Source organism: Formivibrio sp. oc-25 (assembly GCF_055810895.1).
Genome location: NZ_JBVVOL010000009.1, coordinates 56,161 through 156,962, shown reverse-complemented (window position 1 = coordinate 156,962; position 100,802 = coordinate 56,161). Strand labels below are relative to the sequence as shown.

Sequence of the window (100,802 nt, the reverse complement as noted above, 5' to 3'; positions counted from 1 at the left end):
GCGCGGCGTGATCGTGCAGGTGGGCGTGAGTGGCGACGTATCGATTCCGATCGGCGTGCTGGTGGGCAAGGAAATCAACCTTGTGGGTGCGTTCCGCTTCCACAGCGAATATGCCCTGGCTGCGCGCCTGTTGAAGGAAGGCCGCATCAACGTGAAGCCGATCATCACCGCAACCCTGCCGATCGAAAAGGCAGTGGAAGCGTTCGAACTGGCCTCGGATCGCCGTTCGCAGATGAAGGTGCAGCTGACGTTCTGACAAGCAGCCAGTTGCATTGGGGTGGTCGACCCAATGCAACTGGGTATTCAAAAAAATTTTACCCCGGAGGTAGAACGATACACAAGCATGAAAGACAGCGTAATACTCGATGCCCAACGCACTGACTGTAGCCATAACAGACATTGAATTTCACCGGAGGAAGAACCCATGCAAACCAAATCGATTCAACGTACCGTCAAACCCCTGATCACCCTGCTGGGTGCAGCTGGCCTTCTGCTATCGGTACACGCCCAAGCGGTCGATGCACGCCTTGGGCACAGCTTTACCGACCAACACCCTCGCGGCCAAGCCATGGTGAAGTTCGCCGAGGAAGTGGAAAAAGCCAGCGGCGGCAAGATCAAGATCAAAGTCTTTTCGAACTCGACCCTAGGTTCGGAAGAGAAAATGCTGCAATCGGTACAGGGCAGCGTGCTGGAGTTCTACATGGGCTCACTGGCGCCGTTCACTGTGCGCAAAAAAGAACTGCAGATTTTTGATTTCCCCTTCATCTTCGCCAATGATGCGGAAGTCGCCAAAGTACTGGATGGCCCGGTCGGGCAGAAAATGCTGGATAGCCTCGAAGATACCGGCGTGCATGGTTTGACCTGGGCAGGCGGGGCCTTCCGTAACGTGGCCAACAGCAAACGTCCGATCACGCGCTTCGAAGACCTGAAAGGCCTGAAAATCCGCGTGATGCAGAGCCCGGTAGCGATCGAAAGCTTCAAGGCCATGGGTATCAACGCCACGCCGATGGCCTATGCCGAGGTCTACACCGCACTGGAAATCAAGGCGCTGGATGGCCTGGAGCACCCGCCGGTCGACATGTACCAGAACAAGATTTATGAAATCCAGAAGCATCTGGCCATTACCCATCATGTCTATACGCCAGTGGCCATGGTCGTATCCAAGAAATGGTTTGATGCCTTGCCCAAGGATCAACAGGATGCCGTAAAAAAGGCTGCTGTGATTGCACGTGATTACCAGCGCAACCTGGAAATCGAGCAAACCAAGGGGGCCGTGAACATGCTCAAGGACAAGGGCATGGCAGTGACGGTATTGCCTCAGCCGGAACTCGACAAGATGCGCGCAGCGGTCCAACCCGTGATCGAGAAGTTCTCTGCCAATATCGGCGCTGACTTCGTCAAGGGCTTCTACGCTGAAGTGGAAAAGGCACGCAAATCAGCGAAGTGACCGTTGTTTTATAGAGTTCCATTCGGATGCTTCCTTCTCCTCGGCAACCGGGTGGGCTCCCACAAAGCGTGCTTGATGCCTAATGCCGTTCACTTAAGTGTCCATTCACCCTCTCCCCCAGCCCCTCTCCCGCAAGCGGGCGAGGGGAGTACTTGGCTAATTCACCCGTTTTGCTCCCTCTCCCGCTTGCAGGAGAGGGTAAACCGCCAGAATATCCCTTAAGCGAACGGCATTAGGGCTTGATGCCCGCTTTATCTCTATCATCTGGCACGCATTGCAGATACAAGGAAGGCTTCATGGCAAACAGACATCTTGCTGGCAAAGTAGCCTGGGTCACCGGCTCCAGCCGTGGAATCGGGCGGGAAATTGGCGAACATCTGGCTGGTTGTGGCGCAAAGGTTGTATTCCATGCCTCATCGGAACACTCGGCGCAACAACTGGGTGCTGGAGATACTCTGACGGTACTGGCGCAAAAAATTGCAGCGCAATATAGCGTCGACACGCTGGCAGTCTGTGGCGACCTGACGCAATCAGCCACAGTCTCGGCACTGGTCGAACAAATCCATGCCAGGTTTGGCCGAATCGATATTCTGGTCAACAACGCAGGCGGAGATATCGGCAGCAAAGGCGTGCAAGCAGCCAAAGCCGGCAAGCCCGAGCATAACGATGCCGTATTCATCAGCGAGGAAGATCTGCGCACCGTGCTGGATCGCAACCTGATGACCTGCATTCTGGCCAGCCGTGCGGTAGCGCCGGAAATGATCGGGCGCCGCCAAGGCTGGATCGTCAATCTTGGCAGCATCGCCGGGCTGGCCGGCAATACCGAATCCGCGATCTATGCCACCGCCAAGGCGGCTGTGCATGAATACACGCGCTGCCTGGCCGCGATGCTGCGGCCGCACGGGGTGTATGCCAATGCCATTGCTCCGGGCAACACCCTCACCGAGCGCTTTCAGGCCAGCCGTGCGCTTGATCCGGACAAGATGGCAACAGATGGATCGCTTGATCGCTATGGCCTGCCACAGGAAATCGCCAAGGCTGTCGAGTTCCTGGTGTCAGATGCCTCCTCCTACATTACCGGTCAGATCATCCGCGTGGATGGCGGCCAGCAACTCTGGCCAGCCTGATCACCCCGCCAGCCGTCCACTGCGATAATCCTCGATCGCCTGCTGCAACTCGGCTTCGGTATTCATCACGAACGGGCCATACTGCGCGATCGGCTCGCCCAGCGGCTGTCCGGCAATCAGCAACAGTCGTGTCGGCCCGGCGGTATCGATCACCACACCATCGGCGTTTTCCGAGTTGGCCAGGATGGCCATGCGCTGCACCGGGACGGAAACATCACCCAGCTTCGCCTCACCCCGGTACACATAAACAAATGCGTTATGACTGGCAGACAACGGCTGCTCGAAGCGGCCGCCTGCCGGCAGGTGGATATCCAGATACAACGGCGCGGTAACTTCGCGCTGCATGGCGCCCGTCACGCCATGGCTTTCACCGGCCAGTACACGTACCGTCGCGCCTTCTGGCGTCGTGAATTCCGGAATCGCATCATTCGGAAAATCGCGGTACCAGCCGGGAATCATCTTGTCCCTGGCGGGAAGATTGAGCCAGAGCTGGAAACCTTCCATCAATCCATCTTCCTGCTCGGGCATCTCGCTATGGATCACGCCACGCCCGGCCGTCATCCATTGCATGCCGCCATTTTGCAGCAGCCCTTCGTTGCCGCCGCTGTCGCGGTGGCGCATGCGGCCCGCAATCATGTAGGTAACGGTTTCGAAACCACGATGCGGATGATCGGGAAAGCCCCCGATATAGTCATCGGGATTCTCATTGGCAAAGGCATCAAGCATCAGGAACGGATCCAGCCGCCGTTGCAGGCGCCCGGTCAGCACGCGGGTCAGCTTGACACCCGCGCCATCGGAAGTGGCACGTCCTTCTACCAGTGTTTCCACTGTTCTGGGTTGCATGATGGTCATGGGTGTCTCCTTTATAGAATCAAGAAACCTGCGTCAGCAGGCGAGCGAGCCAAAGCAGATTGCGGGAGGACGGAGCGCAGAAACCGGAATGGACATGTAAGTCCATGAGGACGACCCGAAGGTAGCCCCTTTTGCGGGTTCCGAGCACGGCCCAACCGCAAGATGCGCAGGCGTAGCCGCCTGATACGCAGGTTTTAGGCCAGTGCTGCGATTTCGGCTCTCGCAGATTCAAACGCCTTGGTCACGTAATCATCGCCATAGCCGAGTCCCTCGGCATAGACGAACTGCACATCGGTCATGCCCAGGAAAGCCAGCACGGTACGCAGGTACGGCACCATTACATCGCTGGCCTGATCGCGGTGAAAACCGCCACGGCTGGTCGCCACATACACTTTCTTGCCCTTGAGCAGACCTTCCGGACCCGACTCAGTGTAGTGGAACGTGACACGTGCTCGCGAAATGGCATCGATCCAGTTTTTGAGCTGCGTCGTCACACCAAAGTTGTACATCGGTACAGCCAACACCAGTACATCGGCAGCCTGGATTTCGGCAATGCGGGCATCGTATTCGGCCACGATGGCAGATTGCTCTGCAGTACGTGCGGCAGCATCTGTCATCAGCGCGCCCAAGGCCGTTTCATCCAGCGCAGTAACCGGATTGAGGGCCAGGTCGATGCGGGTCAGGCTGGCTTGCGCATTCTTGTTTTTCAGGTCAGCCACGATCTCATCGGCCAACTGGCTGGAAACGGAGCCATTGCTGCGAGCGCTGGAATTGATTTGCAGGATTTTCATAACAGGTCCTCGGTAGTAGTTGAGCAAGTGGCTCAACTTTATTACGGAACCATTTTGTGATAAACCGGTTATTTCGGATAACATTATTCCAAAAATGGAACAATCAAACCTCGATGCCACCGATCTGCTGTTATTTGCCCGTGTCGCAGAAGCCGGCAACTTCAGCCGTGCGGCCGAACGCCTAGGGCTACCCAAATCCACGCTATCCCGGCGCATTTCAGATCTGGAAAACCGGCTGGGCGAACGCCTGCTGTTACGCACCACGCGCAAACTAACCCTCACCGATTTCGGCCAGCACATTCTGGAGCACGCGCAGCAAATCAGTGCCGAGGTGGAAGCCGCCAGCCTGCTGGCGCAATCGCGCCAGGCAGAACCCAGCGGCACCTTGCGCGTTTCGATGCCGGGCGATCTGGCCAACCTGCTGCTGGCCCCGATGCTGGCCCAGTTTGTGAGCCAGTATCCGCGTATTGATCTGCAGGTCGATCTCACGCCACGCCGGGTGGATCTGATCAATGAAAACATCGACCTGGCGCTGCGTGCCGGTGCCCTGCCCGACGATGCCACGCTGGTGGCACGCCGGGTCTGGCTCTATAGCCCCGGCCTGTACGCCGCACCGACCTACCTGAACGAAAACGGCACGCCCGACAAACCCGAAGACCTGGCGCGGCACCGTACCCTGCGTGTTCTCACGCGCCAGGGCGATGGCGCCCCCTGGCAACTCAAGCGCGGCAACGAAATCCATACCAGTACAGCCATGCATTGCACCGCCATCAATTCACCAGAACTGCTGGTGCGGCTAGCCATTGCCGGGCAAGGCATCGTGGCCGCCGGCAACCTTTTCACAACCCTGGCCATGGATCGCGGTGAGCTGGTGCGTGTGTTGCCCGATTGGCATCTGGAACCGGTCAGCATCTGGGCGGTGTATCCGGGCAGAAAACTGCTGCCCAGTCGCACGCGGGTATTTCTGGACATGCTGGAAGCGTGGATGCGCCCGCACGTGGGCTAATTCTGCCGGAGATCATCACCTGGTTCGGACACTCAGGCTCTGCCTGCTGGCAATGCGGTCGCGATTATTTGACAGATTTCACACTTTGCCTGCCCTGTCAGAAGACGGGGCAGGCGCTACTGCTCAATGCCACTCAGGTCTTCTGGCCGACCTCGAAATTCGCCATCATCTCCAGCGCGCGTACCATCCCTGAGTGATCCCACGCGCTGCCACCATGTGCGGCGCACATGTTGAAGAGCTCCTGGCAGGTCGCTGTATTGGGCAGAGCCACACCCAACTTGCGGGCGGAAGTCAGCGCGAGATTCAAGTCCTTCTGATGCAGCTCGATACGGAAGCCGGGATTGAAGGTGCGCTTGACCATGCGTTCGCCATGCACCTCCAGAATCTTGGAGGAGGCAAAACCGCCCATCAGCGCCTGGCGCACGCGCGCCGGGTCGGCGCCGGCCTTGGAAGCAAACAGCAGTGCTTCGCCCACGGCTTCGATCGTCAGGGCGACGATCATCTGGTTCGCGACCTTCGCGGTCTGGCCGTCACCATTATCGCCTACCAGGGTGATGTTCTTGCCCATCAGCTCGAACAGCGGCTTCACTTCTTCGAAGATCTGCGGCTTGCCGCCGACCATGATGGAGAGCGTGGCGGCCTTGGCCCCCACCTCACCGCCGGAGACCGGAGCATCGAGGTATTCGCAGCCTAGCGCACGGATGCGCGCAGCGAACTCCTTGGTTTCGATCGGCGAGATCGAGCTCATGTCGACCACGATCTTGCCTGCCGACAAACCTTCGGCGATGCCGTTAGCGGCGAACAGCGCAGAAGCCACGTGCGGTGTATCCGGCACCATCACAAAAATGATGTCGGCATTCTGCGCAACTTTCTTGCCGGACGCGCAGGCTTTGCCGCCGGCCTCCACCAGCGATGCCGGCACATTGGGGATGCTGAACAGGGACACTTCGTGACCGCCCTTGATCAGGTGCTCTGCCATCGGCGTACCCATGATGCCCAGACCAACGAAACCGATTCTTCTCATTCACTTTCTCCCGATTCTGAAAATCACCACCAACACCACTTCCACGCACTTGGCTACCGTCCCCCAAGGTTCATCACCGACACGCCTAGCTGCCCAGCGCACGGCAGGCAGCATCAGCAATGTGCCTTTCCGTCAGGCCGTAGCGCTCCAGCAGTTCCTCGTAGGAGTGGGCGGAAGTGCCGAACTGATCGTCGATAGCGATCTGCGCGAAGGGCAGGTTGACCTCGCTGATGATCAGCGACGCGATGGCGCTGCCCAGCCCTCCGATGCGCGTGGCTTCTTCGGCGGTGACGATGGCCTTCTTGCCGGCCACGTACTTGAGGATTTCTTCCTTATGCAGCGGCTTCAGCGAACTGACGTTGACAACCTCGGCCGAGATGCCGGCGGCCTGCAGGATGTCGGCAGCAAGCATCGATTTCCAGACCATCGCCCCGGTGGCGAAGATCACTACGTCGCGACCTTCACGGATTCGATACATCTTGCCGATCTCATAGCTTGTATCGACGGGCGTGTAGACCGGCAGTTCACTACGGTTGATGCGGATATACACCGGCCCCTGGTGCGTCAGCATGGCCTTGACCATCTTGCGCGTTTCCACAGCATCGCACGGGTTGAGCACGGTCATGTGGGGGATCGTGCACATGACGTTGGCGTCCTCGATCGACTGGTGGGTCTTGCCGTCGCCAAAATCCGAGAGGCCACAGCTCGAGCCGCAGATGCGCACGTTGGCTTCCGGAATGGCGATGCCGCAGCGGATCTGGTCGTAGGCTCGACCGATGGCAAATACCGCGAAGGTGCTGTAAAAGGGAATCTTGTCGGCGAGCGCCAGGCCTGCGGCGGTGCTGGCCATGTTCTGCTCGGCGATGCCCATCTCGAAATAGCGCTCCGGATACGCGTCCTTGAACAGGTAGGACATGGTCGACTTGCCGAGATCGGCTTCGAGTACCACGATGTCCGAATTGGTTTTGCCTTCCTCGACGAGCGCCTCGCCGTAGGCCTTGCGCAAACTTTGCTTTTCCATGATCAGACGGTCTCCTGTTGCGCGGCCAGTTCATTGATGGCCTGGGTGAATTTCGTTTCGTCGAAAATGCCGTTGTGGTAGGCGGCGACGTTCTCTGCGAACGACACACCCTTGCCCTTGACTGTGTCGAGGATGACTAGTGCCGGTTTGCCCTTGACCCTCTTCGCCTGTTCAATACCTGCGGCGATCTCGACTATGTCGTGACCGTTCACGGTCAGCACTTCCCAGCCGAAAGCACGCCATTTGGCATCAAGGTCGGGGATGCTGAAGATATCGTCCGTGCGTCCGGAAGCCTGGATCTTGTTCCAGTCGATGAACGCCGTCAGGTTGTCGAGCTTGAAATTGGCAGCGGCCATCGCCGCTTCCCATAGCTGGCCTTCGGACTGCTCGCCGTCGCCCATGATCACGAAGACATGCGACGCACTTTTATCGAGACGCAGCCCCAGCGCCATGCCGATACCCAGCGACAACCCCTGCCCGAGCGAACCTGTAACGGCCTCGATGCCAGGAACAGTGAGGTCCGGATGGCCCTGCAGCAGGCCGTTCAGGCTCTTGACCTTCTTCAGTTCCTCGCGTGGGAAATAGCCAAGCTCGCACAGCGCGGCGTACTGGATCAATGCGGCGTGGCCCTTGGAGAGCAGCAGGCGGTCGCGCTCCGGATTTTTAGGGTTGGCGCGATCGACGCGCATGGCGTGGAAATAGAGCACGGCCATGGTCTCGGCGAGTGAAGCCGATCCGCCCCAGTGGCCGGCCTTGCCGACGCCGATCATTTCAAGCACGTTGCAGCGGAGCTTGTTCGCGATGACCTGCAGCTCCCAGACTTTTCCTTCGTTCATTGTGTGATCTCCTTGGTTTGCAATCGTCAGGCGGCCAGTTTGTCGAACAGCACGCGGCGGGCTTTTTCGACACCGAGACGCGGGCTGGTCAGCACGGGGATGGCAATCTCGGAAAGGTAAGGTTCGAGAGTAATCATGCTGCCCTGTGCCAATACGATGACATCGTTCTCGCGCTCTGCTTGCTTGAGCAGGTCGAGCACCAGGCGATCATGCTTCTCGCGGTTCTTTTCCTTCATCAGCACGTCGAGCGCGCCGTCAGCGAGGTAAGTCTTGATCTCGATGGTTTTGCCCATGCGCTGCGCGACCTGGGCAAGGGCGGTGGCAGTCGGTTTGAGCGTTGCTGCCGCCGTGGCGGCAACGCCGATACGGGTGCCCATTTCGACGGTCTTCTCGGTCATCCCGTCGTCGACCATGACGATCGGGATCTTGGTCATTTTTCGTGCACATTCGATCCCCTCGCGGGTCGACGAACACTGACTGAAGATCAGGTCGGCGCCGGCCGCTTCGGCGGCAACGCAGTATTCCGAGAGGCGTTTGATGATCGACGGGGTGATGCCACGATTGCGGTTCAGGGTATCGAGCAGGTCTTCGTCGACGAGGTTGGAGATCTGCGCTTCCGGGATGATTTCGCGGAACAGCGAGTTGAAGGTGTCGAACGAGACCATGCTGGTTTGCAGGATAACAATCTTTTTCATGAGATTTTCCTTGTAGAAGAGCGCTCGATCGACGCGAAATCGTCCATTTCGGAGACGACCACAGTGAATTCCTTGAGTTGTTCATGCGTATTCATGTTCGGCTTCCTTGTTTGGCGTGACGTATTTCTATCGGATTTACCGCTCTTCCGGCGTGAGCTTCCCCCTCCGCGATCCACAGGCGGCAAGAAATGGGTTAGCTGGGATTTCACGCAGCCATCGCGAACGCGATGGCGTTGTCATGGGCGGGAAGCTGCTTTGCCCTCAGGCGCTCTGGATGACTCCCCGGTACTCTCTGGCGCGCAGGCGCTTGATCAGCATGGAGATCATCGGCCAGAAGAACATGATCAGAGCGAGCGTCATCATCGTTCCTACCAAGGCGTTGGACCAAAACACGCCCAGTGAGCCATTGGCGAGAATCATCGATTGGCGGAAAGCATCTTCGGCCTTGTTCCCCAACACCATCGCCAGCACGAACGGCGCGATGGGGTAGTCCAGTTTCTTGAACACATAACCCACGACACCAAAGAGGAGTGCGAACCCGAGGTCAAGGCCTTTGGAGGCGACCGTGTATGCACCGATGAAACACACCACGTTGATCATCGGGCCAATGATGGAAAATGGGATACGCAGGATTGCGGCAAACAGCGGGATCGTCGCCAGCACAAGGATCACCGCAATCACGTTCCCCAAATACATGCTAGCAATCGTGCCCCAGACAAAATCAGGACGTTCGAGGAACAGCATCGGCCCAGGAGTCAGGCCCCAGATCATCAAACCGCCCATCATGACGGCCGCCGTCGCCGAACCCGGGATACCCAGGGCAAGCATAGGAAGAATCGCACACGTACCCGCGGAAAGGTCCGCAGTCTGGGCAGCAATGACGCCATTGGGGTCGCCCTTGCCGAACTGACTCTTGTTCCGGGCAAAACGTTTGGCTAAGCCATAGCTCATGAACGACGCAGCAGTTGGGCCGCCCGGTGTGATGCCCATCCAGCAACCGACGATGGAACTCCGCAGCAAGGTGATCCAGTACTTCGGCATCGAAGCAATGCCTTTGAGTACCTCACGAACACTCACTTTGGCCTTGATACCGTCAAAGCGCAGCCCTTCCTCCATGGTCTGCAGCAGTTCGCCCAAACCAAACAAGCCGATGACCGCGACGAGAAAGCTGATGCCACCAATCAATTCGTTGAAGCCGAAAGTGAGTCTCATAGTGCCTGAGATGGTGTCCATCCCCACGCTGGCTAGCACCAGACCGATCGTCATGGATGACAAAGTCTTGAATGCCGACGAGTTGCCCATGCCGATGAAGCAGGAAAAAGTCAGCAAATAGACTGCGAAATATTCCGGCGAACTGAACTTCAGCGCGAACTTGGTGACCCAGCCCGAAAGCCCGGTAATCACGATCACACCGAACAAGGCCCCGATTCCCGCCGAGACGAAGGCCAACGTCAAGGATTCCGCGGCCTTGCCGGACTTTGCCATCGGATAACCGTCAAAAGTCGTGGCTACCGACGAAGGCTCGCCTGGGATGTTGAAGAGTATGGAAGTGGTTGACCCCCCGAAGAGTGCACCCCAGTACATGCTGGTTAGAAGAATGATGGCGGAGATGGGATCCATCGTGAAAGTGAGCGGCAAAAGCAACGACACGCCATTGGGTGCGCCAAGACCTGGTAGAACGCCCACCAGAATCCCTAACAACACACCGCCCACCATGATCGCTACGTGATAGAAAGACAGGGCGACCCTGAAACCATCTATCAAATTTCCGAAGTTTTCCAAAATCTGCCTCCTTGATGTGCCGATCGACGCCCCATCACCACTTCTTTTATTAGCGCTTGGGTTATGGCTATCAGTAGATGCCCAGTAACTTTTCCAACGGCCCTTTCAACAGGGGCGATTGGAACCACACTTCAAACACGAAGAAGAAGACAACAGCCGTCCCCACGCCAACAAGCAACGCATGATGAATACGGTATTTCCCCTGAACCGTCATCGTGGCGATCAGATAGAGCGCTGTCGCCACGTATAGCCCCAGGAAGAAGCCAACGAGAACGAAGGCGCACATCGGTCCGAAAAACGCGAATACGCGCCTGGCCTGCTCCATCGTCAGAAATTCCTCGCTGCGATCACGATGTTTGACGAACGCCATGACGAGACTTCCAGCACCAGAGATGATCGCGATGAGACCCAGATAAAAGGGGAAATAGCCGGCCTGCGGACCGGCGTCACCCCATCCGGTTCCCGAGGCACGGGCACCAAAGCAGACCACTAGTCCAAAACAAATGATCGCTACCGAGGTAACAACTTCCATCGTGAAGCGAGACAACAACTTAGTTGATGACGGTTTCATGCGAGGCACCCCGATGAGATACAGTCGAGAGGGGCTCGATGCCCCTCCCCACACAAGCCACTCGACTACTGCAACGCCCAGCCTTCGCGCCTGAACACTTCAGCAGCTCTCGTGGAATCGGTCTTGATAAAGGAGCGCAGCGCATCGCCTGTCAGGAACTGATCAGTTTGCGAGGTTCTCTCGATGTACTGCTTCCATTCCGGCGTCTCCCGAACCTTGTTCATCAGGCTGACATAGAAGGCTGTGACCTCGGCAGGCACGTTTGCAGGCAGCCAAACAGTTCTTGGCATCTGGTATCCGGAAATCGGAATCCCGCTATCCTTGCATAGGGGAATGTCGGACCACGCCATGTCTTTTGCGACCTTCGGCCCCTTCGCCATACGATCTGAGCCGAAGACACAAAGCGGTTTCACCAGACCAGCCTTCCATTGCCCCAGGCTCTCGGACGGATTGTTGACGTTTGAATCGATGTGGTTGCCAGATAGCTGTACCGCAGCCTCACTACCACTCTTAAATGGGACGTAAGCGAATTTCCCACCCGTAGTCACGGTAATCATGCTGGTGAGCGTCTGATCTACGTCCTTGGACTGAGAGCCGCCCATCTTCAAACCTTCCGGCTTTTTCGCAGCCTCGATATAAGACTTCGCATCTTTGATTGCGGACTCGCCATTCACCCACAGTACGAACTCATCCATTGCCATGGATGCCACCGGCGAGAAACTCTCCGGCCCGAAGCCCATCTTCCCTACCAGAGGAAGGAGATATTCGTTGTTCGTTCCGAAAGTCACCTTGTACGGGTCCGTCGGGTTGCTGGCGCCATACACATAACCTTCGGCACCACTGCCACCCCCTTTGTTGATCACTATCACGGGTACGCTAACCAACTTGTATTTGACAATTGCCGATTGAATCGTCCGGGCGAAAGTATCCGTACCGCCTCCAGCACCTGCGGTGACCACAAATTCGATCGGCTTGTCAGGCATCCAGGCTGCACCCGCAGCAGCTGCATAGAAAGCACTCGCGAGGATCACGCCCAAGGTCTTCTTCATCATCTTCTTTCTCCTTTCCTTTGTTTATTTTCGCCTTTCGGCTCACTTCGCCTAACTCAAAACAGCAGTATGTTCGGTGGTGGCCGACGCATGCATTCGCCGAGTCGCCATCTTCGCGGCCAAGAGCAGCGCTTGCCGGCTCGCTCCAACATTTGCAATGCCCTTGCCCGCGATGTCATAAGCCGTGCCGTGTGCGGGTGTGCAGATTGGGAATGGAAAACCACCGAGTAACGTAACGCCACGATCAAAGCCCATCAGCTTCATCGCAATTTGCCCTTGGTCGTGGTACATCGTTAAAACCGCGTCGAAAGTACCGTTCTTGGCGCGGACAAAAACGGTGTCGGCGGGGTATGGGCCTAGCACATTCATCCCACGCTTCTTCGCTTTTTCGACAGCAGGTGCGATCGTGTCGAGCTCTTCGCGACCAAAGTTACCACCATCGCCACCATGCGGATTCAGACCAGCAACTGCGATGCACGGATTCGCAAACCCGGCCTCTTTCAGACAACGATCCGTCAGTTCCAACTCGGTGAGAATGGCTTCTTCAGTAATCGAGAATGAAACCCGCTGCAGAGGGATATGTGATGTCACGCGTGCATTCCAGAGGCCTTCGAGCACATTGAATTCTCGGGCGGGTCCGCGAAAACCGATCTTCTCTGCGACGAATCTGATTTCATCATCGTAGCCGGGATAGACGTAGCGCATCGCCTGTTTGTTGAAGGGCGTAAAACAGACCGCCTGCGCCACACCCTTGCCTGCCATCTCCAGCGCTGCATTGAAGTTTTTCATTGCGAACGCACCACCTACTGGGGTGGCTTCGCCGCGCCGAACTTCGGTCGGACATAAGTGGCCAAGATCGACGAAAACCGGACATGAGCCAACTTGGATGTCTTCGGCAGCTTGCACGATGTCGGCATCAACGGTCACACCAGCAATGCTTGCCCCCTCCTGCAGGACGCGCCAATCCCCGAACACCACAAGATTGGCAACTTCTTGAATCTCATCCAGACACATGAGTTTCGCCGTCAGTTCTGGACTCACTCCTGCCGGATCTCCCATTGCCAGGGCAATCGTGGGGCGCTGGGTAGTGTCATTGGTTCGTTTTGGTTCCACCGCTATCTCCTACTCGTCGCATTTTGATTTCTGTTAAGGGAATACTGGATCAGCCATCATGGTTTTTCAAGAATTTTTAATTATTTATTTTACATTTTGAATTCTGAATGCAGAATTCAGTGTGCTGTGTTTAGGTTTGACGTGTAATGAAGTACCATTAAGTACTAAAGGATTCATTGCAAAAGACATTTGAGAATTTCCACCCACTGGGTTAACCAGGAATAGAGACGAGATATTTGACATGGCTAGTCAAAAATTAGGCCTTACGGCCTTTGAGGACATGAGTGCCGATGCAGAGGTAGGGCGTATCGAGCGCCCCACCCTGCATAATGCGGTAGTCAATCGCATCCGCGACATGATCATTGAAGGGCAACTGCCCCCCGGCGTGCGGATTCACGAGGGGCAACTTGGAGAGCAGTTGGGCGTGTCGAGGACACCGCTACGGGAGGCACTGAAAGTTCTTGCCATGGAGGGACTGGTCGATCTCGTTCCCAGCCGCGGCGCACTGGTCCATCAGTGGTCAGCCAAAGACGTCCACGACATGTTGACGGTGCTTAGCACGCTCGAAGACCTCGCCGGAAAGCTTGCCTGCGCGAACGCGACCGAGGACGATATCGCGGAGATTCGAGAACTGCACGAGCAAATGATGAAGTGCTATCGCGAAAAGGACAGACTCGCCTACTTTAAGCTCAATCAGCAAATTCACTCAGCCATCATCAGCCTGTCCGGCAATGAGTCACTCATCCTTTTACATGGCATGTTGCAGACGCGCATGAAACGAGTCCGCTTTCTGGGGCACCAAAATGCTGACTCTTGGTCAGCGGCGGTCGCCGATCACGAGGAAATGGTTCACGCACTGGAAGCGAAAGATGCTGACGCGCTGTCGACCGCATTGGTCAACCACGTGGCCCGCACGTGGGAACGAATCAGGGACGCCATCTAAACTCTGAAAACTCTGAGCTTGGACGTATTTTCAGCAGCCGAGCGTATCCACGAATTGGTACGCATGATGAATCCGAAGAACCTGTTCAAAGTCTCTGCTCACTGTTGGATGCGAGAATGCAGGGGGAAGAAAAAGCGACCCAAGCAACACCAGCCTGCAATTCGTCCACTTTGCTTTCTTGTGGCTCGTGCTCAAAAGACTTTGAACAGGTTCTCAGCGCGTTTTGTTTGGTCCGCGCCGGCCACGTTGTTTCGGACGCCCCTGCGGCTTGGCCTGGCGGGGGGTTGCCGGGCTTTTGGGCAATAGGACTTTCCATTGCGCCGCATCGATTTCGCACCATTGGCCCGGTTGCAGGTCAGCCAGTTTCCAGTCGCCGATTTGGGCACGTATCAGGCGCAAGGTCGGGAATCCCACCTTGGCAGTCATGCGCCGCACCTGGCGATTTTTGCCTTCGCGAATCGTGATTTCCAGCCAGGTGGTTGGAATCGCGGCACGATGGCGAATCGGCGGGTTACGCGGCCATAAGCCATCGGGTTCCGCGATAATGCGGACCTCGGCCGGCTGTGTCACAAAATCGCCCAGATCCACGCCCCGGCGCAACGGTTCCAGCGCGGCCTCGTCGGGCGCCCCTTCCACCTGCACCCAGTAGGTTTTGGGCAACTTGTGCTGCGGATCGGCAATACGCGCCTGCAACGGGCCGTGGTCAGTCAGCAGCAACAATCCTTCGGAATCGGTATCGAGCCGGCCAGCCGGGTAGACGCCCCGCTCACCGATGTAATCCGCCAGGCACTGGTGCGGTGGCGATGGCGAAAACTGGCAGATCACGCCGTAGGGTTTATTGAACATGATCAGTCTGGGCATTGAGGCTCCTTTCCGGTCGTGATTGAAGCCATTGCCAATCAGGACTTGCGGACAGGATTGTGCCTGAAGCGCCCGGGCCGGCACAGAAGCCGCACTCGCCTGCCCGGCAGGAACGTAAAAATTCACACCAGCGGATTCATGCACAGCCCCGGTGCTTCTTTTTCCCACTCCGCACCAAACAAAGGCGGAAAAATACTGCAAAAAACACACAACAAAATAATTAACAATGCAAATTCAACAACTTAAAATCAATAAAAAATGTAAATAAATTTTCTTTACCGCACATACATTTGAAATTATTATTTTCACAACCACGCAACAGAGAAAACAGATGGCGCGTCAGACCCTCACATTTCAACCGCATAGCACTGTCAATGAGCGCATTGCCAAGGTGCTGCCGGATCTGACCCCAGCCCACAGGCGCATGGCAGATTTCGTGCTCGCCAATGCATTTCGTGCAGCCACGATGACGATTGACGAGCTGGCAGAAGCAACCGGGGTTTCCGTGGCAACAGCCAATCGCTTTGCACATACCTTGGGATTTGCAGGGTTTCCGGCATTTCGAGCGGAGTTGGTCAAAGGCTTTGAAAGCGTACTGGCGCCAGTGGAACGGATGCGCGATGAGTTATCACGTAAATCAACCAGCGCAGAAGTCATGGCCGCATCGCTGGCAGACAATATCGCCAACCTGGAAGCGATCAGCCAAAGCTTGCCGGCCGAGATCTGCGAGAAAATCGTGGCAGTTATCCTGGGTGCGCGCCGGGTACTGATTGCGGGTTTCGGTACCAGCGGTTATCTGGCCGGGATGCTGGCTCATGGTCTGGAGTTGCACTGCAACCATGTGCAGTCATTGGCAGGCATTGGCGGTGCCGCCCATGGCGCACGCACGCTGTTCAAACTCAGTACGCAAGATGTTGTGATCGTTATTTCCTTCCCGCGTTACGTGAAAGACAGCATTGTCATCGCCCAAAAAGCCAAAGCAGGCGGGGCACACATCATTGCGCTGACCGACGCGCCAACTTCACCGGTTGCCGCGCTCGCAGACATCACGCTTTATCTGCAGGCCGGCAGTCGCTTCAGCGCCACCTCTGATTCAACCATCCACGCGGTCATCGAAGCCCTGTGCGCTGCGGTAGCACGCCAAGCCAAGAATTCGGTGAAGTCTGCCGCAGCCATGACCGAACTGGTTCTGCCGTGGCTACACAACGAGGACAAACCCGAATGACCCCCACAATTGCCATTCACGGTGGTGCCGGCACCATTACCCGCGCGGCACTGGGCGCAGAGCAGGAACTGGCTTACCACCAGGCGCTGGATAACGTGCTTCAAGGCGGCCAGGCCATCCTGGAACAAGGGGGTACGGCACTGGATGCAGTGACCGAGGCGGTCTATCGGCTGGAGGAGTGCCCGCTGTTCAATGCCGGAAAAGGATCGGTATTTACCCATGCCGGCACCCATGAACTCGATGCCTCCATCATGGATGGCAAAACCCTGGCCGCCGGTGCCATTGCATGTGTCAAATCCTTGCGTAACCCGATCCTGGCCGCCCGCAAGGTCATGGAGGATGGCCGCCATGTACTGCTTGTCGGCGATGGCGCCGAATCCTTTGCCCGTCAGGCCGGACTTGAAATCGTCGCCCCTGATTACTTCTACACCGAAGCCCGCCATGCCCAATGGCTACGGGCTTTGGCAGCAGGCAAGCCCAACTTGCTTGACCATGATGCCCAGACGCTGAATGCACAAGCAGAGCCGATTGACCCGGAAACCAAAATGGGCACGGTTGGCGCGGTCGCGATTGATCGGCAGGGCAATCTTGCTGCAGCTACTTCCACCGGGGGGGTCACCGACAAGCGGGTTGGCAGAGTGGGCGACAGCCCGTTGATCGGCGCGGGCTGCTATGCCAACAACCAGACCGTGGCAGTGTCCTGCACGGGATCGGGTGAAATGTTCATTCGCATGTTGGCAGCCTATGACGTCAGTGCACTGATGGCCTATGGCCACCTCTCGCTGGAAGCCGCATGCCATCAGGTCGTCATGCAAAAACTACCCGACATAGACGGACGGGGCGGACTCATCGCCATTGATGCACAAGGCCATATTTGCATGCCCTTCAACACTGAGGGTATGTATCGCGGCCACGCTTGCGCGCATGGCCCGCGTCATACCGCCATTTACCGTTGAATCCGATGCTGCAGGAGACTCACTTGAATACGCCAGCCTCACCCATGAATCTGCATTTGCCGGAAAACCGTGTGCTGACGGTGAATCATCTTTCGGTGAATTTCAGCACCAGTGAACGCACTGTCAATGCGGTCAAGGACTTGTCCTTCCATGTCGACCGAGGCGAAACTCTGGCAATTGTTGGCGAATCCGGCTCGGGAAAATCAGTCACCTCGCTTTCCCTCATGCGGCTGGTAGAGCACGGCGGTGGAAAAATCGTCCAGGGTGAAATGGCCTTGCGGCGTAATTCCGGCCAGATACTGGATCTGGTACAGGCCGATTCAGCGACGCTGCGCAGCATACGCGGCAGCGATATTGCCATGATTTTCCAAGAGCCGATGACCTCGCTCAATCCGGTATTCAGCGTGGGTGAACAGATCGCCGAATCCATCTGCCTGCATCAGGGGATGGACCGCAGCCGCGCACTGGCCGAGGCGCTGAGGATGCTGGAACTGGTACGCATCCCTGAAGCGCGACAAGTGCTGCAGCGCTATCCACATCAACTCTCCGGCGGCATGCGCCAGCGTGTGATGATTGCCATGGCATTGTCCTGCCGCCCTGCCCTGCTCATTGCCGATGAGCCGACAACCGCACTGGATGTCACCATTCAAGCGCAAATTCTGCAATTGATCCGCATCCTGCAGCAGGAAATGCAGATGGGGGTGATTTTCATCACGCATGATATGGGCGTGGTGGCGGAAGTCGCCGATCGGGTATTGGTGATGTACCGCGGCGAAAAAGTTGAAGAAGGCGCCACCACCTCCGTTTTTTCGGCACCTCAGCATCGCTACACCCAGGCACTTCTATCAGCAGTGCCCCGGCTGGGTGCGATGCAGGGCATGGATTTACCGGCTAAATTCCCCCTGCTGCAATTGCACAGCGACACCCGGGGAATTCCATCAACCCCGCAGGATACCGTCCGCACCGACTCAGGTCCTGTGTTGCGGGTACGTGATCTGGTCACCCGCTTTCCGGTGCGCAGCGGCTTGTTCGGCAAAATCAGCAAACAGGTTCATGCTGTGGAACGGGTCAGTTTTGACCTCTACCCGGGTGAAACCCTCGCACTGGTCGGTGAATCCGGCTGCGGCAAATCGACCACCGGGCGCTCCTTGTTACGTCTGGTAGAAAGCCAGGACGGCATGATCGAATTCGCAGGTCAGCGCATCGACACCCTGCAAGGCCCTGCCCTGCAGCACCTGCGTCGCGATATCCAATTTATTTTCCAGGATCCTTTCGCCTCGCTCGATCCCAGGGTAACGGTAGGTTTTTCGATCATGGAACCCTTACTGGTACACAAGCTGGCCAGCGGCCAGGCGGCACAGGAGCGCGTGAACTGGCTACTGGAAAAAGTTGGTTTACCGGCGGAATGTGCGCAACGCTATCCGCATGAGTTTTCTGGTGGTCAGCGCCAGCGGATTGCTATTGCCCGCGCACTGGCGTCCAACCCCAAGGTTGTCATCGCCGATGAGTCGGTTTCCGCTCTGGATGTATCGATCCAGGCGCAGATCGTGAACCTGTTACTCGATCTGCAGCAGGAGTTTGGTCTGGCATTTCTGTTCATCTCGCACGACATGGCCGTGGTTGAGCGCATCAGCCACCGTGTTGCCGTGATGTACCTGGGCCAGATTGTCGAAATCGGGCCGCGTCGCGCGATTTTCGAAAACCCGCAGCATGCCTATACCCGCAAGCTGATGGAGGCGGTACCGGTTGCAGATCCGGCACGCCGTAACAATCAGCGGGCACTGCGATCGGATGAAATTCCCAGTCCAGTCAGGGCAATGGGCGATGAACCTGTTCTCGCTCCGTTGCACGAAATCGGACCCGGGCATTTTGTGGCGCGCCATGCCATTGGCGCATTTTGAAGTACTCCCGCCCTAGCGGGCATCTCACAAAGGATCTCAAAATGACAAAAAACAAGCCTATTCCAGGCATCCGGCATCTCCTGATTGCCGGTGCACTGGCCACAGCCACCCTGGCCGCTCCGGCAATGGCCGCCAAGGATGTCGTTCTTGCGGTGGCCTCGACCTTCACGACTCTGGACCCCTATGATGCCAACGATACCCTGTCGATGGCCGTGTCCAAATCCTTTTATCAAGGCCTGTACGGTTTTGACAAAGACCTCAAGCTGGTCAGTGTGCTGGCCGAAAGCCATACCGTCAGCAAAGACGGCCTGACCTACACCATCAAATTGCGCAAGGGCATCAAGTTCCACGACGGCACGCCATTTGATGCGGCTGCGGTTAAAGCCAACTTTGACCGCGTCACCAACCCGGACAACAAGCTCAAGCGCTACACCATGTTCAAGAGCATCGCCAAAACCGACGTGGTGGATGCCAACACGGTGAAATTCACACTGAAAGAGCCGTTTTCCCCGTTCATCAACACTCTGGCCCATCCTTCCGGCGTGATCATTTCGCCGACGGCTTTGCAAAAATACGGCAAGGAAATTGCCTTCCACCCGGTGGGAACCGGTCCGTTCGTATTTGATGAATGGAAGCAGACGGATTACCTGAAGGTGAAGAAATTCGATGGTTTCTGGAAAAAAGGCCTGCCCAAGGTCGATAGCCTGACCTGGAAATCTGTGATCGACAACAACACCCGTGCCACGGTCATGCAAACGGGCGAAGCCAGTTTCGCATTTTCTATGCCTTATGAGCAGGCCGAGCAGCTCAAGCAGAACGCCAAGATTGACGTGGTCGCCGGCCCGTCCATCATCGCCCGCTATCTGTCGATGAATACCCGCCAGAAGCCGTTCGACAACGTAAAGGTTCGCCAAGCCATCAACTACGCCATCAACAAGGAAGCATTGGCCAAGGTGGCATTCTCCGGCTATGCCGCACCGGCCGAAGGCGTTGTACCGCAAGGCGTGGAATACGCTCAGAAATTCGGTGCCTGGCCATACGATCCTGCCAAGGCCAAACAGCTGCTGGCGGAAGCAGGCTACCCCAACGGCTTTGAGACAACCCTGTGGTCTGCCTACAACCACTCTACGGCACAGAAAGTTATTCAGTTCGCCCAGCAACAACTGGCCCAGGTAGGCATCAAGGTACAGATCCAGGCACTGGAAGCCGGTCAACGCGTGGAAAAGGTTGAAAGCCAGCCCAATCCAGATACGGCACCGGTACGCATGTATTACATCGGCTGGTCCTCGTCTACGGGCGAGGCCGATTGGGCTCTGCGTCCGCTGCTGGCATCCGAAGCCTTCCCGCCCAAGTTGCTCAACACGGCGTACTACAAGAATGATCTGGTAGACAACAACCTGGCCAAGGCACTGAACACCACCGATGCCAAGGAAAAAGACAAGCTCTATGGCGCAGCGCAAAAACAGATCTGGGCAGATGCCCCGTGGGCATTCCTGGTAACGGAAAAGATTCTGTACGCACGTGCCAAAAACCTGAGCGGAATTTATGTCATGCCCGACGGTTCATTCAACTATGACGATATCGATGTGAAATAAGAATCCGTCCACAGTCTGTCGAGAGCGGCTCTTGGTTGGATTACGCGCAACAGCGGCGTTCCGTCCGTGAGCCCTCCGGCAGCACTGTGAACCGATTCCAAGAGCGCTGGCTCTTCGGTCTTGTCCGCGGTGGGCAAGCCCTTTCTGCGCGGCACCGAACGTGCTGTTGCATGGACCGTATATTGGGTGTTTCACATGCTGAATTATGTTCTTAAACGCCTATTGGGGCTGATTCCAACATTGCTTGCGGTTGCAGTACTGGTGTTTCTGTTTGTTCACCTGCTGCCCGGTGATCCGGCTCGCCTTGCTGCTGGCCCGGAAGCCGATGCGGCAACAGTCGAGCTTGTTCGCCAGGATTTGGGACTGGACAAACCAATCCATGCCCAGTTTGTCAGCTATTTCAGCCATGCGCTGCAAGGGGAATTCGGAAAATCGCTGCGGACCAAGCGTCCTGTCAGCGAAGAAATTGCCAGCCGCTTCATGCCCACATTGAAACTGACCCTGGCCAGCATGGGGTGGTCCGTTCTGTTCGGGATGGGGATTGGCATCGTATCGGCCGTCTGGCGCAACCGCTGGCCCGATCGGCTCGGCATGACGCTTGCGGTTTCCGGCATATCGTTCCCAGCCTTTGCTCTGGGCATGCTACTGATGCAGATTTTTTCGGTGCAATTGGGTTGGCTGCCCTCCATGGGCGCGGACTCATGGAAACACTATATTTTGCCCTCGCTGACACTTGGTGCAGCCGTTGCTGCGGTGATGGCGCGTTTTACCCGCGCTTCGTTTGTTGAAATCCTGCAGGAAGACTTTGTCAGAACCGCACGTGCAAAAGGCGTGAGCGAACCGCTTGTGGTACTGAAACATTGCCTGCGCAACGCCATGATTCCCGTCATTACCATGATGGGCCTGCAATTCGGGTTTCTGCTGGGTGGATCGATTGTCGTGGAAGTGGTTTTCAATTGGCCGGGGATGGGCCGGTTGCTGGTCGATGCCGTGGACATGCGGGATTACCCGGTGATCCAGACTGCCGTCTTGCTGTTTTCGCTTGAGTTCATCCTGATCAACCTGGTGGTGGATGTGCTGTACGCACTGATCAACCCCGCAATTCATTACAAGTAGGACACCGTATGACTACCTTGCCCCCTGCATCCGTGCCTGCTGTAACAGCCAATGAGGTCCGCACCCCATGGACCGAATTCGTGCGCAAGTTCAAAAAGCAGCACCTCGCCCTGTTTGCCGGCATTTTTGTGCTGATCCTCATTGCACTGGCCATTCTCGCCCCCTGGATTGCCCCTTTCGATGCGGAAAACTTTTTTGACTACGATGCGCTCAACGCACCACCTACCGCCAGCCACTGGTTTGGAGTGGATTCGCTGGGACGCGATATTTTCAGCCGCATCCTGATGGGTGCGCGCATCTCGCTTGCCTGCGGCATCTTCTCGGTGGCACTCGGCGCCATCATCGGCACGCTGCTGGGCTTGCTGGCAGGCTATTACGAAGGCTGGTGGGACCGCATCACCATGCGCGTCTGCGATGTACTGTTCGCCTTTCCGGGCATTTTGCTGGCGATTGGTGTTGTGGCGATACTGGGCAACGGTCTGGGCAATGTCATCGTGGCGGTATCCATCTTCAGCATTCCGGCCTTTGCACGACTGGTACGCGGCAACACCCTGTCCATCAAGCAACTGACTTATATCGAGGCTGTTCGCAGTATTGGCGCATCTGACTGGACCATTTTGCTGCGCCACATTCTGCCAGGCACCATCTCGTCGATTGTCGTGTATTTTTCGATGCGGATCGGCACCTCCATCATCACAGCGGCCAGCTTGTCGTTTCTGGGGCTGGGAGCGCAGCCCCCGACACCGGAATGGGGCGCCATGCTCAACGCAGCCCGTGCCGACATGGTGAATGCGCCGCATACGGCCCTCTTTCCCAGTCTGGCTATTTTCCTGACTGTCCTGGCATTCAACCTGCTCGGCGATGGTTTGCGTGATGCACTTGACCCGAAGATCGATCGCAAATGATTACGTCACCATCAGTAGGTAACTTGACTTGTGGTCCACGCAACAGCATCAGTGATGTCGGCATGATTCGGGTGGGCCATTGCACGCTGGATAAAGGCCCGATCCAGACCGGGGTCACGGTGGTGCTGCCACATGAAAAAGATCCATTCCTGCATAAAACACCTGCGTCTGCCGTCGTCCTCAACGGATTCGGCAAAAGCATCGGCTTGATCCAACTGGAAGAACTGGGCAACTTTGAAACGCCCATCGCGCTTTCCAACACTTTTGCGGCAGGCCCGATCGCCCAGGCGCAAATCGAAGCAGCACTCGCCAGCCATCGCGAGATCGGCCGGGAATGGTGCACGATCAACCCGCTGGTTTTTGAATGCAATGACGGCTACCTGAACGATATCCGTACCCAGGCCGTTGGCCCGGAGCATTATCGCGAAGCGCTGGCGCAGGCCAATGCCATATTTGCGCAGGGCAGCGTCGGCGCAGGCCGTGGCATGAGCGCTTTTGAGCTGAAAGGCGGCATCGGCAGCGCATCACGCTGTTGTGGCACGCATACGGTGGGCACCCTTGTTCTGTCGAATTTTGGCAAATTGCCCATGCTCACGCTGGCAGGCCAGGCACTGGGGAGACGACTGGCACCCGCAGAATCGGCCACGCAGCCCCCCGAACAGGGTTCAATCATCATTCTGCTGGCCACCGATGCCCCGCTCGACACCCGGCAACTGCGCCGACTGGCATTGCGCGCCGGAGCCGGACTTGCCAGAACGGGCTCGGTGTACGGGCACGGCAGCGGGGATATTGCCATGGCATTTACCACGGCCTATACCATCCCCCATCACGCGGACCAACCGATGCCAAACCTGGCAATGCTGCATGAAACTCAGCTTGATCCACTGTTTCAGGCTGCTGCCGAGGCAACCGAACAAGCCATCATCCATGCCCTGTGGCATGCCGAAGCAGTCACTGGCCGCGATGGCCATCAACGGCAGACGCTGCAAGACTGCCTGAAAGAGAAAGGAATTCCATGCACATTCTGATCTGTGCCGATATCGAAGGCGTTGCGGGCGTGGTGCATAGCGAGCAATGCCAGCCTGGCAACCCACAGTATGAACAGGCACGCCGATGGATGACACTGGAAGTCAATGCCGCCATCAACGGAGCACTGGCGGCTGGTGCAAGCGAAGTTACCGTGGCCGATGCGCATGGCAACTACCGAAACCTGCTGGTGGATCTGTTGCATCCACACGCGCGCATCGCAACAGGAAAACCTCGTAACTTGGGCATGTTGGCAACACTGGATGCCGACTGCAGCGCGCTGATGCTGGTGGGTTTCCACGCCCGTGCCAGTGCAACGGGTGTATTGGCGCACACCATCAATAGCAGCGCTTTTGCCCGTATCTGGCTCAACGGTGTGGAAACCGGAGAAGCCGGCTTGTATGGCTCCGTGGCGGGGGCGCTGGGCATACCTGTCATCTTTGCCAGCGGAGACGATGCCTTTATCAAGGAAACCGCCCCCCTCTTCCCTCAGGCGGTATTTGTTGAAACCAAACAGGCATTGGGGCGTTTCAGTGCGGTTTCACTTTCGCCGCAACAGGCATGTGCCCAGATTGAAACCGGCTCGAAACAAGCCATGGCACTTATCGGGACATCGCAACCCCTGCACGTTGACACCCCGCTGCATGTGCGCGTGCAAACCCAGACGCCTGCTCACGCTGATCTGTTTTGCCAATGGCCGACACTTAGCCGCCTGGATGCTGTTCAGCTGGAATACCACGTCGAAAGCATTGAAGCTGGTGTTCGTATGCTCAACTGCCTGTCTGCCATGGCGATGGCACTGCGCTAACCAGAATATTCAGGAAAAACATCATGCAAAAAGCCGCGCAGCGTGTATTGGGCATCGTGGGAGGATTGGGCGCACAAGCCGGTGCGGATTTGTACGGAAAACTGATACGCATCCGCGCACAACAGGCTGATTCAAGCGAGATGCATGTCATTCTCGAGCAGCACCCCTATCGCGGCGCAGGCCAGGCTCTGACGGCAGACACCAACACCACCGCCCGAAAGCTTTATATTTTCCAGACCGGGCTGGACATGCTGGATCGCGGCGCACAGCGCCTGCTGATCCCCTGCTTTGCCAGCCACGTTTTTCGCGAGGAAATCCAGGCTGAAATCAGCATTCCGGTCGTGGACATGATGCAGGCACTACGTCTGCATACGCTGGCCCACCATGAACGCGGTGCGCGGCTGGGGATTCTGACATCGGATTACGTCCGGCATGCCAAATTGTTCGAGAAGTATTTCTCGGATGCATACGAGCTCTATTACCCGGACGAGGCATATCAACAACGACTGATGGCGGCCATCTATGGGCGCAACGGGATACAACAGGATCCCGCGAACCCAGCGGCACAGCATGATCTGCAGACTATCTGCCGAAGCCTTGCAGACAGACAGATCCAAGGCTTTCTGCCCGGATTCACCGAATTGGGGCTGGTTGCCGGCGCGGCGGAACTCCGCGAGTTTGCACTGCCCGATATCAATGAAATTTACGCGCGCTATGCGCTGGAAACAGATTCAGGCCTGCGGTCTGAACCGTTCAAGCTGGGCATAGTCGGCGGAGTGGGCCCTGCGGCCACGGTCGACTTCATGAACAAAGTGATCAAAAACACGCCAGCCGGCCGGGATCAGGAACACATCAAGATGGTGGTGGAGCAAAATCCGCAGATTCCGGATCGCACTGCCAATCTGGTTGCGGATGGAACAGACCCTACCATCGCACTTTTCTCCACCTGCAAAAAACTGGAAGCTGCCGCAGCCAACGCCATAGTAATTCCGTGCAATACCGCACATGCCTTTGTCGATCGCATTCAGGGATATCTTGAAATACCGATCGTGAACATGCTGACGACAACCATCGAATACATTCGGCAACACTTCCCGGCCGATGCAAGCATTGGCTTGATGGCCACCAATGGAACCGTGCAAAGCGGCATCTACGCCCATGCAGCCCAAGCGGCCGGTTTGAACCTGATACTGCCCGATGCCGCGCACCAGGCACTGGTGATGGATGCCATATATGGGCAACTTGGCATCAAGGCCGGTTACACCGAAGGCCGCTGCCGCGAAGATCTGATCGCTGTGGTAGAGCACTTGGGTAAAAGGGGCGCACAAGCCATTATTCTGGGTTGCACAGAATTACCACTGGTATTGACCCAAGCCACACACACACCGGAGGCCGGAAACAGCATCAGCCTGCTGGATCCAACGGAACTTCTGGCCAAGCGCTGTGTGGCACTGGCCATGTCCTGAGCCTGCCAAATAATAAAATGCCGCTCCCTATGTGGGTAGCGGCATTTTTTCTGGCGCAACGCGCCATAGGGTCAACAACCCGGATTAGTTGGCGCGCTTCTTGAATTCACCGGTACGGGTATCGATTTCGATCTTTTCGTCGGATTCGATAAACGCAGCCACTTGCAGCTCGTAGCCATTGGCCAGCTTGGCGGTCTTCATGACCTTGCCGGAAGTATCGCCACGGGCAGCCGGTTCAGTGTAGGCCACGGTACGGACGATGGTGGTCGGCAGTTCAACAGAGATGGCCTTGCCTTCGTAGAAGGTCACTTCACATACGTCTTCCATGCCGTCTTCGATGAAGTGGAAGGTATCGCCCAGGTTGTCCTTCTCGACTTCGTACTGGTTGTATTCGGTATCCATGAACACGTACATCGGATCAGCGAAGTAGGAGTAGGTGCAATCCTTCTTGTCCAGCACCACAACGTCGAACTTTTCGTCGGCCTTGAATACGGCTTCCGAAGGGGCGTCGGTCAGCAGGTTCTTCATCTTCATTTTCACAACAGCGGCGTTACGGCCGGACTTGTTGTATTCGGTCTTTTGTACCACGAGCGGCGCGCCATCGACCATGATTACGTTGCCGGCGCGGAGTTCTTGTGCGGTTTTCATGCTTGAGCAGTCCTGTTACTACGGGTTGTATGTAAATTCTAACCGGGCAGCAGAACTCCCCGGAAAATGGAAACCCGCTATTCTACCTTGCCGGCCACAAACTTGACCAGATTGGCAGCCAGGTCACCGTTCGCCGTCAGTCGGCTGCACCAGGCGCGGGCATGTTGCTGCAATACCGGCAATGCCGCCTGAAAAGCCGGCCAGGCAGGCCCAGCGCCCTGCCCCCGGTTCCAGGCCCACCAGAAATCACGCAACGCAGCCGCAGCATCGTCGGCAATCCCATCGCAGTAGATATCAATAAATGCATCGAGCTTGGCATGATGCGCATCGTCATCCTGCGGGTAGATGTGCCAGACAAACGGCTGCGCAGCCCATTGCGCACGCACGAAACTGTCTTCGCCGCGCACGAAATTGATATCACAGCTCCACAGCAAACGGTCGTAGTCGGACTGCGGCAGCATCGGCAGGCAGGTCAGGCGCAATTGATCGCGGATGACCATCTGCCCCGGCACCAGTTGCGGCACCTCCAGCGCCGATCGCACCTGCGGCAGCAGTCGCCCCTCCGGCAGAAAGACATGCACCGGCTGCGCGCCGTGCGCCCATTGCGCCAGCAATTCGCCCACTGCCAGATTTTCATAGGCAAACAGCGAAATGACCAAGGCGGTGTAATCGACATCCGCATGCTGACTGAGCCAATGCGCACGATCATAGGCCGACCAGGCGGCCTGCTCGGCGCGCATGGCAGCCTCGCCCGGCACGCCGCCCGTTTTTTCGGTAAAGCCGGGAAAGAAGAAATATTTGTTCAGGCCGGATTGCGGCGAAGCCAGGCCATGACAACCTTCGATCCAGTCCTCGGCCGACAGATACTCAAGGTTGATCCAGACCGGCTTGCAGGCACGCATCGCCTCTACATAGTTGGCAGGCAATTCGCAGGCGAAGGCTTCGATCACGACATCAGCGACATCTACTGCCGGAAACGGATCGCACCAATGACGAACATCCACGCCGCAGCAGGATTGCTGATTCAGGGCGGGATCGATCTCGGGCTGGATGCGGGCGAAGCTGGCGAGATCATCCACCCACAGCCGTACCGGCAGGCCATGTTCCACCAGCAGTTGCCGCGCCAGGCGCCAGCACACGCCAATATCGCCGAAATTGTCGACAACCTTGCAGAAAACATCCCAGCGTTTTGGCAATCGGGGCATTGCTCACTCCCCCATGGGCTGAAAAAAGCCGGCATGGTTGAGGCCGGCTACACGCAACAAAACAAGGCTGGAAATGCAAAAATCCGCCATGCACGATAGACGCCGCAATCTATCACGGCACCAGATCCCACACCAAACCGCCAGCCAGTAAACCACGAATCGATGACTGGCGAACCAGAAAATCATCTTGCGACCATCGTCCACACCATCCCGCCAACAATGCCGAACAGCACGCCGGCACTGCCACGATGCAGAAGCAACTGTTGCCGGTTGAAGGCGGCAAGAATGCGCGGGCGGGTAAACAACCAGCTCACCAGACAATCCCAGATCAGCACGGCCAGAAACATCCAGATACCGGCAAGGCTACGGCCCAACATTGTGCTCTCTTTCCCTGCCAGTACTGCAAACAGGGTCAGATAGAACATGGCGTTTTTCGATTTAACCACACCCTGCCGCAAGATCACACCGACAGGCAACGCGCCTGGACGGCCCAGGCTGGGATGTTTTATCACTGACAAGGCGCGCCTTCGCCATTTGCCCAGACCATGCCAATACCGAGCAAGGCCTGCTGCGTGCTGGCGATCATGCCATCTATCGCGCCCCAAATACGGGTGAAATTCCGTACCCTTGTTTTCCTTGAACACCAGCCTGCCGGCTGACAAAATCCCAACCTATAGTGCATGCGCATGTCAGGCTCAATGAGACGCCAGCAGTTGCGTGCGGGCAGGAAAGTCACCGAAGTGGTTGGCCGGCACATGCGGCTAGGAAGATCACAAATTTACCCGGCCCTTTCCCCGATAGCTGGAACGGAGAAAAGTACATGTTTTCACCCCCACGTGATCCACTGCAGGAATACCTGCGCAACCTGCAGCCGCAACCAGAGACACCGGCAGTCCGCTGGCAACTGGCATTACAACCCCGCAACCTGTTGGCCGGAATCAAAGCAGTGTTGCTGGAATTGCTCATGCTGCGTCAGTTACTGCTACGCATAGCAATGCCGATGTTTCTGATGATTTTCATTCTGATAAATACCCTGGGCAGCCAGTGGGAAATCGTACCCATGGCAATTAGCTGGTTGGCACTGGCGGCGTTGGTCTTAACCTGCGCAGCCAGAATCCGCGCAGCGCTGGCGATGGGGCCGGATGTGACATCGCAACTGGCATTCAACCTACGCGTACTGACTGGCTGGTTCTGGGCCGGGGTGCTGGTGGTGGGCCTGATGGTAACCAGACTCTCGCCCATGCATGAGCAGATCGTCGGTTGGTGCTGGGCCGTGATTTCATCACTGGTTTTGTCCTGGCACTGCATCACCATGCTCCGGCCCGGACACGAGGGAAGCTAAACGCCGCGCGGGCAAAGTGATGAATTCTGGCTATTGAATACGGATGTAAAAATAAAAAAGCTCGGAACCACCTATGGCCGCCGAGCTTTTTCATTTTTAATTCTGGAGCGGGCGATGGGAATCGAACCCACGTATGCCGCTTTGGAAGCAACGTCCTGCAGTCCCTCAGAACACCGACCGGATCATCATCAGGAGACCGTTCTCGACGGTCCTGCTGTTCATCCGGCCAGTGACCAAGCTGTTCCAGCCCTTGAGCTGGGTTAGGCTATATAAGCCCCGCCGTTAATGTTCTGCGTCGTCCCCGTGATGTATGCGGCGTCAGAACTGGAAAGCCATACGTACAGTGCCGCGATCTCTTCCGGCTTACACTGGCGTTTCATCGGGACCGCTTCGGCCAGCTTCGCCTCATTTTCAGGCGTGGTACCCACGCGGATGTCGGTATCGACAACACCTGGGCAGATCGCGTTTGCGGTAATACCGTATTGTGCGAACTCCCGGGCCAGTCCTCGCGTCAGGCCAATAACGCCCGCCTTCGCAGCCGCATAGGATGTCTTCGAAAACACACCCCCGCCGTGCTGTGCGGTGACAGAGGACATATTGATGATGCGTCCGTAGCCGCCTGCGATCATCTGCGGGATAAAAGCCTGGCAGACAAGGAACGAACCGGTGCAGTTGACGGCGTAGACCCGGTTCCATTCATCCAGGGAGAGTTCCAGGAAAGACGATGGGGAAGGAATACCGGCCACGTTGGCAATGGCGCCAACCGGGGGCATATCTGATTCCTTGATGGTCTGAGCCACGGCATCGACCGACGCCTTGTCCCCGATGTTGCAGTGTATTGCCAGGACTGGCTGACCGAACTCGGATTTCACTTTCTCTGCAGCAATCTTCAGGGCAGCCTCATCGATATCGAGCATTGCGACCGCCCATCCTTCTTGAGCATATCGGCGTGCTACGGCAAAACCGATCCCGCGAGGCGAGGCACATCCCGTGACAACTGCAGTCCGCTGGCCAACTCCGGTTTGAAAATTCATTATGGATCCTTTCGTATGTACGCATTGAGCGATCTCTCGCTGCAACCATGGTGTTTAGACAGACATCATTAACATGCATCAGCATGAATCATCGCTTCAGTCCGGCTTTAGAACGACCTGTGTAGTCTCGTTCCCGCGAGTACGAAATAGCTTATTCGCTTCTGTTTTCCGTCTCAAACGAATAAAAATATGTAATTGGTGAATTTATTTCACGTGAACACTTACGATGAATCGGGTACCTCTTAAGTGAGGTTACCCGCGGATTTCGGATACCAAGCGTAGCCAGCCAAACTGGCGTACGGAGGTACCGATGTACAAGATTCCACGACAAAGCGACACCACCGAGTACAAGCAAGAAGCCATTCGGCAGGTTGAAGTCGAAGGCAAGTCCCCCGCGCAGGTTGCTCGCGATCTGGGGATTGCCGAGCAGACCTTGAGTAACTGGTGCAAGACCAGCAAGGCGGGCAAACCCGCGGCGGCGGCGGCAAGGCCATCACACCCGAACAAATAGAACTGTCACGACTGCGCGCTGATAATGCGCGGCTCAGATGGCGCGTGAAATCCTGGGAAAAGCCACGGCGTACTTCGCCAAACGGTCGCAGTGAAGTACACCTGGATAAGTGACCATCGCCATGCTTACCCACTGGCAGCGTTATGTCGCGTACTGGCTGTTAGCGCCAGTGGCTATGTGGATTGGTTGGCTAAAGGGTTTGGCGTTGGGAGTGGTTACCGGAACAAGCTCCAGATCGCGCAGGCGGTTCACGCCCCAGACCAAGGCGTTGACGCCAGAGCCGCGCCGCATTCAGGAACTCGAAGCGCGCATCGACCGGCTGGAACGGGAAAAAGCCATTCTAAAAAAGGCTACTGCTCTCTTGATGTCCGACGAAATCAATCGTACGCGCTGGTAGACCAGTTAAGCGAACATGAACCCGTAGAGCTGGTCTGCAGTGTCTTTGGTGTTTGCCGCTCCGCTTATTACCACTACCGTCAGCGCCGCAACGTGATCGATGGCGAACGGATCGCGTTGCGCGCCAAGGTGCGCGAGCTCTTCACGCGGAGCCGGCAGTCTGCTGGTAGCCGCAGTCTGGTCTGGATGCTGGCAGCGGAAGGTCATCAGGCCGGTCGCCATAAAGTACGACAGTTGATGCGCGAAACCGGGCTGCGCAGCAAGCAGCCAGGCCAGCATCGCTATCGCGTGCCCAAAGTAGAACGGCCTGACATTCCCAACCTGCTGGATCGCCAACTCCAGCCAGAGCGCATAAATCAGGTCTGGTGCGGTGACATCACCTACATCTGGACCGGCGCACGTTGGGTCTATCTGGCAGTGGTACTGGATTTGTATGCGCGCTGTGTCGTGGGCTGGGCCATGTCAGAGCGACCGGATGCCGATTGGGTCTGCAAGGCGCTGGATCAGGCATGGCAACAGCGCGGCAAGCCCAAGGGCGTACTGTTTCACAGTGACCAAGGCTACGAGTATGGCAGCCGCTTGTTCAGGCAACGCCTGTGGCGCTATCAGATCATGCAGAGCATGAGCCGGCGCGGGTGCTGCTGGGATAATGCTCCGATGGAACGGCTGTTTCGCAGCCTGAAAACGGAATGGATTCCCAAGCTGGGCTATGGCTTGCTCGATGAAGCCAATCGAGACGTGGGTATGTACTTGATGGCGTATTACAACTGGCAGCGGCCACGTTCAACCAATGCCGGCGCGCCGCCTGCGGTCGAGGAAAAACAACTCAATTTACTGTCCGAAATTTGTTGACCACAACACCCGCCGCGGTTCTGATTAAAGCAATCATCGGGCCAATCCAGCATAGACTCCAGCTCAATTTTCATTTCTCATTTTCCAGCGTCGCCTGTTGTCCTCGCACTGCGCCGGTGCGATCATCACCGGCTTGCACTCATTCGCCGGAATACGCTGATCGCGATCCGGCCCTGCTTTCAGGAGATCCGCACCATGTTCCAGCATGTCGACGCTTACGCCGGCGATCCCATCCTCTCGTTGATGGAAACCTTCCTCAAGGATCCGCGCACCGATAAGGTAAACCTCAGCATCGGGCTCTATTACGATGAAAAAGGTGTTGTGCCACGCCTGGCCTCGGTCGCCAGGGCACAGGAAACTCTGCACGCGCAGATGCAGGGCACGCCGCTCTACTTGCCGATGGAAGGCTTGCAGCCATATCGCAGCGCGGTACAGAACCTGCTGTTCGGCGCCGATCATCCGCTGCTGCAGGCTGGTCGCATCGCCACCATCCAGACGCTCGGCGGTTCGGGCGCGCTGAAAGTGGGCGCGGATTTCCTCAAGCGCTATTTCCCGGATTCGCAGGTCTGGGTCAGCGATCCGACCTGGGAAAACCATATCGCACTGTTTTCCGGCGCCGGTTTCCAGGTCAACACCTACCCGTATTTCGACCCGGCCACGCGCGGCGTGAACTTTGCCGCCATGCTCGATGCGATCAGCAAGCTGCCGGCACGCAGCATCGTGCTGCTGCATCCGTGCTGCCACAACCCGACTGGCTCGGACCTGACCGACGCGCAATGGGACCAGATCGTGACCGCCATCCAGAAGCGCGAACTGATCCCGTTCCTGGATATCGCCTACCAGGGCTTTGGCGCCGGCATGGAAGAAGATGCCTACCTGATCCGCGCCCTGGCCGCGAAGGAAATCCCGTTCCTGCTCAGCAATTCGTTCTCGAAGATTTTCTCGCTCTACGGCGAGCGCGTGGGTGGACTGAGCGTGGTGTGCGAAGACACTGATGCCGCACAACGCGTACTCGGCCAGCTCAAGGCCACTGTGCGCCGCAACTATTCCAGCCCGCCTACCTATGGCGCGCGCATCGTGGCCGGCGTGCTCAACGATGCCGAATTGAAAACGATGTGGTTAGCAGAAGTGGAAGCCATGCGCGTGCGCATTCTCTCCATGCGCCAGACCTTGGTCGATTCGCTCAAGCAGGCGCTGCCCGAGCACAATTTCGATCATCTGCTGCAGCAGCGCGGCATGTTCAGCTACACCGGCCTGAGCGCCGCGCAGGTTGATCGCATGCGCAATGAACACGGCGTCTACCTGATCGCCAGCGGCCGCGTCTGCATGGCCGGTCTCAATCATGGCAACGTGGCACGTGTGGCCGAGGCATTCGCTGCCGTGCAGTAACGCAGAACAGCAGGAAATCCGCTCTCCGCAGCCCTCGCCCCACGCGAGGGCTTTTTTATCTGCTCCAGCACCTGTCGGGTGAAAGCTGGTTCACGGCAGAACCAGTGCGCGCGACGTATCCGATCGTCAGTTCGATACGCACGGCAAGCCATACTTTACGGAATCCGGTTCAGACTATGACTTTGCAGACTGATTGGAGAACATCATGGCCACACAGATTTTCGTCAATCTTCCGGTAGCCGATCTGTCGCGCGCGATTGGCTTCTTTACCGCGCTTGGCTTCAGTTTCAACCCGAAATGGACCGACGATTCCGCTACCTGCATGATCATCGGCGAGGGCATTTTTGCCATGCTGCTGACACGCGAGCGCTTCCAGACCTTCACACCCAAGCCGGTGGTCAATGCGCACCAGGGCACCGAAGTGCTGGTTTGCCTCGCGCTTGCCAGCCGGGACGAAGTCGACACCATGGTGCGCAAGGCTGTTGCGGCAGGCGGCAGCACCTACAACGAACCGCAGGATCACGGCCTCATGTACGGACATGGCTTTCAGGATATCGACGGCCATATCTGGGAATTGGTCTACATGGCGCCAGAACCCGTTCAAAGTTTGTAGCGGGAAGCACTCGTGAAGAAGAGGAGCCGCGTGGCCCTGATCAGGGCCGCGCGGCGAGGCTATGAACAGCTTGTTATGGCCGGACGACGATATTGTTCATCACGCTTTTCACACCGGGCGTGGCACGGGCGATCGCATCGGCACGGCTTTTTTCGGTTGCACTCTTCGCAAAGCCCGAAAGCTGCACCGCACCGCGCAGGGTTTCGACACTGATCGACATCGCACTGACTGTTGGGTCCTCGGCAAACTTGGCTTTTACCCGTGTGGTAATGGTGGCATCGTCGACGTATTCGCCAACGGTGGATTGATCCCGGGTAACAGCACAGCCAACCGCTGTGAAGGCCAAAAGGCCAGCCAGAGCAAGCGTTACGGCAGAATGTTTCATGATCAGCTCCTTCCGTATTGAGGGGAATATCGCAACGCAGCGGATAACCCGCTTGCGGCGCGTCACTCAAACATAGGCCCTCTGCCACCGGGAATCCGTACCGATCACCATCCCTCTCGACCGGCGGCCGATAACCGGATCGCGATCTGTCGCGAGACAGCCGCCTGCCGCGCAAGCGCCCATGCGAACGTATGCCCGCAGTGAGACATCTTTGTTTAAAACAATTGCCAGAGCCGTCTCTATCGCTCATTCCTGACAACAAAATTGTTAATGGATTGTAAAAACCGTCAACCGGCATAAACGTCTTTGCGTTAATGCGCTCAAAATTGCACTGAACCTCTAAAACCCTTGTCGGAAACGTCATGCCTAAAAAACTGGTCTATCTACCGCTGGCTCTCGTTTTGGCTGGCTGCATCTCGGTTGGTCCGCAATACCGACCACCGACGCCGGATGCCCCGGCACAATGGAAAAACAACTCGTCCGCAGCATCCGTGGATTCCTCCATCGCGCTCGCATCCTGGTGGCGGTCCTTGCATGATCCGGTACTCGATCAACTGATCCAGACTGCGCTGACGAACAACCTCGACCTGAGAAGTGCCCAGGCCAAGTTGCGCCAGGTGCGTGCACAGGCGCGTGCAACCGATGCTGCGCTCTATCCGTCGATGTCGGGCAGTGCCGGTGCCAAACGCAGTGAATCGGGCGACGATGCCAATCCGTCCAAATCCTACAGCGTTGGCCTGGATGCCAGCTGGGAACTCGATCTGTTTGGTGCCAACCGCAATGCCAGCATAGGCGCAGCCGCCACGCTGGCCGCGCAGGAAGCCAGCCTGCAGGATGTACAGACCAGCCTGGTCGCCGAAGTCGCTACCGCCTACATCTCGCTGCGCACGCTGCAGGTTCGCTACCGTGTTGCCGAGGAAAGCCTGGCCAGCCAGCAAACCACGCGCGACATCACCAATTGGCGCTGGCAGGCAGGCCTGGTCAGCGAACTGGATTTCATCCAGGCAGAAAGCACGCTGGCACAAACCCGGGCCAAGCTGCCGGCGCTGGAAATCGATCTGGAAAGCACCCGCAACCAGCTCGCAGTACTGCTGGGCATGCAGCCGGCTGCCCTGTCTGCCCTCCTCAATGACAGCGGAAAACTGCCTGATTACAGCGGGGTGGCGGCGATAGCCCTGCCGCTCGACACACTGCGCCAGCGCCCTGACATTCGGGCGGCCGAACGCAATCTGGCGGCACAGTCCGCACAGATCAACGTGGCCGAAGCTGCACGCTATCCCAGCCTGAATCTCAGCGGCGCACTCAGCCTGCAATCAGGCCAGCTCGGCCAGTTGCTGCGCGCGGATTCACTCGTCAACACGCTGGCCGCCAGCCTTGCTGTACCACTGTTCGATGCTGGCCGCATCCGCGCCAATATCGATGCACAGCAAGCTGCCTACGATCAGCTCTACGCCAGTTATCAAAAGATCGTGCTGCAAGCGCTGGCCGACGTGGAAAACGCCCTGACCGCACTGGCGATGAATGATGTACGTCGCACCGAATTGCTCACCGCCAGCCAGGCTGCCACGGCGGCCGACAGCATGGCGCGCCAGCGTTATACCGCCGGGCTGATCGATTACGCCACGGTACTGGAAACCCAGCGCACGTTGCTGAGCGTGCAGGATTCGCTCAAGAGCGTGGAAGGCGAGCGGCTCAAGGCCCTGGTTCAACTCTATAAAGCGCTGGGAGGCGGCTGGTCCGCCACTGGCGACACCCAACACAATCCAGCCGGAGAAGCTTGAAATGACAGACAAGACAAACGCAGCCCAGCGCCCTGCCTTCCTGCAGAACGAACGCCAGTCCAGACTTGGCAAAAGCCTGTGGATTGCCGGTGGAATGACGCTGGTTGCCCTGCTGGCCTGGGGCGGTTATAGCTGGTACAGCAAGAAAAACAACAACGTGCAATACACGACCGAGGCCATCAAGCGCGGCGATCTGGCCGTCAAGGTTTCGGCCACTGGCACGCTGAACCCGACCAACAAGGTCGATCTGGGCAGTGAGTTATCCGGCACCGTGGCGCAGGTATTTGTCGATTACAACGATCGGGTGAAGAAAGGACAGGTGCTGGCAGTGCTGGATACCACCAAGCTGCTGCAGACCATCGCCAAATCAAAGGCTGCGCTGGAATCGGCCGAGGCCAGCGTGTTGCAGGCCCAGGCAACCCTGAATGAAAGCCGCGCCAAGCTGAGCCGCTACGAAGAGGTTTCCCGGCTTTCCGGCGGCAAGGTACCGGCCTCCACTGAAATGGATAGCGCGCGCGCCGAAGTGGCCCGCGCCCAGGCCAATCTGGCCAGCGCACAGGCTGCGGTCTCCGAGTCACGCGCCACGCTGCACACCAACGAAGTCGATCTGCGCAAATCCGAAATCAAGTCGCCGGTGGATGGCATCGTGCTATCGCGCGCGGTGGATCCAGGCCAGACCGTGGCCGCCTCGCTGCAGGCCGTCACCCTGTTCACCATCGCCGAAGACCTGACCAAGATGGAATTGATCGTTTCCGTATCGGAATCCGATGTCGGCAAGGTCAAGTCCGGGCAGGAAGCCACGTTCAATGTCGATGCCTTCCCCAGCAAGCAGTTCCCGGCCTCGATCAGGATGGTGCGCGTTGGCTCGGTAACGGTGAGCAACGTGGTCAGCTATGAAACCGTACTGAAAGTGGACAACAAAGACCTGTCGCTGCTGCCCGGCATGACGGCCACCGCCGACATTCTGGTCACGGAAAAGAAGGATGTGCTGCTGCTGCCCAATGCCGCACTGCGCTTCAAACCGCCCACAGCCAAGTCCGAACAACAGGCAACGGGTGGCAACGTGATCAGTGCACTGATGCCGCGCCCGCCTGTATCCCAGCGCCCACGCCCGACCAATGCCAGCGGTCCGCGTAACGGCAATGGCAGGCAGATGGCATCCGTCTGGGTAGAAAGCGCGCAAGGCCCGCAGGAATACAAGGTACGAACCGGGCTTACCGACGGCAAATACACGGAAATCCTGCATTCCGATCTCAAGGAAGGCGATGCCGTGATCACCAACACCACCACGGTCAAGAAATGATGACGGTATCCGCACACCCAATGCTGATCAGCCTGCGCGGCATCACCAAGACCTATGGCAGCGGCAGCGCCGCCTTCCAGGCCTTGCGCGGCATTGACCTCGATATCAGGCAAGGCGAGTTTGTCGCGGTGATGGGCCCCAGTGGATCAGGCAAATCCACCGCCATGAACCTGCTCGGCTGTCTGGATGTGTCCACCAGCGGCGAGTATCACTTCCAGGACGTGCAGGTCGAGCAACTGAGCCGGGACGAGCGCGCCCTGTTGCGCCGGCACTGCTTCGGCTTTGTGTTTCAGGGTTTCAACCTGCTGGCCCGCACTTCCGCACTGGAAAACGTCGAGTTGCCGCTGCTCTACCGCGGCATGCCGCGCCAGGAGCGCCACGAAAAAGCCCGCTCGGCGCTGGCTCAGGTCGGGCTGACCGGCTGGGAATCGCATACCCCGGCGGAATTATCCGGCGGCCAGCAACAGCGCGTGGCCATCGCCCGCGCCATTGTCACCCAACCGGCCCTGCTGCTGGCCGATGAACCGACCGGCAACCTCGATTCGCAGCGCAGCCGCGAAATCATGGAATTGCTGCTGCATTTGAACACCGACAACGGCATCACGATCCTGATGGTCACGCACGAACCGGACATGGCCGCCTATGCCCAGCGGGTGGTGCACTTTGTCGATGGGCTGGTGGCAAGCGACGAACAACAGAACGGAGGTGCCGCATGATTCTCAACGCCCTCCTGCTGGCGCTGCGCGAAATCCGCCGCAACCTGTTGCGCGCTTTCCTGACCGTACTCGGCATCGTGATCGGCGTCGCCGCCGTCGTCACCATGGTCACGCTAGGTAACGGTGCCACGCAGATGATCACCACCCAGGTGGCCAGCCTGGGCAGCAATCTGCTGATCGTCATGCCCGGAATCCGCATGGGCCCGGGCGGCGGCGGCAATGCGCCCCCCAACTTCCAGGAGTCCGATGTCGAAGCGGTACGCAACCAGATCGGCAGCGTGCGGCTGGCCGCCCCGGCCACCAGCACATCGCTCACCACGCAATACCAGCAATCCAACCTGACGGCACGCGTGACCGGCTCCACCGTGGATTACTTCGAGATCGGCAACTGGCAACTGGCCAGCGGGCGCATCTTTACCGAATCCGAAGAACAATCCGCGCGTACCGTATGCGTAATCGGTGAAACCGTGCGCAAGGAACTGTTCGGCACCAGCGGCGATCCGCTGGGCGAGCGCATCCGCTTGCGCACGCAGGCCTGCGAGGTGATCGGCGTACTCGTACCCAAGGGGCAATCGGCGATGGGGCAGGATCAGGATGCCGTGGTCATCGTCCCGTTCAAGACCTTCCAGCGCCGTCTGGCCGGGCGCCAGAGCCAGCAAGGCGTGGGCACCATCCAGGTCTCCCTGCGTGATGGCGAGGACAGCACAGCAGCGGTAACCGACATCAGCACGCTGATGCGCGAACGCCGCAGTATCTCGGCCAATGAAGTGGACAATTTCAGCGTAATGGATACCAAGGAGATCGCTGCCACGCTATCGAGTACCACCCGCATCCTGACCGCGCTGCTGGGCGCCGTGGCGGCAGTGAGCCTGCTGGTGGGCGGCATCGGCATCATGAACATCATGCTGGTATCCGTTACCGAGCGCACCCGCGAGATCGGCACGCGGCTGGCGATCGGCGCGCTGGAGCGCGAAGTGCTGCTGCAATTCCTGATCGAAGCCGTGGTGCTGTCTTCGTTCGGCGGCTTGATCGGCATCGTGTTTGCCTTCGGCGCATCCACGCTGCTGACCTGGCTGCTGAACATGCCCTACGTGTTCGATCTGCAGATCAACCTGCTGTCGTTCTTCGTATCGGCAACGATCGGTGTGGTATTCGGCTTCATGCCGGCCAAACGCGCCGCGCGGCTGAACCCGATTGATGCCTTGCGGCATGAGTGAAAGTGAGTGGGGGGGGCGCAGTAATCAGGATGCGACACCCTGCTCCGGTCTACACCGGCGCAATTCGCACTGCTCATTGGCGCCCTACAATGCACCGTACGCGGTATTTGCTCTCAACGGACAGCCGCCCCCTTGAGCAAAGGGTGAGGGGGCATCTGCGCCTGAGAGGCTGGCAGGAAGTATTCCTTCCAGAAGTTTCGTTCAGGCTCTGGCGTTAGTACCAGGGCCACCACATCGGCAGTACGAAGACGAACTGTGTGGCCCGCAGACACTATGTAGGTGTAGGTGGGCGTTTGGTGGATAAGTTTCCCTTCTAACACGCTACTTGATGAAACAGCAAAAGGAGTCGGTAGTGTCTTACGCACTTCTTCAGACAGACCAAGCGATACGGACTGTGGCCGAGCACCGCCAAGCTTCGAACTGACTTGGCCATACAACAACGTGCCATAGCTAATTGCGGTGGCCAATAGGATTACTACTGAGTAGATACCACTAAATGTGACTCGATCAGTGGTTAGTTTGTATCGGGCGAATCCGTCGAGCACCATATTGATGAAGAAGAATATCGTTATGTAGGTCATGAATGCTTTGAGCATTGCGCCCGATCCGAAATGAGCGAAAAACGCATATATAGCGATCAGTTTGGCCACTATTGTTACAGTCTCTGAAAACCTTGGAAACTTCACATCAAGGTTCGTTACGTCAAACGAGTAAAGGATGAGGAATGCGCCTGCGAGGGCTGCGTAAAAGAAGGCCGACTCTGCGCTCCCAATCGCCAAGGAGGTAAAGAGCGCGGCAGACAAGCAACAGAAGAAGGTGGCAGTAATGAAAGAGTGGATGAATACGATGAAAGACCAGAATGGCTTTGGATCGTCTTTATTCACTCTTTCAAGAGCCTCTCCCAGCCACTTAGGCGTAAACAGGACGGCACGTCCAGCAAAAAGGTAGAAACAGACCAAAAAGAACACGAAACTTGCGCCTGAAAGAAAGTAGCGGGCATCGATGAACTCGATGTCAACAACGTCAGATTTAGCAAGATTGGAGTTCAGGACGAGGAAACCGGACACATAGAGTGCGCCTGCTGCAAGAGCGTAGAACGAGAAGCCAAGCTGCTTGAGTAACGGTATTAGCTCAACGCTTCGCGAAGGAGTAACCGTTGCATCACTCTGCGTTTGTGGCGTCGGATCGCTCGCAGTGCTCAACTTTTCGCCCCCTAATATGTTGTAGACGACATCTGTCGTCTAGCGCGTAGGGTGCAATAAGCGTAGCGCATTGCACCGCACGAGAATGTTTACCCACATCCGGCGCAATTCGCGCTGCGCATTGACGCCCTACAATGCGCCTGCAGCATCAACATACTGCAAGACCTCACAAAACCAGCAAGCATCACCAATGAAGTTACGCCGGCAACGCCAGATACAGCGCCCACGGCACAAACACTACCGATGCGATATTGGCGGTCACTACAATGGCGGCCACCAGGCCTGGTTCCTGCTTGTAGCGTTCGGCCAGGATGTAGTTCATCACTGCAGGCGGCAGGGCCGCATACAGCAGCAACACGCCCTGCATCGGTACGGTCAGGGGCAGGATCTTGGTTAAGGGCCAGGCCACGATCAGGCCGGAAAGCGGGCACAGGATCGCGCCGACGATACCGATAGTCCAGCGCTCGACCTTGAAACTGGCAAACCCTACGCCCAGGGCAAACAGGCCCATCGGGATGGCGGCATCGCCCAGCAGCTTGGTGCTGGTGGCCAGCCAATCCGGCAACGACCAGCCCAGCAGGCTCATGACCACCCCCAGGATCATCGCCCACAGCATGGGGCCGCGAAAAATCCCGCCCATGCTGGCGTGCGGATCGAGAATGCGGATACCGATGGTGAAATGCACCAGGCTGAAAATCATGAAGAGCGATACGGCGGCCGGCAGCATTTCCTGGCCGAATGCCAGCAGCGTCAGCGGCAGGCCCATGTTGGCGGTGTTGGAAAACATCATCGGCGGAATGAAGGCGCGCGGGTTGTAGTTCATCAGGCGCGCCACCCACCAGGACAGCAGGGCGGAACTCAGCAGCACCACCAATCCACCGCCGATCAGCGGCAGATAGTCGATGATATGAAAATCCTTGGATGCCATGGCCGTGAAAATCAGCAGGGGAAACAGCAGGTCCGTACTCAGGCGATTGATCCAGGTCATGTCGGGCTTGCGGTAGCGGCCATAAAAAAAGCCAATGGCCGATACGATCAGCACCGGCGTGATGATGCTGATAATGCGCAGGGCAAGTTCCATTTTTGTGTGTATTTGCGTGAGCTGTTGAGAAGTTCTGAACGGGATCACTACCAGAATCGCAGCAAGCTGCTGCAGTAACAATCCGCCAGTTGGGGCTACCAAGTTTTACTACAAATTTACAAGCAGATTGTAGCGGGTCTGACCACTACCATTCCATCGCCCGGACAGAAAAAGCCCAAATTCTGCCCAACATCAAACTCACCCGGCAAAGCCTTGAGAGCAATAGCAAAAAGTTGGGGGGCGATAGCAAAATCTTACGAATGCATCTCGCGCGAGCGCCAAAGTATAGGTATATTCCCTGATTCTGTTCGGCCGCAATGGACACGGCCCACGATTTTCGGTAAACGGAGTGTAATGTAATGCAACAGCCTCAGGGGCTTTACGACCCCTCCAATGAACATGACGCGTGCGGCGTCGGTTTCGTCGCCCATATCAAGGGCAACAAGAGCCATGACATTGTTCAGGGCGGCCTGAAGATTCTGGAAAACATCGATCACCGCGGTGCGGTCGGCTCCGACCCGCTGATGGGCGATGGTGCCGGTATCCTGATCCAGATCCCGGATCAGCTGTTCCGCGAGGAAATGGCGACTGCTGGCGTGAAATTGCCGCCCGCAGGCGAATACGGCGTTGGCATGATCTTCCTGCCGAAAGAGGCTGCTTCCTGCCTGGCCTGTGTTCAGGAAATCGAACGCGCGGTCCGTGCCGAAGGTCAGGTTCTGCTGGGCTGGCGCGATGTGCCGGTTGATCACGACATGCCAATGTCGCCGACCGTCAAGGCCAAGGAACCGGTGATTCGCCAGGTGTTCATTGGTCGCGGCCCGGATGTGATGGTTACCGAGGCGCTGGAACGCAAACTCTATGTAATCCGCAAGATGGCCAGCCATGCCATCCAGAAGCTCGGTCTCAAGCATGGTGCCGAATACTACGTGCCGTCGATGTCGGCCCGCACCATCATCTACAAGGGCCTGCTGCTGGCCAACCAGGTAGGCGTGTATTACAAGGATCTGTCCGATCCGCGCTGCATCTCTGCACTGGCACTGGTGCACCAACGCTTCTCCACCAACACCTTCCCGGAATGGCCGCTGGCCCACCCGTACCGCATGATCGCCCACAACGGCGAAATCAATACGGTGAAGGGCAACTTCAACTGGCTGCGCGCCCGTGAAGGCGTGATGAAATCCGCCGTGCTCAGCGATGATCTGAAGAAGCTCTATCCGATCGTTTATGAAGGCCAGTCCGATACCGCCACGTTCGACAACTGCATCGAACTGCTGACCATGGCCGGCTATCCGCTCGCGCAGGCCGCGATGATGATGATCCCGGAAGCCTGGGAACAGCACACGCTGATGGACGAGAACCGTCGCGCCTTCTACGAATACCATGCCGCAATGATGGAACCGTGGGATGGTCCGGCCGCCATTGCCTTTACCGATGGTCGCCAGATCGGCGCCACGCTCGACCGTAACGGCCTGCGTCCCGCCCGCTACATCGTCACCAACGATGATCTGGTCATCATGGCATCCGAAGCTGGCGTATTGCCCGTGCCGGAATCCAAGATCGTCAAGAAGTGGCGTCTGCAACCGGGCAAGATGTTCCTGATCGACATGGAAGCCGGTCGTATCATCGACGACAAGGAATTGAAAGACGCGCTCGCCAACGCCAAGCCGTATCGCGAGTGGATTTCGCGCATCCAGATCAAGCTCGATGAAGTCGATGGTCCGGAACCCAAGCTGGAAGAACGCGCCAGCCTGCTCGATCGCCAGCAAGCCTTCGGCTATACCCAGGAAGACGTCAAGTTCCTGATGACGCCGATGGCCGTCAACGGTGAAGAAGCGATTGGTTCGATGGGCAACGATTCGCCCATGGCGGTGATGTCGAACAAGCTCAAGCCGCTGTACCAGTACTTCCGCCAGCTGTTTGCCCAGGTGACCAACCCGCCGATCGATCCGATCCGCGAAGCCCTGGTGATGTCGACCGTGTCGTTCATCGGCCCGAAGCCCAACCTGCTCGACCTGAACAACATCAACCCGCCGATGCGCCTCGAAGTCTCGCAGCCTGTGCTGAGCTTCAAGGACATGGCCAAGCTGCGCTACATCGAGCAATACACCGACAACAAGTTCAAGTCGTATGAACTGAATATCTGCTACCCGGTTGCCTGGGGCAAGGAGGGCGTTGAAGCCCGCTTGGCTTCGCTGTGCGCCGAAGCAGAAGATGCGGTGAAATCCGGCTACACCATCCTGATCGTATCCGATCGCAAGATGGATGCCGAAAATGTCGCCATTCCGGCACTGCTCGCCACTTCTGCCATCCACCAGCATCTGGTCAAGGCAGGTCTGCGTACCAGCACCGGCCTGGTGGTGGAAACAGGTTCGGCTCGCGAAGTGCACCACTTTGCCCTGCTCGCCGGCTATGGCGCGGAAGCCGTACACCCGTACCTGGCCATGGAAACCCTGCGCGATATGGCACCAGGCCTGAATATCGACGGTGACAAGGCGATCTACAACTTCATCAAGGCGATCGGCAAGGGCCTGTGCAAGGTCATGTCCAAGATGGGCATTTCGACCTACCAGTCCTACTGCGGCGCCCAGATTTTCGAAGCCATCGGCCTGAACAAGGCTCTGATCGACAAGTACTTCACCGGCACGCCATCCAACGTTGAAGGCATCGGTATCTTCGAAGTCGCCGAAGAAGCCCTGCGTCAGCATCAGGCTGCCTTCGGCACGGATCCGGTTCTGGCCAACATGCTCGACGCCGGCGGTGAGTATGCCTTCCGCATCCGTGGCGAAGAACACATGTGGACCCCGGATGCGATCGCCAAGCTGCAGCACGCCACGCGTGGCGACAGCTTCCAGACCTACAAGGAATACGCCCGCATCATCAACGATCAGAGCAAGCGCCACATGACACTGCGTGGCCTGTTCGAATTCAAGATCGACCCGAGCAAATCCATTTCGATTGACGAAGTGGAATCCGCCAAGGATATCGTCAAGCGTTTTGCTACCGGCGCGATGTCGCTGGGTTCGATCTCGACCGAAGCGCACTCGACTCTCGCCATTGCCATGAACCGTATCGGCGGCAAATCCAATACCGGTGAAGGCGGCGAGGACGAAAAGCGCTATCGCGACGAGATGAACGGCAAATTCATCAAGAAGGGTCAGACGCTCGCCGGCATCATCGGTCATGATCTGATTGAACGCGACATCGAACTGGAAGAAGGCGATTCGCTGCGCTCCAAGATCAAGCAGGTCGCATCCGGCCGTTTCGGTGTAACCGCCGAATACCTGAGCTCGGCCGACCAGATCCAGATCAAGATGGCCCAAGGTGCCAAGCCGGGTGAAGGCGGCCAGTTGCCGGGCAGCAAGGTTTCCGAATACATCGGCAAGCTGCGCTTCTCGGTTCCGGGCGTGGGCCTGATTTCGCCGCCGCCGCACCACGACATCTACTCGATCGAGGATCTGGCCCAACTGATCCACGATCTGAAGAACGTGAATCCGAAGGCCGACATTTCGGTCAAGCTGGTTTCCGAAGTGGGCGTCGGTACCGTGGCCGCAGGTGTAGCCAAGTGCAAGGCCGATCACGTTGTGATCGCCGGTCATGACGGCGGCACCGGTGCTTCGCCGCAATCCTCGATCAAGTACGCCGGTTCGCCGTGGGAACTCGGTCTTTCCGAAACCCAGCAGACCCTGGTATTGAACCGCCTGCGCAGCCGTATCGTGGTGCAAGTGGATGGCCAGATGAAGACCGGCCGCGACGTAGTGATAGGCGCGATGCTGGGTGCGGACGAGTTCGGTTTTGCCACCGCGCCGCTGGTCGTGGAAGGCTGCATCATGATGCGCAAGTGCCACCTCAACACCTGTCCGGTGGGCGTGGCCACGCAAGATCCGGAACTGCGCAAGAAATTCTCCGGCAGGCCGGAACATGTGGTCCGTTACTTCTTCTTCGTAGCCGAAGAAGTGCGCGAACTGATGGCGCAGCTGGGCATCCGCAAGTTCGACGAACTGATCGGCCGCGCCGACCTGCTCGACAAGAAGGCAGCAATCGAACACTGGAAGGCACAAGGTCTAGACTTCAGCAAGATCTTCCATCAGCCGGATGTCCCGGCCGACGTTCCACGCCTTGCCGTGGATACGCAGGATCACCTGCTGGAAAAGGCACTCGACCACAAACTGATCGAGCAGGCCAAGCCGGCCATCGAGCGTGGCGAACGTGTTTCGTTCATTGCCCAGATCAAGAACGTCAATCGCTCGGTCGGCGCCATGCTGTCGGGTGAAGTCGCCAAGAAGTACGGCCATGGCGGATTGCCGGATGACACCATCCACATCCAGCTGACCGGCACGGCAGGCCAGAGCTTTGGTGCCTTCCTGGCCCACGGCATCACACTCGATCTGGTAGGTGACGGCAACGATTACGTTGGCAAGGGTAACGCCGGTGGTCGCATCATCGTGCGCAGCCCGAATGATTTCCGTGGCTTTGGTCCGGAACACATCATTGCCGGCAACACGGTGCTGTTTGGTGCCACCAGTGGCGAGGCCTACCTTAATGGCGTGGCCGGCGAGCGTTTCTGCGTTCGTAACTCGGGTGCTGCCGCAGTGGTTGAAGGCCTGGGAGATCACGGCTGTGAATACATGACCGGTGGTACGGTCGTGGTATTGGGCGATACCGGCCGCAACTTCGCGGCTGGCATGTCGGGTGGCGTGGCCTATGTCTATGATCCGGAAGGTGTGTTTGCCCATAAGTGCAACACGTCCATGGTGGATCTGGAACGCGTATTGCCGCAAACCGAGCAGACCGACAAGGTAACCTGGCATGCCATCCAGCGTGGCGCCAAGGCCGAAGCAGATGAAGTCATTCTGAAGCGCCTGGTGGAAAACCACTTCAAGTTCACCGGCAGCCTGCGTGCCAAGGCTCTGCTGGAAAACTGGGATGAGTCGCGCGCTGCCTTTGTGAAGGTCATGCCGAAGGAATACCGTCGTGCACTCAAGGAACTGGCCGCCAAGGCTGTTGCCGTGCCTGCCTGATTGATATGAAAACTGATCCATCACCGCCCAGCGGTGATGGACAGATGGTTTGAAAGGTTACTGAAAATGGGAAAACCCACCGGCTTCATGGAATTTGAGCGCCAGGAAGAAGGCTACGAAGCGCCCGAATCTCGCAAGAAGCACTACAACGAATTCGTCATGCACCTGACCGACGAGCAGGCCAAGACCCAGGGCGCGCGCTGCATGGATTGCGGCATTCCGTTCTGCAACAACGGCTGCCCGGTCAACAACATCATTCCGGATTTCAACGATCTGGTTTACAAACACCAATGGCAGGAAGCCATTAGTGTCTTGCATTCCACCAACAACTTCCCGGAATTCACCGGCCGCATCTGCCCGGCCCCCTGCGAAGCTGCCTGTACGCTTGGCATTCACGAGGCACCTGTCGGTATCAAGTCGATCGAACACGCGATCATCGACAAGGCTTGGGAAAATGGCTGGGTCGTTCCACAAGTGCCGGCAGTCAAGACCGGCAAGAAGGTCGCTGTCGTCGGTTCCGGCCCTGCTGGCCTGGCAGCCGCCCAACAGCTTGCCCGTGCAGGCCATGATGTGACCGTGTTCGAGAAGCGTGACCGCTGTGGCGGCCTGCTGCGCTACGGCATTCCCGACTTCAAGCTCGACAAGGGCCTGATCGACCGCCGCATGAAACAACTGGAAGCCGAGGGCGTTACCTTCAAGACTTCGGTCTACATTGGCGATGCCGATCTGCCCAAGGGCGTCGGCAACGATGCCAAGGAAAAGATCAGCCCGAAAAAGCTGATGAAGGATTTCGATGCCGTGCTGATCACCTCCGGCTCGGAAACCCCGCGCGATCTGCCGGTACCGGGCCGTGAGCTCGAAGGCGTGTATTTCGCCATGGAATTCCTGCCGCAGCAGAACAAGGTCAATGCCGGCGACAAGCTGAAAGACCAGATCAAGGTGACCGGCAAGCACGTTGTCGTGATCGGCGGCGGCGATACCGGTTCGGACTGCGTGGGCACCTCCAACCGTCAGGGTGCCAAGAGCATCCTGCAACTGGAAGTGATGCCCAAGCCGCCGGTGCAGGAAAACAAGATGATGACCTGGCCGTACTGGCCACTGAAGCTGCGCACTTCGTCCAGCCACGATGAAGGCTGCGAGCGCCAGTGGTCGATCACCACCAAGGAATTCAAGGGTGAGAACGGCAAGCTGAAGTCCATGGTCATCGCCACGGTCGAATGGAAGAAGGATGAAGCCAGCGGCCAGATGAAGATGGTCGAAGTACCGGGCTCGGAAAAGGAAATCCCGGCAGAAGCCGTATTCCTCGCCATGGGCTTTACCAACCCGATCGCCAGCCTGCTGGAAGGCTTCGGTGTCGAAAAGGACGTCCGTGGCAACATCAAGGCAACGACAGATGGTGCAGGCTGCTACAAGACCAACGTCGACAAGGTGTTTGCCGCAGGCGACGTGCGCCGTGGCCAGTCACTGGTGGTGTGGGCGATCCGCGAAGGCCGCCAGGCTGCGCGCGAAGTCGATACCTTCCTGATGGGCGCATCGGTACTGCCTCGCTAAGCATCCAGCTACCGCATATGAACAAGCCACCGCACATGCGGTGGCTTGTTTTTTTATGAATGCTCGGAATTTTACTTCGGTGCTGGGCGCTGCCCTTCTCCCGGCGGCGGCCCGTCAGGCCGGCTGAAACCCTTGGCCTGCATGCAGCTATCCATGGCAACCATATCCGGCCGCCCCTGACCATCCTTGGCAATCGAGCTGGCACAGGCTTGCAGGGCGGCTTCCAGCGCCGTATTTTTCCCCTTGGGTGCCGAGGCATTCTCGGCCGCACCAGCCATGTTCCCCGCAGCCAGCAGGCAGGCCAGCATCACTACTCCGTATCGCTTTCGCATGAGAAATCTCCTTGTCACGACAAGGAAGTTTCCAATACGCATCCATCCGGCAACAACCTGATTTACCGACTTTTACTGCGCCGCTACAAACCTCAACATTCCGTCATTCTTGCCAGCATGTAACGCACGAAATCCAGACTGTTGCAGCTCGCACGCGGCAGGAATTCCTCGAAATTGACTGCAGCACTGCCATCGGCCTTGTCCGAGATCGTGCGCGCAACCAGACAAGGCACCCAGTTGACATGGCAGACCAGCGCCACGCTGGCGCCTTCCATCTCGGCCCCATCGCCAGCCAGCTCGCCGGTGAGATAGGCATGGCTGGCGAACTCGCGGTGGGAAATGAACTGATCGCCGGTACAGATACGCCCAATATGCAGGCGGCCGCTTGCCGGCACATAGCCGCTAGCCAGCGCCAGCAAGCGGGGATCTGTCGGCAGAAAGCGCCATTCGGTAAAGGGAATCTGCCCACGCGGGAAGCCCAGCGCCGAGACATCCATATCGTGCTGCACCAGATCACGAGCCACCAGGGTATCCCCAATCTCGATATGGCCTCGCAAGGCACCGGCCAGCCCGGTAAACAGGATGGCCTGCGGGTGGTAATCATCGATCAGGTGTTGCGTCATCATCGCCGCCTTGACCTTGCCGACACCGCTGCGGCTCACCAGCACGTCATGACCATCAATGGTGCCGCGATGGTGGGAAAAACCATGCCAGTCGAAGGTCTGGCGATTTTCCATATGCGTCAAGAATTCGCGGATTTCCGTTTCCATCGCACCCAAAACAACGATCATGATTGGCTCCCGGCAAAAAATTGACGCGATTGTAGCAGCGCGCGACCAACGCGCAGGCGCAACTCGCGTACACTCTGGCGCGAATCAAATACCGTGATCCCCATGTCCGAAACCCCGTTGAACATTCTGTATCGCGATGCGCATCTGATCGCCATCGACAAGCCCTCCGGCCTCTTGGTGCACCGCACCGTGCTTGATTGGCGCGAAACACGCTTTGCGCTGCAATTGCTGCGCGATCAGATCGGCCAGCATGTCTACCCGGTGCACCGGCTTGATCGCGGCACGTCCGGCGTTCTGCTGTTTGCGCTTGATCCGGATACCAGCCGTGCCGTGGCGCAGCAGTTCGAGAAGGGTCTGGTGGAAAAACGCTATTGGGCCGTGGTGCGTGGCCACCCGCCGGAAAGCGGTGAAATCGACCACCCGCTGGTGCGACTCAAGGATGACGTCGACTTTCTCGGCCAGACCGTAATCCAGGGCGCCCAGGAAGCACTGACCCGCTATCGCCGGCTGGCCACCGCCGAAATTCCGGTGCAGGTCGACAAATATCCAACCAGCCGTTACGCCCTTATCGAACTCGAACCGGTTACTGGCCGCCGCCATCAGTTGCGCCGCCATCTGAAGCACATTTCGCACCCGATCATCGGCGATGCCACCTATGGCAAGGGCCGGCACAACCGGCTGTTTGGCGAACTGTTTAGCTGCCCGCGACTGCTGTTGTGCTGCCGGATGCTGCGTCTGCAGCACCCGATCAACCAGCAGGAAATCTTGTTGCAGGCCGGGCCCGGCCAAGAGTTCGAGCAAGTGCTGCGTGGACTTGGCTGGCAGGAATTGATCCAATATAACAAACAAGAATAAGCTAATTACCATAAAACATATGAAGTACAATAATCACAGGCTTGTCCGTACTCTGTGTGGATCAAGTCCATGGATTACTAGCTTCTGCTTGTTTTTATAGGCCTGGTTGCCGGCATATCTTCCGGATTGTTTTGCATAGGCGGCGGCGTCCTGATCGTGCCAGCACTGGTATTCCTGATGAAGTTTCCGATTCATAAAGCCATTGGCACCAGCCTGGCCATTCTGTTACCGCCCGTTGGTGCCGCAGCGGTCTGGGCGTACTACTGCAGCGGTAACGTTGACCTGAGGGCTGCCCTGCTGATCGCTGCCATGCTGTTAATCGGAGCATGGCTGGGGGCACAGTTGGCCAACCGGCTAGATGCGCAGCACATGCGCACGCTGTTCGGGATTTTCCTGATCGCGCTAGGTTGCTACACCCTGTTTTCAGGCAAAGCTTGAAGCACACCTGCCCTGCTTTATTCGGTAAAATCGCGCCTTTGTTCCCATACCCCAAGGATTTGTACCGTGCAGATCGTTTGCCTCGACATGGAAGGTGTCCTGGTCCCGGAAATCTGGATCGCTTTTGCCGAACGTACCGGCATCCCTGAATTGCGTCGTACCACCCGGGATGAGCCGGACTACGACAAGCTGATGAAATACCGGCTGGACATCCTGCGCGAGCACAAGCTGGGCCTGCCCGATATCCAGGCGGTGATCGGCGAGATGGGACCGATGGAAGGTTGCAAGGATTTTCTGGATGCCCTGCGCCAGGAGTATCAGGTCGTGATCCTCTCCGATACTTTCTATGAATTCGCCAAGCCCCTGATGGCACAGATGGGCCAGCCCACCCTGTTCTGCCATCGCCTGGAAGCCGACGCTGAGGGCATGCTGGTGAACTATCACCTGCGCATGCCGGATCAGAAACGCCATGCTGTCGAAGCGTTCAAGGCGCTCAACTTCAAGGTGATTGCAGCCGGCGACAGCTACAACGATACCGCCATGCTGGGTGCTGCGCATGCCGGCATCCTGATGCATCCGCCGGAAAACGTGGTACGCGAATTCCCGCAGTATCCGGTGGTACGCACCTATGATGATCTGCGCGCCGAAATCGACAAGGCCGCCGTGCGCATCAAAGACTGGGACTGATCTGCAATGTTCTACCGCATCCTGCTGATTCTGCTGTTGTCACTGAGTCTGGCGGGATGCAGAAAATCACCCAAACTTCCTGCGCTGCCGCCCGAGGCCACCCTCCTCGCCTTCGGCGACAGCCTGACTTACGGCACCGGCGCAAGCCCGGCAGAGAGCTATCCCGCCATTCTGGCAACACTGATCAAGCGCCCGATCATCAACGCCGGGGTTCCTGGCGAAACCACGACGGATGGTCTGAGACGACTGGAAGATGAGCTGGATGGTGCCAGGCCAGACCTGTTGATCCTGTGCCTGGGCGGCAACGATTTTCTGCGCAAGCAGCCGGAAAACATCACGATCGACAATCTGCGCGCCATGCTGGTACAAGCCAGATCGCGCAACATACCGGTGCTGCTGGTTGCTACCCCCCGCCTCGGCCTGGGACTGAGCACACCAGCCTTTTACAGCGAACTGGCCAAGGAATTCAGCATCCCGCTGGAAGCAGAAAGCCTGGAAGAAATCCTGTCTGATAGCACGCTCAAAAGTGACCTGATCCACCCCAACGCCCAAGGCTACCGCAAGCTGGCGGAAGCACTTGCCACGCTGCTGGATCAGGCTGGTGCTATCTGAGAGCCTGTACCCAGTCGCGTACCGGCAGAAAATCGCTGAGCAGACGCGCTTCGGGCGAACCGGCTTCGGGCTGGTAATCATAGCGCCAGTGCGCCACCGGCGGCATCGACATCAGAATCGATTCGGTACGTCCGCCTGATTGCAGGCCAAACAGCGTGCCGCGATCCCACACCAGATTGAATTCGACATAGCGGCCGCGCCGGTAAGCTTGCCAGTCGCGCTCACGCTCGCCATATTCCAGACCGTTGCGGCGTTCGACAATCGGCACATAGGCCGGCAGAAACGCATTGCCCACGCTTTGCAGCATGGCAAAAGCCTGATCGAATCCACCGGTATTGAAGTCATCGAAGAAGATGCCTCCCACGCCGCGCGCTTCGTTGCGATGTTTCAGGAAGAAATAGCGATCACACCAGTCCTTGAAGCGTGGATAAAGCTCCGGCCCGAACGGATCGAGTGCGTTCTTGCAGGTCTGGTGAAAATGGCAGGCATCGTCTTCGTGGCCATAGTAGGGGGTGAGATCCATGCCGCCGCCAAACCACCAAATCTCGGGCTCGGCCTGAGGCTGCATGGCTTTGTCGGCAGCGTCACAATCTTCTCGCCGTACTTCAACGTACTGTCTCGTCGATTGCTCCTTGCCTTCGCGCCCTGCTACCTCATTCCGGCCCGATATCGATCCGGCATCTTTCAGATAAGCCCGGAAAAACCGCACATTCATGTGCACCGTCGGCACATAGGGATTGCGCGGGTGTAGCACCAGCGACACCCCCATTGCCTCAAAGGCCCGACTGGCCAGCTCGGGTCGGTTGGCGGTGGCCGACGGCGGCAGGGCATCGCCAGTCACATGCGAAAAATTGACACCGCCACGCTCGAACAACTGGCCGTTTTCGATCACGCGTGTGATGCCGCCCCCGCCAGCAGGGCGTTGCCAGCAGTCAGTGCGAAAGCTGCTGCCATCGAGATTTTCCAGCGTCGCGACGATGTTCTGTTGCAGGGTAAGCAAATAGTCTTTGACCGATGTCGGGTTCATGCCATCTCCGGATATAACAACGCCCATGTCAGCGCATGGGCGTTATGTTTTTTATTATTTAATTGATTTGCGAATGACCCATCAGGCTTTCTGCACAGGAATGCCGTTCTTGGTATGGGTAATCTTGTTGCTGGCATCCACATACACCATCGAGGGCTTGTGGCTGTCGATTTGGCTTTCATCCACCAGCACGAAAGTCGCAATGATCAACAGATCACCCACCTGGGCACGCCGCGCGGCAGAGCCGTTGAGCGAAATCACGCCCGAGCCACGCTGCCCCTTGATGGCATAGGTGGAGAAACGCTCGCCATTGTTCACGTTCCAGATGTGGACTTCTTCGTATTCGCGGATATTGGCGGCATCGAGTAGATCCTCGTCAATGGCGCAGGACCCCTCGTAATGCAGCTCGGCATGTGTCGCCGTTACGCGGTGAATCTTGGATTTGAGCATCGAACGCTGCATGGCAACTCTCCCGCCAGTCAATCTAAAAAGAAGCGCGGAATTATAGACCCAAGCCGCGCCAACCCCAATGGGTCAAATTCACTGGCCGCGGTATACCAGGCAACCATCCAGCAGGAACTCGCCCTCCCGGGTTCTGGCATCGGCGGCAATGCGCTCGAAATTGAACACCTTGCCATTCACCCGCACCCAGGCTGGAATCGGTTTGCCCTGATAACGGCCAACGCTTTCATCTGAGCGTTCGACATCCACTTGCGGCATTGGTGCCCGTCTGGGCTCCGGTGCCGGGATTTCCGTCGACAGCGTCGGCGTCATGGGCAGCTCGTCACTCGGTGATTCTTCCCGTACCACACCTTGCGACTCGGCCGGACGCATCGTGCGCAGATATGGGTTGAAAATCCAGTAAGGCAGCACAACCCGGCGCACATGCTTGTGTCCATCAATCAGGCACGTTACCGAAAAACGCTCACCACACACTGGACATTGCGCCTTGGCCGCAATCGCGATCTGGTCATCGATCAATTGCGCTACCCCCACCATGTGCTGGGCATTGAGCATATTGCCGCAGCGGATGCACGGCTTGGAAAACTGGCGCACCTGCTCGCCACTGCGAAAACGCAGCGGCAAGATATCACTGAGGCGGCGATTCGGTTGCATGATTCGATAACCTTTCAATTACATCGTAGCGATGCGGCATTCCACGCTGAGATCAAGATAATCCTGGGACAGACGCTGCAATTTCACGGTAGAACCGCCCGGCAACTCCGGCAACCCACCGACACGCATTACCAGCGGCATGCCATCGATACGTACCAGATTTTCCTTGAGCACCGTGGCAGACAACTCGTGCATTTCTTCCTGTTCAAGATATCGCAAACACCAATAGCGCTCCATTTTTTCCTGGAATTCCGCATAGGCCGCATAGGCCGCATCGAAGGCACCGATGATCGAGAACAGTTCGGCATCATTGCGCGCAAAACGCGGTTTCTCGTTGCGGATCAGCGACAGCAATTGCTGCTGATTGATGTAATCCACGGCACGGCGCAAGGGTGACGAGGACCAGGCATAGCAGTCCACCCCCAACCCTTGATGCGGACTGGGCTGCGTGGTCATGCGCACCCGGCCACCGCCTTGTGCACGATAGATACAGGCCACATCGGCATCCGCAAGATCCTTGCCCCACTGGCTGTTGACCAGAATCATCAATTCGGCCACCAGCTTGTCCATGGGCGAGCCGCGCTTGCGGGTAAAGATTTCGACGCGTTCAGCATCGTCCTGGCGATGAATGCGGAAACCATAGTCAACCTTCTGCGCACCATTGGCTTCAGCCTTGCCGCGTCGGGCTTCCAGTGCATTGGCAAAGTGCCACAACCAGGTCAGCTCATCCTTCCACGGATAATCCGGCGCATCTGCCTTGCCCGCTGTCTCCTCGTTGAAGAACGGTTCGATCTCGTCATGACGCAGATTGGCAGCAAGCCGCACGCGCTCGATCTTCGATTCACGCCGGAGGATATCGAAGCCGGCCGAGACCTCCAGGTACATCGATACGGCAGGTTGCGCATCACCGGCCTTGAGGGTGAAGGTTTCCACGACCTCATCGGGCAACATGGTGATCTTGTCGCCCGGCATATACACCGTGGAAAGCCGCTCCAGGATCACCTTGTCCAGCTCGCTTTGCGGCGCAATGCCCAGCGTGGGAGCCGCAATATGAATACCGATGCGCCAGTTGCCATTTGGCAAGCGGGCAAGACTGAAGGCATCGTCGATTTCAGTCGTGGCGGCATCGTCGATACTGAAGGCCTGCACGTCCGCCAGCGGCAGATTTTCAGGTACGGGCGCGGCGGTCAGCGGTGCAAAGCCTCGGCCCTTGGGGAAATATTCAGTCAGAAAACCCTGCAGGAAATATTCGGCCACATCCGGAATTGCGCCCACCCTAGCCAGCAGGCGCAGTGGTGCCATCTGGGCCGATTCAGCTGCTGCAGCCAGTGCCTTCCATTCAATGCTGTTCTTGTCCGGCTTGTGCAACAGCATGTCGAGTTTTTTGGCCAGATCAGCCGGCAACCGGTCGGCCAGCAAATCGGCTTGCCAGCCTGCCATCTGCTCAGCCTCGATGCGCTTGCGCTCCTGCGCAGCCAGCGCCGCTTTCAGATTGTCTTCCGGCGCAGCCTTGTAACGACCCTTGCCCTTGCGGTAGAAATACATGGGTGCCGAATGCAGGCGAATCGCCACGGCCGCCTGCTGCGGCAAGGTGGCATTATCACCAAAGTATTCCGTCGCGATTTCGCGAAAACCGAACTCCTCATCCCCACAGCATTCCCACAGAAAATCCAGGTCAAGTTCAGCTGCTGCGGCCTCCGCCGCAGACAGAAACTCCTGCAGCCCCATGCGCTCGAAGCGCAACAACACATTGGCAGCCTTGATCTTGGCGCGCTTGCCGCGAACATCCTCGACCATCAGGCTTGCAGTCTGCTCGTCGCGCACTTCGGCAACCTTGAAATTGCCGTCTTCCTCATAAAACACATTCATTATTGGCACGCCGGGGCAAAAAGCAGGAATTATAACCAAAGACGAGGCAAAAGCCCGGGAAACTCCATCAGAAGTCAAAGCAATCAAGCTGTTGCAATACCACAACAACGCTGGCTGGCCGGACATGACTCCCCTACAATGGGGTGCAATCCTGCAATTAACAGCCTTACCCCCACCATGAAATTGCTGACATCCCTGACCAGCCCCTATGGCCGCAAGATCCGTGTTGTGCTGGCGGAAAAACACATCGAGTGCGAACGCATTGTGATCCAGGCAGGAGATCCCTCCGGCAATGTGCCGCACTACAACCCGCTCGGCAAAGTACCGGTGCTGATTCTGGACGATGGGCTGGCACTCTACGATTCTCCCGTCATCGCCGAGCATCTGGACGAAATTTCACCGGTAGGCAAACTGATTCCGCAGGAGCACCGCCAGGCCATTCGCGTCAAGCTGAAAGAAGCCCTGGCCGATGGCATCACCGATGCCGCCGTATTGGTGGTAATGGAACGTCGCCGCGCGCCAGAGCTGCAGTCGCAGGACTGGATCAACCGCCAGATGCAAAAGATCGAACACGGGCTGACAGCACTCTCTACCGAGCTGGGCGAACAGAAATGGTTGCTGGCCAACCGTTACAGCCTGGCCGATATTGCCGTGGGCTGCATGCTGGGCTTTCTGGATTTCCGCCTGCCGGATATCGACTGGCGCACCGCGCATCCCAATCTCGCTGCCTTCCTGCAACGGCTGGAAAGCGAAAAACCGGCTTTTGCCGAAACCGCCCCGCAACTGGTTCCTGCGTGAATAAAATCCACAAAAGTCCGCAACAATGGCGTGAACAACTGACGCCAGAACAATACCGCGTCACCCGCGAAGCCGGCACCGAGCGGCCTTTTTCCGGCGAGTATTATCGTCTGGATGCGAACGGGGAATATCACTGCGTCTGCTGCGGTGCCTTGCTGTTTGATTCCGGCACCAAATTCGATGCCGGCTGTGGCTGGCCCAGCTTCTGGGAGGCAGCCGTACCCGGCAGCATTGTGCGCACCGAAGACCACAGCCACGGCATGATCCGCACCGAAGTCCGCTGCGCGGTGTGCGATGCCCATCTGGGGCACGTATTTCCGGATGGCCCCGCACCAACCGGCGAGCGTTACTGCATCAACTCCGTCGCGCTCGATTTCACTCCGCGCCGCTAGCCGCGTTCATCCGGCCTGAACCACTCACCGGCACATGATCATCGTCGGGGAACCCGCCAGCCGGATCAACGTGCACCATCACATTGAGCACCTTGTGCTTGAGCATCACGCGCCGCCGTGCATCCACGCCGATATCGTGCCCGGTAATCACGTTGATCGTCGGGTCCACTTCGATATGCACATCGACCATGGCGAAATCGCCCATCTTGCGCGTGCGGATATCGTGGACGCCTTCCACGCCCGGGGTCTGCTGTACGGTGGCACGAATCTCTTCCACCTCGTCTTCCGGCAAGGCGTGATCGGTCAGGTCATGAAAAGCCACCTTGGTGAATTCCCAGCCCATCTTGCCTACCATCAACCCCACCAGCAGCCCCGCGACCGGATCGAGCAGCGGATAGCCGAGCAGATTGCCACCGATACCGGCAGCCACCACCAGCGAAGACAACGCATCGGAGCGGGCATGCCAGGCATTGGCAATCAGCATGCTGGAGCCGACCTTGCGCGCCATATGAAGCATGTAGCGAAACAGCGCTTCCTTGGCCACCAGGGAGGCCAGTGCCACCCATAGCGCAATAATGCCGACCGTGGCCACCCCGGCGGGTTGATGAAACTTCTGGATCGCCGACCAGGCCATATAGATGCCCACCACCAGCAACAGCACGCCCAGCACCAGCGAGGCAGCGTTTTCATAGCGCGCATGACCGTAATGATGATCTTCATCCGCTCCCTGGCGACTGTGCTGCGCGGCAAACAGCACGACAAAATCGGCGACCAGGTCGGACAGGGTATGAATGGCATCAGCCACCAGACCGAACGAGCCGCTCATCAAACCCGCCACCAACTGCCCGATCGACAGCACAAGATTCACGACTACGCTTACCCAGGTACTGCGCATGGCAATCGCATGGCGTTCGTGGTAACTGTCAAGCGGTGAAATCGTCGAAGTTTCCGGCATGGACATGCTTAACTCTCGGGTGGGGAATGGGTTCAGGTACGATATGATGCCGCATCTGCTCTCAGGCAGAAATGATACTAAGCACAAACAGGATGGGTTTGACGATGCTTTTCAATCCAAGCCGCGACGAGGCAAGGCGTTTTTTCATCGAAGTCTGGCGCAAACATCAGGCCGGGCAGCCACTGGCCGACATCGAACGCATGACGCTCGCCATCCTGCTGGATCATCCCGAATACCACCGCTATCTGCAGGAAGACATGATCGATCATGACTGGCGACCGGAATCGGGCGATACCAATCCCTTCCTGCACATCGGCATGCATCTGGCCATTGAAGAACAGATATCAATCGATCAGCCTGCCGGCATCAAGGCTTTGTTTCAGCTTCTGTGCCAGAAAACCGGCAGCGAACACACAGCCAAACACGAGATGATCGACGGACTGGGAGAAATGATCTGGCAGGCACAACGTAACAATACTGCGCCGGATCCTATGCTCTATCTAGAAATATTGCGAAAAAAGGCAGGAAAATAAGCCAATGGATTCAGCGTGGCATGGTGCGTGACAGCGCCAACGCCACTCTGCCGATAGTCAATCCGTAGACCAGCCACTTTCGCCAGCGACCAGGCGGCAGTACCGAGACCAACCACCGGGTTCCTGCCAGCAATGTCGAACCCGCAGCGGCTTCGTCTGCGGATGCAGCGCCAGAAACCAGCACCCGCAAATCCTCTGTCAATCTTTGGCGATACTGTGCAGCCTGCAACAACAGCAATTCCTTGCGCAATGTCCTGTCCAGCATGCGTCTGTTCATGGAGCCTCCCTGCTTTTACCCAACAATGCAGCCTGGTCGCGCCGGAACTCTTCGATCGTCAAAGCAAAAGCGGGGGGTGCATGGCGCCTGCGATGGCGCAAACAAAGCACGCATGCGATGGCGAGCGCTGCGTAAACAAGCAGCAACCCAACAGCAATCGCCACCCGGTGTGTATCCCAGAAAGCAATCAGCATCAGGATTGACGCAAGCAACAAGGCCAGCCCGCCAAACACAAAAGCGGCCAGTATCCACACCAGATTACCGGTTTGGCGTTCCAGTTCTTCCTGCAGTTCAATACCCAGCAGTTCCAGGCGGTTGCCGCCAAGTCCTGCCGTGGTAATGGCTACACGACGCACGCCATCAAACAGTGCGCGCAACCCCATATCAGCGTCGCGAAATCAGCATACCGACCAGGATACCAACGGCGGCAGCCGCACCGACCGCCTGCCAGGGGTGCTCATGCACGTAAGTATCGGTAGCCTTGGCCGCCTGCTTGGTTTTTTCTACCGCAGCTTTTTCAACCGTAACCAGCTTATCCTTGGCTTGGCGCAAACTGGCAGCCGCACGGGCATAGAGTGCATCGGCTTCTTTTCCACCTGCCATCGTGGCTTCTGCCAGCAGCTTTTCGGTTTCCTGCAGAATGTTTTGGGATTCATCAAGCAAATTGGAAGAATCAGACATGGCGATATCTCCTTTGAGGAACAACCAACGTGTTTTTTCTTTATAGCCCTGCAAATGAATGATCACTGCAAAGTATGCAGCTTTCCTTCCTTGCCGGCGTCCCTCTCCAGTTCGCGCAGACGCGCCTCGATCGATGACAGCAGGTAGAAATCCCCGCCACCCTGCTTGAGCGCCAGCCGCAACTGTTCGATGGCGGAATCGTATTCACGCAGGCGTACATAGTATTCGGCCTGTGCCTTGTGTGCCTGCATCAGCTTGCCCTGCTTGGCATACACATTGGCAGCACGCTGGTACAGATAGGCATCGCCCGGATAAAGCGACTGGTAATCGGCGATCTGCGCCAGCGCTTGATCATGACTGCCCTCTACGGTCAGTGCATCGACCAGACCATAGACCAGTGCCCGGCTGGCCGGGTGCAGCGCCAGTGCCTGGGTAAAGATCGATTGCGCCTGATCATACTGCCGTTGTGCCAGGCGAATATTGCCCGCCAGGAATTCCAGTGCCGGATGTCCAGACTTATCGAATGACTGCCTGGCCTGCTGCAGCATCTGCCAGGCGGCATCGTAATCACGCGCCAGATAAAGGGCATGGGCCAGGCCATAGCGATGCGCCGCCTCATTGGCATAACGCTTTTCGGCCAGGGTCTTGCGATAGAAATCGACCGCATCGACCGGCTTCATCTGCAAACCACGCATTTTCTCGCGCACAAACAGAAAATCCGCCGAATCGGGCACCTGGCGATACGGCTGCTCACGCAGGCGGCTCTGGGCATCGGCGATGCGCTTGAAGGTCACCGGATGCGTACGCAGAAACTCCGGGGCATTGGCATCTTCCAGCCGGTTATGTTTTTGCAGGCGCTCGAAGAATGTCGGCATTGCAGCAGCATCCAGCCCGGCATTGGTCAGGGTCTGCATGCCGATACGATCGGCTTCCTGCTCGAACGCATAGGTGTAATCGAGCTGCTTCTGGATGTTGTACCCCACACCGGCGCTCATCACGGCAGCCGCGCCATCCACACTGCCCGCCTGTGCCGCGAGAATGGCCACACCCAGTGCGGCCAGCGATACCAGCGGACTGAGGCGGGTACCGTCGATGATGCGTGCCAGATGGTGCTGCGAGACATGGGCGATTTCATGCGCAAGCACACTGGCCAATTCGGATTCATGCTGCGCCATCACGATCAACCCGGAATGCACGCCGATGTAACCGCCCGGAATCGCAAAGGCATTCACGGTTTTGTCGAGCACGGGAAAAAAGGTGAACCGGCTATCGCTGACACCGGCGGCATCGACCAAGCGTGCGCCCAGCCGGTTCAGATAGGCAATGGCTTCCGGATCATCGGCCAGCGAGCCGCTGCGCCGGATTTCCCGCATCGCCCCTTCGCCGATTTCGCGTTCCTGCGCCGACGTCAAAGCCCCCTGGGAAACATCGCCGCCCAGATTGGGCAGATTGTCGGCAAGGCTGACGCTTGAAGCCAGAGACAACGCCAGCATGACTGAAATGACTTTACGCACGATCCCTCGCCTCAAAAGAAATGCGTCTGCACGCCTGCCAGCACGGCATAGCGCGCGGCCTTGCCCAGCGTAATCCAGGCAATCACCGGTAACCACGGCCAGCGCAACCAGCCAGCCACGCCACAAAGGGCGTCGCCTGCCAGCGGCAACCAGCTCAGCACCAGACTGAACGGCCCGATACGCCGCGCAATGTCCACCGCACGCCCCTGCGGGGCTTGCGGCAAGCGACGCCCGAGCCAGACTGTCGTCAATCCACCCAGAACATTGCCGAGTGTGGCGGCGAGTACCGCCCACGGTGCGATTTCGGGCCGGAAATGAAGCAGCGCCAGCAAGGCCGCCTCCGAATTGCCGGGCAGGACCGTGGCTGATACAAAGGCCGAGCCAAACAATCCAGCCAGCCAGCCGGCATTTTCAACGATCATCGGATCACTCAGAACGCAAAAGGTTCGCCCGACTGCTCAGTCAGGATGGCTGCCAGATCGGCAAAGAAATCGCCCTGCTCGCGCGTGTTGGTCCAGCTACCATCCTGCAGCCGGTAATGGAATCCACCGCGCCTGGCAGCAATCCACAATTCCTGATTGAAGGCATGGCGATTCACGATCACCTTGCTGCCATCAGCGAGTTCGATCTCCAGCACATTGCCTGCACGCATCGGGTCGGCCTCCAGGCCACTGGCATCCAGCGCATTTTCGATGCGCGCAAAAACGGCATCGGTCAATTCGAGAAATTCGGATTCGGTCATCGAACAAAGATCCTGTGTAAAATAGTCATCCATTTTGCCACCGAACACGATCCCATGCGCTCCCTGCTCGTCATCTCCCTGGTTTGCGGTTTTCTGCTTGGCGCCTGCGGTTATAAAGGGTCGCTCTACCTGCCCAAGGCTTCCGCGCTGGCAGCAGCCTCTGCACCACGCTGATCGGGATCCGGTTCATGCCATGGCATGCTGGCCAATGTCGGGCATGCGTGCAACTGCACTCTTCTCCTTTTTCACACCTTAACGCTTTTGCAATACGGCAAACGTAAGCTCAGTCGTCACCCAAACCACGACTCGACCTTTTGCCATGCCTGCCGATCTGCATTCCGCTATTTTCTTCAAGACTGCCAAGGCACTTGAGGAGTTGTCGGATCGCCGCCATGGCTTGCGGGCCAAGGCGCGCCAGCTGCTGGTATTGCTCGATGGCAAGCGTACCGTTTCAGATCTGGCCAGCCTGATTGCGCAACAGGATCTGCTGATCCTGATCGAAGAACTGCAACGGGAAGGATTCATCAGCCAAACGCAAGCCGCCACACCTGCACCCACCCAGACAGAACCCATATCGCCCGAGGCCACAATCGATCCGGTGAGTCTCGCCCGCGCCAAAGCCTATCTGATCGAAATCAGCCAGCAGCATCTCGGGCTGATGGCAGCCAAACTGCAGCAGGAAATCGCAACCGCTTCCGATCACGCCAGCGTGCGTGCTGCACTGGCGCACTGGAACATGGCGCTGCGTGAATCGCGCTCTGGCGCCGGAATCGCCACACCCTGCCTGCAAAAGGCACGCGATTTGCTGGGTTACACGAACTGACCGACTGCGCGTAAACTGCGCAGCTTCACGCACAGACAACGATGGCCTGCCGGCCCTATTTCACATGAATCTTCTCAAGGCACTCGCCCAGGTCAGCTCGATGACGCTGGTTTCCCGCGTGCTGGGCTTTGCCCGCGATGCCATCGTGGCGCGCATTTTCGGAGCAGGCTTTGCCACCGATGCGTTTTTTGTCGCTTTCAAGCTACCGAACCTGTTGCGCCGCATCTTTGCCGAGGGTGCTTTCTCGCAAGCCTTTGTGCCGATTCTCTCCGAATACCGCACCCGCGAAGGCGAAGAAGCCACACGCAGCTTCGTGGCCGATGTCTGCGGCCTGCTCGCGCTGGCACTGTTCGTGGTCAGCGCACTGGGCATGCTGGCCGCCCCGCTCATCATCTGGATCTCGGCACCGGGTTTTGCCAATTCACCTGATAAATTCGCACTTACCGTCAGCCTGCTGCGCATCACCTTTCCCTATATCCTGCTGATCTCGCTGGCATCCTTGGCCGGTTCGATCCTGAATGCCTGGAACAAGTTTTCCATTCCCGCCTTCGTGCCGACGCTGCTCAATCTGTCGTTCATTATCTTCGCACTGTTCCTGGCCCCGTATTTTGATCCGCCGGTACTGGCGCTGGCCTGGGCGGTGGCAGTGGGCGGCGTGGCACAACTGCTGTTTCAGCTGCCGCACCTGAAGAAGATCGGCATGCTGGTATGGCCGCGTCTGAATTTCAAGGATGCCGGGGTCTGGCGCGTGGTCAAGCAAATGGGGCCGGCCATTCTTGGCGTGTCGGTCGGGCAGATTTCGCTGATCATCAATACCATCTTTGCCTCGTTCCTGGTTTCCGGCAGCGTATCGTGGATGTATTACGCCGATCGCCTGATGGAATTTCCTACCGGTGTACTGGGCGTGGCACTGGGCACCATCCTGCTGCCGTCATTGTCGCGCTGCCATGCCAGCGAAGATCACACCGAGTATTCGCGCCTGCTGGATTGGGGGCTGCGCCTGTGCCTGCTGCTGGCGCTGCCCTCGGCCGTGGCACTGGCTGTCATTTCGGAGCCACTGATCGCCACGTTGTTCCAGTACGGCAAATTCAGCGCACACGATGCCCTGATGACGCAGCAGGCATTGATCGCCTACTCGGCCGGACTGATCGGACTGATCCTGGTGAAAGTGCTCGCGCCGGGTTTTTATGCGCGCCAGAACATCAAGACGCCGGTCAAGATCGCGCTGATCACGCTCGCCGCTACACAGCTGATGAACCTGGCTTTCATCTGGCATCTGCGTCACGCCGGGCTGGCGCTGGCCATTGGTCTGGGCGCCTGCACCAATGCCACCATGCTTTATTACCAGCTGCGCCGGCATGCCATCTACCACCCCCTACCCGGCTGGCGTGCGTTCCTGCTCAAGCTGCTGGCTGCCGTGATCGTCATGACTGCCGCGCTATGGGGACTGATGCAGATCATGCCGGCCTGGGACAGTGGCAATATGGCCATACGTTGCCTGCGCTTGTCCGGATTGGTCGGGGCAGGTGTGGCCACTTACTTCGGCATGCTCGCGCTGCTGGGCTTCAGGCCGCGTGATTTTTCCCGGCGTGCGGCCTGAACAATGGTTCTCAGCGTGAAGCGGCAAGGGTAAAATCGCGCCATCCTTCACGACCCGGTCTGAATCCATGCACGCTCTAGCCCAACAACTGAACGCCACCTTGCAACAAGAAGCCGCCCCGGTTCTGGAAATGCTGTCCGAACTGGGCCGCGCCATTTACTTCCCCAAGGAAGGCATCCTGTCGCAATCGGCTGAAGCCGGCCAGAAAGCCAAAAAATTCAATGCCACCATCGGCATTGCCACCGAAAAAGGCATTCCGATGCACCTGGGCCTGATCCAGGAAACCCTGTCGGCCTACGCCCCAAAAGACATCTACCCGTACGCCCCGCCCGCTGGCAAGCCGGAGTTGCGCACCGCCTGGCGCGCGAAGATGCTGAAGGACAACCCCAGCCTGGCCGGTAAATCCTATGGCAACCCGATCGTGACCAATGCATTGACGCACGGCATCAGCATTGTTTCCGACCTGTTTGCCGATGCCGGTACCCCGCTGATCGTGCCGGACAAGAACTGGGAAAACTACGAGCTGACCTTCGGTGTGCGTCGCGGCGCCGAAATGGTTTACTTCGAGCTCTACGATGCGCGTGGCAAGTTCAACAGTGCTGGCATGAAGGCTGCACTGCTGGCCCAGCTGCAGGCCGGCAAGAAGAAGGCTGTTGTGCTGCTGAACTTCCCGAACAACCCGACCGGCTACACCCCATCGGTGGCCGAAGGTGACGAAATCGTCGCCGCGCTGAAGGAAGTGGCCGATGCAGGTCTGAAGCTGGTGGTCGTGACTGATGACGCCTACTTCGGTCTGTTCTTTGAAGACAGCCTGCTTGAATCGCTGTTCGGCAAACTGGCCAACCTCTCGCCCAACCTGCTGGCAGTGAAGGTAGACGGTGCCACCAAGGAAGAATACGTGTGGGGCTTCCGCGTCGGCTTCATCACCTATGCCCATCCGTCCGAAAAAGTGCTGGCTGCGCTGGAACAGAAGACCATGGGCATCATCCGTGCCACGATCTCCAGCGGCCCGCACCCGAGCCAGACCTTCGTGCTCAAGGCGCTGCAGGATCCGCGCTTCGATGCACAGTGCGCCGAAAAATTCGAGATCATGAAAGCCCGCGCCAACAAGGTCAAAGCGCTGCTTGATTCCGGCAAGTTTGGCGATGCCTGGGATTACTATCCGTTCAACTCGGGCTACTTCATGTGCCTGAAGCTCAAGGGTGCCAGCGCCGAAGCCGTGCGCCAGCGCCTCTTGAACGAATACCAGATCGGCACGATTGCGCTGGGTGAAACCGATCTGCGCGTGGCGTTCTCCTGTCTGGAACTCGAACACATCGAAGAACTGTACGGAATCGTCTACCAGGCCGTGAAGGATGTACAGGCTGGCAAGGCCTGATCCACAAACAGGCGAATGCAAACGGGAGCCCACTTGGCTCCCGTTTTTTTGTCTGGGCATATCGCAGATTTTCACATCGTTCGATGCGCCAGTGCCGGCAAGGTCTTGCGCACACGCTCCAGCTGGCTGGCCTTGAGATCGGCCGATGCCATGCCTTCCCCCTGCGGCAGGCAATCGAGCACCTGCCCCCACGGGTCGATCAGCATGCTGTGACCAAACGTCTCGCGCCCGGTCGGATGCAGACCGCCCTGCCCGCTGGCGATCACAAAGCACTGGTTTTCGATTGCGCGTGCCCGCAACAAGACTTCCCAATGCGCCCGCCCCGTCGTCGCCGTGAACGCCGCGGGCAGCAGCAGCAGATCAACCGGACCCATGGCACGGAAAAGCTCGGGAAACCGCAGGTCATAGCATACCGCCAACCCGATCCGGCCCAACGGGGTATCGATGGCGACCGGCATGTTTCCGGGTTCGATAGTATTGGCTTCACGATAGCATTCACTGCCATTGTCGAAACCGAACAGGTGGATCTTGTCGTAACGTGCCGCATTACGGCCGTGCGGATCGAACAACAGCAGGCTGTTGCGTACTCTGGCCGGGTCATCGCTGAGCAGCGGAATCGTTCCGCCGGCCAGCCAGATGCCGTGTCGCGCCGCGGTTTCGGCCAGAAACGACTGGATCGGCCCATTGCCGTACGGTTCGGCCACGGCCAGCTTGTCGGTATCTCTGGCACCTACGATGGCAAAGTATTCGGGCAGCAATACCAACTGAGCGCCCGCCTGCGCCGCCTGTGCAATCAGTCGCCCGGCACTCGTCAGGTTTTCAGCCACCACCGGAGTGGAAATCATCTGGATGGCTGCGGCGCGAAGGCCGGAAAAAGTGCTCATGGATTGTCTCCTGAAACTTTTCGGACTTGCGGGTCCAGCATGTCGCCCGTGATCTGGTATTCGTAGGAGACCAGTTGCCCCAGCGGATCTTTCAGCAGGCGCTGCAAGGCGAATGCTGCGACACCTGCAATCGGGTTGACCACCCCCACCGCCAGCGAAGCCATGTCGCCAACCAGCGGGGCAATGCGCACACGCAGGTTTTGCGTACCCGCAGACAGGTTGGTCTCGCCCTTGAAACGGATCTTGGCCGCCGGACCATCGATGGCAAGGTTGTCGGTTCGCACAATGCCCTTTTCGATCACGGCATCCCCCTTGATCGAATCAAATTCCAGCCCTTCCGAGAACACATCGCGGAAATCGAGCTTGATCCGGCGTGGCAGCGCCTGCAGGCTCAGCACGGAAAGCAACCTTCCGGCACCGGGCTCGATCTTGGCGAACTGTCCGGCATCCACATTCAACTGCAGCTTGCCCTGTACCGTATCGAGTGCGGGCGCAAACGGCGCGCCTTGCCAGCTTCCCTCTCCCGTCAGAAGTGCCGGCGCACGGCGCACGGCATCCGGATACCCCATGCGCGCCAGCAGCTTGCCGGTATTTTCGCTCTCGATGCGGATCTTCGCGGTGGTGCGCTCCGCCGGGCCGCTGCCGAGCCAGAAGCCTGTCATTGATACCTTGCCGTCAGGATTGTTCAAGCTCACCTGATTGAGCTGCCAGCCATCGCCGCTGGGTCGGGCATTCACCACCAGTTGCCCCAGCTCTGAAGCTTTGTACCGGAAATCATCCACCACCAGATCGAGTGCCGGTTTGGCTTGAGTCGATTTTTCCTGCTTGCTCGCCACGGCCGAGCCGTTGGCTGCTGCCGGCAAAGTTGGCAGGGGCAGGTGCAGGTAAGCCAGACGCCCGCTCAACCCGGCACGCTCACCTTCGCGCCAGACCAGTGTTCCCGCAGCTTCCTTGCTGGCAAGTTGTGCCGACCAGCCTTGAGGAGAAGGCGCCGCCTTGATTTGCACATCAGAGAGTCGGCGCCCCCAGCCACTCAGTCGGTCAAAACCGACATCGACAAAACTGATTGCCGCCTTCTGGCCAGCATCGCCTTCCATCAAGCCCATCCAGGCAGTCAGATCCAGTTCCGGCCAGCGACCGCGTACTTGAATGCCACGTGGTGAAGCAGTCGCTACCGGGGTTGCTGCGGCTCCCAGCATGATCTGCCCGCTGTAGGGCTGTTCGCCCTGTTGCTGCAATGCCGCCTGCAGCAGCCGGCCATAAGCAAATTCCACACTGCTTTGCTGCGGATCGCCACTGATACGCAGACGCAGTGGCCGTGCTTCACCCGCCGGCTTGCCCAGCGGCGCCGGCAGATCGATGCGAGCCAGCGCCAGCGGGCTTTGCAACGAAAACTCATAGCGACCGCGTCGCGCCAGCAGTTCACCCTGGTAGGCAGCCACACCCGACATGCGGCGCACATGCTGCGGCACATAACGTTGGGCAACCTCCCCCAGTTGCGCCTCACCACGCATTTCCAGTTTCAGGTTGCCGGCGCTGTCATTCATGCCGTTCAAGCGGACCTGGCCACCGAGCGAGCGCGCACTCGCATCACGAATCGTCAGCGATGACTCGGTAAAATCCACCGCGCCCCCGGCCTGCGTCAGCACCGGAATGCTGCCGCCAAAATCCAGGCGGTTACCGCCAAAACGGTAGCGCCCGCTGACCTTGCTGGCATCGGTATCCTCGATTGGGATATCCAGCTTCAAATCGAGCGTCCCGCTGCCTGCGGACTGCAGCTCATCCAGAAAGCCCTGCGTGGATTCGCGCACCGGACTGGCCTGGACGAAATGCAGAAATCCGCTGGTTTGCCCCTCTGCCTTGCCATCGACCAGCACATGCTGCTGTTCGGATAGATCCGGAATGCGCGTCACGATGTTCTTGAGCTGCACGTCAAAGATACGTGCGGTGGGCGCCTGGATGGTCATGCCGTAGCCTTCGAACAGCAGGCTGCCATTGATGGACTGGATAGACGGCCAATCATCGGCGTAGGACAAAGTAACATCGCGCGCATCGGTCGTGATCCGGAACAGCCCCGGCGAGCCATCGGCAAAGGGGAAATGCTCAAGTTCGCCCTGCAAGATGGCCTTGCCATTGAAGGCGCGCCCCGACAACAGGGAGGTTTTGAGCCAGGTCAGCGTGTCATCCCCCACTACGCGCGGCAAGTAGGCATACACGCGATTAGCCGGCAACTGGGTGATATCACCCTTCAAATCAAGATGGCCAAGCCCTTCGCCCTGCCAGCGATACACGGCCGATACATCCACGGCAGTTTCAGCATTGGCCAGCGCCAGGCGGCTGACCTGCACCTCCCAGCCTTTATCCATACGTGACCAGCTCAGCGCCGCATCGGCACGCGTCAGTGTCAGCGGTTCGACGAATTGTGCCGGCCAGTTCAACCGGAAGGTCCGGCTGGAAAGCGTGGCCATGCCTGTCTTATCGTCAAATTTGGTCTTGATGTCGAGCTTGCCCAGATGTTGCAAGGATGCCGGCACCACCAGATCCAGCCCTTGCACTTCGGCTTCGCCCTGCCAATGCTCCGGCGTTTGCCAGCCACCCTGCCAGCCGTAACGCAGATCGACGACATCGCCTGCCAGCGAGGCATTGGCCAGCCGCGCGGCCCACTGGCCCGGCAGCCAAGCGGCATAGGCAGACAAGCCGCCCAGATTGAATCCCTGCAGGCGCAGGGCATGCTTCATGCCGGTCAGGCTGTATTCAAAACGTCCGTTGCGCGTCAGCAGGCCGCTGGCCCCCTCAATATGGCGGGCACGTATCAGTAGTTGCTCATTGCCGCGCTGGGCCGACCATTGCACGCTGGCATCCACCTTGGGCAAGGCAAAGCGCTGGCTCTGCTGTTCCAGCAGCAAATTATCCATGCCCAGCTCGGCATCGAGTTGCCGGATGTGCGCATCGGCAAAATTGACGGTCAGTGCCAGCCGCCCCACCCCCTCGCGCAACACCGGCAAGCGGGTGAAGGTATCCGGCACATAGGCACTGAGATATTGATTCAAGCGCGCCAGATTGACGCTGGGGAAATCAAATTGCACCCGCCCTTTCCAATCGGCCAGGCGCAGGATGTCATGGCCGGTCAGCACGCCATCCCCGCGAATCTCCGGTCCGATATCCTGCGGGGGCAAGACGCTGAAGCGCACAACGCGCCGGCCAAACAGATTGCTGGCATGCACGTTCAAATGGGTCAGTGTCAGTCGCGGGCCGGCGGCCTGTTCATCCTGCAAATCAAGCACGCCACGCGTGATGATCAAGCTGCCCTGATCCAGCAGCCAGTTGAGAAAACTGTTGCCGCCATTGCCGGGCTGATCCGCCAGGATCATGCCACCGATGCGCCATTGGCCTTCGCGCATGCGCGTAATCTGCAGGGCCGGGCTATCGAGCGTCAGGCGGCTGAAATGCAGTTGCCCAAGCGGCAACGCCCACCAGGACAAAGCCCCCTCAAGCCGGTCAAACTGCAGGGCCGGCAGCCCATCCGTCCCTGGCACTGCGACATCCAGCAACGCCAGTCGCGGTCGCACACCATCCCACCCCGCTTGCATGCTGCCCACTTCGACCGGCAGGCCAGCGATGCGCGTCAATTCCGCAACCAGCACGGGGCGATAGGTTTCCAGCCGGGGAATGAACCAGAACTGCCACAGCGTGACAAGGATCAGCAAAATCGCTGAAGCCGCTAATGCCAGGCGCGTCACCAGACGGCTATGCCAGAGAAACAGGCGCCATAGCCGGTGCAGGGCTGCACGAACAAGGCAACGCATCCGTTGCAGAAAAGCATGAATCATGAGTTATTGCGCGCAGCCCCAAACGTGCTAGGTTAAGATGCAATTGTAACTGCAAACCAGAAATCCGCTCATGAACGATCTCACATCGCCCGATGCATCCTGCCTGGCACCCGCCCTGAATCACAGCCGCTATCTGGAAAGGCTGTTCAACCATCACCCACAATTGCGGGAAGAAACCGCCAGACGGATCGACCAGCCGTTCAGTCGCGCCGAGATGCTTGCGTATTTCCCTGCGAACGTAGGCAGTGACGACGCCCTGAAAAAATGCCTGCGCCACCTGCGCCAGGCCGTGATGGCCCGCCTGATCGCCCGCGAGCTCTCGGGCCACAGCTCGCTTGACGAGGCAGTAGCTACCATCAGCGATCTGGCCGAAGTCGCAGTCGAGCAGGCACTTGCCCAAGTATCGCAACCCGATCCGCGCTATGGCGTTCCCATTGGCGAAGAAAGCGGCACACAGCAGCAATTGATCGTGGTGGGCATGGGCAAATTGGGTGGACGCGAGCTCAATGTTTCATCCGACATCGATCTAATCTTTGTCTACCCGGAAGATGGCGAAACCAGCGGTCCATCCAAAATCAGCAATCATGAATACTTTGCCCGTATCGGCAAACGCCTGATCCAGCTGATTGCCGACCCGACCGAAGAAGGCTTCGTATTCCGGGTCGATATGCGCTTGCGCCCGTTCGGCGATTCCGGCCCGCTGGTCTGCAGCTTTGCCGCACTGGAAAACTACCTGATCACACAAGGGCGAGAATGGGAACGCTATGCCTGGATCAAGGGCCGTGCACTGACTGGCGATGAAGCTGGCTTGATGGCGCTGGTCACGCCTTTTGTTTATCGCAAATATCTGGATTACGGCGCATTTCAGTCGATGCGCGAACTGCATGCCCAGATTCGCCGCGAAGTGATGCGGCGCGACCGGGCCGACAATATCAAGCTCGGGCCGGGCGGCATCCGCGAAATTGAATTTGTCTGCCAGGTATTCCAGCTGATTCGCGGGGGTCGACACAAGGCACTGCGCACCCGCGCCACGCAAGTCATGCTGAGCGAACTGGAAAACTGGGGCATGCTGCTCCCCGAACAGGTGGCCGAATTGCGCGCCGCCTATGTATTCCTGCGCAATCTGGAGCACCGCATCATGTATCTGGATGATGCACAGACCCAGATGCTGCCGACCAACGCGGACGACCAGGCACGCATTGCCACCAGCATGGGATGCGCCAACTGGGAGGCATTTCGCACGGAGCTCGATGCGCATCGCGCGATTGTCACCCGACATTTCGAGCAGGTATTCGAGGATCGTCAGGAAAGCGTGCAACCGTGTGCCGACAGCTGGCGCGGCAGCAGCGAGGAAGAATGCGTGCAAAAACTGGCGCAACGCGGCTATCAAAACCCGGATGAAGCACAGCGTCTGCTGCAGGCACTGCAAACCGGTTCTCGCTATCAGCAAATGCCCGAGCGCAGCCGGCGCCGCTTCGATGTCATCCTGCCCAACCTGACCGAAATCGCCGCCAGCTTTCCCAACCCGGACCAGACACTGGCGCGACTTTTGGCACTGATCGAAGCCATCAGCCGGCGCGAATCCTATCTGGCACTGCTGGCCGAACACCCGCAGGCGCTGCAGCGACTGGCGGCGCTCTACAGTGCCAGCTCGTGGGTTTCCGGCTTTCTGACCCGCCACCCGATCCTGCTGGACGAACTGCTTGATGCGCGCCTGCTCGAACAGAAACCGGATTGGCAAAAACTGGGCAGGCGCCTGCGCGACGAACTGGCCGAGCATGCCGGCGATACCGAAGCCCGCATGGATGTGATGCGGGTATTCCAGCATACGCAACTGTTCCGCCTGGCCGCACAGGACATCGCAGGATTGTGGACACTCGAACATCTGTCCGACCAGCTCTCGGCGCTCGCCGATCTGATCCTGACCGTCACCATGGAGCAAATCTGGGCCGAGTTGCCGGGCCGGCATCGCGACCAGCCCAGCTTCAGCGCCATCGGCTATGGCAAGCTCGGCGGCAAGGAACTGGGTTACGCATCCGATCTGGACTTGGTATTCCTGTATGAGGACGATTACCCGGATGCCGGCGAAATCTACGCGCGCTTCACCCGCCGCATCACCACCTGGATCACCACATTGACCCCGACCGGCATGCTCTATGATATCGACCTGCGCCTGCGTCCGAACGGTGCGTCAGGATTGCTCGTATCCAGCATTGCCGCCTTTGAAGCCTACCAGCACGAATCCGCTTGGGTCTGGGAACATCAGGCACTCACGCGCGCGCGCTTCTGTGCCGGCGATGCCGTCATCGGCAAAAAATTCGAGGCGATTCGCGATGCAGTGCTGCGCAAGCCCAGAGAGCTAGCCAAGTTGCGCGAAGAAGTCATCACCATGCGCAACCGCATGCTGGAAACTCACCCTGCCAAGGAGATCGATGTCAAACACCGCCGCGGTGGGCTGGTCGATATCGAATTCATCGTTCAATACCTGATTCTTGCCCACGCCAATCAGTACCCGCAACTCACTGCCAACAGCGGCACCATCGCACTGCTGGGTACAGCTGCCGAATGCAGGCTGATCCCGGCGGAACTCGCCGAAAAATCTCAGGTTGCCTATCGGGAACTGCGCCGGCTGCAGCATGCCAGTCGGCTCAACGAGGGGGCACTGGATATCGCACAAATCATGATTTTTAAAGATGAAATCCAGGCCGCACAAGCGCTGTGGGCCTATTTGTTTGAGATACAGGAGAAGTAAGGGGCAGGGCTGATCAGAACCTGTTCAACGCCTGTGGCGAGAATCACTTTGCAAGGTTGGGCGCAACGCACAAACCCAGACCGGGGTCATGCAGCAAGACTATGGACAAACCTCTCCGGCCATTGCCGGGAAATCAAGATAATGCACGGCATCGGCCTGGATCAGGTACTGCTCCAGCCATGACACCTCGCATTTGACCAGATCCAGCAGAGCCACAACATGGGCAGGTTCGGTGCTGGCCGCAAACCAGAATTCCTTGCGCAACACCGAATCTTTCTGCGCTGCAGAAACCGATCCCCCCGGATGCAATTCATCCAGAGACCGGCCATGCCGCGAATAGCCGTCGCGCTCAAGCAACTGTGACAACAGCGGGTAGGCCTGGACCACCTCCAGCACGATGGCGGACATATCCGCCGACAATTTCTGCAGATTGACAAACAATTCCGGCTGGAAATTCGCTGCGGTTGCCCTGCAACAGGCGGGGCATGGAAACATTTTCACCAAGCAAGCGGCATCATCCGAATCGATCAGCTTCTCCGGCATGAATTGTACTTTGTGTCCACAGAGATAGCTCATTACGCATTACCCGAGTTATGGCAAAAGTCGCATAAAAGAATATAAGCAAAAAACCATCAAAATTAAATACAAAAAGCTGTCAAATTAAAAATATTATTTCCATAAATAATTACAAAATTACATACAAATAAAGTAAGAATAAATTCCGGTTACAAAAAAACCGCCGGGAAGTCCTGGCGGTTTTTTATTAAGAACTTGTTCACGACATTGCAGCGAAGCCGTGATCAGGTTCTAACAAGGGATGATCGGTATCAGCCTACCGTACCTTCAACCTTCTGGCGCAAGCGCAAATGCAGCTCGCGCAACTGCTTTTCATCCACATCGTTCGGCGCATTCGTCAGCAAGCACTGGGCGCGCTGCGTCTTGGGGAAGGCGATCACGTCACGAATCGATTCAGCACCGGTCATCAAAGTCACCAGACGATCCAGACCGAAAGCCAGACCACCGTGCGGCGGTGCACCGAACTTCAGGTTGTCGAGCAGGAAGCCAAACTTGTTCTGCGCTTCTTCGTCGCCAATGCCCAGCGCCTCAAACACCGTCGATTGCACATCGGCGCGATGGATACGCACCGAGCCACCGCCCAACTCCCAACCATTGAGCACCATATCGTAGGCGCGGGCCTTGCAGGCACCCGGATTGGTCTTGAGCATGTCGATGTGCTCGGCTTTCGGGCTGGTGAACGGATGGTGACACGCATTCCAGCGCTTGCCGTCTTCATCGTATTCGAACATCGGGAAATCCACCACCCAGCATGGTTTCCACTCTTTGACGAAGTAGCCGCCCGCTTCACCCTTTTCATGACCGATCTTGAGGCGCAGCGCACCGATGGCTTCGTTCACCACCTTGGTCTTGTCGGCACCAAAGAAGATGATATCGCCATTTTGCGCACCTGTACGCTCAATAATGGCCTTGAGGGCGTCATTCGACAAGAATTTGACAATGGGTGCAGCCAGGCCGGAATTATCCGGATCATTGCTGATGCGGTTAACGTCGTTGACCTTGATATAGGCCAGCCCCTTGGCGCCGTAAATACCAACGAACTTGGTGTATTCATCGATCATGGAGCGGCTGAATTCGGCACCACCCGGCACACGCAGCCCCACCACGCGGCCGCCTTCCATATCGGCGGCACCACGGAAGACTTTGAATTCCTCGGTCTTCATCACGTCGGTGAGTTCGGTGAACTTCAGGCTGACGCGCAGATCGGGCTTGTCCGAACCGTAGTAATACATCGCATCATCGTAGGCAATGCGCGGGAACTTGCCCAGATCCACACCGATAGCTTCCTTGAATACATGGCAAGCCATGCTCTCGGTGATGTCCATGATTTCGTCTTCGTTCAGGAACGAAGTTTCGATATCGATCTGGGTGAATTCCGGCTGGCGATCGGCGCGCAGATCTTCGTCACGGAAGCACTTGGTAATCTGGTAGTAGCGATCAAAACCGGCCACCATCAAGAGCTGTTTGAACAACTGCGGCGACTGCGGCAAGGCGAAGAACTGGCCCGGATGCACGCGCGAAGGCACCAGATAATCACGCGCACCTTCCGGGGTGGAGCGGGTCAGCATCGGGGTTTCGATGTCGATGAAGCCCTGCTTGTCCAGATAATTGCGTACCAGCATGGCCACGCGATAACGCAGCCTCATGTTGTACTGCATGGCGGGGCGGCGCAGATCAATGACACGGTTGGTCAGGCGAACGTTTTCATTGAGATTTTCATCATCGATCTGGAACGGCGGTGTGGCAGCAGTATTCAGCACTTCGATCTGCTTGGCCAGGATCTCGATTTCACCGGAAATCATCTTGCTGTTGGCGGTTCCGGCCGGGCGCTCGCGCACGATACCGGTAATCGACAGCACATACTCATTGCGCGAGGCATCGGCCGTGGCAAATGCTTCCGGGGTATCCGGGTCGATCACGATCTGCACAATGCCTTCGCGGTCGCGCAGGTCGATAAAAATCACGCCGCCATGATCACGCCGGCGATGGGCCCAGCCCTTCACCGTGACGGTCTGTCCCAAAAAGCGCTTGTCAATCAAGCCACAGTAATCAGTACGCATCAGTTTCTCTTTTTATTTAATTCGCAGCGCCAAGCCTGCGGGGATCAAAAATGGGTCAGTGATGGGCGTTTTTTTCACCCGGGGCAACCACCCCCATGGAAATCACATATTTGAGCGCATCATCCACGCTCATTTCCAGCTCAATCACGTCATCGCGGCGCACCATGATGAAGTAACCGGAAGTCGGGTTGGGCGTAGTAGGCACATACACATTGATATGCTCGCCATCGATAGCCGCCGCGATATTGTCAGCGGGCATGCCAGTCAGAAACGCAATGGTCCAGGCACCCTGATGCGGAAAACGCACCAGCACCGCCTTGCTGAATGCCTGGCCAGTACCGGAAAACAGGGTATCGGATACCTGTTTCACGCTGCTATAGACATTGCGCACAATGGGAATGCGGTTCATCAACCCTTCCCAATAACGCAACAGACGCTGACCAAAAATATTGGCAGCCAGCACACCGGTCACCAGCAATACGGCCAGCAGCAGAATCAGGCCAAAACCCGGCATGTGATACAGCCAGGTGATATGCGGCACATATTCAACCAGCTGTTCCAGCACCCAGTAATCCGGCCGGTATTCGGATGGCAGCATGGCCGCGAACTGGTCTATCGCCCCCAGCAGCAGCTGCAATACCCAGGCGGTTGCCGCCAGCGGCAGCCAGACCAGCAAACCGGCAAGCAGATATTTTTTCAGGCTAGCCAACATATCAGGCACTACTTACTGGCAGCCACAGACGCCCGTCTGGGCGCATGGCGGAGGTGTGTCGGATTTCTGGCCGGAACCACCCTTGAAATCGGTGACGTACCAGCCCGATCCCTTGAGCTGAAAGCCTGCGGCAGTCAGCTGCTTTTGATAGCTATCAGCCTTGCAGGTCGGGCATTCGGTCAGTGCAGCATCGGCCATTTTCTGCATGTGCTCGCCTTCATGGCCACAGGCGGCGCAACGGTAGGCATATATCGGCATGGCAGGATTCCTCAAAACTACTGAAAACAGGGAATTATAAAGGGAAGTTGCAGTAAACGGTGGATCTGCACATGCAGGTTTTCACACTGTTACGCCAATAGACCTGATCGGCCCCACCCAACTTGCACAGAGATCCGTCTATAGGGTGCGGGGCCCATCACTGACTTGTCACAAATCCGTCATACCGCCCACGTAGCATTCCTGCAACCTTATCCCGTCAGGAGCCGGTATGCGCATCGTCACGCAATTGAGAATGGTCAGTGCTTTAAGCATCATCTGCCTGGGTATCGCCATCCTGCTGGCAGGCTGGCAACTGCAACGATTGCTGCACGAATACCAGACCTTCTCGGCCGCGCAGCAAAGCAGCTATCAACTCATGCAGATGCAGACAGAAATGCTGGGCGTTTCCCGCTCCGATCCAGTCCTGGCCGAAACCGCCGATACGCTGCACACTGCAGAGCAACGCATCTCGAAACTGGGCAACCAGACATCAGCATTACTCAACCCCGCGCAGGGAAAAACACTGCAGGAAGCCATCGAACAGGGTTGGCTACCCTATCTTGCCCAGTTTCAGTCAGCAGTAAAGATTGCCGCAGAAAGCCCGCAGGATGCGCTGGTCATTCCCGAACAGATTTATGGCATGTATCTGGCACCAATGCTGGACAAGCTCCGGCAACTGAATCAGGTCGAACAACAGCGCGCCACAACCCTGCAACACCAGATCGATCAGCGCATCACCCGCCTGCTCTGGCTGATCCTGGCCCCGCTCGCCATCGCCGGACTGATCGTGATCCTGCCGCAATGGTGGGTCAGTCGCAGCATTGCGCAGCGGCTTGCCCACATGTCGCAAACCAGCCATAGCCTGGCGCAAGGCGATTTGACCATACGCGCCCCCGAATACGATAACGAACTGGGCGAACTGAGCCGCGCCATCAACCGCTCGGTCAGTTCACTCTCGGACATGATACGCAGCAGCATGGCTGCGGCCGGCAAGGTCCGCACCGAATCAACCGCGGTCAGCCATCTCAGCCATCAGGTCTTGCAAGGCACGGAAACCCAGAGCCGCGATCTGGCCGAAATGCTGGGTGCGATGCAAACATTGAATGAGGCGGTCAGCACCATCAGTCAACTGGCCCAGCGCACGGCCAGCGCCACAGCGCAGGCGCAACAGGCCTCCCGCCACGCAGTCGGCGCAAGCGAACACTCCAATCAGCAACTGCAGGACATGGAAAATCATTTCCACATGGTGGAAAACAGCACGCGCTCGCTGGTGGAATCATTACGCGCCATCACAGGGGTGGCCAACAGCATTCGCGACATCGCCGGCCAGACCAACCTGCTGGCGCTCAACGCCGCCATCGAAGCTGCCCGCGCCGGCGAGCAAGGGCGCGGTTTCGCTGTCGTCGCCGACGAAGTCAGGCAACTATCCGCCCACACCCACGATGCCACGCAGGAAATCAGCCGCATCCTGCAAGAAACCAATCTGCGCACCAGCTCAATGCTCGACGCACTGGGCACCGCCGCACTCGCCATGCATGGCTCGCGCCAAGGCAGCGAAACGCTGGGCAAGGCCATGACTGAAATCGACGACCTGACGCAGGAGGTTCACCGCCTGACAGGGGAAATAGGTGCGGCAATTGAAGAACAAACGCAAGCCTGTGCCAGCATAACCGGTGGCATCGCCGATCTTGACCAGGCCGCCAGAGAAACCGCCCGGCACACTGAAACCATGGCCAAGGATCTGCAGGAATTGAACGCCGTCTCCGACCGCCTGGAAGCCGGCATGGCAGGATTCCGACTAGTCTGAGCCTGGTTCACCGGATGGCCTCGCGGGCTGCCAAACAGGCCACCAGCCACCTTCTTCCGCGAATTCCGCCGCCACCCACAAGCCGGGCACAGCCGCCAGCCGATCATCAATCCACAGCAGGGGTAACGCGTCGCGCTGCCACGGCGGCACAGCCTGTTCCTGAAAAAGATGCTTGAGTGTGCGCATTGGCCCATCCGGGCGCAGGCGCATCGCTTCACCACCAAGCCGAGGCCGCAACATCATTTGGCCACACAACACGGATTCGGCAATCCCGACAACATCGGCCCGACGCCGCCAGCATAATTCGCCCGACCAGGTTTGCGGCAACCAGCAGGCACCTGGCTGCCAGGCAAGTTCCTCTGCCCGCCCTTGCTGCAGGCGGGCAGCAGTTACATAGAGCCGGCCACGATAGCGGCGCACTGCCAGGTCACGCCAAATCCAGCAGGGACTGGCATCTTCGCGCGCACTTTGCATCATGGCCAGCAGCGCATCAAACGCACGCGTATCGGCCACGATGCCGTGCTGCTGCAGCCAGTAACGCAGCACATTGCGCAGGCGCGGCACCGAAAGACGAGCGCCAGCCTGCAGACAAAAACTCTCTGCCACCAGGCAGGATGCCAGATCGGCCTGCGCCAGCTCCAGCAACAAAGCATCGGTTTCTGCCACATGCTGTGCGGTTCGGGACAATGTTTGTGCAACAGAAGGGAAACGATCAGCCAGCACGGGCAAAACCGCGTGGCGCAGGTAGTTGCGATCAAGCGTTTGATCCGTATTGCTGTCATCCTCAACCCAGCGCAAACCATGCGTGCGGGCATACGCCAGCAAATCGCTGCGCGGCACATCCAGCAAGGGGCGCACTAGCGAGGTTCGTCCGGCCAAATGACGGCACTCGGGCATCGCAGCCAACCCGCGTACACCCGTTCCGCGCAACAGATTCAGCAACAGTGTTTCCGCCTGATCGTCGCGATGATGCGCCAGCAGCAGCACATCACAATCCTGCCGCGCATAAACGGCATAGCGCGCCTGGCGCGCCGCGGCTTCCAGCCCCAATTCGGCACGTGCCGTAACCGCAACACGCTCGACCGTACAGGCAATGCCAAGCGATTGCGCAAACTGACAGGCAAATTGTGCCCAGTCGTCCGCATGCACGGACAAACCATGATGCACGTGCAACGCAAACAGGCCATGACCGGAACGGGAGCAGAATCCCGCCAGCACATGCAGTAAAACTACGGAATCGAGGCCACCGGAGAAACCGACACAAAAACGGGTCGGCCCGGCGGAAACAAGATAGCGGGCCAGATTGGCTTCGACCCGCTTAACCCAATCAGGCAGAAGGCTCTTCCTTGAACTTGCCATAGCTCATTAACCGCTCGAACCGGCTATCCAGCAATTCGTCGACCGACTTTTCACGCAAGGATTTCAAGGCATCCGTCAGCGATTTCTTCATGGTAGCCATCATCAGCGGATAATTGCGGTGGGCACCACCAACTGGCTCGGCCACCACCTTGTCGATCAGGCCCAGCGTTTTCAGGCGGCTGGCAGTAATTCCCAGCGCTTCGGCCGCTTCGCTCGCCTTCTCGGCGGTCTTCCACAAAATGGAAGCACACCCTTCCGGCGAAATGACCGAATAGGTCGAATACTGCAGCATCTGCACCGTATCGCCCACAGCAATGGCCAGCGCACCGCCCGAGCCACCTTCACCGATTACGGAGCAGATCACCGGCACGCGCAACTTGGTCATCTCGTACAGATTGCGCCCGATCGCTTCCGATTGGCCACGTTCTTCCGCACCGATCCCAGGATAGGCTCCCGGAGTGTCGATAAAGGTCATCACCGGCAGATTGAATTTTTCTGCCAGTTTCATCAGCCGCAAAGCCTTGCGATAGCCCTCGGGGCGCGGCATACCGAAATTGCGGTACTGGCGCTCCTTGATATCCCGCCCCTTCTGGTGTCCGATCACCATCACGCCCTGGCCATTGAAACGGGCGATACCACCGACAATGGCCGGATCATCGGCAAATGCCCGATCACCATGCAGCTCTTCAAAATCGGTGAAGATGCCGTTGATGTAATCAAGCGTATAAGGACGTTGCGGGTGGCGGGCCACCTGCGAAATCTGCCAGGGCGTCAACTTGGCATAGATAGCCTTCGTCTGTTCCTGGCTTTTCTTTTCGAGATGGCTGATCTCGACCGAAATATCTACTGCAGTATCGTCCTGGACGAAACGCAGCTCTTCAATCTTGTTTTCGAGCTCGGCAATCGACTGCTCGAAATCGAGAAATGTGGTTTTCATCTACTGCTCCCGGCAGTGCTTGAAGCGCAGCGCCGGCACACGGCCGGCGCAATATGGCAAATTTTCCGGATCATACAAGCATGCTACTGCCCGCGCAAACAGCACGCTCAGACATTACGGAAAACGATATCCGCACGCAAGCCTATCTTCTGCATAGCCTTTCTAGCTTGCAAGTTAAGCACGATCGGTGCCTGGGCATTGGCGCTGATCGACGCAGCGACTTCTTCCTGCTTGCGCGAAAGAATCAAGAGCAGGCGCACATCTTCCTGATTTTCCAGATCGATCTCGGCACATTCCGCATCACTGAGCACAATCTGGTAATTCAAACCGAGCCGGTCCGCTTCAATCACACTGAAACAGACATCCGCATCGTCAAGTGACTGCAGCCAAAGCACCTGCGGATCAGGGCGTTCTTCATGCAGCAGTTTGTAGCGCTTGCACTCGGGGAAACCCGGCAAACCGGATGGGAAAGTAATGACAGTTTCCGGATCAACCTCGATTTGGCCAAAAGGCGTTTGATAGATTTCCATGAATACCTCCAGATAATTGTTGGAAGCATAGCGAAACCCATGGAAAAGCCCAAGTCATCGGCAAAACAAAGTTAAAGATCCTCAGGTTAGCGCCGATAATCAAGTTATAATCACGCAAGATCATGTTCTTTTTGCATTGCGTTTGGATCCGGAGCCAAACATGAAAATCGACAACACAGGCAAACCCCTGGGCAGCACCCTGGTTCGTAGCGAAACCAGGACCGCATCCAGCAGCAAGAAAACCGAAACTACGCAGCAGGAAAGCGTCAGCATCAACCCACTGGCCGCCAAGATGCAAGCCATGGAAGCATCCGGCGCAGAAGCCAGCTTTGATGCCGACAAGGTTGCGGCCATCCGCCAGGCCATTGCCGACGGCAAGTTCTCGGTACGTTCGGACGTAATCGCCGACAAACTGCTCGACAGCGTGCGCGAGCTGCTGACTGAATAAGCTGCCATGCCCGACATCGCCCTGCATGCCGCACTCAAGGATGAGCTGGCAGCACTGGAACGCATGATCGCCCTGCTGCAACAAGAGCAGGAAGTTCTTACACGCGCCCGCATCGAACAACTCGCCGAGATTTCAGACCAGAAAGCGCGTCAAGTTGCACAACTCGAACACCTCACTGCTGAGCGCCGCTCGCTGATGCTAGCGCGCAATATCCCGGATGATGGCAGCGCAATTTCCGAATGGCTTTCCCGCCACGAACCCGATCTGCTGGAAACCTGGCAAACACTGATCGACCTGGCCCGCCAGGCCGCGCAATACAACCGCAGCAACGGCCGCCTGATTGCCAGCCGCGAGGAAGCCAACCGCGCACTGATGGGCTTGCTGCTGAACGAGCGTAGCGTGGAAGATACCGGTTATACCGCAGACGGGCAGCTTGCCCACAAAGCGAACCGCCGCCGACTTGATCGCGCCTGATTTACCCTTACCCTCCCGCAAACAACGTCCGTCCTCCCTGAAACCGTTGCGCGAAATACGGGGAATCCAGCGACTCCACCCGCACCTTGCCACGGCTCGATGGCGCATGCACAAACTTGTTGTCGCCCAGATAAATGCCAACATGCGAGAACGGATAGCCCTGGGTATTGAAGAAAACCAGATCACCCGCCTGCAATTCGGCATGACCGACCGGCCGCGCCCGCTGCGCCAGCGCCGCCGCACTGTGCGGCAACTCCACGCCCGCCGCCTGCTTGTAGATAAAACGCACCATGCCACTGCAATCCAGCCCAGCTTCCGGATTGGCCCCGCCAAACTGATAGCCGACATCCAGCAGCCCCAAGGCCACCATCACCACCTCGCGCGCCACACCATCTGCCTGCAAGCTGGCCAAGGACAAATCGCGCACAGGTTTTTGCGCATTAGCGGGCTTGGTTGGCTGGGTTGAGCACGCCACGATCGACAGGCCTGCCAGCGCAATCAATCCATATTGCAGCCACCGCGCAGCCCCTTCCCTCTCTCCCCCAAGGGGCGAGAGGAACTGTACCCCCCTCTCCCGCAGACGGGAGAGGGCTGGGGAGAGGGCAATCCCCCGCAAAACTCCACAACCCAATAATCGACGCACACCCAACAATTTCATCCCCTTACCCTCATCAAACCGCAAGGTGAAGCACCCTCTCTCCTAACCTCTCTCCCCAAAGGGACGAGAGGAACAGTATCCCTCTCGTCCCTTTGGGGAGAGGGCCGAAGGAGGGAAAAATCACTCGCTCATCTGGCCATCCACAGGCGGCAAAACCTGGCTCAAATCCGGCACCACCGCATCCTGCCCCTGCTCCAGCATATAGATGAATGCCAGCAACTCAGCCACGGCGCGATACAACTGCGGCGGGATATGCTGATCCAGATCCACCTGCAATAAAAGCGATACCAGCTCCGGTGATTCATGCACGAATACACCGGCCTCCCTGGCACGTTCAATGATGCGCTCGGCCAGTTGGCCCTGCCCCTTGGCCACCACGCGCGGCGCAGCGCTGCCTTGCTGGTAAGCCAGCGCCACTGCGCTTTGCCGGCGCATGGCCGGGCTAAGATTGATCTTTTTCTGCATAACGTTGCACCTGGCTGGATTCCAGCGCCAGCCCTGCTGCCGCAAACTGGCTGGCCAGTGCAGACTGGCTGCGCAGCAACGTATCAAGCGTTTGCGCGGCTTCGGCCTCGAAACGCAAGTTGAAACGCCCATCGCGCAAGCTGGCCACCACGCCTACCTTGCCCAGATTGGGCAAATCAAGATCCAGACGGGTTTGCCAGACTTGGGCGGCCTGCTGCTCGCCCCCCAGAGCATCACGTTCGTTTTCCAGCTCCAGCTGCCAGCGCAAGGGCTGCCCCGGCCATGCCTGACCCTGCCACACCAGCGGGTTATTTTCCAGCAGGGCCAGTTGTTGTTGCACCAGTTGCCTTACCGCCTGATCAGGCATCACCTCGGCAGACTGGCGCACATCGGCAAGCACACGTGCTTCCATCCCACGCATCTGCTGATCAGGCACCTTGGCCGCTATTGGTTGCACCGCAGATTGTTCGATAGGCTTGCCATCCTGCTGCATGGCAGCCTGTGGTTCGCGCAGCAATGTCTGCAAGGTACGCAGGCCATTTACCCATTCAGCCTGGTGGGATTCATAAAACAAGCCACTTTCCGCCAGGCGCGACGCCAACACATTGGCCAATTGTGCCGGTTGTGGCTGCCCGGCAAACAAGGGCTGTGCCTGCTGCACATTGGCAGCCTTAGCTTGCCCGCCTTGCGTAGCCAGCATCTCGCCCAGCATTTTCGCGGCCGAGCTCAATGCCACCCCCGTATTGCCGGTTTGGCTGGCTTGCCCGTTTTGGGCATCGGGTTGCCGGCTCAAGGCAAATGTCAGTTTCGGGTCTTTGGAAACAACGATGAGTTCAAGCTGCTCACCGGGCTGTGTATTGCGCGGCAGGTTAAGGTCCAGCAACTGATCCTTGATCAGCACGGCAAATCGGCCGTTGGGCATCTGATCAGTAACGATGGCCTTCACGCGCTCGCCCACAGTGAGCAGCAGCTGATCCGGTGCCGGCTTGGCAACCTCGATCACCCCCTGCTGATTACGCAGATGGGCCTGAACCAGACTGACCGCAGGGCTACCCGGCAGCATGGCGGCGCTAACGCGAAGAACCAGTGGTGCGGTACAGGGCCACGATCAGGTCAGCCTCGCCGCGAGAAATTCCGCACTGCTCGGCCACCTTGTCGGCATCCATCCCCTGCTGTGCCAGGCGGATAGCCTGGCTATAGGGTGTATCGTCAGCGGCGTGCAGACCTGCACCAAGAGATGGTTCGGCTGGCGAATGCACCAGCATCGCGGCAAGGCGCACCTTGAGGGTTTCCACCTCGCGCCGCAGGTTGGCGATTTCTTCGCCCTGGCGTGCCAGGGCATCGGTATCGGAAACGGAAAGTGAACGCTGGCGCGAAGATTTGCGCAGAAACAGCAAGAGCTCGGCCACATAGAAGAGCAGCAGAACCAGGCTGATATAGAGCAGTTGCTGCCAGGTAATTACAATGCCATCCATCCCGGGAACTCCAGCCGGCAGCCGCCGGGAAGCGCTGGCGGCATCAAGATTGATAGGTACGGTTCAGTTTAGCTGCATTGTGAGCGCCAGCCAATTCAGCAGCAAGGCTGGCCTTGTGCTTTTCCGCCAGTGGCAGAATCGTCGCCAGACCATCCTGAATATTGCGCAACTTTTGTGGCAACACCTGGCGCGCTTGAGCATCCCAATCCGCCGAATCCAGCGCGGGCAAAGCTGCCATGATCTGCGCGCACTCGCTCTGCAACTCGATGAATCGATCCCAATCCCCGGCTTCAGCCTGCTGGCACATGGCAGCCACAATCTGTTCCAGGTGCTGGAAAACGGCCAGATCAGGCATCACGCCCGCCCGTAGCTCAAAGGCGCAACACGTTCCGGTTGGGGCGCTTCCGTTTGCGCAGCAGCCTTGGCTGGATCAATGGCCTCCCAGGATTCCTTCAAGCTGGTGAGCAGGTTCAGTACTTCTTCCAGCATGGCCAGATCATTATGCAGATTGGCCTGCAACAAGCGTCGCCCCATGTAGTCGTACAGTGCATCCAGATTGGCCGCCAGATCACCGCCCTGATCCTTATCCAGCGAAACACGCAGGCCTTCCTGAATAATTGCAATCGCCTTCGAAATAGCCATGCCCTTATCGGCAATCGCACCATTTTGCATGTGCAATTTGGCCAGGTTGCACGATTTGATCGCGCCCTCAAACAACATCAAAATCAGGCGATGTGGGCTGGCAGCCTCAACCTGGGTGGCGAGATCCTGTTTGCCATAGGCGTTGATCGCCTTGCGAAAACCTGCATTCATTTTTCAACCTTAGGACGAAGATGAATCCGACGTCATGTTCAGCAACTGGGTCACGTAGGTGCCCAGATTTTGCATATTGGCTACCGCCGTGTCCATGGCAGTGAACTGCGCACGATAGCGTTTTTCGACCTGCTCCAATCGCAATTCAACCCGCTCGTACTGTTTCTCAAGGTCCTTGACCGTTTTATTCAACCCATCCAGCTTGGCATCAATCAAACCATCATCGGCCAGAAAGCCCTTGGCCAATTGCTCAAGCTTGTATGCAAAACCATCCTTGCTGGCTTCTGGCGCAATCGACGAAGTTGTCTGATCAAACGCACCCAGAAACTCGATCACGCCATCCAGATCATTGGTTACTGCCTTGTTAAGCTTGGCCGAATCCAGCGCCAGCGTACCATCTTTCTGAACCGCAATTCCCAAGCTACTCAGTGTTTTGGTGCTATTAGTACCATCACCAAACGTGCCACCAATAAAGGAGCGCAACTGATTCTGCAAGCTGCGCATGGTCGAATCACCTTGCAAGGCACCTGCTGTTTTGGTTGTGGCGTTATAGCTGGTGGTGCTGGAAATAGCACTGGCTAGCTGGTTATAGGCCGTCACAAAAGACTGGAGCTGCGTTGAAATCGTACTAGCATCTCGGCTGACGGTCAGCGAACTCGCTGTAGATACACCCTCAGAATCAGTCGTAGTAGCCTTCAGGTTAAAAGTCAGGCCATCGACCGCATCATCAATGGTATTGGTCGACCGAGTAATCTCCACACCATTGAGTTTGATCTTGGAGTCAACGGCAGATTGCGAAGTCGTGAAGGAAGTACTCGTTTGCGATGGATCAAAATTCAGATAATCCAACTTGGTTTGAGCCACACCCGCTGTTGCCGCAACATCAATCTTGAAGGCATTTTCCGCGCCCGTATCGTCGCCAGAAAGGGAAAGGCGAACGCTGCCAGTCGTATCGCTGATCAGACTGGCTTTCACACCATAATCGCCACCATTGATCGCATCGGCAACATCCTGCAAGGAAATAACACCATCATCGCCTGCACTGACGGTGATTTCCTGCTTGCGCGCAGAATCTGCAGCGAAGCTCTTCACGGTCACAGGCGGGGTACCCGTCGTTTGTTCTGTAACTGTGCCGAAATTGATCGTGACCGTCGCCGCCGCCGAGGTTCCGTCTGCCGCCTTGGCCACCAAGACATCAGAAGCCGACGCAAATTTTCCCGAGTTACTGACAATTTGCTGGGTTTTGGCCAACTGCAGCACATCCACGGAATAACTGGCGGCGCTGGCATCGTTCGTAGCGGTAACACTCAAGGCGCTAGTATTACCGACCGTAGCTTTGATGCCGTTGAGCTTGCCCAGATTCTGCAAGCCACTCGCAGCGGTTTGCAGGCTGGAGATCAGGCTTTTGAACTGGCCGATCAGGCTGATCTTGCTCTGGATCGTGGCTTCCTTGGTCGCAATCTTGGTCAGCGGTGTTTTTTCAGCCGCCATTAGTGACGTAATCAGGCTTTCTACATCAATTCCGGAACCCGTTCCCGCCGCAGTAATCCCAGCCATTTCACACCTCTCTCAACCACATTCGACGATGCATCCACCATGTTGGGCTTCATTACATTCTGCCCAACCTACAATGGATATCCGGTAGGTTGGTAATAGGTAGGTTGGGTAGAGCAAAGCCCAACAGACATAAACACAACCGACCTAGGTTAGGCCAAATTTATGAAGCCCAACAAACCACACAAACTCAGGCCTTATCCTTGATCAACAGACCCTGCAACTTGTCCAGCGCCTTGGCCAGCTCCAGCATTTCTTCGGAAGGAATCTGACGGATCAGTTCCTTGGTATCTTTATCAACCACCTTCACCACAAACGCATCCGTATCCTTGTCGACCGAAAACTCCAGCTTCTGGCTCAAAGTCTGCAGCATATCGTTCATCTGCTGCACTGCCTGATCCACATTTTCTTGCGTCGCGGCAGTCTGCTTTTCCAATGCACCAGCACCAGTCACAGCCATTTTCTGCAGCCCGCCTATCTGCGTTTCGGCATTGCCAGGCACGGGCAGGGAAACTGCACTCTGCCGCGCAGCACTTTCCGCAACAGGCTGAACCGGCATTGAGTTACCTGTGGTAAGCGTCTGAACTTGCATCATACACCTCTCATACGGCAATGCCCCGGCAGCCAGGCTACCGGGGCGATTGTCTGACTCGCTAACTTACCCGAGTGCTTATTGCAGCAGACTCAACACCTGTTGCGGCAGCGCCTTGGCCTGCGCCAGCATAGCGGTACCGGCCTGTTGCAGAATCTGCGACTTAGTCAAATTAGAAGTTTCTACAGCAAAATCAGTATCCTGAATGCGGCTGCGCGATGCAGACAAATTCTCAGAAGTAGTTTGCAAATTGGAAATTGTCGAAGAAAATCGATTTTGAATAGCTCCCAAGTTTGCTCGATTCGAACTAACCGAAGCCAATGCAGCATCAAGACGCAAAATAGCAGCCTGAGCACCATCCGCCGAACCGATATCAATACTATCAACGCCCAAGGTATCTTTAGCTATTGACGCCGAGAGACCCACGGTAGCAACAGTACCACCAACTGTAATAGTATTTGTTGCGGACACAGTCAACGAACCACGCAGGGTATCAGCAAAATCTCCACCGGTCACAGAAAGACCATCTGTGCCAGCCGTGAATCCTGTGCCAGACTCGGTAACAGCAATATTTCTCCCATCAGCGGCGGTCAACGTCATATCGCCACCATTAAGGCTTGCAATTACGCCAGTCTGATCAGATACCGCATTAATTGCATCTCTCAACTGCACATTCGTCAACCCTGCAGCCACATCAGTGTTTGTATAGATAGCTTTCCCATTAATAGAAAGGCTATAGGTATCACCTGCCGTTCCACCAATAGCCCCAACAGTTTGTGTGCCCGAAGTCGAAGCGGAAACGGTCAAACCCGCAATACCTGCATCATTGATTGCTCGCGCTTTAGCATAGGCAGAACTTGCATCCTGTCCAGTCTCAGTTCCCGTAAAGCTGGCGCTCGTAGTAATAGCAGTAGCTGAACCATCACCAATTGCGATAGTTATATCAGTTGCAGCAGCGCCTGACACTTCACTACCAGTTTCCGTTGCAATCCCACCCAAACTGGAAGATTTAACGCTACCAATACTAAAATTAATAGTTTGATTTGCATTCGCCCCAACCTGAAAAGAGGCATCATTAAATGACCCATCAACAATTCTCTGACCATTAAACTCTGTATTAAGTGCAATCCGATCCATTTCAGATTGAAGCTGCGCAACCTCGGACTGCAATGCCTCTCTATCGCTACTACTATTTGTCGAATTTGCCGATTGAATTGCCAATTCGCGCATACGCTGAAGAATATTGGTTGTCTCAGCCATCGCACCCTCAGCCGTTTGGGCCAGCGAAATACCATCGTTGGCATTGCGCTGGGCCTGATCCAGGCCGCGAATCTGCGAGGTCATGCGCTCGGAAATCGCCAGACCCGCAGCATCATCCTTGGCGCCATTGATGCGCAAGCCAGAAGACAGGCGCTGCAGAGAGGTATTCAAGGCATTCTGCGACTTATTCAAATTGCGCTGCGCGGTGAGCGAAGCAACGTTGGTATTGATGACTTGAGCCATGATGTTTGTCTCCAAAGAAGGTTTTGCATCAGGCGGTCATGCAACGTTGCCGCCGCCTACAGACTGTTTATCGGAGAGGCTGGCAGGAACTTTAGGGCGGTGATTAATAATTTTTTCTGATATTTTGCGGCATGTGGATTGGGCGGAAATGCAATCATTCATCCGTGTTGAATGCTGGGTGTTGGGCTTCGCGTTGCTCTGCCCAACCTACGGCCACACGACCCATGCCATGGCACGCGAATCACAACCGACGCCGTAGGTTGGGCTGAATGACAATGAAGCCCAACGTGGCGATGTGGCAAATGCAATGAGGCCCGGCCGTGGGGTTCATGGTTGGCAGGTGACGATTGCGCGGGATCGTTCGGGCGTGGCGCGATGGATGTGGATTTCGTTGGGCTTTGCCTTGACGGTGCATGTTGGGCTTCGCGATGATCTACCCAGCCTACGCGTTACGGCTGCGGCTTGCCTGTGGGGTATTGGTGTTGGGCTTCGCTTTGCTCTGCCCAACCTACGGGTAACGATCCTGCCCAATCCTCGGGAATGCATCCCTGTTCGATAAATCGGTGAATGCTGGAGTATGGCCAATCGGCGGCCCGCTGCACATGGCCATGCTTGACCGGATTGATGTGGATGTAATCGATGTGCCGCACCAGGTCGGTTTCGTCCCGTACCTGGTGCTCCCAATAGCGCCGTTGCCAGATGCCACGCTCGCGCTTGGCCGCTCGACTGGGTGAGACGATCTCGCCCGGCGGTAGCCGGCGGGAAAATCCGGCCTTAATCTGCGACCAGCGCAAGGGGTAATCCGCATCACCATCCGGCAGGCGCCAAATGGCATGGAGATGCTCGGGCAGCACCACCATGGCGATAATTTCAAACGGGTGAACTTGCCTGACGCTGCGAACAACATCCCGGAGCAATTCGATCTGCCGGATCAGCAGATCGCTTTGCCGATCTTGAAGGTTGACCGTGAAAAACCATGTTCCGCCAGCCTGGATTGAACGCTGGTAGTGCATGAGGCTTCCTCGTTGATCACAAACATGCGTGCTGGCTTCGTATTACGGGGCGCTGGGCTTCGCTTTGCTCTGATCAACCTACGGCTATCGTGGTGGTAATCGTAGGCTGGGCAGAATGCAATGAAGCCCAACGGCGCGTATTTGCAAATCCGTCTGCTGATTAATGTTGGGCTTCGTTTTGCTCAGCCCAACCTACAAAACCTGACCAAACGGCCAAGATCACCATCAAATCGCGCACACCCCGCTCATGCATTCCAATATCTTGTGCACTTTCTGCAAGGCATCCTCCATCACTTCACCGGCTTCATGCAGATGGATTTCTTCAGTGCTGTCGCCCTTGCCTGCGGCCCAGTTGGCGACTACGGCAATCATGGCGTAGGGGATGTTGAGTTCGCGCGCGAGGCAGGCTTCGGGCATGCCGGTCATGCCGACCATGTCGGCACCATCGTCTTCCAGCCGCAGGATTTCGGCAGCGGTCTCCAGACGTGGGCCCTGGGTGCAGGCGTAGACGCCGCCATCGAGCACTTTTTCACTGAGGCTTTGTGAGGCGGCAAGGATGATTTCTCGCAGGCTTTGGGTAAACGGCAGGGTAAAGTCGATGTGGACCACCGGCTTGTCACTGCCTTCGAAATAGGTGTGCTTGCGTCCCCAGGTGTAATCGATCACCTGGCTGGGCACGATCAGGGTGCCGGGTGCCAGATCGCCACGAATACCGCCGACCGATGCCACGGACACAATGCCGCTCAAGCCTTGCTGCGCCAGCGCCCAGATATTGGCGCGGTAGTTGATTTCATGCGGGGCGATGGTGTGGCCATAACCATGGCGCGCCAGAAACACCACTTCGTTGCCATTGATTTCGCCAAAGGTCAGTGCGCCGGATGGATCGCCATAGGGTGTGCGCACTACGAGGCGGCGCGTGATATTCAGATTTGCGAGCGTTGTCAGCCCGGTTCCGCCAATGATGGCCAGCATGGTTGTCTCCCTTTATTTTCCAGCACTTATCCAGCCATCTTAGGGAAGAAGCCGATTTACCGCCACCATCAGTGCGAACCCGAGATCAAGCTGTGAAATTACCAGTACAGGTTAACCGCAATTGCGTGCAGTCAAGGTACAGTTGTTCCATATAATCGCTGTAGCAGTTCCGCCACAGCTCGGCAAATCCAACTGAGAATGCATTGCAACAAGATTGACCACGGCCGGATAATGGACAAGCAGCCTGACCAATTTTGCCAATCAACAACAAGAAGTGTCAGCCAGACACGCGCAGGATTGCCAAATTGAATCGGTTTAATGCCGATTCAGAACTGCACACAACATCTATCTAATCAAAGGAATCTATCATTATGACCATCGCACGCTATAGCCTGATCGCTGCTGCCATACTTACCCTGAGCGCTTGCAGCAAGCAGGAAGAACCTGCACCCGCTGCAGAAACAGCCTCCGCTGCTGCTCCCGCAGCAGAAGCCACGCCGGATGTCATCAAGCTCGGCCACGCCGCCCCGCTCACCGGCAATATCGCCCACCTGGGCAAGGACAACGAAAACGGCGTGCGCATGGCCGTTGATGAAATCAATGCTGCCGGCGGTGTGGATATCGGCGGCAAGATGGTCAAGATCGAGCTGATCTCCGAAGATGACCAAGCCGACCCGAAAACCGCCACCACCGTGGCTCAGCGTTTTGTCGATCAGAAAGTGGCCGGCGTAATCGGCCACCTGAATTCCGGCACCACCATTCCGGCCTCCAAGATCTATTCCGATGCCGGCATTGTGCAGATTTCGCCGTCCGCCACCGCCGTAGCCTATACCGCACAGGGCTTCAAGACTACTTATCGCGTGATGGCCAATGATGCGCAGCAAGGTAAGGTGCTGGGCGATTACGCGGTGAACAAGCTCAAGATCAAGAAGGTCGCCATCGTGGATGACCGCACTGCGTATGGTCAGGGCCTGGCCGACGAATTCGAGAAGGCCGCCAAGGCAGCCGGCGCGGAAATCGTGAAGCGTGAATTCACCACCAACCAGGAAACCGACTTCAACGCCATCCTGACGTCGATCAAGGGCGCCAAGCCGGATCTGATCTTCTACGGCGGCATGGATGCCCAGGCCGCTCCGCTGACCAAGCAAGCCAAGAAGCTCGGAATCAAGGCTCAGATCATGGGTGCCGACGGCGCGCAGACCCCGGAATTCATCAAGCTCGCCGGCAAGGATTCGGAAGGCGCCATCGCATCGATCCCGGGCCTGCCGAAAGAGCAGTTGCCGGGCGGCACCGAATTTCTGAACAAGTTCAAGGAAAAATACGGAGCCGAAGTCCAGCTCTATGCGCCGAACTGCTATGACGCCGTGAAGGTCATGGTGGAAGCCATCAAGAAAGCTGGTTCGGCAGATCCAGTCAAGTACCTACCGGAACTGGCCAAGATCCAGTATAGCGGTGTAACCGGCGATATCAGCTTTGACGAAAAAGGCGATATCAAGAACGGTGCAATCACCCTGTACAAGGTCAAGAACGGCAAGTGGGAAACCCTGGAAGTTGTGAAGTGATCCTCCGCGCCCTCTCCCGCCAGCGGGAGAGGGGACTTCCAGCCCCCTCAACATCAGGCACATCCGATAAATGCCAGCAAGCAACAAAGCACCTCCACTCCCAACGAGGGAATTGACCAGGAAAGCAGCGGAAGGTGATTAGGATTTACGCCAATTGCTGGCTATAAAAACAACAGTCTCTAATCCGTAATGCCGTTCACTTAAGGCATATTCTGATCGTTTCCCCCTCTCCCCAACCCTCTCCCGCAAGCGGGAGAGGGAGCAAAAAGGGTGGATTAGCCAAGTACTCCCCTCGCCCGCTTGCGGGAGAGGGGCTGGGGGAGAGGGTGAATGGACACTAAGTGATCGGCATTAGTCTCAAATCCGCGCGTTTTGAGCCTGTTTCCAGTTAACACCCACGCCTGCAGAAGCAGGCTCTTATCCACCACTCGCAATACGGAGCTCATCCACCATGAAAATCGCCCGTTACAGCCTGATTGCAGCGGCAGTGCTGACCCTGGCAGCCTGCAGCAAGCAGGAAGAACCCGCACAACCCGCAGCCGAGGCTTCAGCGCCAGCAGAAGCCGCAGCCGATTCGGTCAAGATCGGTTTTGCCGGCCCGCTTACCGGCAATATCGCGCACATCGGCAAGGATCTGGAAAACGGCGCGCGCATGGCAGTCGATCTGATCAATGCCGATGGCGGCCTCGACATCGCCGGCAAGAAGGTCAAGCTGGAACTGCTGGCCGAGGATGACCAGGGTGATCCGAAGACAGCCACCACCGTGGCACAGCGCTTTGTCGACCAGAAAGTCGTAGGCGTGGTTGGCCACCTGCAATCCGGTACCACCATTCCCGCATCCAAGATCTATTCGGATGCCGGCATCCCGCAAATCACACCGTCTTCCACCGCGATTGCCTACACCGCACAGGGCTACAAAACCACTTTCCGCCTGATCGCCAATGATGCGCAGCAGGGCAAGGTATTGGGCGAATACGCAGTCAACACGCTGAAGGTGAAAAAGGTCGCAATCATCGACGACCGCACCGCTTATGGCCAAGGCCTGGCCGACGAATTCGAAAAAGCCGCCAAGGCAGCCGGCGCCGAAATTGTGAAGCGCGAATACACCAACGACAAGGAAACCGATTTCAACGCCATCCTGACCACGATCAAGGGTGCCAAGCCGGAACTGATCTTCTACGGCGGTCTGGATGCGCAAGGCGCTCCGCTGAAGAAGCAGGCCGCCAAGCTTGGCATCAAGGCAATCTTGATGGGTGCTGATGCATGGCAAACGCCGGAATTCATCAAGCTGGCTGGTGCAGATGCCGAAGGCACCTATGCTTCGATTCCGGGCCAGCCCAAGGAAAAACTGCCGGGCGGCGTAGAGTTCATGACCAAGTTCAAGGAAAAATTTGGTGCGGAAGTTCAACTCTATGCACCGAACAGCTACGATGCCGTGCTGGTCATGGCTGATGCCATGAAGAAAGCCGGCTCGACCGAACCCGCCAAATATCTGCCGGAACTGGCCAAGATCGAATTCAGCAACGGCGTAACCGGCCCGATCGCCTTTGATGAAAAAGGCGACATCAAGGACGGCGCCATCAGCATCTATCAGGTCAAGGCAGGCAAGTGGCAGCTGCTGGAGATCGTAGGCGGCGCAGCAGCCAAGTAAGTACCGTCATTCTCTCCCCACCTCTCTCCCGCAACGGGAGAGAGGTGTCTCTGCAGCAGCACCTCTCACCAAATTGCCGAAATATCCGCCACCTCATCCGAAAATAACAGTTCGCGGATGGGCAGCATCACATTGGCCTGAGTCACTCACACACAGCAGGAACACCAATTGCTTACCCTTCCTGAGGAATTGGGGATATTCGCAAGTATGCCTCCGCTTCCTGACAGTGTACTTTTCGGGCCGTAAACTGTTATGGTCGTTTTCATCGCCAACTGCATACCTCTTGGGACTCAGCGTGGATATTTTTCTGCAACAAATCATCAATGGCCTGGTCATCGGCAGCATCTATGCGCTGATCGCACTCGGCTACACCATGGTGTATGGCATTTTGCAGCTCATCAACTTCGCCCACGGTGAAGTCGTGATGATCGGCGCCATGGTCACCATTACCTGCATCAACTTTCTGGTCGGCCACAACATCAACCTGCCCGGACCATTGCTGATGGCGGCGGGCCTGGCCATGGCGATTCCGATCACCATGCTGATGGGCTACCTGATCGAACGCATTGCCTATCGGCCGCTGCGCAAGGCACCGCGCCTGGCACCGCTGATCACGGCCATTGGCGTATCGATCGTGCTGCAGCAAGTCGCCGTGCTGATCTGGGGCCGCAACTACCGCCCGTTCCCGTCGATCCTGCCGACCGAAGTGCTGGAAATCGGTGGCGCATCGATTACCACGCTGCAGGTTGCCATCATCGTGATTTCCGGCCTGATTCTGGCCGGCCTCTTCATGCTGATCGAACGCACCAAGATCGGGCGTGCAATGCGCGCCACCGCACAAAGCCCGGACGTTGCCCGGTTGATGGGGGTGAATGTCAACAACATCATTTCGATGACCTTCATGATCGGCTCGGCGCTCGGCGCAGTGGCTGGCGTACTGGTCGCCGCCAACTATGATCAGGCGCACGCCTACATGGGCTTCATGATCGGCCTGAAAGCCTTTACCGCAGCGGTACTGGGCGGCATCGGCAACCTGGGTGGCGCGGTACTCGGCGGCATCCTGCTCGGCGTGATCGAAAGTATCGGCTCAGGTTACCTGGGCGACCTGACCGGCGGCTTCCTCGGCAGCCAGTACAAGGACATCTTCGCCTTCCTGGTGCTGATTCTCGTCCTGGTATTCCGTCCCTCTGGCCTGATGGGCGAACGCGTGGCAGAACGCGCCTGATTCCCCGGAGAAACACATGAACTTGCTCGAATGCTTTAAAAAACTCCAAGGCGATAAGCGCACGCTGATTGCATTTGGCCTGCTCCTGCTGGTTTTGCCCTGGGCAATCAGCGGCGGTTTTTCCAATGGCAATTCCTACCTGCGCGCAGTCGACATGGCCTTGCTGTTTGTCATGCTGTCGCTGGGCCTCAATATCGTGGTTGGCTACGCCGGCCTGCTGGATCTCGGCTATATCGCCTTCTACGCCGTGGGCGCCTATTCCTATGCACTGCTGAATTCGCCGCACCTGCAAGCCCTGCTACCGGCCTGGTTGATCTACCCGCCTTTTGTCATTTCCATGATTGTAGCGGCGCTGGTTGCCTGCGTATTTGGCGTGTTACTGGGTTCACCCACGCTGAAACTGCGCGGTGACTATCTGGCCATTGTGACGCTAGGCTTTGGCGAGATCATCCGTATTTTCATGAACAACCTGGATCGTCCGATCAACCTGACCAATGGCCCGCAGGGCATCAACAATATCCAGCATATCCATGTATTCAATTTCAGCATGGGCAAGCCGCTGGAGTTGCTGGGGTTGCGTTTCGAACCAGTGCATCTGTATTACTACCTGATCCTGGCCTTCTGCGTACTGATCGTGATTATCTCCCTGCGGTTGCAGGATTCGCGCCTGGGCCGTGCCTGGGTCGCCATCCGCGAGGACGAGATCGCCGCCAATGCGATGGGCATCAACACCCGCAACGTCAAATTGCTGGCGTTTGCGCTGGGTGCCTCGTTCGGAGGGGTATCCGGCGCGCTGTTTGCCAGCCTGCAAGGCTTTGTCTCGCCGGAATCGTTCATCCTGATGGAATCGATCATGGTGCTGTGCATGGTGGTGCTGGGCGGCATGGGCCATATTCCCGGGGTGATTCTGGGCGCCATCATCGTTTCCACCACACCAGAAGTGCTGCGCGACATCATCAACCCGCTGCAACAGGCCATTGCCGGCCGGCGCGTGGTTGATCCGGAAAACCTGCGCCAGCTGATTTTCGGCCTGGTGATGATCATCATCATGCTGGTACGCCCGGGCGGTTTGTGGCCCTCTTCGCGCCGCCGCGCCGAGCTGAAACCGGAAACCAAGGGCATTGCCCTGCAGGAAAAAGACGATTTGCAGGATGCGGAGCGCAACCATGACTGAGACACTGCTTGAAATCTCCGGCATCCATAAGCGCTTTGGCGGCTTGCATGCGCTCAACGATGTCGGGCTTACCATCCGCAAGGGTGAAATCTATGGCCTGATCGGCCCCAATGGTGCCGGCAAAACCACACTGTTCAACGTGCTGACCGGCCTGTATCAGCCGGACGAAGGCAAGTTCACCTTCAACGGCAAGGATTTGTTCCGCCAGAAGCCGTTTGTGGTGGTGGAATCCGGCATTGCCCGCACGTTCCAGAATATCCGCCTGTTCGCCAACATGACGGCGCTGGAAAATGTGATGGTCGGCCGGCACGTACGCACGCATGCCGGCCCGCTCGGCGCCATGCTGCGTACCCCTGCAGCCCGGCGTGAAGAAGCAGACATCCGGCAACGCGCGCAAACGCTGCTGGAATATGTCGGCATCGAACGTCATGCCGACGAACTGGCACGCAATCTTTCTTATGGCGATCAGCGCCGTCTGGAAATCGCCCGTGCTCTGGCAACCGAACCATTGCTGCTGGCATTGGATGAACCGGCAGCCGGCATGAACCCGAAAGAAACGGACGATCTGAAGCAGCTGATGCAGAAGATCCGCAACGATGGCATTACCGTGTTGCTGATCGAGCACGATGTGAAACTGATGATGGATCTGTGCAACCGGATCGCGGTGCTGGATTACGGCAAGAAAATCGCGGAAGGCGTGCCGGAAGAAGTAAAGCGCAACCCGCGCGTGATTGAAGCCTATCTGGGAGTGGCACCGGAATGAGCATGCTGGAAGTCAAGAATCTGAAGGTGGCCTATGGCGGCATCCATGCTGTGAAGGGCATCGATCTGGAAATCAAGCAGGGTGAACTGGTTGCGCTGATCGGCGCCAACGGTGCCGGCAAGACTACCACCCTGAAAACCCTGGTCGGCATGGTCAAACCAGCCGAGGGCGATATCGTTTTCAACGGCCAGTCGATCACGCGCACCCCGCCGCACGAACACGTCAGCCAGGGGCTGGTTATGGTGCCGGAAGGGCGCGGCATTTTCAGCCGGCTCACGGTCGAGGAAAACCTGTTGATGGGCGCCTATGTGCGCAACGACAAGGCTGTCATCGCGCAAGATCTGGAACACGTCTACAGCCTGTTTCCGCGCCTGAAGGAACGCATGAAGCAACTGGCCGGCACCCTTTCGGGCGGCGAGCAGCAGATGGTTGCCATTGGCCGCGCGCTGATGAGTCGCCCCAAGCTGTTGCTGCTGGATGAACCGTCAATGGGTCTGGCACCGATCATCGTGCAAAAGATCTTCGAGATCATCCGGATGATTTCCAACGAAGGCGTCACCATCCTGCTGGTTGAGCAGAACGCCAAGCTGGCTTTGCAGACGGCCCATCGCGGTTATGTCATGGAATCGGGCAGGATCAGTCTTGCCGATACCGCTGCCAACCTGCTGGCCAACACAAAGATCCAGGAAGCTTATCTCGGCGAGTAAGACAGCAGGTTATGCTGCTATGCTTCAAGGCTGCGTTGATCGCAGCCTTTTTGTTTTCCGGAGAACATAAAGATGGACCTGGCTTCTTCCTATCTCGCCAAGGAGATCCTTCGCACCCTGCTCTTGCCACCGGGGCTGTTTGTGCTGCTGTTGCTGGCGAGTCTGCTTTTCTGGCGCAGCTGGCTGGGAAAGTGGCTGACTGCCTGCTCGGCACTGCTGTTCTACGCCCTGACCACACCGCTGGCTGCCGGCTGGCTGATGGCGCAGGTCGAAGCCATGCCACTGGCCTCAGCGGCTCCGCTTGCTGCCGTGGATGCCATTGTCTGCCTGGGCGGGGGTAAGCGCTTTGGTGCCATCGACCTGCCCGGCAATGAAACGATCAACCACGTTACGCTGAGTCGCCTGCGTTACACCGCACGCCTGCATCGGCAAACCGGTAAACCGATCCTGGTCAGCGGCGGTGCACCGGCAGGTGGCGTGGCCGAAGCGGTGTTGATGCGCGATATCCTGCAGCAGGAATTCCGCGTGCCGGTACGCTGGGTGGAAGCACACTCGAACGATACCCGCGACAATGCAACCATGAGCGCGGGCTTGCTTGCGGCCAACCAGCGCCACATTCTGCTGGTCACTTCCGCCAATCACATGCCGCGTGCCAGACAGGCCTTCGAAGCAGCAGGCTTCACGGTAATGGCCGCCCCCACCGATTACACCAACCGTGAACCCTTCAGCGCCTTAAGCTTGCTGCCTCGCGCCATGGCTTTCTACTCCAGCAGCACGGCATTGCGCGAACTGGCCGGCAGTCTGTGGTATCGCTGGCGCGAATAAAATCAGCGCCCGGCGGTCGCCCCGCCTGCACTTATCAGTTCGTACACGGTCTTGCCCTTGAGCCGGAACAGATCGCTGGCGTGATACAGGTTTTCGGAATGGCCGACAAACAGCAGGGAACTTGACTTCATCAGTGGAGCAAAGCGCTGCAGGATCTTGAGTTGCGTCGGCTTGTCGAAATAGATCATCACATTGCGACAGAACAGCGCATCGAATGGGCCGCGAATCATCCAGTTCGGCTCGACCAGATTCAGGCGACGGAATACGACCAGATCGCGCAGCTCCTGTTTTACCTCGTAGCGGCCATCGGCCAGCTTGTTGAAATACTTCTGTACGCGAGTCGGCGTCAGCTTCTGTACTTCTTCACCGCTGTAGATTGCCGTTTTGGCCACCTCCAGCACATTGGTATCCAGATCCGTGGCGATGATCTTGACTGGAGGGCGCAGGCTATCAAAGGCCTCGCACGCGGTTATCGCAATCGAATATGGCTCTTCCCCGGTACTGGAAGCCGAGCACCAGATCGAGAACGAGCCCTGTGCCTTGTTGGCTTGCAGAAAAGGCTTGAGGATATCGAAATGGTGCGATTCACGGAAAAACGAGGTCAGATTCGTTGTCAGCGAATTGGTGAACAGCTCGAATTCCTTGTTGTCGCCGCGCTCCAGAATCTGCAGATATTGCTGGAACGTGGTCAGGTTCAGTGCGCGCAGGCGGCGGGCCAGCCGGCCATACACCATGTCATGCTTGGTCGGCGATAACGCGATACCCGCGTAGTCGTAGATCAGCTTGCGGACTTTTTCGAAATCTTGCTCGGTAAACTGAAACTCCCTGCCTGGATTCGATAGCATGGTGCAACTCCTAGTATTGTTATCGTTGTTCTGTTATTGCCAGCATAGTCATTTGGATGCCAGACGCTGTGCCAGCATTTCCGCATAGTTTTCCGGCACGATCAATTGCCGCCGCCCGCTTTCTGCCAGGTAAAGATTGATGCGGGCCAGTCGATCCAGCAATTGCACCTTTTCCGCACCACCTTCGCAACGAGCCAATTGCAAGGCGATATCAACCGCTTCCTTGTGCATTTCCAGCTCGGCCGGCAGATAGCCACTGTTCTTAAGAATGCGATAAGCCATGCGTTGATGCTCTGGCACCAGCGGATCATCATCTTGCGGCAGCGGCAGGCCACTGCCCGGCAGATTATCAAGCTCACCACGATCTCGCGCTTCTTCAATGCGCCTTTCCGCCAGCTGGGACAGAAACCACACGTTCACAGCCCCAACTCATGCCAGATCGCATCGACCCTGGCTTTGACTTCAGCATCCTGCACGATAGGACGCCCCCATTCGCGCTGTGTTTCGCCCTGCCATTTGTTGGTGGCATCCATCCCCATCTTGCTGCCCAAGCCGCTGACCGGCGAAGCAAAGTCGAGATAGTCAATCGGTGTATTCT

At 57.6% G+C, this 100,802-nt stretch carries 98 protein-coding genes and 4 pseudogenes (1 of these 102 running past the window's edge); 48 read left to right on the top strand and 54 right to left on the bottom strand.

The window, feature by feature from the left end:
• The 3 genes and pseudogenes from AC0KVQ_RS08475 to AC0KVQ_RS08465 all read left to right on the top strand — a co-directional run.
• Positions 1–256 (top strand): annotated as a pseudogene (locus AC0KVQ_RS08475) (hypothetical protein); the annotation flags it as partial.
• 168 nt (positions 257–424) lie between these two features.
• On the top strand, positions 425–1,447 hold the full coding sequence (locus AC0KVQ_RS08470) for a TRAP transporter substrate-binding protein (protein WP_473420709.1): 1,023 nt from the start codon (positions 425–427) through the stop codon (positions 1,445–1,447).
• Positions 1,448–1,743: 296 nt separating this feature from the next.
• Complete coding sequence (locus AC0KVQ_RS08465) at positions 1,744–2,574, top strand: SDR family NAD(P)-dependent oxidoreductase (protein ID WP_473420708.1); 831 nt, start codon at positions 1,744–1,746, stop codon at positions 2,572–2,574.
• On the opposite strand, the gene AC0KVQ_RS08460 is transcribed toward AC0KVQ_RS08465, so the two are convergent.
• Together AC0KVQ_RS08460 and AC0KVQ_RS08455 are read right to left on the bottom strand one after the other, a co-directional pair.
• The gene (locus AC0KVQ_RS08460; protein ID WP_473420707.1) at positions 2,575–3,426 is read right to left on the bottom strand and encodes a pirin family protein; all 852 of its coding nucleotides are present in this window, start codon (positions 3,424–3,426) and stop codon (positions 2,575–2,577) included. It abuts the gene before it with no gap.
• Positions 3,427–3,620: 194 nt separating this feature from the next.
• A complete protein-coding gene (locus AC0KVQ_RS08455) occupies positions 3,621–4,217 on the bottom strand; it encodes an FMN-dependent NADH-azoreductase (RefSeq protein WP_473420706.1) in 597 nt (198 codons plus the stop codon).
• Between the two features lie 94 nt (positions 4,218–4,311).
• Between AC0KVQ_RS08455 and AC0KVQ_RS08450 the strand changes: the two genes are divergently transcribed.
• A complete protein-coding gene (locus AC0KVQ_RS08450; protein WP_473420705.1) occupies positions 4,312–5,223 on the top strand; it encodes a LysR family transcriptional regulator in 912 nt (303 codons plus the stop codon).
• 133 nt (positions 5,224–5,356) lie between these two features.
• Here AC0KVQ_RS08450 and glxR read toward each other — a convergent pair whose 3' ends face one another.
• The 8 genes from glxR to AC0KVQ_RS08410 all read right to left on the bottom strand — a co-directional run bounded on the left by glxR (position 5,357) and on the right by AC0KVQ_RS08410 (position 13,314).
• Positions 5,357–6,247 (bottom strand): 2-hydroxy-3-oxopropionate reductase, encoded by an 891-nt coding sequence (glxR, locus tag AC0KVQ_RS08445; protein ID WP_473420704.1) that lies wholly within the window; start codon positions 6,245–6,247, stop codon positions 5,357–5,359.
• An 85-nt stretch (positions 6,248–6,332) separates the two neighbouring features.
• Positions 6,333–7,268 (bottom strand): transketolase family protein, encoded by a 936-nt coding sequence (locus tag AC0KVQ_RS08440; protein WP_473420703.1) that lies wholly within the window; start codon positions 7,266–7,268, stop codon positions 6,333–6,335.
• A 2-nt stretch (positions 7,269–7,270) separates the two neighbouring features.
• Entirely contained in the window at positions 7,271–8,104 is an 834-nt protein-coding gene (locus AC0KVQ_RS08435; RefSeq protein ID WP_473420702.1) for a transketolase, read from the bottom strand.
• A 26-nt stretch (positions 8,105–8,130) separates the two neighbouring features.
• Positions 8,131–8,799, bottom strand: coding sequence for an aspartate/glutamate racemase family protein (locus tag AC0KVQ_RS08430; RefSeq protein ID WP_473420701.1), 669 nt, complete (start codon positions 8,797–8,799; stop codon positions 8,131–8,133).
• Between the two features lie 261 nt (positions 8,800–9,060).
• The gene (locus AC0KVQ_RS08425; protein ID WP_473420700.1) at positions 9,061–10,581 is read right to left on the bottom strand and encodes a tripartite tricarboxylate transporter permease; all 1,521 of its coding nucleotides are present in this window, start codon (positions 10,579–10,581) and stop codon (positions 9,061–9,063) included.
• A 70-nt stretch (positions 10,582–10,651) separates the two neighbouring features.
• Positions 10,652–11,152 (bottom strand): tripartite tricarboxylate transporter TctB family protein, encoded by a 501-nt coding sequence (locus AC0KVQ_RS08420; protein WP_473420699.1) that lies wholly within the window; start codon positions 11,150–11,152, stop codon positions 10,652–10,654.
• A 65-nt stretch (positions 11,153–11,217) separates the two neighbouring features.
• Entirely contained in the window at positions 11,218–12,204 is a 987-nt protein-coding gene (locus AC0KVQ_RS08415) for a tripartite tricarboxylate transporter substrate binding protein (RefSeq protein ID WP_473420698.1), read from the bottom strand.
• 48 nt (positions 12,205–12,252) lie between these two features.
• A complete protein-coding gene (locus tag AC0KVQ_RS08410) occupies positions 12,253–13,314 on the bottom strand; it encodes a 4-hydroxythreonine-4-phosphate dehydrogenase PdxA (RefSeq protein ID WP_473420697.1) in 1,062 nt (353 codons plus the stop codon).
• A gap of 241 nt (positions 13,315–13,555) precedes the next feature.
• Between AC0KVQ_RS08410 and AC0KVQ_RS08405 the strand changes: the two genes are divergently transcribed.
• Positions 13,556–14,257, top strand: coding sequence for a GntR family transcriptional regulator (locus tag AC0KVQ_RS08405; protein ID WP_473420696.1), 702 nt, complete (start codon positions 13,556–13,558; stop codon positions 14,255–14,257).
• A gap of 336 nt (positions 14,258–14,593) precedes the next feature.
• Here the strand turns inward: AC0KVQ_RS08405 and AC0KVQ_RS08400 are convergent.
• A pseudogene (locus AC0KVQ_RS08400) lies at positions 14,594–15,118 on the bottom strand (pseudouridine synthase); the annotation flags it as partial.
• 331 nt (positions 15,119–15,449) lie between these two features.
• On the opposite strand from AC0KVQ_RS08400, the gene AC0KVQ_RS08395 reads away from it, so the two are divergent.
• The 9 genes from AC0KVQ_RS08395 (at position 15,450) to cuyB (ending at position 26,116) form a co-directional block, all read left to right on the top strand.
• Positions 15,450–16,343, top strand: coding sequence for a MurR/RpiR family transcriptional regulator (locus tag AC0KVQ_RS08395; protein WP_473420695.1), 894 nt, complete (start codon positions 15,450–15,452; stop codon positions 16,341–16,343).
• Entirely contained in the window at positions 16,340–17,299 is a 960-nt protein-coding gene (locus AC0KVQ_RS08390; protein WP_473420694.1) for an isoaspartyl peptidase/L-asparaginase family protein, read from the top strand. The genes AC0KVQ_RS08395 and AC0KVQ_RS08390 overlap by 4 nt, the downstream gene beginning before the upstream one ends.
• A gap of 23 nt (positions 17,300–17,322) precedes the next feature.
• Positions 17,323–19,200 (top strand): dipeptide ABC transporter ATP-binding protein, encoded by a 1,878-nt coding sequence (locus AC0KVQ_RS08385; RefSeq protein WP_473420693.1) that lies wholly within the window; start codon positions 17,323–17,325, stop codon positions 19,198–19,200.
• A gap of 41 nt (positions 19,201–19,241) precedes the next feature.
• Positions 19,242–20,795 (top strand): glutathione ABC transporter substrate-binding protein GsiB, encoded by a 1,554-nt coding sequence (gene gsiB / locus AC0KVQ_RS08380; RefSeq protein ID WP_473420692.1) that lies wholly within the window; start codon positions 19,242–19,244, stop codon positions 20,793–20,795.
• Positions 20,796–20,990: 195 nt separating this feature from the next.
• Positions 20,991–21,911 carry a glutathione ABC transporter permease GsiC gene (gene gsiC, locus AC0KVQ_RS08375; protein ID WP_473420691.1) on the top strand — a complete coding sequence of 307 codons (921 nt, stop codon included), beginning with the start codon at positions 20,991–20,993 and terminating at the stop codon, positions 21,909–21,911.
• Between the two features lie 8 nt (positions 21,912–21,919).
• Complete coding sequence (gene gsiD / locus AC0KVQ_RS08370; RefSeq protein WP_473420690.1) at positions 21,920–22,816, top strand: glutathione ABC transporter permease GsiD; 897 nt, start codon at positions 21,920–21,922, stop codon at positions 22,814–22,816.
• Positions 22,813–23,844 (top strand): P1 family peptidase, encoded by a 1,032-nt coding sequence (locus tag AC0KVQ_RS08365; protein WP_473420689.1) that lies wholly within the window; start codon positions 22,813–22,815, stop codon positions 23,842–23,844. Before gsiD ends, AC0KVQ_RS08365 begins: the two co-directional genes overlap by 4 nt.
• Complete coding sequence (locus AC0KVQ_RS08360; protein ID WP_473420688.1) at positions 23,832–24,650, top strand: M55 family metallopeptidase; 819 nt, start codon at positions 23,832–23,834, stop codon at positions 24,648–24,650. Before AC0KVQ_RS08365 ends, AC0KVQ_RS08360 begins: the two co-directional genes overlap by 13 nt.
• A 23-nt stretch (positions 24,651–24,673) precedes the next feature.
• Positions 24,674–26,116, top strand: a complete 1,443-nt coding sequence (gene cuyB / locus AC0KVQ_RS08355; protein ID WP_473420687.1) for a cysteate racemase — start codon at positions 24,674–24,676, stop codon at positions 26,114–26,116.
• An 84-nt stretch (positions 26,117–26,200) separates the two neighbouring features.
• On the opposite strand, the gene efp is transcribed toward cuyB, so the two are convergent.
• From efp to AC0KVQ_RS08340, 3 genes are all read right to left on the bottom strand, one after another.
• Positions 26,201–26,764, bottom strand: a complete 564-nt coding sequence (gene efp / locus AC0KVQ_RS08350; protein ID WP_473420686.1) for an elongation factor P — start codon at positions 26,762–26,764, stop codon at positions 26,201–26,203.
• A 77-nt stretch (positions 26,765–26,841) separates the two neighbouring features.
• Positions 26,842–27,969, bottom strand: coding sequence for an elongation factor P maturation arginine rhamnosyltransferase EarP (earP, locus tag AC0KVQ_RS08345; protein ID WP_473420685.1), 1,128 nt, complete (start codon positions 27,967–27,969; stop codon positions 26,842–26,844).
• Positions 27,970–28,151: 182 nt separating this feature from the next.
• Positions 28,152–28,481: a hypothetical protein gene (locus AC0KVQ_RS08340; protein ID WP_473420684.1), complete on the bottom strand. Its 330-nt coding sequence runs from the start codon at positions 28,479–28,481 to the stop codon at positions 28,152–28,154.
• A 308-nt stretch (positions 28,482–28,789) separates the two neighbouring features.
• Between AC0KVQ_RS08340 and AC0KVQ_RS08335 the strand changes: the two genes are divergently transcribed.
• Complete coding sequence (locus tag AC0KVQ_RS08335; RefSeq protein ID WP_473420683.1) at positions 28,790–29,311, top strand: hypothetical protein; 522 nt, start codon at positions 28,790–28,792, stop codon at positions 29,309–29,311.
• A 260-nt stretch (positions 29,312–29,571) separates the two neighbouring features.
• Here the strand turns inward: AC0KVQ_RS08335 and AC0KVQ_RS08330 are convergent, their stop codons facing one another.
• On the bottom strand, positions 29,572–30,345 hold the full coding sequence (locus tag AC0KVQ_RS08330) for an SDR family NAD(P)-dependent oxidoreductase (protein ID WP_473420682.1): 774 nt from the start codon (positions 30,343–30,345) through the stop codon (positions 29,572–29,574).
• Between the two features lie 310 nt (positions 30,346–30,655).
• On the opposite strand from AC0KVQ_RS08330, the gene AC0KVQ_RS08325 reads away from it, so the two are divergent.
• From AC0KVQ_RS08325 to AC0KVQ_RS08310, 4 genes and pseudogenes are all read left to right on the top strand, one after another.
• Positions 30,656–30,856 carry a transposase gene (locus AC0KVQ_RS08325; protein ID WP_473420681.1) on the top strand — a complete coding sequence of 67 codons (201 nt, stop codon included), beginning with the start codon at positions 30,656–30,658 and terminating at the stop codon, positions 30,854–30,856.
• Between the two features lie 250 nt (positions 30,857–31,106).
• A pseudogene (locus AC0KVQ_RS08320) lies at positions 31,107–32,104 on the top strand (IS3 family transposase); the annotation flags it as partial.
• A 195-nt stretch (positions 32,105–32,299) separates the two neighbouring features.
• A complete protein-coding gene (locus AC0KVQ_RS08315; RefSeq protein ID WP_473420680.1) occupies positions 32,300–33,493 on the top strand; it encodes an amino acid aminotransferase in 1,194 nt (397 codons plus the stop codon).
• 205 nt (positions 33,494–33,698) lie between these two features.
• Entirely contained in the window at positions 33,699–34,106 is a 408-nt protein-coding gene (locus AC0KVQ_RS08310) for a VOC family protein (protein ID WP_473420678.1), read from the top strand.
• 73 nt (positions 34,107–34,179) lie between these two features.
• Here AC0KVQ_RS08310 and AC0KVQ_RS08305 read toward each other — a convergent pair whose 3' ends face one another.
• Positions 34,180–34,491: a BON domain-containing protein gene (locus tag AC0KVQ_RS08305; protein ID WP_473420677.1), complete on the bottom strand. Its 312-nt coding sequence runs from the start codon at positions 34,489–34,491 to the stop codon at positions 34,180–34,182.
• Between the two features lie 362 nt (positions 34,492–34,853).
• Between AC0KVQ_RS08305 and AC0KVQ_RS08300 the strand changes: the two genes are divergently transcribed.
• From AC0KVQ_RS08300 to AC0KVQ_RS08285, 4 genes are read left to right on the top strand one after another with little or no spacing between them, the layout of a single operon-like run.
• On the top strand, positions 34,854–36,272 hold the full coding sequence (locus AC0KVQ_RS08300) for an efflux transporter outer membrane subunit (RefSeq protein ID WP_473420676.1): 1,419 nt from the start codon (positions 34,854–34,856) through the stop codon (positions 36,270–36,272).
• Between the two features lies 1 nt (position 36,273).
• Positions 36,274–37,575 carry an efflux RND transporter periplasmic adaptor subunit gene (locus AC0KVQ_RS08295; protein ID WP_473420675.1) on the top strand — a complete coding sequence of 434 codons (1,302 nt, stop codon included), beginning with the start codon at positions 36,274–36,276 and terminating at the stop codon, positions 37,573–37,575.
• Positions 37,572–38,291: an ABC transporter ATP-binding protein gene (locus tag AC0KVQ_RS08290; protein WP_473420673.1), complete on the top strand. Its 720-nt coding sequence runs from the start codon at positions 37,572–37,574 to the stop codon at positions 38,289–38,291. Before AC0KVQ_RS08295 ends, AC0KVQ_RS08290 begins: the two co-directional genes overlap by 4 nt.
• On the top strand, positions 38,288–39,508 hold the full coding sequence (locus AC0KVQ_RS08285; RefSeq protein WP_473420672.1) for an ABC transporter permease: 1,221 nt from the start codon (positions 38,288–38,290) through the stop codon (positions 39,506–39,508). The genes AC0KVQ_RS08290 and AC0KVQ_RS08285 overlap by 4 nt, the downstream gene beginning before the upstream one ends.
• Positions 39,509–39,621: 113 nt before the next feature.
• Here AC0KVQ_RS08285 and AC0KVQ_RS08280 read toward each other — a convergent pair whose 3' ends face one another.
• Together AC0KVQ_RS08280 and AC0KVQ_RS08275 are read right to left on the bottom strand one after the other, a co-directional pair.
• Positions 39,622–40,710 (bottom strand): hypothetical protein, encoded by a 1,089-nt coding sequence (locus AC0KVQ_RS08280; protein WP_473420671.1) that lies wholly within the window; start codon positions 40,708–40,710, stop codon positions 39,622–39,624.
• Positions 40,711–40,906: 196 nt separating this feature from the next.
• On the bottom strand, positions 40,907–41,791 hold the full coding sequence (locus tag AC0KVQ_RS08275; RefSeq protein ID WP_473420670.1) for an AEC family transporter: 885 nt from the start codon (positions 41,789–41,791) through the stop codon (positions 40,907–40,909).
• Between the two features lie 359 nt (positions 41,792–42,150).
• On the opposite strand from AC0KVQ_RS08275, the gene AC0KVQ_RS08270 reads away from it, so the two are divergent.
• Positions 42,151–46,809, top strand: coding sequence for a glutamate synthase-related protein (locus AC0KVQ_RS08270; protein WP_473420669.1), 4,659 nt, complete (start codon positions 42,151–42,153; stop codon positions 46,807–46,809).
• 66 nt (positions 46,810–46,875) lie between these two features.
• Positions 46,876–48,360: a glutamate synthase subunit beta gene (locus AC0KVQ_RS08265; protein WP_473420668.1), complete on the top strand. Its 1,485-nt coding sequence runs from the start codon at positions 46,876–46,878 to the stop codon at positions 48,358–48,360.
• A gap of 71 nt (positions 48,361–48,431) precedes the next feature.
• Here the strand turns inward: AC0KVQ_RS08265 and AC0KVQ_RS08260 are convergent, their stop codons facing one another.
• Both AC0KVQ_RS08260 and AC0KVQ_RS08255 read right to left on the bottom strand, forming a co-directional pair.
• Positions 48,432–48,692: a hypothetical protein gene (locus tag AC0KVQ_RS08260; RefSeq protein WP_473420667.1), complete on the bottom strand. Its 261-nt coding sequence runs from the start codon at positions 48,690–48,692 to the stop codon at positions 48,432–48,434.
• Between the two features lie 92 nt (positions 48,693–48,784).
• A complete protein-coding gene (locus AC0KVQ_RS08255; protein ID WP_473420666.1) occupies positions 48,785–49,483 on the bottom strand; it encodes a 5'-methylthioadenosine/adenosylhomocysteine nucleosidase in 699 nt (232 codons plus the stop codon).
• Between the two features lie 102 nt (positions 49,484–49,585).
• Between AC0KVQ_RS08255 and AC0KVQ_RS08250 the strand changes: the two genes are divergently transcribed.
• From AC0KVQ_RS08250 to AC0KVQ_RS08235, 4 genes are all read left to right on the top strand, one after another.
• Entirely contained in the window at positions 49,586–50,338 is a 753-nt protein-coding gene (locus AC0KVQ_RS08250; protein ID WP_473420665.1) for a pseudouridine synthase, read from the top strand.
• 84 nt (positions 50,339–50,422) lie between these two features.
• Positions 50,423–50,776, top strand: a complete 354-nt coding sequence (locus AC0KVQ_RS08245; protein WP_473420713.1) for a sulfite exporter TauE/SafE family protein — start codon at positions 50,423–50,425, stop codon at positions 50,774–50,776.
• Positions 50,777–50,842: 66 nt separating this feature from the next.
• Positions 50,843–51,463, top strand: a complete 621-nt coding sequence (gene thrH / locus AC0KVQ_RS08240) for a bifunctional phosphoserine phosphatase/homoserine phosphotransferase ThrH (protein ID WP_473420664.1) — start codon at positions 50,843–50,845, stop codon at positions 51,461–51,463.
• 6 nt (positions 51,464–51,469) lie between these two features.
• Positions 51,470–52,075, top strand: coding sequence for an arylesterase (locus tag AC0KVQ_RS08235; protein ID WP_473420663.1), 606 nt, complete (start codon positions 51,470–51,472; stop codon positions 52,073–52,075).
• On the opposite strand, the gene hemF is transcribed toward AC0KVQ_RS08235, so the two are convergent.
• The 4 genes from hemF to AC0KVQ_RS08215 all read right to left on the bottom strand — a co-directional run bounded on the left by hemF (position 52,068) and on the right by AC0KVQ_RS08215 (position 56,087).
• Positions 52,068–53,102 (bottom strand): oxygen-dependent coproporphyrinogen oxidase, encoded by a 1,035-nt coding sequence (hemF, locus tag AC0KVQ_RS08230; RefSeq protein WP_473420662.1) that lies wholly within the window; start codon positions 53,100–53,102, stop codon positions 52,068–52,070. The two genes, AC0KVQ_RS08235 and hemF, sit on opposite strands and share 8 nt — an antisense overlap.
• A gap of 81 nt (positions 53,103–53,183) precedes the next feature.
• Positions 53,184–53,564: an aspartate 1-decarboxylase gene (gene panD / locus AC0KVQ_RS08225; protein WP_473420661.1), complete on the bottom strand. Its 381-nt coding sequence runs from the start codon at positions 53,562–53,564 to the stop codon at positions 53,184–53,186.
• Between the two features lie 78 nt (positions 53,565–53,642).
• Complete coding sequence (locus AC0KVQ_RS08220) at positions 53,643–54,218, bottom strand: hypothetical protein (protein WP_473420660.1); 576 nt, start codon at positions 54,216–54,218, stop codon at positions 53,643–53,645.
• A gap of 18 nt (positions 54,219–54,236) precedes the next feature.
• A complete protein-coding gene (locus AC0KVQ_RS08215) occupies positions 54,237–56,087 on the bottom strand; it encodes a ribonuclease catalytic domain-containing protein (RefSeq protein ID WP_473420659.1) in 1,851 nt (616 codons plus the stop codon).
• Positions 56,088–56,264: 177 nt separating this feature from the next.
• Between AC0KVQ_RS08215 and AC0KVQ_RS08210 the strand changes: the two genes are divergently transcribed.
• Positions 56,265–56,885 (top strand): glutathione S-transferase C-terminal domain-containing protein, encoded by a 621-nt coding sequence (locus tag AC0KVQ_RS08210; protein ID WP_473420658.1) that lies wholly within the window; start codon positions 56,265–56,267, stop codon positions 56,883–56,885.
• Positions 56,882–57,277, top strand: coding sequence for a peptide-methionine (R)-S-oxide reductase MsrB (msrB, locus tag AC0KVQ_RS08205; RefSeq protein ID WP_473420657.1), 396 nt, complete (start codon positions 56,882–56,884; stop codon positions 57,275–57,277). Before AC0KVQ_RS08210 ends, msrB begins: the two co-directional genes overlap by 4 nt.
• Here the strand turns inward: msrB and AC0KVQ_RS08200 are convergent.
• The gene (locus tag AC0KVQ_RS08200; RefSeq protein ID WP_473420656.1) at positions 57,261–58,238 is read right to left on the bottom strand and encodes a cation diffusion facilitator family transporter; all 978 of its coding nucleotides are present in this window, start codon (positions 58,236–58,238) and stop codon (positions 57,261–57,263) included. The genes msrB and AC0KVQ_RS08200 overlap by 17 nt on opposite strands.
• A 98-nt stretch (positions 58,239–58,336) precedes the next feature.
• On the opposite strand from AC0KVQ_RS08200, the gene AC0KVQ_RS08195 reads away from it, so the two are divergent.
• Positions 58,337–58,765 (top strand): DUF1841 family protein, encoded by a 429-nt coding sequence (locus AC0KVQ_RS08195; protein ID WP_473420655.1) that lies wholly within the window; start codon positions 58,337–58,339, stop codon positions 58,763–58,765.
• A 10-nt stretch (positions 58,766–58,775) separates the two neighbouring features.
• Here AC0KVQ_RS08195 and AC0KVQ_RS08190 read toward each other — a convergent pair whose 3' ends face one another.
• The 6 genes from AC0KVQ_RS08190 to cyaY all read right to left on the bottom strand — a co-directional run bounded on the left by AC0KVQ_RS08190 (position 58,776) and on the right by cyaY (position 61,979).
• Positions 58,776–59,042 (bottom strand): hypothetical protein, encoded by a 267-nt coding sequence (locus tag AC0KVQ_RS08190; RefSeq protein ID WP_473420654.1) that lies wholly within the window; start codon positions 59,040–59,042, stop codon positions 58,776–58,778.
• The gene (locus AC0KVQ_RS08185) at positions 59,039–59,419 is read right to left on the bottom strand and encodes a phage holin family protein (protein ID WP_473420653.1); all 381 of its coding nucleotides are present in this window, start codon (positions 59,417–59,419) and stop codon (positions 59,039–59,041) included. Before AC0KVQ_RS08185 ends, AC0KVQ_RS08190 begins: the two co-directional genes overlap by 4 nt.
• Positions 59,420–59,426: 7 nt before the next feature.
• A complete protein-coding gene (locus tag AC0KVQ_RS08180) occupies positions 59,427–59,723 on the bottom strand; it encodes an ElaB/YgaM/YqjD family protein (RefSeq protein WP_473420652.1) in 297 nt (98 codons plus the stop codon).
• Positions 59,724–59,785: 62 nt separating this feature from the next.
• On the bottom strand, positions 59,786–61,237 hold the full coding sequence (locus AC0KVQ_RS08175; RefSeq protein WP_473420651.1) for a M48 family metalloprotease: 1,452 nt from the start codon (positions 61,235–61,237) through the stop codon (positions 59,786–59,788).
• An 11-nt stretch (positions 61,238–61,248) separates the two neighbouring features.
• Positions 61,249–61,659, bottom strand: a complete 411-nt coding sequence (locus tag AC0KVQ_RS08170; RefSeq protein ID WP_473420650.1) for a YqaA family protein — start codon at positions 61,657–61,659, stop codon at positions 61,249–61,251.
• Between the two features lie 8 nt (positions 61,660–61,667).
• Positions 61,668–61,979 (bottom strand): iron donor protein CyaY, encoded by a 312-nt coding sequence (cyaY, locus tag AC0KVQ_RS08165; RefSeq protein ID WP_473420649.1) that lies wholly within the window; start codon positions 61,977–61,979, stop codon positions 61,668–61,670.
• Between the two features lie 54 nt (positions 61,980–62,033).
• On the opposite strand from cyaY, the gene lptM reads away from it, so the two are divergent.
• The 4 genes from lptM (at position 62,034) to AC0KVQ_RS08145 (ending at position 65,780) form a co-directional block, all read left to right on the top strand.
• Positions 62,034–62,153, top strand: a complete 120-nt coding sequence (gene lptM, locus AC0KVQ_RS08160) for an LPS translocon maturation chaperone LptM (protein ID WP_473420648.1) — start codon at positions 62,034–62,036, stop codon at positions 62,151–62,153.
• A 145-nt stretch (positions 62,154–62,298) separates the two neighbouring features.
• A complete protein-coding gene (locus AC0KVQ_RS08155) occupies positions 62,299–62,802 on the top strand; it encodes a hypothetical protein (protein WP_473420647.1) in 504 nt (167 codons plus the stop codon).
• Positions 62,803–62,866: 64 nt separating this feature from the next.
• Positions 62,867–64,402, top strand: a complete 1,536-nt coding sequence (gene murJ, locus AC0KVQ_RS08150; protein WP_473420646.1) for a murein biosynthesis integral membrane protein MurJ — start codon at positions 62,867–62,869, stop codon at positions 64,400–64,402.
• A 67-nt stretch (positions 64,403–64,469) separates the two neighbouring features.
• Positions 64,470–65,780 (top strand): aminotransferase class I/II-fold pyridoxal phosphate-dependent enzyme, encoded by a 1,311-nt coding sequence (locus AC0KVQ_RS08145; protein WP_473420645.1) that lies wholly within the window; start codon positions 64,470–64,472, stop codon positions 65,778–65,780.
• A 71-nt stretch (positions 65,781–65,851) separates the two neighbouring features.
• Here AC0KVQ_RS08145 and AC0KVQ_RS08140 read toward each other — a convergent pair whose 3' ends face one another.
• A complete protein-coding gene (locus tag AC0KVQ_RS08140; protein ID WP_473420644.1) occupies positions 65,852–66,664 on the bottom strand; it encodes a carbon-nitrogen hydrolase family protein in 813 nt (270 codons plus the stop codon).
• Positions 66,661–70,494, bottom strand: coding sequence for a YhdP family protein (locus AC0KVQ_RS08135; protein ID WP_473420643.1), 3,834 nt, complete (start codon positions 70,492–70,494; stop codon positions 66,661–66,663). The genes AC0KVQ_RS08140 and AC0KVQ_RS08135 overlap by 4 nt, the downstream gene beginning before the upstream one ends.
• A gap of 70 nt (positions 70,495–70,564) precedes the next feature.
• On the opposite strand from AC0KVQ_RS08135, the gene glnE reads away from it, so the two are divergent.
• A complete protein-coding gene (gene glnE, locus AC0KVQ_RS08130) occupies positions 70,565–73,246 on the top strand; it encodes a bifunctional [glutamate--ammonia ligase]-adenylyl-L-tyrosine phosphorylase/[glutamate--ammonia-ligase] adenylyltransferase (protein ID WP_473420642.1) in 2,682 nt (893 codons plus the stop codon).
• Positions 73,247–73,345: 99 nt separating this feature from the next.
• On the opposite strand, the gene AC0KVQ_RS08125 is transcribed toward glnE, so the two are convergent.
• The 4 genes from AC0KVQ_RS08125 to AC0KVQ_RS08110 all read right to left on the bottom strand — a co-directional run bounded on the left by AC0KVQ_RS08125 (position 73,346) and on the right by AC0KVQ_RS08110 (position 76,852).
• Positions 73,346–73,822 carry a hypothetical protein gene (locus tag AC0KVQ_RS08125; protein WP_473420641.1) on the bottom strand — a complete coding sequence of 159 codons (477 nt, stop codon included), beginning with the start codon at positions 73,820–73,822 and terminating at the stop codon, positions 73,346–73,348.
• A 251-nt stretch (positions 73,823–74,073) separates the two neighbouring features.
• Positions 74,074–75,882: an aspartate--tRNA ligase gene (gene aspS / locus AC0KVQ_RS08120; protein WP_473420640.1), complete on the bottom strand. Its 1,809-nt coding sequence runs from the start codon at positions 75,880–75,882 to the stop codon at positions 74,074–74,076.
• Between the two features lie 55 nt (positions 75,883–75,937).
• Complete coding sequence (locus tag AC0KVQ_RS08115; protein WP_473420712.1) at positions 75,938–76,594, bottom strand: DUF502 domain-containing protein; 657 nt, start codon at positions 76,592–76,594, stop codon at positions 75,938–75,940.
• A 12-nt stretch (positions 76,595–76,606) separates the two neighbouring features.
• Positions 76,607–76,852 (bottom strand): FmdB family zinc ribbon protein, encoded by a 246-nt coding sequence (locus AC0KVQ_RS08110; protein ID WP_473420639.1) that lies wholly within the window; start codon positions 76,850–76,852, stop codon positions 76,607–76,609.
• 229 nt (positions 76,853–77,081) lie between these two features.
• On the opposite strand from AC0KVQ_RS08110, the gene AC0KVQ_RS08105 reads away from it, so the two are divergent.
• Positions 77,082–78,659, top strand: coding sequence for a methyl-accepting chemotaxis protein (locus AC0KVQ_RS08105; RefSeq protein WP_473420638.1), 1,578 nt, complete (start codon positions 77,082–77,084; stop codon positions 78,657–78,659).
• On the opposite strand, the gene tilS is transcribed toward AC0KVQ_RS08105, so the two are convergent.
• The 3 genes from tilS to fliW form a co-directional block, all read right to left on the bottom strand.
• Positions 78,651–80,018: a tRNA lysidine(34) synthetase TilS gene (gene tilS, locus AC0KVQ_RS08100; protein ID WP_473420637.1), complete on the bottom strand. Its 1,368-nt coding sequence runs from the start codon at positions 80,016–80,018 to the stop codon at positions 78,651–78,653. The two genes, AC0KVQ_RS08105 and tilS, sit on opposite strands and share 9 nt — an antisense overlap.
• Complete coding sequence (locus AC0KVQ_RS08095) at positions 79,987–80,955, bottom strand: acetyl-CoA carboxylase carboxyltransferase subunit alpha (protein ID WP_473420636.1); 969 nt, start codon at positions 80,953–80,955, stop codon at positions 79,987–79,989. Before AC0KVQ_RS08095 ends, tilS begins: the two co-directional genes overlap by 32 nt.
• Before the next feature lie 107 nt (positions 80,956–81,062).
• Positions 81,063–81,485 carry a flagellar assembly protein FliW gene (fliW, locus tag AC0KVQ_RS08090; RefSeq protein ID WP_473420635.1) on the bottom strand — a complete coding sequence of 141 codons (423 nt, stop codon included), beginning with the start codon at positions 81,483–81,485 and terminating at the stop codon, positions 81,063–81,065.
• A gap of 160 nt (positions 81,486–81,645) precedes the next feature.
• On the opposite strand from fliW, the gene flgM reads away from it, so the two are divergent.
• Both flgM and AC0KVQ_RS08080 read left to right on the top strand, forming a co-directional pair.
• Positions 81,646–81,933 carry a flagellar biosynthesis anti-sigma factor FlgM gene (gene flgM / locus AC0KVQ_RS08085; RefSeq protein WP_473420634.1) on the top strand — a complete coding sequence of 96 codons (288 nt, stop codon included), beginning with the start codon at positions 81,646–81,648 and terminating at the stop codon, positions 81,931–81,933.
• 6 nt (positions 81,934–81,939) lie between these two features.
• On the top strand, positions 81,940–82,407 hold the full coding sequence (locus AC0KVQ_RS08080) for a flagella synthesis protein FlgN (protein WP_473420633.1): 468 nt from the start codon (positions 81,940–81,942) through the stop codon (positions 82,405–82,407).
• 7 nt (positions 82,408–82,414) lie between these two features.
• Here AC0KVQ_RS08080 and AC0KVQ_RS08075 read toward each other — a convergent pair whose 3' ends face one another.
• The 11 genes from AC0KVQ_RS08075 to AC0KVQ_RS08025 all read right to left on the bottom strand — a co-directional run bounded on the left by AC0KVQ_RS08075 (position 82,415) and on the right by AC0KVQ_RS08025 (position 91,452).
• Entirely contained in the window at positions 82,415–82,909 is a 495-nt protein-coding gene (locus AC0KVQ_RS08075) for a C40 family peptidase (RefSeq protein ID WP_473420632.1), read from the bottom strand.
• A gap of 276 nt (positions 82,910–83,185) precedes the next feature.
• Positions 83,186–83,530: an EscU/YscU/HrcU family type III secretion system export apparatus switch protein gene (locus tag AC0KVQ_RS08070; protein WP_473420631.1), complete on the bottom strand. Its 345-nt coding sequence runs from the start codon at positions 83,528–83,530 to the stop codon at positions 83,186–83,188.
• Complete coding sequence (gene fliK / locus AC0KVQ_RS08065) at positions 83,508–84,593, bottom strand: flagellar hook-length control protein FliK (protein ID WP_473420630.1); 1,086 nt, start codon at positions 84,591–84,593, stop codon at positions 83,508–83,510. Before fliK ends, AC0KVQ_RS08070 begins: the two co-directional genes overlap by 23 nt.
• 7 nt (positions 84,594–84,600) lie before the next feature.
• Positions 84,601–85,005 carry a DUF2802 domain-containing protein gene (locus tag AC0KVQ_RS08060; protein ID WP_473420629.1) on the bottom strand — a complete coding sequence of 135 codons (405 nt, stop codon included), beginning with the start codon at positions 85,003–85,005 and terminating at the stop codon, positions 84,601–84,603.
• A gap of 43 nt (positions 85,006–85,048) precedes the next feature.
• Complete coding sequence (locus AC0KVQ_RS08055) at positions 85,049–85,360, bottom strand: flagellar protein FliT (RefSeq protein WP_473420628.1); 312 nt, start codon at positions 85,358–85,360, stop codon at positions 85,049–85,051.
• A complete protein-coding gene (gene fliS, locus AC0KVQ_RS08050) occupies positions 85,360–85,818 on the bottom strand; it encodes a flagellar export chaperone FliS (RefSeq protein ID WP_473420627.1) in 459 nt (152 codons plus the stop codon). Before fliS ends, AC0KVQ_RS08055 begins: the two co-directional genes overlap by 1 nt.
• A 9-nt stretch (positions 85,819–85,827) precedes the next feature.
• Positions 85,828–87,375 carry a flagellar filament capping protein FliD gene (fliD, locus tag AC0KVQ_RS08045; RefSeq protein ID WP_473420626.1) on the bottom strand — a complete coding sequence of 516 codons (1,548 nt, stop codon included), beginning with the start codon at positions 87,373–87,375 and terminating at the stop codon, positions 85,828–85,830.
• Between the two features lie 187 nt (positions 87,376–87,562).
• Complete coding sequence (locus tag AC0KVQ_RS08040; RefSeq protein ID WP_473420625.1) at positions 87,563–87,967, bottom strand: flagellar protein FlaG; 405 nt, start codon at positions 87,965–87,967, stop codon at positions 87,563–87,565.
• A gap of 75 nt (positions 87,968–88,042) precedes the next feature.
• Entirely contained in the window at positions 88,043–89,467 is a 1,425-nt protein-coding gene (locus AC0KVQ_RS08035) for a flagellin N-terminal helical domain-containing protein (protein WP_473420624.1), read from the bottom strand.
• Between the two features lie 449 nt (positions 89,468–89,916).
• Positions 89,917–90,480, bottom strand: coding sequence for an REP-associated tyrosine transposase (locus AC0KVQ_RS08030; RefSeq protein ID WP_473420623.1), 564 nt, complete (start codon positions 90,478–90,480; stop codon positions 89,917–89,919).
• 225 nt (positions 90,481–90,705) lie between these two features.
• Positions 90,706–91,452, bottom strand: a complete 747-nt coding sequence (locus AC0KVQ_RS08025; protein WP_473420622.1) for an S-methyl-5'-thioinosine phosphorylase — start codon at positions 91,450–91,452, stop codon at positions 90,706–90,708.
• A 371-nt stretch (positions 91,453–91,823) separates the two neighbouring features.
• Between AC0KVQ_RS08025 and AC0KVQ_RS08020 the strand changes: the two genes are divergently transcribed.
• The 8 genes and pseudogenes from AC0KVQ_RS08020 (at position 91,824) to AC0KVQ_RS07985 (ending at position 99,359) form a co-directional block, all read left to right on the top strand.
• The gene (locus AC0KVQ_RS08020; protein ID WP_473420621.1) at positions 91,824–93,014 is read left to right on the top strand and encodes a branched-chain amino acid ABC transporter substrate-binding protein; all 1,191 of its coding nucleotides are present in this window, start codon (positions 91,824–91,826) and stop codon (positions 93,012–93,014) included.
• A 451-nt stretch (positions 93,015–93,465) separates the two neighbouring features.
• Positions 93,466–94,665, top strand: coding sequence for a branched-chain amino acid ABC transporter substrate-binding protein (locus tag AC0KVQ_RS08015; protein WP_473420620.1), 1,200 nt, complete (start codon positions 93,466–93,468; stop codon positions 94,663–94,665).
• Positions 94,666–94,960: 295 nt separating this feature from the next.
• Complete coding sequence (locus AC0KVQ_RS08010; protein ID WP_473420619.1) at positions 94,961–95,890, top strand: branched-chain amino acid ABC transporter permease; 930 nt, start codon at positions 94,961–94,963, stop codon at positions 95,888–95,890.
• 16 nt (positions 95,891–95,906) lie between these two features.
• Positions 95,907–97,064 carry an ABC transporter permease subunit gene (locus AC0KVQ_RS08005; RefSeq protein WP_473420618.1) on the top strand — a complete coding sequence of 386 codons (1,158 nt, stop codon included), beginning with the start codon at positions 95,907–95,909 and terminating at the stop codon, positions 97,062–97,064.
• Positions 97,042–97,587 (top strand): annotated as a pseudogene (locus AC0KVQ_RS08000) (ABC transporter ATP-binding protein); the annotation flags it as partial. The gene AC0KVQ_RS08005 and the pseudogene AC0KVQ_RS08000, both read left to right, overlap by 23 nt.
• An 18-nt stretch (positions 97,588–97,605) precedes the next feature.
• Positions 97,606–97,827 carry an ABC transporter ATP-binding protein C-terminal domain-containing protein gene (locus tag AC0KVQ_RS07995; protein WP_473420711.1) on the top strand — a complete coding sequence of 74 codons (222 nt, stop codon included), beginning with the start codon at positions 97,606–97,608 and terminating at the stop codon, positions 97,825–97,827.
• Positions 97,824–98,534, top strand: a complete 711-nt coding sequence (locus tag AC0KVQ_RS07990) for an ABC transporter ATP-binding protein (RefSeq protein WP_473420617.1) — start codon at positions 97,824–97,826, stop codon at positions 98,532–98,534. The genes AC0KVQ_RS07995 and AC0KVQ_RS07990 overlap by 4 nt, the downstream gene beginning before the upstream one ends.
• A 72-nt stretch (positions 98,535–98,606) precedes the next feature.
• Positions 98,607–99,359, top strand: a complete 753-nt coding sequence (locus tag AC0KVQ_RS07985) for a YdcF family protein (protein WP_473420616.1) — start codon at positions 98,607–98,609, stop codon at positions 99,357–99,359.
• Between the two features lie 2 nt (positions 99,360–99,361).
• Here AC0KVQ_RS07985 and AC0KVQ_RS07980 read toward each other — a convergent pair whose 3' ends face one another.
• The 3 genes in view from AC0KVQ_RS07980 to AC0KVQ_RS07970 are tightly spaced (at most 48 nt apart) and all read right to left on the bottom strand, a layout consistent with a single transcriptional unit that may run on beyond the window.
• Positions 99,362–100,204 carry a CheR family methyltransferase gene (locus AC0KVQ_RS07980; RefSeq protein ID WP_473420615.1) on the bottom strand — a complete coding sequence of 281 codons (843 nt, stop codon included), beginning with the start codon at positions 100,202–100,204 and terminating at the stop codon, positions 99,362–99,364.
• A 48-nt stretch (positions 100,205–100,252) separates the two neighbouring features.
• Positions 100,253–100,618 carry a DnaJ family domain-containing protein gene (locus AC0KVQ_RS07975; RefSeq protein ID WP_473420614.1) on the bottom strand — a complete coding sequence of 122 codons (366 nt, stop codon included), beginning with the start codon at positions 100,616–100,618 and terminating at the stop codon, positions 100,253–100,255.
• Positions 100,619–100,620: 2 nt separating this feature from the next.
• Positions 100,621–100,802, bottom strand: partial view of a UbiD family decarboxylase gene (locus AC0KVQ_RS07970; protein ID WP_473420613.1) — the 3' end only. 1,360 nt of this gene lie beyond the right edge of the window; 182 of the gene's 1,542 nt are visible here — the last part of the coding sequence; its start codon lies off the right edge, out of view — the gene reads right to left on this strand; the stop codon is at positions 100,621–100,623.

Excerpts from the sequence above, each read along its gene's own strand:
- AC0KVQ_RS08260 (WP_473420667.1), bottom strand. The coding sequence starts at position 48,692 with ATGCGAAAGCGATACGGAGTAGTGATGCTGGCCTGCCTGCTGGCTGCG.
- AC0KVQ_RS08265 (WP_473420668.1), top strand. The coding sequence starts at position 46,876 with ATGGGAAAACCCACCGGCTTCATGGAATTTGAGCGCCAGGAAGAAGGC.
- AC0KVQ_RS08470 (WP_473420709.1), top strand. The coding sequence starts at position 425 with ATGCAAACCAAATCGATTCAACGTACCGTCAAACCCCTGATCACCCTG.
- AC0KVQ_RS08335 (WP_473420683.1), top strand. The coding sequence starts at position 28,790 with ATGTTTTCACCCCCACGTGATCCACTGCAGGAATACCTGCGCAACCTG.
- lptM (WP_473420648.1), top strand. The coding sequence starts at position 62,034 with ATGCGCTCCCTGCTCGTCATCTCCCTGGTTTGCGGTTTTCTGCTTGGC.
- AC0KVQ_RS08030 (WP_473420623.1), bottom strand. The coding sequence starts at position 90,480 with ATGCACTACCAGCGTTCAATCCAGGCTGGCGGAACATGGTTTTTCACG.
- AC0KVQ_RS08180 (WP_473420652.1), bottom strand. The coding sequence starts at position 59,723 with ATGTCTGATTCTTCCAATTTGCTTGATGAATCCCAAAACATTCTGCAG.
- AC0KVQ_RS08055 (WP_473420628.1), bottom strand. The coding sequence starts at position 85,360 with ATGCCTGATCTGGCCGTTTTCCAGCACCTGGAACAGATTGTGGCTGCC.
- AC0KVQ_RS08155 (WP_473420647.1), top strand. The coding sequence starts at position 62,299 with ATGCCTGCCGATCTGCATTCCGCTATTTTCTTCAAGACTGCCAAGGCA.
- AC0KVQ_RS08390 (WP_473420694.1), top strand. The coding sequence starts at position 16,340 with ATGACCCCCACAATTGCCATTCACGGTGGTGCCGGCACCATTACCCGC.
- AC0KVQ_RS08170 (WP_473420650.1), bottom strand. The coding sequence starts at position 61,659 with ATGATCGTTGAAAATGCCGGCTGGCTGGCTGGATTGTTTGGCTCGGCC.
- earP (WP_473420685.1), bottom strand. The coding sequence starts at position 27,969 with ATGCCCCGATTGCCAAAACGCTGGGATGTTTTCTGCAAGGTTGTCGAC.
- AC0KVQ_RS08140 (WP_473420644.1), bottom strand. The coding sequence starts at position 66,664 with ATGAGCACTTTTTCCGGCCTTCGCGCCGCAGCCATCCAGATGATTTCC.
- AC0KVQ_RS08430 (WP_473420701.1), bottom strand. The coding sequence starts at position 8,799 with ATGAAAAAGATTGTTATCCTGCAAACCAGCATGGTCTCGTTCGACACC.
- fliD (WP_473420626.1), bottom strand. The coding sequence starts at position 87,375 with ATGGCTGGGATTACTGCGGCGGGAACGGGTTCCGGAATTGATGTAGAA.
- AC0KVQ_RS08215 (WP_473420659.1), bottom strand. The coding sequence starts at position 56,087 with ATGAATGTGTTTTATGAGGAAGACGGCAATTTCAAGGTTGCCGAAGTG.
- AC0KVQ_RS08020 (WP_473420621.1), top strand. The coding sequence starts at position 91,824 with ATGACCATCGCACGCTATAGCCTGATCGCTGCTGCCATACTTACCCTG.
- AC0KVQ_RS08450 (WP_473420705.1), top strand. The coding sequence starts at position 4,312 with ATGGAACAATCAAACCTCGATGCCACCGATCTGCTGTTATTTGCCCGT.
- hemF (WP_473420662.1), bottom strand. The coding sequence starts at position 53,102 with ATGAACCCGACATCGGTCAAAGACTATTTGCTTACCCTGCAACAGAAC.
- AC0KVQ_RS08005 (WP_473420618.1), top strand. The coding sequence starts at position 95,907 with ATGAACTTGCTCGAATGCTTTAAAAAACTCCAAGGCGATAAGCGCACG.
- AC0KVQ_RS08210 (WP_473420658.1), top strand. The coding sequence starts at position 56,265 with ATGAAATTGCTGACATCCCTGACCAGCCCCTATGGCCGCAAGATCCGT.
- AC0KVQ_RS08080 (WP_473420633.1), top strand. The coding sequence starts at position 81,940 with ATGCCCGACATCGCCCTGCATGCCGCACTCAAGGATGAGCTGGCAGCA.
- AC0KVQ_RS08275 (WP_473420670.1), bottom strand. The coding sequence starts at position 41,791 with ATGGAACTTGCCCTGCGCATTATCAGCATCATCACGCCGGTGCTGATC.
- cyaY (WP_473420649.1), bottom strand. The coding sequence starts at position 61,979 with ATGACCGAATCCGAATTTCTCGAATTGACCGATGCCGTTTTTGCGCGC.
- AC0KVQ_RS08145 (WP_473420645.1), top strand. The coding sequence starts at position 64,470 with ATGCACGCTCTAGCCCAACAACTGAACGCCACCTTGCAACAAGAAGCC.
- AC0KVQ_RS08420 (WP_473420699.1), bottom strand. The coding sequence starts at position 11,152 with ATGAAACCGTCATCAACTAAGTTGTTGTCTCGCTTCACGATGGAAGTT.
- AC0KVQ_RS08220 (WP_473420660.1), bottom strand. The coding sequence starts at position 54,218 with ATGCAACCGAATCGCCGCCTCAGTGATATCTTGCCGCTGCGTTTTCGC.
- AC0KVQ_RS08325 (WP_473420681.1), top strand. The coding sequence starts at position 30,656 with ATGTACAAGATTCCACGACAAAGCGACACCACCGAGTACAAGCAAGAA.
- AC0KVQ_RS08135 (WP_473420643.1), bottom strand. The coding sequence starts at position 70,494 with ATGATTCATGCTTTTCTGCAACGGATGCGTTGCCTTGTTCGTGCAGCC.
- AC0KVQ_RS08110 (WP_473420639.1), bottom strand. The coding sequence starts at position 76,852 with ATGCCGATATATGCCTACCGTTGCGCCGCCTGTGGCCATGAAGGCGAG.
- AC0KVQ_RS08415 (WP_473420698.1), bottom strand. The coding sequence starts at position 12,204 with ATGATGAAGAAGACCTTGGGCGTGATCCTCGCGAGTGCTTTCTATGCA.
- AC0KVQ_RS08460 (WP_473420707.1), bottom strand. The coding sequence starts at position 3,426 with ATGACCATCATGCAACCCAGAACAGTGGAAACACTGGTAGAAGGACGT.
- glnE (WP_473420642.1), top strand. The coding sequence starts at position 70,565 with ATGAACGATCTCACATCGCCCGATGCATCCTGCCTGGCACCCGCCCTG.
- AC0KVQ_RS08040 (WP_473420625.1), bottom strand. The coding sequence starts at position 87,967 with ATGATGCAAGTTCAGACGCTTACCACAGGTAACTCAATGCCGGTTCAG.
- AC0KVQ_RS08300 (WP_473420676.1), top strand. The coding sequence starts at position 34,854 with ATGCCTAAAAAACTGGTCTATCTACCGCTGGCTCTCGTTTTGGCTGGC.
- glxR (WP_473420704.1), bottom strand. The coding sequence starts at position 6,247 with ATGAGAAGAATCGGTTTCGTTGGTCTGGGCATCATGGGTACGCCGATG.
- AC0KVQ_RS08095 (WP_473420636.1), bottom strand. The coding sequence starts at position 80,955 with ATGAAAACCACATTTCTCGATTTCGAGCAGTCGATTGCCGAGCTCGAA.
- AC0KVQ_RS08270 (WP_473420669.1), top strand. The coding sequence starts at position 42,151 with ATGCAACAGCCTCAGGGGCTTTACGACCCCTCCAATGAACATGACGCG.
- aspS (WP_473420640.1), bottom strand. The coding sequence starts at position 75,882 with ATGCGTACTGATTACTGTGGCTTGATTGACAAGCGCTTTTTGGGACAG.
- AC0KVQ_RS08015 (WP_473420620.1), top strand. The coding sequence starts at position 93,466 with ATGAAAATCGCCCGTTACAGCCTGATTGCAGCGGCAGTGCTGACCCTG.
- gsiC (WP_473420691.1), top strand. The coding sequence starts at position 20,991 with ATGCTGAATTATGTTCTTAAACGCCTATTGGGGCTGATTCCAACATTG.
- AC0KVQ_RS08200 (WP_473420656.1), bottom strand. The coding sequence starts at position 58,238 with ATGTCCATGCCGGAAACTTCGACGATTTCACCGCTTGACAGTTACCAC.
- AC0KVQ_RS08290 (WP_473420673.1), top strand. The coding sequence starts at position 37,572 with ATGATGACGGTATCCGCACACCCAATGCTGATCAGCCTGCGCGGCATC.
- AC0KVQ_RS08115 (WP_473420712.1), bottom strand. The coding sequence starts at position 76,594 with ATGTTGGCTAGCCTGAAAAAATATCTGCTTGCCGGTTTGCTGGTCTGG.
- flgM (WP_473420634.1), top strand. The coding sequence starts at position 81,646 with ATGAAAATCGACAACACAGGCAAACCCCTGGGCAGCACCCTGGTTCGT.
- AC0KVQ_RS08435 (WP_473420702.1), bottom strand. The coding sequence starts at position 8,104 with ATGAACGAAGGAAAAGTCTGGGAGCTGCAGGTCATCGCGAACAAGCTC.
- AC0KVQ_RS08330 (WP_473420682.1), bottom strand. The coding sequence starts at position 30,345 with ATGAATTTTCAAACCGGAGTTGGCCAGCGGACTGCAGTTGTCACGGGA.
- murJ (WP_473420646.1), top strand. The coding sequence starts at position 62,867 with ATGAATCTTCTCAAGGCACTCGCCCAGGTCAGCTCGATGACGCTGGTT.
- AC0KVQ_RS07995 (WP_473420711.1), top strand. The coding sequence starts at position 97,606 with ATGAACCCGAAAGAAACGGACGATCTGAAGCAGCTGATGCAGAAGATC.
- AC0KVQ_RS07985 (WP_473420616.1), top strand. The coding sequence starts at position 98,607 with ATGGACCTGGCTTCTTCCTATCTCGCCAAGGAGATCCTTCGCACCCTG.
- AC0KVQ_RS07980 (WP_473420615.1), bottom strand. The coding sequence starts at position 100,204 with ATGCTATCGAATCCAGGCAGGGAGTTTCAGTTTACCGAGCAAGATTTC.
- AC0KVQ_RS08070 (WP_473420631.1), bottom strand. The coding sequence starts at position 83,530 with ATGCAGAAAAAGATCAATCTTAGCCCGGCCATGCGCCGGCAAAGCGCA.
- AC0KVQ_RS08465 (WP_473420708.1), top strand. The coding sequence starts at position 1,744 with ATGGCAAACAGACATCTTGCTGGCAAAGTAGCCTGGGTCACCGGCTCC.
- cuyB (WP_473420687.1), top strand. The coding sequence starts at position 24,674 with ATGCAAAAAGCCGCGCAGCGTGTATTGGGCATCGTGGGAGGATTGGGC.
- AC0KVQ_RS08440 (WP_473420703.1), bottom strand. The coding sequence starts at position 7,268 with ATGGAAAAGCAAAGTTTGCGCAAGGCCTACGGCGAGGCGCTCGTCGAG.
- AC0KVQ_RS08060 (WP_473420629.1), bottom strand. The coding sequence starts at position 85,005 with ATGGATGGCATTGTAATTACCTGGCAGCAACTGCTCTATATCAGCCTG.
- panD (WP_473420661.1), bottom strand. The coding sequence starts at position 53,564 with ATGCAGCGTTCGATGCTCAAATCCAAGATTCACCGCGTAACGGCGACA.
- AC0KVQ_RS08395 (WP_473420695.1), top strand. The coding sequence starts at position 15,450 with ATGGCGCGTCAGACCCTCACATTTCAACCGCATAGCACTGTCAATGAG.
- AC0KVQ_RS08195 (WP_473420655.1), top strand. The coding sequence starts at position 58,337 with ATGCTTTTCAATCCAAGCCGCGACGAGGCAAGGCGTTTTTTCATCGAA.
- AC0KVQ_RS08035 (WP_473420624.1), bottom strand. The coding sequence starts at position 89,467 with ATGGCTCAAGTCATCAATACCAACGTTGCTTCGCTCACCGCGCAGCGC.
- gsiD (WP_473420690.1), top strand. The coding sequence starts at position 21,920 with ATGACTACCTTGCCCCCTGCATCCGTGCCTGCTGTAACAGCCAATGAG.
- fliS (WP_473420627.1), bottom strand. The coding sequence starts at position 85,818 with ATGAATGCAGGTTTTCGCAAGGCGATCAACGCCTATGGCAAACAGGAT.
- AC0KVQ_RS08125 (WP_473420641.1), bottom strand. The coding sequence starts at position 73,822 with ATGAGCTATCTCTGTGGACACAAAGTACAATTCATGCCGGAGAAGCTG.
- AC0KVQ_RS08315 (WP_473420680.1), top strand. The coding sequence starts at position 32,300 with ATGTTCCAGCATGTCGACGCTTACGCCGGCGATCCCATCCTCTCGTTG.
- AC0KVQ_RS08310 (WP_473420678.1), top strand. The coding sequence starts at position 33,699 with ATGGCCACACAGATTTTCGTCAATCTTCCGGTAGCCGATCTGTCGCGC.
- AC0KVQ_RS08105 (WP_473420638.1), top strand. The coding sequence starts at position 77,082 with ATGCGCATCGTCACGCAATTGAGAATGGTCAGTGCTTTAAGCATCATC.
- AC0KVQ_RS08255 (WP_473420666.1), bottom strand. The coding sequence starts at position 49,483 with ATGATCGTTGTTTTGGGTGCGATGGAAACGGAAATCCGCGAATTCTTG.
- AC0KVQ_RS08295 (WP_473420675.1), top strand. The coding sequence starts at position 36,274 with ATGACAGACAAGACAAACGCAGCCCAGCGCCCTGCCTTCCTGCAGAAC.
- AC0KVQ_RS08455 (WP_473420706.1), bottom strand. The coding sequence starts at position 4,217 with ATGAAAATCCTGCAAATCAATTCCAGCGCTCGCAGCAATGGCTCCGTT.
- AC0KVQ_RS08360 (WP_473420688.1), top strand. The coding sequence starts at position 23,832 with ATGCACATTCTGATCTGTGCCGATATCGAAGGCGTTGCGGGCGTGGTG.
- gsiB (WP_473420692.1), top strand. The coding sequence starts at position 19,242 with ATGACAAAAAACAAGCCTATTCCAGGCATCCGGCATCTCCTGATTGCC.
- fliW (WP_473420635.1), bottom strand. The coding sequence starts at position 81,485 with ATGGAAATCTATCAAACGCCTTTTGGCCAAATCGAGGTTGATCCGGAA.
- AC0KVQ_RS08365 (WP_473420689.1), top strand. The coding sequence starts at position 22,813 with ATGATTACGTCACCATCAGTAGGTAACTTGACTTGTGGTCCACGCAAC.
- tilS (WP_473420637.1), bottom strand. The coding sequence starts at position 80,018 with ATGGCAAGTTCAAGGAAGAGCCTTCTGCCTGATTGGGTTAAGCGGGTC.
- AC0KVQ_RS08025 (WP_473420622.1), bottom strand. The coding sequence starts at position 91,452 with ATGCTGGCCATCATTGGCGGAACCGGGCTGACAACGCTCGCAAATCTG.
- AC0KVQ_RS08285 (WP_473420672.1), top strand. The coding sequence starts at position 38,288 with ATGATTCTCAACGCCCTCCTGCTGGCGCTGCGCGAAATCCGCCGCAAC.
- AC0KVQ_RS08235 (WP_473420663.1), top strand. The coding sequence starts at position 51,470 with ATGTTCTACCGCATCCTGCTGATTCTGCTGTTGTCACTGAGTCTGGCG.
- efp (WP_473420686.1), bottom strand. The coding sequence starts at position 26,764 with ATGAAAACCGCACAAGAACTCCGCGCCGGCAACGTAATCATGGTCGAT.
- fliK (WP_473420630.1), bottom strand. The coding sequence starts at position 84,593 with ATGCTGCCGGGTAGCCCTGCGGTCAGTCTGGTTCAGGCCCATCTGCGT.
- AC0KVQ_RS07990 (WP_473420617.1), top strand. The coding sequence starts at position 97,824 with ATGAGCATGCTGGAAGTCAAGAATCTGAAGGTGGCCTATGGCGGCATC.
- AC0KVQ_RS08250 (WP_473420665.1), top strand. The coding sequence starts at position 49,586 with ATGTCCGAAACCCCGTTGAACATTCTGTATCGCGATGCGCATCTGATC.
- AC0KVQ_RS08190 (WP_473420654.1), bottom strand. The coding sequence starts at position 59,042 with ATGAACAGACGCATGCTGGACAGGACATTGCGCAAGGAATTGCTGTTG.
- AC0KVQ_RS08305 (WP_473420677.1), bottom strand. The coding sequence starts at position 34,491 with ATGAAACATTCTGCCGTAACGCTTGCTCTGGCTGGCCTTTTGGCCTTC.
- AC0KVQ_RS08405 (WP_473420696.1), top strand. The coding sequence starts at position 13,556 with ATGGCTAGTCAAAAATTAGGCCTTACGGCCTTTGAGGACATGAGTGCC.